The sequence below is a fragment of the Streptomyces sp. YPW6 genome (assembly GCF_018866325.1).
Taxonomy (GTDB): Bacteria; Actinomycetota; Actinomycetes; order Streptomycetales; family Streptomycetaceae; genus Streptomyces.
Genome location: NZ_CP076457.1, coordinates 5,882,303 through 5,997,645, shown reverse-complemented (window position 1 = coordinate 5,997,645; position 115,343 = coordinate 5,882,303). Strand labels below are relative to the sequence as shown.

The following is a 115,343-nucleotide window of genomic DNA, read 5'->3' as shown; positions in this document are numbered from 1 at the left end:
CGGCCTCGGCCAGTTCGGGGGCGACGGTGTCGGCGGCGCGGTCCTCGCCCCGGTAGGCGGTCCAGTCGGCGAAGCCCTCGGAGAGCCAGACGGGAGTGGCGGCGGAGGTGCTGGTCCGGGTGGCGACATGGGTCGTCTCATGGGTCAGGACGATCCGCTGTCCGAAGCTGCTCAGGGTGGCGTACGCCTGCGGGTTGACGATGACCCGGTCGGCGATGGCGGGGCGTTCGCCGGTGCCGCCGACCTCCCCGGTGGTGACGGCGGCGATGCCCCGGTAGGCGGTGTCCGGCGAGCCGAGCAGCCCCGCCATGGACTCCACGGAGTCCGGGACGAGGACGACCACCCGGCGGTTCCAGGGGCGCGGCCAGGCGTCCGAGACGGCCGGGACGGCGAGGTCCACCGTGTCGGCGATCTGCCGCAGCTCCTCCTCGCCCCGGCCGACGCCCAGGACGATGCTCCGGGCGCCCTCGACGACGTCCACGTCCCCCTGCTGCCACAGCTGCCCGGAGGCGCCCTCGGCGGGCCGGTCCTCGGTGATGTACCAGCGGTCGCGCTCACGCATCAGCGTCAGGACGCGGCGGGTGGCGACCGGAGCGGTGTCGTAGCCGGCGATCCGGTAGCGCAGCTCCACCTCGGCGGTGGCCCACTGCCCGTCCTGCTCGGTGATGCCCTTCACGTCGTACGTCCACGACTTCAGCGGCACGTCGGCGAGCCGGTCCAGCTCGGTGCGCTGGGCGGCCCGGAGCTTGGCGGCGTCGGGGGCGAGGCCGTCGAGGTAGCCCGCCGGGTCGTGGGCGAGGACGGCCGCCGCGCGGCGCTCCAGGGTGGCGTCGAGGGCCCCGGTGGTGAGGACGGTGTCCGGGTCGGCGGAGGCCGTGCAGGCGGACGCGGTCAGGAGCGCGGCGAGCAGCAGGCCCGCCGCACGCCGCCGTCCCCGGGGGCCTCCCCCGCGCGCGTCACGTCCTCGTACGGCCACCCTGCCGATCGTACGGTCAGATCCGGGTGACCGAGGAGACGGGCATCATGCCGACCGGATCGTAGCGGACCGGGGCGCCCGGGTAGGGGGCGTGGACGACCTGGCCGTTGCCGACGTACATGCCGATGTGGCTGGCGTCCGCCCGGTAGGCGACCAGGTCACCGGGTTGCGCCTGGGAGAGGGGCACCATGCGGCCCGCGTAGCGCTGGGCCTGGGAGGTGCGGGGCAGGCTGACCCCGGCCTGGGCCCAGGCCCACTGCATCAGGCCGGAGCAGTCGAATCCGGAGGGCCCGTTGGCGCCCCAGACGTAGGGTCTCCCGAGCGCCCGCTGGGCGGCGGCGACGGCGGACATCGCGCGGGCCGATCCGGGGGCGGCGCCGGTGAGGTCGGGCAATCCTTCGCGGCCGGAGCGGGAGGCCCGGTCGAAGGAGGCGCGTTCCTCGGGCGGCAGTGAGTCCAGCACCCGGCGGGCCTCGCGGAGCTTGGACTCGACGGCGCGCTTGTGGCGGGTGACGGCGGCCCGGTTGCGCTCCAGGTCGGTCAGGGCGCGGGTGGTCTCGGCGCGGCTCTGGGCGAGCTTGCGCTGCGCGTGGCGCAGTTTGTCCAGGGTCATCGTCTGCCGGGCGCCGGCCCGGTCGAGGGCGGCGGCCTGCTCCAGGTAGGAGTCCGGGTCGGCGGAGAGCAGCAGGGCCACCGACGGGTCGACGGAGCCGGTCCGGTACTGGGCGCCCGCCATCGCACCGAGGGCGTCGCGCATCTCGTTGACGCGTTCCTGGCCGCGGGCGGTGGCGTCCTGGGCGCGGTCCGCCTCGGCGCGCAGCCGCTTCACCTGCTCCCCCGCCGCGTTGAACCGCTCGGTGGCCCGCTCGGCCTGCTCGTAGAGGCGGTCGACGGCGGCTCTGGCGCTCTCCCGGGTGTCCTGCGGGTCGGCGCTCGCCGGGGCCCCGGTCAGGGTGGCGGCCGCGGTGGCGGCGGCCGCCGAGACGACCGTGACCCGGACGCCTCTGGTGAAGCCGGACTGTGTGCAACGGCGATGGGACACCACTGGTAGCCGCACTCCCTTCCGCTGACGCGGTGGCGCGCAGCCCCTGCCGCCCGGGGCGGGCGGACGGAGTCCGGGAGCTGCGCAGCAGCCAGACAGTAATCGGACGACTACGCAGGGGCCAAAGACCGCGCCGGTGGCGGGAGACGGGCCCGAAAGCCGCCGCCCCGCCGGTGACCTCGGTCTCCGGCGGGGCGGGGGTGTCAGTGTGGGGCGCGGCGATTCCCTCGTTCGGGCGTGCCGTGGCGCGCTGTCGGGCGCGGTGGCGTCAGATGCGGACGCCGAACTGGAAGGTGCCCATGTAGTCCATCGACTCGTAGCGGACGACGGTGCCCGGCTTCGGCGCGTGCAGGATCTGGTTGTTGCCCGCGTAGAAGCCCACGTGCGACAGGCCGTTGAAGAAGACCAGGTCGCCCGGCTTGAGCTGGCTGCGGCCGATCTTCGTGCCGTCGTTCTGCTGGGTGTACGTGGTCCGGGTGATGGAGACGCCGGCCTGGGCGAAGGCCCACTGGGTCAGCCCGGAGCAGTCGTAGGAGTTGGGGCCGGAGCCGCCGGAGACGTACGGCTTGCCGATCTGGGTCGCGGCGGCACTGAGGGCGGCGGCACCGCGGCCGGACGCGGGGGCCTCGTTGCCGAGCTCGACCCGGTCGCTGGCGGCCCGGCTGGCGCGCTGCTCCTCCTGCTGCATCTTGGCCCGCTCGGCCTGCGTCAGGGTGTTGAGGAGCTGCTGGGCGTCGGCCAGCTTGCCCTGGTACTTCTTCTTGTTCTCGCCGAGCGCCTTGCGGACGTCGGCGAGGTCGCCGAGCTTGTCCTGGGCCTCCTTGCGCTGCTGGGCGAGGGTGCGCTGCTTGGACTGGATCTTCTGGAGCGCTTCCGTCTGCTTGACCGTCAGCTGGTCGAGAGCGGAGGCCTGGTCCAGGAAGCTGTCCGGGTCCGAGGCGAGGAAGAGGGCGACCGAGGGGTCGATGCCGCCGGAGCGGTACTGCGCGGTGGCGATCGAACCCAGCTCGGAGCGGAGCGTGTTGAGCTCGGCCTGGCCGCGGGCGACCTTGTCCTGGAGCGCGTCGACTTCCTTCTTCAGGTTGTCCTGCTGCTCCTTGGCCCCGTTGTACTTCTCGGTGGCGGCCTCGGCCTCGTGGTAGAGCTTGTCGACCTTCGCCTTGACCTCGCTCTTGCTCGGCTTGGGGTCGGCGTGGGCGGCCTGGGAGGTCAGGGCCACGGCCGCGGCGGCGGTCGCGGTGAGCACGGTCACGCGGGTGCGGCTCGGCTGCTTGGGACGACGGTGGGACGCCACGAAGGCGAGCTCCTTCTTCCTCAGAGCCGCCTACCGGGCGATGGGGGAAAGAATCCCCGGCTCCGTGCACATGACGGACTCGGCGGTTCCTTCGCCGTCACCCCCAATGGGTGATCAACCGTGCGAAGGTTCGAGGCCTGACCCTAGTGACCATCTTGTGATCAGTTCAAATCCTCACAGGATTTTTCTCGTCACACCAGAAACTTCTTTACTCTCACCCCACCGCGTGTAGCGGCGACTTGACGGTACGTTCCCAAAAATCCGGCATGTCACACATGCCGCCCAAAACCCACTTAGACGCGTGAAAGGCGCTTGAGGAGCAAGACGGACGCGACCGGCCGCGCCCCGGCCTTCGCCACACCGTCCGCCACCTCACGGTCGGTGGAGACGACCACCACGGGCCGCCCCGGCGGTTCCGCGCGGGCCAGTTGACGGATGACTTCGTCCGCGGTGACGCCGGGCTTGCTGAACAGCACCCGGACGCCGCGCGGCGGGGCGAGCAGCACCGGGGCGGCCAGTTCGGCTCCGTCGAAGACACAGGTCATCTCGGCGCCGGTCTGCGCCGCGAGCACCGAGAGCCCGCCGAGCAGCCGCAACCGCTGCTTCTCCAGCGGCATCTGGGGATAGCCGGTCTTGGTGACGTTGTAGCCGTCCACGATGAGGTGCGCCTGCGGCAGGGCGAGGAGCTGGTCCAGCAGCGCCGGATCGGTCTCCGAAAGGGCGCGCGCGGCAATGTCCTTGGGGGACATCCGGCCCGGCTCCAGGGCGTCCACGGTGTCGGCGGGGTGCGTGGTCGCCGGAGGGAGGGCCAGCTCCCGCCGTAGCCCGGAGGCCGCGTCCAGCACGGTGTCCAGGAGCAGCCGCAGCCGCATGTCCTCCACCGAGCGGCCCTCCCGGGCGGCCCGGCGGCTCGCCTCCAGCGCCGCCTCGGCCTCCCCCAGCCGCGCCTTGAGCCGGCGCGACTCGCTCTCCACCGCGGAGAGCTGGGCGGCCGACTCGGCCCGCACGGTGTCGGTCTCGGCGGCACTGCGGCGCAGGGCGGCCTCGCCGCGCTTCACCTCGCTGAGCGCACTGCGCAGTTTGCGGTGCAGCGACTCGGACTCCTTGCGGGCCGCCTCCAGTTCGGTGCGCAGCCGCTCGGTCTCGCTACGGGTGTGGGCGCGGGCCCGCTCCAGGTCCTCGCGCAGCTGGTCCCTCTCCCGCCGGACCTCCTCGTCCGCCCGTTCCGCGTCGGCGCGCTGGACCTCCTCGCCGGCCGATTCGACCAGCTTGGCCCAGCCGGCCGGGCGCAGCACATAGGCGGCCGCGGCGACGTCGAGGGGGTCGGCGGCGGCGGGCGGCGCGCCCGCCTCCAGCGCACCGGTCAGCTCCGGCTGGGACTGGCCGAGGCGCTCGCCGATCCGCCGCCGGAAGACCGCGTCGCTCTCCAGCGCGGCGGCCATCGCGTTCCCCGCGAACTTCGCCCGCCGGGTCGGGGTGAACCGGGCGTACTGCCTCAGCTGGGCGGGCAGTTCGGCGACGGTCAGGGCGCCGAAGGCGTCCGAGACCAGCGCGATCACCCGCCGTCGCACGCCCTCGGGCAGCGGACGGCCGAGCGCCTCTGCACCGCCGTCGGCCTCATCGGCCGGTCCGGCGCCGCTGGTCGGCTGATCCACCGTCCGTCACCCCATAGATATGTCGAAGGGTGCGCTCCCTCAGGAAGCGGCACCCGGCCTGTCCACCAGTTCGATCTGATCCACCGCGTTGCACCAACGACAGCGCACCGACTCGATGGTCTCACTGACGACCTCCCGCTCCTCGACACTCGACTCTCCGGCCAGGTCGAGGTGCACGTACTCCACGACCTTGGAGGAGCGGGTCACGTCGAAGCGCGTGAGGTTGCCGCACAGGGTGCAGCGCCAGCGGGTCGAGTCGGTCGGCAGGGGAACCGTCGTCATCGTCTGCGTCCTCTTTCGTCGTCTCCAGGAGTCCGCGCCGGGCGCGCCGACGCGACTCCACCTGTCTACGTCAAGGATCTCGCGGTGCGCCGTCGAACTGCGGAAGTCCTGGCGTAACCCTACGGCCTCGCGTATAGGCATCGGCACGGCGAGGCGCTCCATCCCGTTCTCGACCGGTACGTCATGCTCTGTACATGATCGAATGGCGGCAGACCGCGTGGCGGACCACGGTCGGCAGGATCCGGGACGCGGCGGTCTCCAGCGGCGCCCCGGTCACGTACGGGCTGATCGGCGCCTGCGCGGTGGTCTTCCTGATCAGCCCGCTCTCCGGATTCGGTGGCGCCGGCCACGGGAGCGAGGAAGCGCTGCTCGCCGCGCAGGCCGCGTACTTCGAGCGGTGGGGCGTGATCCCCGCCGAGCTGTGGGAGGGCTCCGCGCACGCCCTGATCACGCCGCTCACGGCGCTGTTCGTGCACGGCAGCTGGCTGCACCTGCTGGGCAACCTGCTGTTCCTGTACGTGTTCGGGGCGATGGCCGAGGAGCGCATGGGGCGGGTGCGGTTCGCGCTGTTCTACGTGGGCTGCGGCTATGTGGCGCTGGTCTGCTACGCGGCGGCGCACGCGGATTCCGAGCAGACGCTGGTCGGGGCGTCGGGGGCGATCTCCGCGGTGCTCGGCGCGTTCCTGTACCTCTTCCCCCGGGCCCGGGTGACCAGCCTGTTCCCGTTCCTCTTCTTCCTGCCGCTGCGCTTCCCGGCCTGGATCGTGCTGATCTTCTGGTTCGCCCTCCAGTGGGCGGCGGCGCAGGGCGCCGACGCGGGGCCGGGGGTGGCGTATCTGGCGCATGTGGCCGGGTTCGCGGCGGGGTTCCTGTACGCCTGGGGGCGGTATCGGAGGGGGGCTAAGGTGAAGGTTCCAGCCACGGCCACCGAGGGAGACAGCCAGCCGTGATCACCGCGATCGTGCTCATCAAGACCAGTGTGGACCGGATTCCGGAGATCGCCGAGGCCATCGCCGCGCTGGACAGTGTCAGCGAGGTCTTCTCCGTGACCGGCACCTACGACCTGATCGCCATGGTCCGGGTCGCCCGGCACGACGATCTCGCCGACATCATCCCCGGCCGGATCAGCAAGATCCCGGGCGTCGAGGGCACGGACACCCATGTGGCGTTCCGTACGTACTCCCAGCACGACCTGGAAGCGGCGTTCGCCATCGGCCTCGACGCGTAACCGCGAAGGCACGCCGGCCGGGGACGGGCAGCGCGCCCGTCCCCGGCCGCATCGGTTCCCGGCCTCAGACCTGCGCGGCCTCGCCGCGGTCCGGGACGCAGCGGCCGTCCTCCGTGCGGTACGTCCACCGGGCCCCCTCGCGGACCAGCTCGGTCACCGCGCGCAGGAAGCGGTCGACGTGCTCGTCGGGCGTGCCGGCCCCGAAGCTGACGCGGATGGCGTTGAGCGAGGAGGAGGTCCCCCCGGCCGAAGGCAGAGGGAGCTCGCCCGCCCCGGCCTCGGCGGCCCCGCACTCCCCCGGCTCCTGCGGGCCGCTGCCGAGCAGGGTGCGCACCAGCGGATGGGCGCAGAAGAGGCCGTCGCGCACGCCGATGCCGTACTCCGCGGAGAGGGCGGCGGCGAAGTGCGAGCTGTTCCAGCCGCGCACCACGAAGGAGATGACGCCGACCCGGGGCGCGTCGTCGCCGAACAGCGAGAGCACCTGCACCTCGGGCACCCCGGCGAGCCCTTCGCGGACCCGGGACACCAGCTCCTGCTCCCGGGCGACGAGGGTGTCGAAGCCCGCCTCGGTGAGGGCCCGGCAGGCGGAGGCGATGGAGTGGACGCCGATGACATTGGGCGAACCCGCCTCGTGGCGGGCGGCCGTGGTGTGCCAGTCGACGTCCACGCCGCCGTCGGCGCGCCGGGCGACCGTGCGGGACGCGCCACCGCCGGCGAGGTAGGGCTCGGCGGCCCGGAGCCAGTCTGCACGGCCGGCCAGCACCCCGGAGCCGAAGGGCGCGTACAGCTTGTGGCCGGAGAACGCGACCCAGTCGACGTCCAGTTCGGTGATGTCGACGGGGTGGTGCGGGGCGAGCTGGGCGGCGTCCAGGACGATGCGGGCGCCGTGCGCGTGGGCGGCGGCGGCCAGTTCCCTCACCGGCCACAGCTCGCCGGTCACGTTGGAGGCGCCGGTGACGCAGACGAGGGCCGGGCCGCAGGGGTCGCGGTCGGCGAGCGCGCGCTCCAGCGACGCGACGGCCTGCCCCGGGGTGCGGGGCGCGTCGAGGTAGGTGACCCGGGCGTCGCGCCAGGGCAGCAGGGAGGCGTGGTGCTCGGTCTCGTACACGAAGACCTGGCAGTCCGCGGGAAGGGCTGTGGCCAGCAGGTTGAGGGAGTCGGTCGTGGAGCGGGTGAAGACCACCTGGTCATCGGCGCGGCAGCCGAGGAACTCGGCGACCGTGCGGCGGCTGTTCTCGAAGAGGTCGGTGGAGAGCTGCGAGAGGTGGCCGGCGCCGCGGTGGACGCTGCCGTAGTACGGGGCGTAGGCGGCGACGTCGTCCCAGACCCGCTGGAGCGCCGGGGCGCTGGCGGCGTAGTCGAGCGCGGCGTAGGTGACCTCGCCGCCGGTCACGAGCGGAACGGTGACGTCCCGCCCCAGAACGGGCAGCGGGGTACAAACCGGCGGGGCGACGGCAACAGTGGAGACAGACATGGCGAACTCCCGTAACAGGCAGGCGAAATCCGGGCGCCGGCGGGTACGCGGCAGCGCCGGGAGAAAGAGGAAAGGTGCGCGGAAGAGGGCGCTCGGCACGAGGCCGAGAAAGCCCTAACGCATTCGCTTGCTCACAAGAGGCTCCCTAGGGACCAGGACCCCGGGGGCTGACATCCGCTGGATGCCGAGGGGCCCGCGCTTGCCGCGGACCTCGCTGCCCACGGCCTGGTCTTCACCCGGGGCACCCCGCCACGGACGGAGGGTTGCCGGACAGCGGGCCGGGGCCGTAGTCGCTGTCACTCATGACCTGCGCAGCATCTTGCCATACGTGTGCGCACACGCAAGGGCGCGGTCCGGTATCCGGACCGCGCCCCCGCGCACACCGTGGGTCCGAGGGCTCCCCTCAGGCGTTGCTCGCCGCCACCCAGCGCTCCAGGGCGTGCTTGGCCGCCCCGGAGTCGATGGAATCGGCCGCCACCGCGATCTTCGCCGCGAGCTGCTCGGTCAGCGTGCCGGGGCCCGGGTCCAGGGCGACGAGGGCCGCCGCCGAGTTGAGCAGCACCGCTTCCCGCACCGCGCCCTTCTCGCCGTCCAGCAGGCGGCGGGCCACATCGGCGTTGTACGAGGCGTCGGCGCCGCGCAGCGCCTCGACCGGGACGATCGGCAGCCCGACGTCGCGCGGGTCGAACGCCTCCTCGCGGACCGCGCCGTCGCGCACCACCCAGACCCGGGAGGTGGCCGTGGTGGTCAGCTCGTCGAGTCCGTCGTCGCCGCGGAAGACGAGGGCGGAATTGCCCCGGCCGGCCAGCACGCCCGCGACGATGGGCGCCATCCGGGCGTCGGCGACCCCGACGGCCTGGGCGCGCACCTGGGCCGGGTTGGTGAGGGGGCCCAGGATGTTGAACGTGGTCTGCGCGCCGAGCTCCTTGCGGGCCTTGGCGGCGTACCGCAGGGCGGGGTGGAACTTCACGGCGAAGCAGAAGGTGATGCCCGCCTGCTCGGCCACCTCGACCACCCGGCGCGGGGTCAGCTCCAGGTTGACGCCGAGCTTCTCCAGTACGTCGGAGGAGCCGCTCGCCGAGGACGCGGCCCGGTTGCCGTGCTTGACGACCTTGGCGCCGGTGCCGGCGATGACGATCGCGGACATGGTGGAGATGTTGACGGTCTTGGCGAGGTCGCCGCCGGTGCCGACGATGTCGACGGTGCGGCCGGGCACCTCGATGGTGTTGGCGTGGGCGTACATCGCGCGGACCAATCCGGTGACCTCGTCCACGGTCTCGCCCTTGGCCCGCAGCGCCACGGCGAACCCGGCGATCTGCGCGTCGGTGGCCTCGCCGCTCATGATGCGGTCCATGGCCCAGGCGGTCTCCTCGGAGCTGAGGTCCTCGCCGCGCAGCAGGGGGTTCAGCAGGCCGGGCCAGGAACGGTCCGCCACGCCGTCGCCGCCGCTCGGGGTCACCACGTTCATGGTCCGCTCCAGGGTCCACAGCCGGTCAGAAGAGTCGGCTCCACCCTATCCAGCCCCGGGGACCGCGAAGAGCCCCGTCCATCGAATGGACGGGGCTCTCGCGGTGGCGATCAGGTCAGATGATCAGTGGTGGCCGTGGCCCTCGCTGATCTCCTTGTACTCCTCGGCGGTCGCCTTCGGGATCTGGTTCCCCTCGGCGAAGTACCCCTTGCTGAGCTTGGCGCGCAGCTTCTGCACCGGGGAGATCTTCCGCTTGACACCGTTCTCGTCGACCTCGGGGCCGAGTTCGAGCGGCTTGTACTGCTCGTGCGCCGTGAGCGTGTGCAGCTGCTCGCGGCTGAGCGGCTCGTGGACCTCCACGAACTCACCGTGCGGCAGGCGCTTGATGATGCCGCTCTCGCGGCCGTGCAGCACCTTCTCCCGGTCGCGGCGCTGGAGGCCGAGGCAGATCCGCTTGGTGACGATGAAGGCGATGACCGGACCGGCGAAGAAGAAGATCCGGACGAACCAGGTGATCGCGTTGATCGACAGGTGGAAGTGCGTGGCCCACAGGTCGTTTCCACCGCCGACGAGGCCGATGAAGTACGCCGTGATCCAGGCGACGCCGAACGCGGTCCGGGTCGGGGCGTTGCGCGGGCGGTCCAGGATGTGGTGCTCGCGCTTGTCGCCGGTGATCCAGGACTCGATGAACGGGTAGAGCGCGATGACACCGAGCACCAGGCCGAAGGCGATCAGCGGGATGAACACGCCCAGGACGAGCGTGTGGCCCCACAGGTTGATCTCCCAGCCCGGCATCACACGGACCAGACCCTCGGCGAAGCCCATGTACCAGTCGGGCTGGGCGCCGGTGGACACCTGGTCGACCCGGTACGGGCCGAGCGCCCAGATCGGGTTGATCGTGGCGATGGCCGAGATGATCGCGATGATGCCGAAGACGAGGAAGAAGAACCCTCCGGCCTTCGCCATGTACACGGGCAGCAGCGGCATGCCGACGACGTTCTTGTTGGTCCGGCCGGGACCCGCGAACTGCGTGTGCTTGTGGTAGAAGACCAGGATCAGGTGGGCCACCAGCAGACCGAGCATGATGCCCGGCAGCAGCAGGATGTGGATCGAGTAGAACCGGGCCACGAAGTCGTGGCCGGGGAACTCGCCGCCGAACAGGAACATCGAGATGTACGTACCGACGATCGGCACGGACAGGATCGCGCCCTGGGTGAAGCGGACACCCGTACCGGAGAGCAGGTCGTCCGGGAGGGAGTAGCCGGTGAACCCGGTGAACATGCCGAGCACGAACAGCAGGAAGCCGAAGAGCCAGTTGATCTCGCGCGGCTTGCGGAAGGCGCCCGTGAAGAAGACGCGCATCATGTGCACGAACATGCCGGCCAGGAAGATCAGGGCGGCCCAGTGGTGGATCTGCCGGACCAGCAGACCACCGCGGACCTCGAAGCTGATCTTCAGGGTCGAGGCGTAGGCCTCGGACATCCGGATGCCCTGCATGGGCTCGTACGGACCGTGGTAGACGATCTCGCCCATGCTCGGCTGGAAGAACAGCGTCAGGTACACACCCGTGAGGATGATGATGATGAAGCTGTAGAGGCAGACCTCACCGAGCATGAAGGACCAGTGGTCCGGGAAGATCTTGCGCATGTTGGCCTTGGCCAGGCCGTAGATGCCCAGCCGGCCGTCAGCCCAGTCGGCAACCCGCTCGCCGGCCGGAGCCTTGCGTCCGCTCGCCGGTTCGGCGGCGGAGGGGTTCGTGGTCGCAGTACTCATCCGCGCTCCCAGAAGGCAGCACCGACGGGCTCGTCGAAGTCGCCGAGCGCCTCGAGGTTGCCCTCGCTGTTGACACCGATCCGCAGCTGCGGAAGCGGGTGGCCGGCGGGACCGAAGATGACGCGAGCGCCGTCGGAGAGGTCGAAGGTGGACTGGTGGCACGGGCAGAGCACGTGGTGTGTCTGCTGCTCGTACAGGCTGATCGGGCAGCCGACGTGGGTGCAGATCTTGGAGAACGCGACGATGCCCTCGTGGGCCCAGTCACGCTGGCGCTTGTCCTTGATGTCGTCCGGCTCGATGCGGACGATCATCAGGGCGGCCTTGCCCATCTGCGTCTGGAAGTCGTGCGACTCCGGGTCGAGCCCCTCGGGCATGGCGAAGGCCAGCGACCCGACGGTGATGTGCTCGGGGCGCAGCGGCTTCATCGTGTTCATGTTGATGAGCTGCTTGCCCTCCGCCCAGAGGGTGTTGCGGAGCTTCTTCTCCGGCAGCGGACCGAGGTCGCGCAGCAGCACCACACCGGAGAGCGGCACCAGGGCCAGCGCACCGAACATGGTGTTGCGGATCAGCTTGCGACGGCCGATCGCGGACTCCTCGGCACCGGCCGCGAAGTCGGCCATGACCTGGGCCTTGACCTCGGGCGTCGCCTCGATCGGGTGACGCTCGGCGGCGACCTCGACGTCCGACATCAGGGTGCGCGCCCAGTGGACGGCCCCCGCGCCGATGAAGAAGAGCGCGGCGCCCAGGGTCAGCCCCAGGGAGAAGTTGAGCGGGCTCACATGGCCGAACGGCCAGATGTAGACGATCTTGTCCACCGGGAAGATGACGTAGGAGGCGATGAAGCCCACCGTCGCCAGCATCGAGAGGGTGAACATGAGCGCGACGGCCCGCTCGGAGCGTTTCGCGGCGCGTTCGTCGAGGTCCTGGATGCGCGGCTTGTGGGCCGGCAGCCCCGGGTCGGCGAACGGGTCGTCCGTCCCCTCGACCGCGCCGTGCGCGTTCTCCTGCACTGCGGGCAGGCTGTCTTCTGGAATCTGTTGGCTACTCATGACTTCTTGGCCTTAGCGGTGTGGGCCGCGACCCAAACGGCGACTGCGACGAGCGCGCCGAGTCCGAAGATCCAGGCGAACAGACCTTCGCTGACCGGACCGAGGCCCCCGAGGGCCAGACCGCCGGGGCTCTCCGTCTCGTCACCGTTCACGGACTCGATGTACGCGATGATGTCCTTCTTCTCCTGCGCCGGCATCGTCGTGTCGGGGAAGGAGGGCATGCTCTGCGGGCCGGTCTGCATGGCCTCGTAGATGTGCTTCGGGCTCACGCCTTCGAGGTCCGGTGCGTACTTGCCCTCCGTGAGGGCTCCGCCCTTACCGGTGAAGTTGTGGCACTGGGCGCAGTTGGTGCGGAAGAGCTCGCCACCGTTGGCGACGTCCGCACCCGCCGGGTCGACCTGCTTGTCGGTCGGGGTGACCGGGCCGGCGCCGAGCGAGGCGACGTAGGCCGCGAGCTGGTCGATCTCGGCCTGGCTGTAGATGACCTTCTTCTTCGGTACCTGGGCGCCCGGCTGCTGCGCGGGCATACGGCCCGTACCGACCTGGAAGTCCACGGCGGCGGAGCCCACACCCACGAGGGACGGCCCGTCGGTGGTGCCCTGACCGCCGGTTCCGTGGCAGCTGGCGCAGCCTACGGCGTAGAGCTTCTTGCCCTCTTCGATGGCGAGGGACTGGGCGGTTTCATCGGCCTGCGCCTTGCCCGCAGGCGCAAACGCGGCGTACAGCCCCCCGGTAGCCGCCAGCGCGAGGAGTAGTACGACGACCGCCGCCAGCGGATGGCGTCGTCGTGCGGAGAGCTTTTTCACGGATTACCCCGGTGTCAGGATCTTCTGCGTCGATGGTGGGCGGGTGCGAGCCCGGGTTACTTGATCATGTAGATCGTTGCGAACAGGCCGATCCATACGACATCGACGAAGTGCCAGTAGTAGGACACGACGATGGCGGCGGTGGCCTGATCGTGGGTGAACCTCTTGGCCGCGTACGTTCTGCCGAGGACCAGCAGGAAGGCGATGAGACCGCCTGTCACGTGCAGACCGTGGAAGCCGGTGGTCAGGTAGAACACCGAGCCGTAGGGGTCGGACGAGAGGGAGAGCCCCGCGTCCTTGACCAGCTCGGTGTACTCCAGGACCTGGCCGCCGATGAAGATCGCACCCATCACGAACGTGATGATGAACCAGGTGCGGAGCTTCTTCACATCGCCCCGCTCGGCGGCGAAGACGCCGAGCTGGCAGGTGAGTGAGGAGAGCACCAGGATCGTGGTGTTCGTCGCCGAGAACGGGAAGTTCAGATGATCGGACATCTCCTTCCAGTAATCGGGTCCCATCACCGATCGCAGGGTGAAGTACATCGCGAAGAGGGCCGCGAAGAACATCAGCTCGGAACTCAACCAGATGATGGTTCCGACGCTGGTGAGGTTCGGCCGATTGACCGACGGGTGCGCGTGCCCGGTTTCTACTGTCGTTGCTGTCGCCACGACCGACATTATGTCGGTCGCTTATCCCGCCCTCACCCCGGGGGGTGCCGTTCGGTGTGTCCGTACCGTCGGCAGGGGTCCTGCCCTGCGCCGAACGGCCCATCCCGTCGTCGTCATTACCGGTGCTGACGGCCGGTCGGGCGGAGTACGATCCGCGCATCGGTTCATGCCCCGAGAGCCCCGACGACGTCGATGTCACGGAGGAACAATGCAGGCGACCGCCACGGTCCTGGTCTACAGCGACGACGCCAACATCCGCGAGCAGGTGAGGCTGGCAGCCGGTCGCAGGCCTGCCGCGGACGTCCCACCGGTGGAGTTCCTGGAGTGTGCGACGCTCCCGGCCGTCCTGAAGGCGCTGGAGGGCGGCGGCGTCGACGTCTGCGTGCTGGACGGGGAGACGGCTCCCGTCGGCGGTATGGGCGTCTGCCGCCAGATCAAGGACGAGATCTACCACTGCCCGCCGGTCCTCCTCCTGATCGGCCGCCCGCAGGACGCGTGGCTGGCCACCTGGAGCCGCGCGGAGTCCGCCGTGACGCTGCCGGTCGACCCGGTGGAGTTCGCCGACGCGCTGGCGGCGCTCCTGCGGCAGCGGCTCGCCGTGGAGGCCTGAGAGCGGCCCGAGGGTGCCGGGAAGCCCCCACGTCCCGCTGGAGGGCGTGGGGGCTTCTCCGCGGACCCGGCAGGGCCCGGACGGTCAGACGTGGGGCCGCAGCCGGGCGGCCTGGAGCGTCTGCGGGCTGTCCGGCGCTCCCTGGTGCAGGGCGCTGCCCTGCTGCCACTTCTCCCAGGAGAGGTTCCAGTCGCCGAACCCGTTGCCGAACGGGTCCATCTCCTCGCCCGCGCTGCCGACGACCTTGACGATGTCGCCCTTGCGCACGGTGTCGAAGAACCATTCGGCGTTGCTCGTGCTCATGCCGGTGCAACCGTGGCTGACGTTGGCGCTGCCGTGGGAGCCGGCGGACCAGGGGGCGGCGTGCACGTACTCGCCGCTCCAGGTCACCCGGGTGGCCCAGTAGACCGGCAGGTCGTAGGACTCCGACGAGCCAGCGGCGATGCCGATGCTCTCGCCGCGCATCCGTACGTACTGCTCCTTGGCGAGCACCACCTTGACGCCGTTGCGGGTGGAGAAGCCGGGCTTGCCGGTGGTGACCGGCATGGTGTTGATCACTTCTCCGTTGCGGAGCACGGTCATGGAGTGGTCCGAGGCGTCGGTGACGGCCTCGATCCGGTCGCCGGTGCTGAGCTTGAGGGGCTTGGCCTCGGCCCCGTAGAGCGCGTTGGTCACCTTGATACCGGCCAGGTTGGAGCGCACCTCGATGGTGGCGTTCGCCGGCCAGTACTCCTTCGGACGGTAGTGCAGCTTCTTGTCGTCGACCCAGTACCAGGAGCCGGTGGTGGCCGGGGTGGAGCGGACCTTCAGGGCGCGCTCGACGGTGGCCCTGGACGCCTTGTCGGTGATCGGAGCGCTGAGTTCCGCCGTGATGGGCTGTCCGACGCCGTAGGTGCCCGCCTCCGGGCCGAAGGCGACCTTCAGCAGCTTCTTGGGCGAGGAGGTGTCGAAGGAGAGCGTACGGACGCCTGGGGCGCCGTCGCCGTTCTCGGTGGAGACCCTGACGGTGTATCCGGTGCCGGCCGCGAGCGGGGCGGTGGAGCGCCACCGCCTGCCGTCGGCGGAGAGCTCGCCCGCGAGGTGGCGGCCGCCGGTGTCCACGGCGCTGACGTCGGTGATGCGCCCGTCGTCACCCTTGACGGTGACTTCCAGGGGCTTGTCGGGGTCGGCCTTCTCGTTGTCCGAGGGGCCGTTGAAGGAGATCTGGTCGCCCGCGTCGTACGGCTTCGTCGAGAGCGGGTGGCCGTCGGGTGAGCCACAGGCGGTCGCACCCGCGGCGAGGGTCACGACCAGGAGGGTGCAGCTCACTACGGTGCGGATGCGCGGCGTGTGGTTCATGCGCTCCACGCTAGGAAGGCTCGCCCGTTCCAGCGCGTTCAGTGACTGCAAACGGGCGAAAGGCCCGCGTCGCTTGCGGCGGCGCGGGCCTTTCGTGGTGTAGCGCGTGTCACCGGCGGTGCGGTGGCACGGGGTGCGGTGTCACTGGGTGCGGTGTCACTGGGTGCGGTTCTCGCCCCGGTAGTACTCGAAGACCCAGCCGAAGAGGCCGATCAGGAGCAGGGGTGCGGAGAAGTAGAGCAGCCACCAGCCGAAGACGACGCCCATGAAGGCGAAGGCTCCGCCGACCGCCAGGGAGAGCGGCTGCCAGCTGTGCGGGGAGAAGAACCCCAGCTCGCCCGCCTCGTCGGCGACATCGGCTTCCTTGTTGTCCTGGGCCATCGCGTCGACCCGGTTGGCCGTGAAGGCCAGGTAGAAGCCGATCATGATGGCCAGGCCGAAGGCCAGGAAGAGGGCCGTGGTGCCGACCGGCTCCTTCGACCACACGCCGTACACGACGGCCATGCCGAGGATGAAGACGCTCAGCCAGATGAACATCTGTCCCTGGATCTTCACTTGCCTGCCTCCTTGCCGCCGGCCAGGGCCTTGTCCGACTCGGAGTCATGGCCGAGCTGCTCCAGCGCGGTGATCTCCGGGTGGTGCAGGTCGAACGCCGGGGATTCGGAACGGATCCGCGGCAGCGTGAGGAAGTTGTGCCGCGGCGGCGGGCAGGAGGTCGCCCACTCCAGCGAGCGGCCGTAGCCCCACGGGTCGTCGACCTCGATCTTCTTGCCGTACTTCGCGGTCTTCCAGACGTTGTAGAAGAACGGGAGCATCGACAGGCCGAGCAGGAACGAGGAGATCGTCGAGATCGTGTTCAGCGCGGTGAAGCCGTCGGCGTCGAGGTAGTCCGCGTAACGACGCGGCATGCCCTCGGCACCGAGCCAGTGCTGCACCAGGAACGTGCCGTGGAAGCCCACGAACAGCGTCCAGAACGTGATCTTGCCGAGCCGCTCGTCCAGCATCTTGCCGGTGAACTTCGGCCACCAGAAGTGGAATCCGGAGAACATCGCGAAGACCACGGTGCCGAAGATGACGTAGTGGAAGTGCGCGACGACGAAGTACGAGTCGGAGACGTGGAAGTCCATCGGGGGCGAGGCGAGGATGACGCCGGTCAGACCACCGAAGGTGAAGGTGATCAGGAAGCCGACGGCCCAGAGCATCGGTGTCTCGAAGGACAACGACCCCTTCCACATCGTGCCGATCCAGTTGAAGAACTTCACGCCTGTCGGTACGGCGATGAGGAACGTCATGAAGGAGAAGAACGGCAGGAGCACACCGCCGGTGACGTACATGTGGTGCGCCCACACCGTCACGGAAAGGCCGGCGATCGCGATGGTCGCGGCGATCAGACCGATGTAGCCGAACATCGGCTTGCGGCTGAAGACCGGGATGACCTCGGAAATGATCCCGAAGAACGGCAAGGCGATGATGTACACCTCTGGGTGTCCGAAGAACCAGAAGAGGTGTTGCCAGAGCAACGCGCCGCCGTTGGCCGCGTCGAAGACATGCGCACCGAATTTACGGTCCGCCTCCAGCGCGAAGAGCGCGGCGGCGAGAACCGGGAAGGCCAGCAGGACCAGGACACCGGTCAGCAGGACGTTCCAGGTGAAGATCGGCATGCGGAACATCGTCATGCCGGGGGCGCGCATGCAGATGATCGTGGTGATGAAGTTGACCGAGCCGAGGATCGTGCCGAAGCCGGAGAAGGCCAGACCCATGATCCACATGTCGGCGCCGACGCCCGGCGAACGGACCGCGTCCGAGAGCGGGGAGTAGGCGAACCAGCCGAAGTCGGCCGCACCCTGCGGGGTGAGGAACCCGGCCACCGCGATGAGCGAGCCGAAGAGGTACAGCCAGTACGCGAACATGTTCAGCCGCGGGAACGCCACGTCGGGCGCGCCGATCTGCAGCGGCATGATCCAGTTGGCGAACCCGGCGAACAGCGGCGTCGCGAACATCAGCAGCATGATCGTGCCGTGCATCGTGAACGCCTGGTTGAACTGCTCGTTCGACATGATCTGCGTGCCCGGACGGGCCAGCTCGGCGCGCATGAAGAGCGCCATGAGTCCGCCGATGCAGAAGAACACGAACGAGGTGACCAGGTAGAGCGTACCGATCGTCTTGTGGTCCGTGGTGGTCAGCCACTTCACGACGATGTTTCCCGGCTGCTTGCGCCGCACGGGCAGTTCGTCCTCGTACGAGTCGTCTGCCGGAGCGGCACCCTGAGGTTCGTTGAGGATGCTCACAGTTGGTTCTTCTCCGCATTCCTGGCCGGGTCCGTCTGCGCGATCCCCGCCGGCACGTAGCCCGTCTGGCCCTTCTCAGCCAGCTCCTTGAGGTGCTGCTGGTAACGCTCCGGGGAGACGACCTTGACGTTGAAGAGCATCCGGGAGTGGTCGACGCCGCAGAGCTCGGCGCACTTGCCCATGAAGGTGCCCTCGCGGTTGGGGGTCACCTCGAACACGTTGGTGTGGCCCGGGATGACGTCCTGCTTCATGAGGAACGGCACCACCCAGAAGGAGTGGATGACGTCACGCGAGGTGAGGACGAAGCGGACCTTCTCCCCCTTCGGCAGCCACAGGGTCGGGCCCGGGTTGCCGTTCTGCGGGTTGCGGGTTCCGGGGATGCCCACGTCGTAGACGCCGCTGGCGCCCTCGGGGAAGTCCTTCTGGAACTTGTCGGGGATGGCGTTGAGCTCCTTGGGGACCTCGGGGCCCGCTGCGGGCTGGCCATCCACCTTCTCGATGTAGTTGAAGCCCCAGCTCCACTGGAAACCGACCACGTTGATGGTGTGGGCCGGCTTGTCGGAGAGCTCGAGGAGCTTCGACTCATCACGCGCGGTGAAGTAGAACAGCACCGAGACGATGATGAGGGGAACCACTGTGTACAACGCCTCGATGGGCATGTTGTACCTGGTCTGCGGAGGTACCTCCACCTTGGTCCGGCTACGCCGGTGGAAGAAGACGCTCCAGAGGATCAGCCCCCAGACAAGGACACCCGTGACGAGCGCTGCCGCCCACGAGCCTTGCCAGAGGGAGAGGATCCGAGGGGCCTCTTCTGTTACCGGGGTGGGCATACCGAGGCGGGGGAAATCCTCCCAGTTGTATGAACAACCGGAGGCCGTCGCCAGGACCAGGCCCGCAGTCAGCACCTGCGGCAGCTTCCGCCGCATCGGGCGCCGCGACGAGCGGTCGGAGCCGTTGGGACTCACGTAGCGCCTTCCCGAGAGTCTCGCCCGCACGGTCGGCGCGCCCGTATGTCTCTGGTCGGTCGCCGGCCCTGACGCGGGCAGGGGTTTGGATGTTTATGCGGACCAAACCCTACTGGACGCTATTTGGGGTCGCGCGGGGAGGGTGCCCAACGCGCCGCCCGACACCCCCTTGGGGTGGAATGCGGGCCTCCGGACCTCATCTGACGCCCACTCGTCCGCCCGGGAGGAGCGGCCCCCGGCGAGGTGGGGCCGGGTGCGGGCTAGCGTGGCGGGGTGCCCTACTTCGATGCCGCCTCCGCCGCCCCCCTGCACCCCGTCGCACGCCAGGCGCTGCTTGCCGCGCTCGACGAGGGCTGGGCCGATCCCGCCCGCCTGTACCGGGAGGGGCGGCGGGCCAGGCTGCTCCTGGACGCGGCCCGGGAGGCGGCCGCGGAGGCCGTCGGATGCCGACCCGACGAGCTGGTCTTCACCTCGTCCGGGACGACGGCGGTGCACGCCGGAATTGCCGGGGCTCTTTCGGGGCGTCGGCGTGTCGGCCGTCATCTGGCCCTCTCGGCGGTCGAACACTCGTCGGTGCTCCATTCGGCGGCGGCCCACGCGTCGGCGGGCGGTTCGTCCACCGAGGTCCCGGTGGACCGCTTCGGGGCGGTGGACCCGGCGGCGTACGCCGCGGCACTGCGAGCGGACACCGCGCTGGCCTGCCTCCAGTCGGCCAACCACGAGGTGGGCACCGAGCAGCCGGTGGCGGAGGTCGCCTCGCTCTGCGCCGATGCCGGGGTGCCGCTGCTGGTGGACGCGGCGCAGTCGCTCGGCTGGGGGCCGGTCCCGGCGGGCTGGTCGCTGCTGACGGCGAGTGCGCACAAATGGGGCGGGCCGGCCGGGGTCGGGCTGCTCGCGGTCCGCAAGGGGACGCGCTTCTCGCCGCAGGGCCCGGCCGGGGAGCGGGAGTCGGGGCGGGCTCCGGGGTTCGAGAACCTGCCGGCGATCGTGGCGGCGGCGGCCTCGCTGCGCGCGGTGCGCGACGGCGCGGCGGCGGAGGCGGCACGGCTGCGGGCCCTGGTGGACCGGATCCGCGGTGTGGTGGCCGAGCGGGTGCCCGATGTGGAGGTGGTGGGCGATCCGGTGCGGCGGCTGCCGCATCTGGTCACCTTCTCCTGTCTCTATGTCGACGGGGAGACCCTGCTGCACGAGCTGGACCGGAGAGAATTCTCCGTATCGTCCGGTTCGTCCTGCACGAGCAGCACGCTGACACCGAGCCATGTGCTGAAGGCGATGGGGGTGCTCTCGGAGGGGAACGTCCGGGTGTCGCTGCCGCCGGGCACGGCCGGGGCGGACGTGGACCGCTTCCTGGAGGTGCTGCCCGGGGTGGTCGCGGAGGTGCGGGAGCGGCTGGGGGCGCCGGTGTCCGCGCCCTCCTCCCCCGCTCCGGCCGCCTCGCTGGTGGTCGACGCGCTGGGCCGCCGCTGCCCGGTCCCGGTGATCGAACTCGCAAAGGTGATCGGAGAGGTAGCGGTGGGCGCCATGGTGACGGTGCTCGCCGACGACGAGGCGGCACGCCTGGACATTCCGGCCTGGTGCGAGATGCGGGGCCAGGAGTACGTGGGCGAGGAGCCGGCGGACCGGGGTTCGGCCTACGTGGTCCGCCGGCTCTCCTGATCAGGCCAGGTGCTGCTGATCAGGCCAGGTGCTGCTGGACCTCGGCGGCGGCCTCGTGGCCGTACGCCTTGGTGAAGCGGTCCATGAAGTGGGTGCGGCGCAGGGTGTACTCCTGGGTGCCGACCGTCTCGATGACCAGGGTGGCGAGCATGCAGCCGACCTGGGCGGCGCGCTCCAGGCCGACGCCCCAGGCGAGGCCGGAGAGGAAGCCCGCACGGAAGGCGTCGCCGACGCCGGTGGGGTCCGCCTTGGTGTCCTCCTCGGGGCAGCCGACCTCGATGACGGGCTCGCCGGCCCGCTCGATCCGGACACCGCGGGCGCCGAGGGTGGTGACGCGGTGGCCGACCTTGGAGAGGATCTCCTCGTCGCTCCAGCCGGTCTTGGACTCGATGAGCCCCTTCTCGTACTCGTTGGAGAAGAGGTAGGTGGCGCCGTCGAGGAGGATGCGGATCTCCTCGCCGTCCATCCGCGCGATCTGCTGCGAGAAGTCGGCCGCGAACGGGATGTTCCGGGAGCGGCACTCCTCGGTGTGGCGGAGCATCGCCTCGGGGTCGTCGGCGCCGATGGAGACGAGGTCGAGGCCGCCGACGCGGTCGGCGACGCTCTGGAGCTCGATGAGGCGGGCCTCGCTCATCGCGCCGGTGTAGAAGGAGCCGATCTGGTTGTGGTCGGCGTCGGTGGTGCAGACGAAGCGGGCGGTGTGCAGGACCTCGGAGATCCGGACCGAGCCGGTCTCGACGCCGTGCCGGTCGAGCCAGGCGCGGTACTCGTCGAAGTCGGCCCCGGCGGCGCCGACCAGGATCGGGCGGGTGCCGAGCAGGCCCATCCCGAAGCAGATGTTGGCGGCGACACCGCCGCGGCGCACATCGAGGTTGTCGACCAGGAAGGAGAGGGAGACCGTGTGCAGCTGATCCGCGACCAGCTGGTCGGCGAAGCGGCCGGGGAAGGTCATGAGGTGATCGGTGGCGATCGAGCCGGTGACTGCAATACGCACGGGGAGACTGCTCCTGCGGAAGGCGAAGGGCCGTGAGTGCGCCCTCCGGGACGACGTGACAGTTCACGCTACCGGGTGACCCGACCTCCAGGAAAAGGGAAAACTACCCGATAGTAGGGCTTTCTACCTGAGTGCGACCGTGGTTACGGTGCGGATATGTCGAAGCACACCGCACTGCCCGAGTCGGAATCGAGCCTGGCCGCACTGCGCGGTGACTGCGCGCGGATGGCTCCGCACTGGAGGGCGCCGGTGAAGAGCGCCCCGGTCCCGGTCAAGCCGTCCCTGATCAGCGGGGTGAGCGTCCCGCCCTCGTCGGCACGGCTGATCGACGCGATGTCCGAGTACGGGGACTGAGGACCGGCCAAGACCGGCGGGGGCGTGCCGGAAGGCGTCGCCTTTCGGCCTTTCCGCGCCGGTCCCGGCGCGGATCATGCGGTTCTCGCGCCCCGGTTCCGCCCGCCGGTGGAACCGTAGGCTCCTCGGCTCCGTCCCACCGGTGTCCCCGCCCGGGGACACGCGGCAGGCGCCGCGACGGCAACGCAGTCGAAGGAGCGATCCGGTGAGCACCGAGCGACCCGACAACGACGTGACCGGCCCCCGGCGGCGGCGTACGCCGCTCGCGGTGGCCTCGGTGGCCGCGGCCGTGCTGCTGGCCGGGGCCGGCGGGGCGTACTGGGCCTCGACCGCCTCCGGCGGCGGCGGCGGGGCCGAGGGCGCCGCGGCGGCGAAGAAGCCGGCCCCCCTGCTGGCCCTGGACGCCCCGGCGGACAGCCCCGGTGGCACGTCCTCCGCCTCGGACTCCCCGCCCGCGGGCATCGCCCCCGGGGAACCGGACCCGAGCGGCCCGCCCGTGATCTACCGGGCCGCGGGCGAACTCCCCGACGGGCCGGACGAGGCGGCGGTCCACCAGGCGAAGGGCACGGTGGCGTCGGCCGATGTCGCCCGGCTGGCGAAGGCGCTGGGCATCCCGGGCACGCCCCGCACCGAGGGCACCTCCTGGGTGGTCGGCGACGACGACGGCCCCGGCGCCCTCCTCAAGGTGGCCAAGCAGGCCCCGGGCACCTGGACGTTCAGCCGCACCACCCCGTCCGAGCCCTGCGAGCCGGGGAAGATGTGCGCGAACGACACCGCCGAGCCCGGCGGCGGCCCGGTGAGCGAGAAGGCGGCGAAGGCGGCCGCGGCCCCGGTCCTCAAGGCGGCCGGCCAGGACGACGCGGCCCTGAACGCGGGCCAGCTTCTGGGCGACGTCCGCGTGGTGAACGCCGACCCGGAGGTCGACGGGCTCCCGACGTACGGCTGGTCCACCGGGATCCAGGTGGGCCCGGACGGCGAGGTGACCGGCGGCAGCGGGCACCTGAAGGCGCTGGAGAAGGGCGCCACCTACCCGGCGGTCGGTGCGGACGAGGCGCTGAAGCAGCTGAACGAGGCGAGCCGGGCCCGGGGCGACGGCGGCCGGGACATCGGCGGCTGTGCCACTCCCGTACCGCTGGAGGGCGAGCCGAAGCCTCCCACCGATCCGCAGTGCGTGCCGTCGAACGGCAAGCGGGCGCCGGTGGTCCAGACGGTCGAGGACGCGGTGTTCGGTCTCGCGCTGCACTACGTGGACGGCCGGCAGACGCTGGTGCCGTCCTGGCTCTTCACGGTCCGCCAGGCGCCGGGCGGACCGGAGAACACGGTCACGCAGGTGGCGGTGGACCCGGAGTTCATCGAGACGCCGGACGCGCCGACGACGCCCTCCGGGGACCGGAAGGTGACCTCGTACGGCGCGGACGGGCGGACCCTTGAGGTGACCTTCTGGGGCGGTGTGTGCAGTACGTACACGGCGAGTGCGAAGGAGAGCGCGGGCCAGGTGCGGATCACGGTGACGGAGAAGCCGCAGGAGGGCAAGAAGGCCTGCATCATGATCGCCAAGGAGCTGACCCGGACGGTGACGCTGGAGAAGCCGCTGGGCGACCGCACGGTGATCGACGCGGCCTCGGGCGGCGCGGTGCCGCGCGGCTGACGCGGACGTAAGCGCGGCACCCACGCATGAAGGCGGCCCCGGGAACCGCTCCCGGGGCCGCCTTCGGGTGCCGTGCGCGCAGCGCTCAGCTGAACGAGTCGCCGCAGGCGCAGGAGCCGGTGGCGTTCGGGTTGTCGATCGTGAAGCCCTGCTTCTCGATGGTGTCGACGAAGTCGATGGAGGCGCCGCCCAGGTACGGGGCGCTCATCCGGTCGGTGACGACCTTGACACCGTCGAAGTCCTTCACCACATCGCCGTCGAGCGAGCGCTCGTCGAAGAAGAGCTGGTAGCGCAGGCCCGAGCAACCGCCGGGCTGCACGGCGACGCGCAGTGCCAGGTCCTCGCGGCCTTCCTGCTCCAGCAGGGCCTTGACCTTGGCCGCGGCGGCGTCGGACAGGAGGATGCCGTCGCTCACGGTGGTGGTCTCGTCCGATACGGACATCTGCTTCTCTCCCGGGTTGTACGGACTGCTTGCCGACGGTTCAACCGTCTCAGCCCCGGAATCATTCCGGGCCAAGCGCGTGTCTGTTCCTTTTCATGCTCGCACACCCGCTCGCCCGGGGGATGCGTCACATCGACGCTATCGGCATCGTCAAAGTGACACGAAGCGGCTATCATAGATAGCGTCAAATAGACGAAAAGGCGCGTTCACCGAAGCCGCAGAGCAGAACGCAGAGAAGAAAGGGTGCGTGACGTGACCACGGCCCAGCCCCTGGACGTAACTCCCACACCCCTCGCGCTGCTGCTGCTCGGCCGCGAGGCCGACCCGAGGAGCGAGCGCGGCGTCGAGTGCCCCGGCGACCTGCCCTCCCCGTCCGACCCGGACCTGGTGGAGCGCGCCCGCGCCGCGAAGGAGAGGCTCGGGGACAGGGTGTTCGTCCTCGGCCACCACTACCAGCGCGACGAGGTCATCCAGTTCGCCGACGTCACCGGTGACTCGTTCAAGCTGGCCCGCGACGCGGCCGCGCGCCCGGAGGCGGAGTACATCGTCTTCTGCGGTGTGCACTTCATGGCCGAGTCCGCCGACATCCTCACCACCGACGCCCAGGCGGTCGTGCTGCCCGACCTGGCGGCCGGCTGCTCGATGGCCGACATGGCCACCGCCGAGCAGGTCGCCGAGTGCTGGGACGTGCTGACGGAGGCCGGGGTCGCCGACCGGGTGGTACCCGTCTCGTACATGAACTCCTCCGCCGACATCAAGGCCTTCACGGGCCGGCACGGCGGCACGATCTGCACCTCGTCGAACGCGAAGCGCGCCCTGGAGTGGGCCTTCGAGCAGGGCGAGAAGGTCCTCTTCCTCCCCGATCAGCACCTGGGCCGCAACACGGCCGTGCGGGACATGGGGATGAGCCTGGAGGACTGCGTCGTCTACAACCCGCACAAGCCGAACGGCGGCCTCACCGCCGAGCAGCTGCGGGACGCGAAGATGATCCTGTGGCGCGGCCACTGCTCGGTGCACGGCCGCTTCTCGGTCGAGTCGGTCGAGGACGTCCGCGCCCGGATACCCGGGGTCAACGTGCTGGTCCACCCGGAGTGCAAGCACGAGGTCGTCGCCGCCGCGGACTACGTGGGCTCGACGGAGTACATCATCAAGGCCCTGGAGGCGGCCCCGCGCGGCTCGAAGTGGGCCATCGGTACGGAGCTGAATCTGGTACGCCGCCTGGCGAACCGTTTCGCCGACGAGGACAAGGAGATCGTCTTCCTCGACAAGACGGTCTGCTTCTGCTCGACGATGAACCGGATCGACCTGCCCCACCTGGTCTGGACCCTGGAGTCGCTGGCCGACGGCAAGCTGGTCAACCGGATCGAGGTCGACCCGGAGACGGAGAAGTACGCCAAGCTCGCCCTGGAGCGGATGCTGGCGCTGCCGTAACGGACGCCGTTCCCCGCCGGGAGCCCCGGTATGCCGCAGGCCGCGGCGTACCGGGGCTTTCGCGTGCCCCGGGGCCGTGGCCGGGATACGCCCCCGGTCCGGCCGGTTCTTCCATACGGCAGCCGACGACACCAGTGCGTAACTACGCTGCTACGCACCGCAGCGAATGTTCGCGCGGGTGGATACGGCGAGGACGGTGGCGCGGGCATGAACCACGAGGACCGTGGGACGGGTGCGGGCGAGGAGACGAGGGCGGACACCGCCGACGCGAGGCCGCCGCGTGCGGAGGAATACCCCACCGACGCGTTGACGCGGGCGGAGGCAGACGTACGGGACCGGCGGAGCGAGGCCGAGCGGGACCCCGCCGCCGGGCTGCCCGCGCTCGCCGGGGCCCTGCACCGGCTCTCCGGTCTGCGCGCCGCCGCCGGGGACCGCAGCGGCGCCCTGGCCCCGGCGAAGGAGGCCGCCCGGATCTACGCCGAGCTGGGCACGAAGCGCCCCGGCGACCACCAGGCGGAACTGGCCATGGCCATGGGCGCCCTGGGTGACCGCGTCGCCGACACCGGGGACCCGGCGGCCGCCGTGGCGTTCGCACAGCAGGCCGTGCGGCTCCAGCGCGAACTGGTCGAGGAGAAGCGGCCGGGCACGTCCGTCCCGGCGCTCGCGGCGTACCTCCTGACCTGCGCCGAGCGGCTGGCGGACGCCGGGCAGGCCGTGGACGCCGTGCCCTGTGCGCAGGAGGCGGTCGGGCTCCTGCGCGGGCCGGCCGAGGAGGATCCCGACGCCTTCCTGCCCCGGCTCGCCTCGGCCGTCCACGCCCTCGGCCACCACCGCGCGGCCGTGAGCGACGTCTCCGGGGCAGTCGACGCGGGCGAGGAGGCGCGTGGCGCCTTCCGCACGCTCGCCGCGCGGCAGCCGGGCGCCTTCCGGCCCGAGCTGGCCACCGCGCTCGACGGTCTCGCCGCTCATCTCACCCGGGCCGGCGACCCGGCGGGCCGCCGGGTCGCCCAGGACGCCGTCGCCCTGTACCGGGAGCTGGCGGCGGAGCGCCCCGAAGCCTTCGGGGCCGCCCTCGCCGCCGCGCTGGGCACCCTCGCCGCGAGTCCGGCCGTCACCGGTGGGCCGGAGGAGGCCCTGACCCCGGCGCGGGAGGCCGTCGGGCTGCTGCGCGAACAGGGGGAGGACCTGCTGCCCGAGCTGGCCCGCGCCCTCCGGGCGCTCGGCACGCACCTGGAGCGGAGCGGCGACGACGAGGGGGCGGTGGAGGCATTCCGGGAGGCGGTGGTCCTTCAACGGTCCCTGGCGCTGGAGACCCCCGGCAGCGCCCCGGACGCCCCTCGGGTCTCCGCTCTCGTCGCCGCCCTGGACGACCTGGCCCGGGTCCTCGCCCGTACCGGCGAACACGCGTCGGCGATCGGGGAGTTCGACGAGAGCGTCAGGGATCTCGCCGAGGCCGGTCCGGCGGTCGCCCGGCGCCTCGCCGTGGAACGGAGCGCGTTCCTGCTGCGCTGCCCCGCCCCCTGGCCCGCGACCGGGATGGCCGAGCTGGTGAACCGGCTCGACGAGGAAGCGGAGCGGGCCGGCGGGCCGGACGCCGTGACCGTACGGGCGCGGCAGGCGCTGCGCGGCCACGGCGATACGGCGGCGGTGCACACGGCGTGGGAGGAGGAGACGTTCACGCCCGTGCCGGACTGGCTCGCGCTGTCCCGGGAGGCTCTGGACACCGTCGGCGCGTGGGTGTTCGCGCCGAACTGGCCCCGGTCCCGCGACTTCTGGTCGCGGAACGCCGAGGTCCTCGGGAGCGCGCAGGCGGCGGTGGCGCTGGAGGAGCTGGCCATCGTGCACCCGCGTGGTGCGCGGCGGCACGCCCTGCTCCGCGAGGCCGTCCTCGTCCACGGGGTGACCGCCGCCTACGATCCGCTGATCCTCCAGGAGCAGCTGGCGCAGTGGCTGGAGTGCGCGGACTGGAAGGAGTCGCGGGCCCATCTGGAGGAGCACCCGCGCCTCCTGACCGTCCGGCCGCCCGAGGACACCCCGCTGGCCCATGTCGCGCTGCTCGACATCGGCCGCACCGAGGGGCTCGACGCCGCCTACCGTCTCGTCGAGGACCGCGCGGCCCTCCAGAGGTACGTGGAACGGGCGCTGGAGGCCGGGGACGGCGTCGCGCTGATGCACGGCGGGGGCATCGAGGGGCAGGTCTTCGGCGACCGGCTCTCCTCGCTGACCCACGCCCAGGTGGCCCTGGTCCTCGCGGGGGCCACCGAGGGCTTCGAACCGGACGATCTCGCCGCGCTCCTGCACAGGGCCCCGGAGGAAACCCGGCACCGGCTGGTGCGCGAGACGGCCGCCCTGAGCGCCCGGCTCCCCGGGCAGCGCAAGGAGATGGGGCACCGGATCGTCCGGGCGCTGGGCGGGGACGCCTGAGAGCTCCCGGGACCCGCCGTACGCGGAGGGGGCTGTGCCACATGCGCGTGGCACAGCCCCCTCCTTCGGTTTCCCCCGCGGGTCAGGTCCGCGCGGGCTCGGTCTCCTCCGCCTCCTCCGGCTCGGTCTGCTCCCCGACGCCCGCCCTGGCCGCGCGCCTGGCGGCCTTCTTCTCGGCGCGGCGCTCCTTGCGCAGCTCGACCATCGCGTACAGCGTCGGCACGAGCAGCAGGGTCAGCAGCGTGGAGCTGATCAGACCGCCGATCACCACGACGCCCAGCGGCTGCGAGATGAAGCCGCCCTCGCCGGTCACGCCGAGCGCCATCGGGAGCAGGGCGAAGATGGTCGCCAGCGCCGTCATGACGATCGGGCGGAAGCGGTGGCGGCCGCCCTCGATGACCGCTTCCATGATCCCGAGGCCCTGGGCCCGGTACTGGTTGATCAGGTCGATCAGCACGATCGCGTTGGTGACGACGATGCCGATGAGCATCAGCATGCCGATCATCGCGGGGACGCCCAGCGGGGTGCCCGTGACGAGCAGGAGGGCCAGTGCCCCGGTCGCCGCGAACGGGACGGAGACCAGCAGGATCAGCGGCTGGACGAGCGACCGGAAGGTGGCCACCAGCAGCATGAAGACGATCGCGATGGCCGCCAGCATGGCGAGGCCGAGCTGGGCGAAGGCCTCGTCCTGGTCCTCGGTGACACCGCCGATGGTGGCGGTGGCGCCCTCCGGCAGGTCCAGGGCGTCGATCTTCGCGGCGAGATCGGTGCTGACCGCGCCGGTGTTGTCGCCGACGGGCCGGGCGGTGATCGTCGCGGAGCGCTGTCCGTCGATCCGGGTCATCGAGACCGGGCCGGGGACGACCTTCACGTCGGCGATGTCGCCGAGCTCGACCGGGCCGAGCGGCAGGGCCTTCAGCTCGGCCAGGGTGGCGGCGGGCTCGGCGGACCGGATGACGATGTCGCGCTCGGTGTCGTCCAGCGTCGCGGAGCCGGCGGGCGTGCCGCGTACGGCTCCGGCGACGATCCCGCCCAGGGCCGCGGAGTCGAATCCGGCGGCGGCCGCCTTGTCGTTGGCCGTGACGGAGATGCGCGGGACGCTCTGTGCCAGGTCGTTCTGGACGTCGGTGACGTCCTCGATGGTGGCGACCTCGTCGCGCACGGCATCGGAGGCCTTCTTCAGGACGTCGGCGTCGGCGGCCTTGACCACCACGCTCAGGTCCTGGGAGCCGAAGCCGTCGCCCGCGGCGATGCTGGTGTCGCCGATGCCGTCGAGCTTGCCGAGGGCCTCGTCGATGCGGTCCCGGGCGTCCTCGGAGTCCGCGGCGTCCTTCAGGGTGACCTGGTAGGAGGCCTGGTTGGAGCCGGTGCCGCCGCCGAAGGCGGCCATGAAGCCGGAGGAGCCGACGGTGACCTGGTAGTCCTTGACGCCCTGGTCCTCGGCCAGGACCTTCTCGACCTTGCGGGCTGCCTCGTCGGCGGCTTCCAGGCTGGTGCCGGGGGCGAGTTCCTGCTTGACGGTCAGGACCTCCTGCTCGCCGGGGTCGAAGAAGTTCGTCTTCAGCAGCGGGACCATGCCGAAGGTGCCCAGGAGCACGGCGACGGCGATGACGAGGCTGGTGATCCGGCGGCGGGTCGCGAAGCGCAGGACCGGGACGTAGATCCGCTGGAGCCTGCTGGCCGCCTCCTTCTCCTCGGCCAGCCGCCGGGCCTCCGCCGCGTCCTCGGGGGTGCCCTTGGGCGCGCGCAGGAACCAGTACGACAGGACCGGCACCACGGTGAGCGAGACCAGCAGGGAGGCCAGCAGCGCGGCGGTGACGGTCAGCGAGAACGAGCCGAAGAGCTGGCCGACCATGCCGCCGACCAGGCCGATGGGCAGGAAGACCGCGACGGTGGTGAGGGTCGCGGAGGTGACCGCCCCGGCGACCTCCTTGACCGCGTTGATGATCGCCGCGTGGCGCTCCTCGCCGTAGCCGAGGTGACGCTTGATGTTCTCCAGGACCACGATCGAGTCGTCGACGACCCGGCCGATGGCGATGGTGAGCGCGCCGAGGGTGAGCATGTTGAGCGACAGGTCGCGGGTCCAGAGCACGATCAGCGCGAGGACGATCGAGAGCGGGATGGAGACCGCGGTGACCAGCGTCGAGCGGATCGAGGCGAGGAACACCAGGATCACGACGACCGCGAAGACCAGGCCGAGCGCGCCCTCCGTGGTCAGACCCGAGATCGACTTGGAGACCGCGGGGCCCTGGTCGGAGACGACCGTCAGTTCGGCGCCCGCGCCGAGGTCCCTGCGGAGGTCGGGGAGCTTGTCCTTGACGGCGTCCGAGATGGCGACGGCGCTGCCGTCGTTGTCCATCGTCACCATCACCGCGAGGCTCGGCTTGCCGTTGGTGCGGGTGATGGAGACCGCCGTGGACGGCTCCTGCTTCACCTCGGCCACGTCACCGAGGCGCACCGGCTTGCCCGGCTCGTCCGCGCCGCCCGCCGGGTCCTGGGCGACGATCCGGAGGTCCTCGATCTGCCGCAGGGAGGTGTAGGCGCCGCCGACCTGGATGGTGCGGCTCTTGCCGGACTCGGAGAAGGAACCGGCCGGCACGGTGGCACCGCCCGACCGGAGGGCCTGGGCGAGCGTGCCCGTGTTCAGACCGGCCGCGGCGAGCTTCCTGTCGTCGGGGACGACGGAGACCTGGAGGTCCTGGACGCCGTCCACGGTGACCTGGCCGACGCCGTCGATGTCCTGGAGCGCCGGGACGACCGTGCGGTCGAGCTGGCCGGCCAGCGTCTGCTGGTCCTTGTCGGAGGTGACGGCGAGGACGACGGTCGGGATGTCGTCCGTGGAACCGGCGATGACCTGCGGGTCGACATCGGAGGGCAGCTGGGCGCGGGCCCGGTTCACCGCCTGCTGGATGTCCGCCACGAGCTGCTTGGTGCCCGCGTCGCCGAAGTCGAAGGTCGCCATGACGAGGGCGTTGCCCTCGCTGGCGGTGGAGGTGACGGACTCGACGCCGTCGACGGCCTTGAGGGAGTTCTCCAGCGGTTCGACGACCTGCTTCTCGACCACATCGGGAGACGCCCCCTGGTAGGGCGCCAGTACCGAGACCATCGGCAGTTCGATGGTCGGCAGCAGCTGCTGCTTGAGCTGCGGGATCGCTATCGCGCCGAAGACCAGCGCGACGATCGAGATCAGCCCGATCAGGGCCCTTTGCGCGAGGCTGAATCTGGACAGCCAGGACATGGGTGGGTCTCTCTTCTGTGGCGTACGCGGCAGAGGGCGGGGAGGGGAGCACATCGGGGACCACCCCTCCAGCCCAGTCCTACGATGTCCGCCCGGCCCCGCCGAAGCGTCGCCCGCCGGGCTGCTTTCTCCTGCCGCGCATACCGCAGGTGGAGTACACCGCCGTACACCGTGCCGCCCCCGGATCAGTCCGCGCGGGGACGCACCAGGCCCGATTCGTAGGCGATGACGACCAGTTGCGCCCGGTCGCGGGCGCCCAGTTTCGCCATCGCCCGGTTCACATGGGTCTTGACGGTGAGCGGGCTGACCTCCAGCCGCTCGGCGATCCGGTCGTTGGGATGGCCGCCCGCGACCTGGACCAGCACCTCGCGTTCGCGGCCGGTGAGCGCCGCCAGCCGCTCCGCGTACTCCGCGCCGTCCGGCCCCTCCCGCGAACTGCCGCCCTGGGCCAGGAACGTGGCGATGAGCCCCTTGGTGGCCGCCGGGGAGAGCAGCGCCTCGCCGGCCGCGGCGATCCGGATGGCGTTGAGGAGTTCGTCCGGCTCCGCGCCCTTGCCGAGGAATCCGGAGGCTCCGGCGCGCAGCGACTGGACCACGTACTCGTCGACCTCGAAGGTGGTGAGCATGACCACCCGCACCGCGGACAGCTCCGGTTCGGCGCTGATCATGCGGGTGGCGGCGAGCCCGTCGGTGCCCGGCATCCGGATGTCCATGAGCACCACGTCGGCGCGCGTAGCGCGGGCCAGCTCGACGGCCTGGGCCCCGTCGGCGGCCTCGCCGACCACCTCCATGTCCGGCTCGGAGTCCACCAGCACCCGGAACGCGCTGCGCAGCAACGCCTGGTCGTCGGCGAGCAGCACCCTGATCGGCGCTTCCCGCGCGTCGGGCGTCGGCGTCGGCGTCGGCGTCGGCGTCGGCGTCGGCTGGGTCATCGTCGGAGCCCCGTCCCGCCCGCTGTGCCCGGCCGCTCCGGTTCACCCGTGCGGGCCTCGACCGGAAGGATCGCATGGACGCGGAACCCGCCGCCGTACCTGGGCCCCGCGCTGAGGGTCCCGCCGAGGGCGGAGACGCGTTCCCGCATGCCGACCAGGCCGTGGCCGCCGCCGGCGGGACCGTCGTCGCCCTGTCCGGCGCCGGCCGGTCCGGCTCCGGCGTGCGGCCCGGTACCGGGGCCGGTGCTCCCCCGGCCGTTGTCGAGCACGGTGACCTCGGCGGTGGCGCCCACCCGTACGACGCTCACCTCGGCCCTGGCCCCGGTGCCCGCGTGCTTGCGGACGTTGGTCAGGGCCTCCTGGATGACCCGGTAGGCGGCGAGGTCGACGGCGGCGGGCAGCCGGTCGCGGTCGGCGCAGGCCACCTCGACGGGGAGTCCGGCGTTGCGGAAGGTGGCGACCAGTTCGCCCAGGACGGCGAGGCCGGGGGCCGGTTCGGTCGGTGCCTCGGGGTCGCCCTGCTGGCGCAGGAGGCCGACGGTGACCCGGAGTTCGTTGAGGGCGGAGCGGCTGGCGTCGCGGACATGGGCGAGCGCCTCCTTGGCCTGGTCCGGGCGCTTGTCCATGACGTGGGCGGCGACCCCGGCCTGGACGTTGACCAGGGCGATGTGGTGGGCGACGACGTCGTGGAGGTCCCGGGCGATGCGCAGGCGCTCCTCGGCGACCCGGCGGCGGGCCTCCTCCTCCCGGGTGCGCTCGGCCCGCTCGGCCCGCTCCCGGATGGCGTCGACGAACGCGCGCCTGCTGCGGACGGCGTCCCCGGCGGCGGAGGCCAGGCCGGTCCAGGCGAAGACGCCGAAGTTCTCCTGGCTGTACCAGGGGGTCGCGCCGAAGACCATGGCGGCCGCGGTGAGCCCTCCCATGGTCAGCAGCCCGACCCGCCAGGTGGTGGGGCGGTCCGTGCGCGAGGCGACGGTGTAGAGGGCGATGACGGTGCTCATGACCACCGGGGCGGGCGGGTCCATCAGGACGTACTCGACGGCCGCGAGCGCGGCGGTGACGGCGAGGACCTGCATCGGGCGGCGGCGGCGCAGGACGAGGGCCGCGGCGGCGAGCGTCATCAGGAACACGCTGAACGGCTCGGGGGTACGGGCCCCGAAGGCGGGAGGGCCGTGACCGTCGCCCGGGGCGGTGAACGAGCCGCAGATCATCGCGACGAGGGTGCAGAACGCCAGCGTCGCGTCGAACGCGAGCGGATGGTCCCGGAGCCAGCGGCGGGCGCGCGCGAAGCCGGACGAGAGGGTGGTCACGTCCAGCAACGGTACGCGGCCGGCCCGCGGCGCCATGAGCCTTCCCCGACAGGAACCGGCGGGGACCCCGGCGCGGGCAGGCCGGGACGGGAACAGGCGAGGACGGGCGGGACAGGCGGCGACCGGCGGCACATGTGGGGACAGGCGGGACTGGCGAGGACGTGCGAGACAGGCGACGACGGGCAGGACAGGCGGCGACAGGCAGCGACCGGCGGGGCGGACCGGTCCGCCGGCCGCGGGGACACGGGCCGGGCCTCCGGGGGTCCCGGAGCACCGCTGCCCCGCGGCCGGCGGACCGGTCGCGGGGCAGGGAGGTGCCGGGTGCTGGTGGGCGTCCCGTGGATCAGTTCGGGATGAGCCCGTCGTCGCTGAGCATGGCGGTGACGTCTTCGAGCGTGGCGTCGGGCGCCGGCAGGATCAGCTCGGACGGCTCCAGGGAGTCGTCCGGCAGCGGCGTACCGAGCTCGCGCACCTTGTCCAGGAGTGCGTGGAGAGTCGTGCGGAAGCCGGGGCCGTCGCCGCTCTCCATCTCCTTGAGCAGGAGATCGTCGAGTTCGTTCAGCTCGACGACGTGACTGTCGGCCAGCTCGACCTGGCCCTCCCCCATGATCCGTACGATCATGACGCTGCCCTCACTGCTTGTCGAACTTGTGCGGGGACGACTGCTGCGACTGCTGGGAACCGTCCTGGGCGCCGCCCTCGATGGCCTGCTGCGAGGACGAGGAGCCCCCGGCCAGCTCGGCCTTCATGCGCTGCAGCTCCAGCTCCACGTCGCTGCCGCCGGAGATCCGGTCCAGCTCGGCGGCGATGTCGTCCTTCGCCGTGCCGGTCGGGTCGTCCAGGGCGCCGGAGGCGAGCAGCTCGTCGATGGCGCCGGCCCGCGCCTGGAGCTGCTGCGTCTTGTCCTCGGCCCGCTGGATCGCGAGGCCGACGTCACCCATCTCCTCGGAGATGCCGGAGAAGGCCTCGCCGATCCGGGTCTGGGCCTGGGCCGCCGTGTAGGTGGCCTTGATGGTCTCCTTCTTCGTGCGGAAGGCGTCGACCTTCGCCTGCAGGCGCTGCGCCGCGAGGGTGAGCTTCTCCTCCTCGCCCTGGAGCGTGGTGTGCTGCGTCTCCAGGTCGGTGACCTGCTGCTGGAGGGCGGCGCGCCGTGACAGGGCCTCGCGCGCCAGGTCCTCGCGGCCCAGCGCCAGCGCCTTGCGGCCCTGGTCCTCCAGCTTGGACGACTGGCCCTGGAGCTGGTTCAGCTGCAGTTCCAGGCGCTTGCGGGACGTCGCCACGTCGGCGACGCCGCGGCGCACCTTCTGAAGCAGCTCCAGCTGCTTCTGGTACGAGTAATCGAGGGTCTCGCGCGGATCCTCGGCCCGGTCAAGGGCCTTGTTTGCCTTCGCGCGGAAGATCATCCCCATACGCTTCATGACACCGCTCATGGGCTTCGCGCGCCCCCTTCTGACGACCTGAGCTCCAGCACTCCCGATAGAACCCACAGTACGGGCCCTGCATCCATTACCGCACTGTTCGGACGCGGATGTGCTCCTCCCCAAGGACGACTGCGCCCGGTGAACGCTCCCGCCCAGGGTGTAGGTGGGGCCCGGGGACCGTCCCGTGACGGATGCCGGAACCGGCGGTAAACGCCCGTACCGGCCGGTCGGGGCCCCGGTGGGCGCCCCGGCCGTTGCCGGATCGTGCCCGCCCGGATCACCGGGTCCGCGCGCCGACCCCGTACCCTTGGGTTTTGTGTTCCGTAGCCGTGCCAAGACAGAGAAGGCCCCCACCGACAAGGTGACGGCGGACCTCTCCCAGCAGCCCCGCGACCCGCAGGCTCCCAAGGGTCGCCCCACCCCCAAGCGCAGCGAGGCCCAGACGCAGCGGCGTCGTGCCGCGTCCGCGGCGCCCGCCGACCGCAAGGCGGCCATGAAGCGCCAGCGCGAAGCGCGCCGCGCCGACCTGGCCCGCCAGCGTGAGGCGCTCGCGTCGGGCGACGAGCGCTACCTCCCGGTCCGCGACAAGGGTCCGGTACGGCGCTTCGTCCGCGACTACGTGGACTCGCGCTTCTGCATCGCCGAGTGGTTCCTGCCGCTCGCCGTGATCATCCTGATCCTCAGCGTGATCCAGGTGCAGAACATCCAGAGCATCTCGCTGCTGCTGTGGCTCGCCGTGATCATCCTGATCGTGATCGACTCGATCGGTCTGTCGATCCGCCTGAAGAAGCAGCTGCGCGAGCGCTTCCCGGACACGCCGAAGCGCGGAGCCGTGGCGTACGGCCTGATGCGCACGCTCCAGATGCGCCGACTGCGGCTGCCGAAGCCGCAGGTCAAGCGCGGAGAGCGGCCCTGAGCACGGATTCCTCCGGCTTCACCGGGGTCTCCTCGGCGTGGCCGGCGGGTTCCGGCGGCGTCCGCGACACGGTCCGCCAGGAGCTGGTCGCCCGGCAGCTGGACGAGCAGATAGCCGGGCGGTTCCCGGTGGGCCGGCGCCTGCGCGTCCTGGACGTCGGCACGGGCCGGGGCGCCCAGGCGCTGCGCCTGGCGCGGGCCGGTCACTCGGTGACCGGTCTGGAGTCGGACGCGGAGATGCTGGTCTCGGCGCGGGCGTCCCTGGCGAGCGAGCCGGAGGGCATCCGGGAGCGGGTCAGGCTGATCGAGGGCGACGGCCGGGACACCGGCGTGCACTTCCTGCCCGGCAGCTTCGACGTGGTGCTGTGCCACGGCGTCCTGATGTACGTCGAGGAGCCGGACCCGATGCTGGCCGGGCTGGCCCGGATGCTGGCGCCGGGCGGCCTGCTCTCCCTGCTCGTACGGAACGCCGACGCACTCGCGATGCGCCCGGGGCTCGCCGGTGACTTCGGCGCGGCCCTGGCCGCCTTCGACACCCCCGCGTACACCGACCACCTCGGCCTCACCGTGCGGGCCGACCGGCTCGACGCCCTGCGCGCCACGCTCGCCGGGATCGCCGCGCCGCTGCACGCCTGGTACGGGGTGCGGGTCTTCACGGACAGCGTCGGCGACGACGTGGAGCTGCCGGCCGAGGAGCTGGAGCGGGTCCTGACTCTGGAGGACCGGGCCGGGCGGACCGACCCGTACCGGGGTGTGGCGGCGCTGCTGCATCTGTGCGGGGTCCGCGGCTGACCGCGGGCCCGCAGCTGTGCGGGGTGCGCGGCGGGCCGGAGGCCGGCGGGCTCGTTCGGCCCATCAGTACGGGCACCCGGACGGGGCTGACCCCAGACTCCGGGATATGGACGCATCCCCCTCCCGCAGCCGGGCGCGCAGGCTGCAGCTTCCCCTGTCCGCCGCCGTCTGCGCCATCGCCCTGGCGGGCGGCTGCTCCGGCACGACCCCGGCCGCACCGGCCCCAGAGGCCAGTGCGTCGGGTACGGCGCAGGGTGCGGTGAAGCGCGCCCCCGAGGATCTGGAGAACGCCTACCAGGACGTCATCAACGACGTGCTGCCGTCGGTGGTGCAGATCGACGCCTCGGAAGGGCTCGGTTCCGGGATCGTCTACGACGACAAGGGGCACATCGTCACCAACGCCCACGTGGTCGGCGACGAGAAGAAGTTCAAGGTCAGCGTCGCCACCGGGGAGGCGGTGCTGAACGCGTCGCTGGTCTCCTCCTACCCGGAGCAGGATCTGGCGGTGATCAAGCTCGACGAGGTTCCGGACGGGCTGCGGGCCGCGGAGTTCGGCGACGCGGAGAAGGTCGAGGTCGGGCAGATCGTCCTGGCGATGGGCTCGCCGCTCGGCCTGTCCAGCAGCGTCACCCAGGGCATCGTCTCCGCGCTCGGCCGGACGGTGAGCGAGAGCCGGTCGGGCGGCGGCACGGGCGCGACGATCGCCAACATGGTGCAGACGTCCGCGGCGATCAACCCGGGCAACAGCGGCGGTGCGCTGGTGAACCTCGACAGCCAGGTGATCGGCATCCCGACCCTGGCCGCGACCGACCCGCAGATGGGCGACAGCGCGGCGCCCGGCATCGGCTTCGCGATCCCGGTCTCGATGGTGAGGACGGTCGCCGACCAGATCATCAAGGACGGCAGGGTCACCGATTCCGGCCGGGCCGCGCTGAACATCACCGGCCGCACGGTCGTGGACGACAACTACCGTCCGGCCGGGGTGGCTCTGGTCAGCGTGGAGCGGGGCGGCGCGGCGGCCGATGCGGGGCTGCGCCCCGGGGACACCATCACGAAGGTCGGGGAGTCCGAGGTCACCACGATCACCTCGCTCTCCGAGGCGCTGGCGGGCGAGAAGCCGGGCGAGAAGGTGACCGTGACCTACACCCGGGACGGCGACAGCAGGACGGCGGAGGTCACGCTCGGCGAGATCTGAGCACGCCGGGCGCTGCGGGCGTCCCCGGGGCCGGAGAGGGCGGCGCGGCGGGCGCCCGGGATGGCCGGGTGGATCGGGAGGTGAGGGGGACGCCGACTGCCACTTCGCTATATTCACAAATGCCTGAACGTTCGATACGGTCAGGTCATGCAGATCGAAGTGGCCGGCTTACTCCTCCAGCCGGAGCTCATCGTCGTCGTCGCGCTGGTGGCGGTGGCGGGCGACGCGCTGGTGCCGGTCCTGCCCAGCGGCAGCCTGGTGCTCGCGGCCGCCTCGTTCTCCCTCGGTCACGGACCGGCCGCCCTGGCCCTGGCCCTCGCCGTCGCCTCCGCCTCCTTCCTCGGCGACCTGGCACTGCTGTCCGCCGTGCGGTTCCGGTCCGGCCGGAGCGGTACGCGACCGGCACGCCACATGAGAACGGCCGCCGCCGCGGAGCAGCTGCGGGACGCCCTGACCGGAAGGCTGGGCCGGACGACGCTGGCGGCGCGCTTCGTGCCCGGAGGGCGGACGATGCTCGGGCTCGTACTCGCGGACGCACCGGAACGCCGAGGGGCCTACCTGCGCTGGTCGGCACTGGGCGGCCTGGTGTGGGCGGGCTGCCTCGTCGGGATCGCCTGCCTCAACAGCCTCTGGTCCGAAGCCCGTTGGATCGGCTTCGCGGTGTCCGTCCCGGCGGGCGTCGTCATCAGTGCGCTGCTGGCCCGCGCGGTGCGCCGCAGCGGCGCCCTCACCACCGGACCGAAGGACGGCACCGGCCGCCCGTGCCCCGGGGGACGGGCGGCAGCCCCTCCCGGCCAGACCCTCCGGCACACCCCCGCCGCCGACCGCCCCACTTGCGCCGACGGCACGTCAAGAGGCCCTCGCTGCCGGTTCCCTGAGGTTCTCCTGACGCCCCCGCGACGGCGCCGTGACAGAAGTTTGCCGGTGTGATGCACCGGGGCTCACCGCCGTCTGTCCGCATGCTTCGGCCGTGCCGTCGATGCTTGTCAGCACGTCACGGAACAGAAGGAGGGGCGCGTGAAGAAGATCCATCTCGACGGCACACATCGTGTCCGGCGCCCGGAGGAGACCTGGGCGATCATCGACGGACTGCGCGCCGCGTTCGGCGTCACCCGGGTCGCGGACGCGACCGGGCTGGACTCCTTGGGCGTGCCGGTGGCCATGGCCGTGCGCCCGGCCGCCCGAACCCTCCCCGTCTCCCCCGGCGCGGGCTCATCGCCTCTCCTCGCCCGGATCTCGGCCGTCATGGAGTCCGTGGAGCTGTGGCATGCCGAGTACGCGTGCCCGGTCCCCGGCATCACGGGGACACCCGCGGGCGAGCTCGGCCTCCCCTACGACGTCCGTGATCTGCGGCAGCGCGCGGGAAGTCTGCTCAGCGAGCGGACGCCCCTGGACTGGGTGGCCGCCGCGGACGCCGTGAGCGGGGCGGCGACCTGGGTGCCGCGGCCGTACGTGACCATCGACCATCAGGTCTCGGACGGCTGGCAGCCGCCGCTCCTGCACAGCTCGCCCCACGGCCTGGCCGGCGGGAACAGTTACGGCGAGGCGGTGACACACGCCCTGTACGAGCTGATCGAGCGGGACTGCACGGCGCCGGCCGGCCCGGTGGCCACGACCGCCGGACGGCACTGCACGGCGTCGGCCGCCCCGGCGGCCGCGCCCCCCGGACGGCGCGTCGATCCGTCCACCGTCGACGACCCGGTCTGCCGCGCAACCCTCGGCAGGATCACCGGGGCGGGCGCGTGGACCGGGATCACGGAGGTGCCCAACCGCTGGGGTCTGCCGTGTTTCGTGGCGGACATCCGGTCCGAGGACTTTCCCGGCCCGGCCGTCGGATCGGGTGTCCACAGTTCTCCCGCCGTCGCACTGAGCCGGGCCGTCAGCGGAGCCGTGCAGAGCCGCCTCACCGCGATCACGGGGGTCCGGGACGATCCCGCCGTCCCGCCGTCCACGCCGGGGAGTCCGGGAGCGGACCACGTGCCGGTCCAAGGGGCGGAGCACGTGCCCTGGCGGGAAGTGGCCGGCCCGTCGCGGGAGTTCGCCGAGGACACGGAGGAGATGCGCTGGCTGGCCGGCCGCGTGCGGGAGCTGACCGGCCGGCCACCGATGGTCGTCGACCTCAGCACCGAGAGCGCGTTCAGCATCGTCAAGGTCGTCGCCACGGGGCTCGCGGACGGGGACGTGACGCGGCACGCCGCGGTGCGGGCCCCTGCCCCCGGGGCGGCATCGTGACGCTCCACGTGTACGTCGGACCCGCGCTGACGCCGGACGGCGTGCGGCGGGTGACACCCCACGCCGTCGTCCACCGGCCGGTGCGGCACGGTGATCTGCTCACCCTGCGCACCGGACCGGGCGACACCGTGGTGATCATCGACGGGGTGCTCCACCCGGGCGCTCCGGTGCGCCATGAAGAGATCCTCGACGTACTGGCCCGCGGCACACGCGTCATCGGCGCCTCCGGGGCGGGGGCCCTGCGGGCGGCGGAGCTGGGGCCGTACGGGATGGAGGGCGTGGGAGTCGTCTTCCGCATGTGCGCCCGAGGGGCCCTGGAATCCGACGACGAGGTGGCTTCGGGCGCCCCCGCGCCGGGGGACGACCGGCAGCCGGGCCTCGCGCTGGCCGGCCTGAGCTGGACGATCACCAACGCGGTCGCCGCGAACGTCCTGCGGGCGGCGGAAGGGGAGGCGCTGCTGGAATCGGCGCGGGCGCTGCCCCGCACCGAGCGCACCTGGGCCTCCCTCGGCCGTACCGCGCGGGGGCCGCACACCACCGTGACCCCGGCGGCCCGCGCGCTGCGGGAGTTCGCCCGGCGCCGGCCGGAGCTGTCCGATCCGGTGCGGCGGGACGCGCTCGCCGCCCTGGCGCACGCGGCGGCCGGCCGTCCCGCTTCCTCCCTGGAGGCCCTGCCCGCCTGGCTGGTGCCGCGCACGGTGCGACTGGAGCGCTGGCGCCGGGCCTTTCGCCCCGCGGTCCCGGGTCGCCACGGCACGGTGCCGGAGGAGGACGTCCTGCGGTTCCAGCAGTTGTACGCGCCGGACTTCCCGGTCCGCTACCGCAGGTTCGCGCTGACCCGCATCGCCGGGCCCCGCCTCGGGGCCCGGGGCCGCGGCCTCGCGCACGCGGTGCTGGCGGTGGCCCGCGAACGGGGGATCACCCGCGAGGCGCTGCCGGCGGAGGCATGGTCGTACTGGCTGACGCCCCGGGAACGACGTGAGGGCAGTGCCGAACAGCGTCTGCTCACCCTGCTGGTGCGCTCCTTCCGCAGCGCTCCGGGCACGGCGCCCTTCGACGACGTACCGGAGGAGCTGCGCGGCGGCGACGAGGCGTGGCGGGCGAGCGCCGACGCGGTGGCCGCGGCGGCCGGTCTCCACGAGCGGGTGATGTGCGCACAGGACGACCGCACACCGCGGCGGCTGTCCGCGGAGGCGGTCCAGGACCATCTCGGGGAGATCTGGCAGGCGGACGGGCCGGGGGCGCTGGACGCCGCGGCGCGCGACCGCGGGTTCCTCTGTGCGGCCGAGGCGTCGGAGGCGGCCAGGCCCTTCGTCCCGCTGCACCGGGTCACAGCGAGGTCCCGGCCCGCCTCGGGCTGACCTCGTGCGCCGCGGCGCTCAGGCGCCGCGGGTCCCCTCCTGGGTACCCTGCTCCGCTTCCCAGCGCTTCCAGAGCATCGGCATCTCCTTGGCCAGCCACGTGTAGAAGTCGTGCATCGTCTGCAGCCGCTCCTTGCGCCGCGCCGGGGCGTCCTCCAGGATCCGCAGGCCCTGTTCGGTGATGTCGACGAACGACTGGTAGTGGTCCGACTGGCTCTTGGCGAGCGTCGGCCACACGCCTTCCTTGATGCGGTAGTAGTCCCTGCGCTCCCCGGGACGGGAGATCCTCTCGACCATGCCGCTCGGCACGAGGAAGCGCGTGGCGGCGCTCACCGAGCCCTTGCTGGCCTGGAGCACCTCGACGAGATCACCCGCGGTCTGCTCCGGCGGATCGCAGATCAACAGCCAGGCGAGGACCCGGCCGGCCATGCGGAACAGCCCTTGCCGTTCAAGGCTGATGGCGGCGTCCTCGACGAAGGCCAGCTCTTCCTCCGTAACCGCGGTCCTACCCTGTGCATTCTGTTCCATTTGTTCAGGATACACCGAACATTGAGAACAGACCGATCCCTCAAGCGGCCGGGCACCCCTCCGCGACCCTCGCGGCACGTGACGCGCCCCTTACCTTTTCTGCAGATCCCTCTTCAATTGCCCTGATAAACGGCTTACATGGGCATTCGTAGGGTGAGGGCGAGCGCAGCGGATCACCAGCTCCCGACCAAAGGATCGCCATGCCTCGACTGCCCGCACTCGTCACCGCACTGCCGCCCGGCGACCTGGCCGCGCGCCTCGGCATGTACCTGGCCGGCTGCGCCGTCTTCTCCTCCGGGGCGACCCTGTTCATCCACTCCGACCTCGGCACGGACCCCCTCGACGTCCTCGCCCTCGGCCTCCAGCGCCACATCCCGATCACCATCGGCATCGCCCAGGCCGGGATCGCCGCGGTCTGCATCGCGATCTGGTCCGCCTGGAACCGGCGCCGCCCGGTCATCGCCCCGTTCGTCACGTTCCTCCTGTGCGGCAGCCTGATCGACCTGCTGCTCCTGACCGACCTTTCATGGATCGGCGGCACCCCCTCACTGGCGGCCGCGGTCCCGCTGTGCGCGTACGGCTCGGCCCTGATCATCATGAGCGGCATCGGCATCCGCGCCATGGACCTGGTCGCGATCTCCATGACCCAGCGCTGGAGGTGGCCGTTCTGGGCCGCCAAGGGCGGCACGGAGGCGGTGCTCCTGGGGTTCGGATACGTCCTCGGAGGACCCGTCGGCGTCGGCACGCTGTGCTTCCTGATCTTCGTCGACGGGCTGATACAGCCGTTCATGGCGCTCAACCGGAGAGCCCTGCGGCTGCGGAACCACGGCCTGGCCGAGGCCGGCGCGCAGGCCGCGCGCGTCTCCGCCTGACCCGGTGGCGGGCGCCGACGACCGGCCTCCCGCACTCCCGCGTCCCGACGCCGGAGCTCCGCGTTTTCCGGAGGACAAGAATGCGGGAGCGGGACACCACGATTGCGACAGGCCACGACCAGGAGAAGGTAAAACGGAATGACAGGGGAATGTAAGGGCCGCCGCACGTTCCGCATATTCCCTGTTCAGCAAGGTACTTGAGGTAAGAGAAACAACAAACGACACTCATCCGGAATCGACACAAGCGTTCGATCAAATACTTGACCGAGAATTCCGGAAGCCAATACTTGAGGGCATGACAGAAAAAGCAGAGGGCGCCATTTCCGAGCGCTCGACCCTCACCGAGGCCGAGAAGAGCTTCGTCCACAAGATCGCCGAGCACTACCACATCACCGACGGGATGGAGTGGGAGCGCGGCTACGTCATCGGGTGGATGATCATCAACTACCCCGCGAAGCAGAGCGCCGACGACATCGCCACGACCCTGGACATCCCGCGCGAGCCGGTGGACTGGATCGCCGACCTGCTGACCCCGCCGGGCGTGTACACCCGCGAGGAGATTCCGGGTACGGACGACTACTACATCACGCTCAACGACAGTGCGTGGCCCAACGCCGTGGAGCACTCCTTCCGCCGGATTCCCGAGTTCCACGCCGCCGTGGTCCACGGGCTCGAGGTCCTCAAGGACCAGCCCTCCGAGCGGCTGGAGCGGCTGGCGCGCATGGAGGAGCTGTACGGCGTCATCTCCCGCAAGATCGAGGGCGTCTTCGACGTCTTCGAGGAGCACCGGAGCAAGGCGTCCGCCTCCTGAGCACGCGCCCGCGGTAACCCGTCGAGGCGTCTCCGGGGCGCAGCGTCCCGGAGACGCCCCCGTCCACCGCCCGGCCACCCCCTTCGGGGCGGGAGCCGCGTGCACACCGCAGTCCGGAGAGCACCGAGGGACCATGACCAGGGAACCCCACGCCACGCTGGGCGTGACCGACGTCCACCTGTGGATCGCGTCCTGCGACGGACCGGACGGCGAGCCCAGCGGCCTGCGCGAGCACGAGCCGGTCCTCTCCGCCCAGGAGCGCGACCGGGCCGACCAGTTCCACTTCCAGCACGACCGGGCCCAGTTCGTGCTGGCGCGGTCGCTGCTGCGCCGCTGCCTGTCCCAGTACGCCGACATCGAGCCGTCCGCGTGGGAATTCGAGTTCAACGCGTTCGGGAAGCCCGCCGTGCACCACCGGCTCGGTGTCGACCTCGACTTCAACCTCTCGCACTCGCGGGGGATGTGCATGCTCGGCGTCACCAGGGGGCGCCCCATCGGGGTGGACGTGGAGAAGCGCGACGCCCCGATCTCCCTCCCGGACCTGATCCACCAGGTCATGTCAGAACCCGAGATCGAGGAACTGCGCAGCCTGCCCGCCCGCGCCTGGAAGAGCCGGTTCCTGGACGTGTGGGTCTTCAAGGAGGCGTACGCCAAAGCGCGCGGTCAGGGCATGTCCCTGCCGTTGAAGGACATCTCCTTCCTCTTCCCCGACGGCCGCACCCCGGAGCTGAGGCTCAAGCCCTCGCTGGCCGACCGGCCCGACCACTGGCTCTACGACTTCGTCAGGGTGCCGGCCGACTTCCACGCGGCCATCTGCATCGGACGCCGTCGCGACGAGGAGCTGCGGCTCGTCGTACGCGAGCCGGACCGGCTGTAGCACTCCCCCGCACCGCACCGTCATCGCAGCGCGCGGCCCCGCCGGGTTCGTCACGCCGCCAGCCACTCACGCCCTGGGAGGACTCCCGTGCATTCGCCCCACGGTACGCCAGGTCCACGGGCCGCCCCGTTCCCCGGCCCGGAACTGCGGCCGGAGGACCTCGGCAGCGCCGGTTTCCGAGCCGACCACTCGGTCGCGTACGCCTACGCGACGGGCTCGATGTACAAGGCCATCGCTTCGGTGGACCTCGTCGTCCGGATGGGGCGGGCCGGGCTGCTGGGCTACTTCGGAGCGGGGGGGCTGAGCGACGACGAACTGGCGGCGTCGATCCGGCGCATCCGCGCGGAGCTCGGCGGCCACGGCCCCTTCGGCGTCAATCTCCTCTCCTCCCGCCCGGAACGGGAGGAGCGCGGCGTCGACGTCTGCCTCGCCCACGGCGTACGCCGCATCGAGGCCGCGTCCTTCGTCCGCATCTCGCCGGCCCTCGTCCGCTTCCGGCTGACCGGCGCCCACCGGGACGGCGGCGGTGCGGTGCGCACGCCGAACCTGATCATGGCCAAGGTCTCGCGGCAGGAGGCGGCCGAGGCGTTCCTCTCCCCGCCGCCCCCCGCGATCGTCCGCGATCTGGCCGCCGCCGGCCGGATCACCCCGCAGGAGGCGGAACTCGCCGGCGCGGTCGCCATGTGCGACGACCTCTGCGCCGAGGCGGACTCCGGCGGCCACACCGACCAGCGCCCGATGACCGCCCTGCTGCCCGCGATGCTCAGCCTGCGCGAGCGGATGGCGTTCACCGGTCCGGCGGGCCGGGTGCGCATCGGCGCGGCGGGCGGCATCGGGACGCCCGAGGCGGCGGCCGCCGCCTTCGTCATGGGCGCCGACTTCGTCCTCACCGGCAGTGTCAACCAGTGCACCGTCGAGGCGGGCACGTCGGACGCCGCGAAGGACCTGCTGCAGCGCGCCCAGGTGCAGGACACCATCCTGGTCCCGGCGGGCGACATGTTCGAGATGGGCACCAAGGCGCAGGTCCTGCGCCGGGGCCTGTTCTTCCCGGCCCGCGCCAACAAGCTGTACGAACTGTGGCTGCGGCACGACTCGCTCGACGAGCTGGACCAGGACACCGCCGACCACGTGCAGCGACGCATCCTCGGCCGTTCCTTCGACGAGGTGTGGCAGGAGATCAAGTCCCGCTACGTCGACAGCAGGCCCGCCGTCATCGAGCGGGCGGAGCAGGACCCCAAGCGCCGGATGGCCCTCACCTTCACCTGGTACTTCGCGAAGGCCACCCGCGTCGCGATGGAGGGGGACGCCGGCAGCCGCGTCGACTTCCAGATCCCGTGCGGCCCCGCGCTCGGCGCGCTCAACGAGCGGCTGCGCGGCACCCCGCAGGAGGACTGGCGTCACCGTCACCCCGACGACATCGCCCGACTGATCATGACCGGCGCGGCGGAGCTCCTGTCCCGCGCCGCGCACCTCCCCACGCCGTCCACGACCGTCGCCGCGGGCCGGGTGGGCGTCCGGCCCTGACCGCCGGACACCCGCCCGGCCCGCCCCCGTCCCATCGGAGACCCAGGACATGACGCTCATCCACGTGTTCCCCGGCCAGGGCTCTCACCGCCCCGGCATCGGCAAGGACCTGTTCCCCCGGTTCCCGCACCTGGTGCGGCAGGCCGACTCGGTGCTCGGGCGGTCGATCACGGACCTGTGCCTCAACGGCTCCGCCGAGGAGCTGACCGACACCCGCAACACCCAGACCGCGATGTACGTCGTGGGCGCGCTGTCCTACCTGGACGCCGTACGGACGACCGGGCAGGTGCCCGACGCCGTCGCCGGCCACAGCCTGGGCGAGTACGTGGCGCTCTTCGCGGCCGGCGCTTTCGACTTCCTCACCGGGCTCGAAATCGTCGTCCGGCGCGGCGAGCTGATGGCGCAGGCGCCAGCGGGCGGCATGGCGGCCGTGATGGGCGCGGAACCCGAGCGGATCCGCGAAGTCCTCGCCCGGCACGCGCCCGGGGTCGACATCGCCAACCTCAACGCTCCCGGCCAGACCGTCGTCGCCGGCCCGGCCGACCAGCTCAAGGGGCTCGCCGCCGCGTTCGGCGACGAGGCCGGGGCGGTCGTCCCGCTCAAGGTCGGCGGCGCCTTCCACTCCCGGTACATGGCGGACGCGGCCGAGGAGTTCGGCGCCTTCCTCGCCCAGTACCGGCTCGGACCGCCGCGTATCGAGGTGGTCTCGAACGTGACCGCACGGCCCTACGGACCCGATGAGCCGGCCGGTCTGCTCTCCCGTCAGATCGCCTCGCCCGTGCGCTGGTCCGAGAGCGTGGAGTACCTGCTCGGCCACCCGGACGCGGAGATCCGGGAGCTCGGGCCCGGCCAGGTGCTGACCGGTCTCGTCGCCCAGATCAGAGCAGCCCGCCGAGCGCTGTCCCCCACCGCGTGACCCCACGAGCATTGAGTCGAGAGGCGATCATGGAAGTCCACACGACGCCGACCCGGGTGCGGGCCACAGCCGCCGTGGTCGAGAAGTTCCGGCATGCGAGTGCCGATGACAATCCGTTGCACGTCGACGCGGGTTACGCACGGCGCACCGCGTTCGGTGAGCCCGTCGTCTACGGGGTGCTCGGCGCCCTGGTCGCCCTGTCCGGTCTCGCACCGCGTCCGGGCCGGAGCCCGGTCCGGATCACGGCGCGGTTCCAGTCTCCCGTCCACGCCGACCAGGACTACACCTGCGAGGTGGCCGAGGACTCCGCCGCCCGCGCGGTGGTCCGGCTGCGGGACGGCGCCCGCACGCTCCTGGAGGTGACCGCGGAGTTCCGCGAGGGCCCCGGCGCCGACGCGGGAGCGGTTCCGGAGAACGCCGCGTCCGCGCCGGCCGGACAGCCGCGCGACGCCGACCTCGACGCGTTCACCCCGGGACTGGTCATCGGTGAGGGCTACGCCCCCCGCTGGGAGGCGGTCGAGGATCTGGTGGAGCGGCTCGGGCTGCGTGAGCGGGGTTTCGGCCCCGTCCCGGTGGGCGTGCTGGCCTGGATCAGCTACCTGGTCGGCATGGAGGCCCCCGGCCGGGCCGCGCTGCTGTCCGACTGCACGGTGGACTTCGAGGACACGGCCGGCACCGGCCCCTTCACCGCGCACGCCGAAGTCGCCGACGTGCAGGAGCGGTTCCGGATGCTGCGTCTGGAGGGCACCGCCACCGCGCTGGGCGTGCGCGCCCGCGCGCAGGTGCGCGCCTTCCACCGCGCCGAGGTCGCCGCCTGCGACGTCACGGCGCTGACCGGGCTGCTGCCGGACGGCGAGCCGCTCGCCGGGCGCACGGCCCTGGTCGTCGGCGCCAGCCGGGGGCTGGGCGCCGCGATCACCCAGGCGCTCGCCCTGCAGGGCGCAGAGGTGTACGCGGGGTTCCACCGCAGCGCCGAGGACGCGGCCGCGCTGGCCGGCCGACTCGGTACGGCGGGGGGACGGATCCATCCGGCGCCCGGCGACGCGGGTGACCCGTCGTGGGCCGCGGACGTCCTGCGGCGCATCCGGGAGGAGCGCGGCGGTCTCGACCTTCTCGTACTCAACGCGTGCCCCACTCCGGCGGAGTTGCCACTGGAGCCGACGGCCTCCCGGCGGGCCGCCGACCATGTGGCCCGCGCGGTGGCTCTCGCCCGCGAGCCCCTCGCCGCCGTCGCCGCCGAGGTGGCCGGACGCGGCGGCCGCGTGGTCGCCGTGTCCAGCGCCTGGACGGCCGCCCCGCAGCCGGGCTGGTCGGCGTACGTGACCGCGAAGTCCGCCGTCGAGGGGCTCGTGCGCGCGGCTGCCGTCGAGCACACCGGGGCGTCGTGGACCATCGCCCGTCCGCCCCGGCTGCGTACCGCCATGACCGCCACGCCGCTGGGCGGCGACCGCGGCGCCGCGGTGGAGCCGGTGGCCGCCGCGGTGGTCCGGGCCGCCGCGTCGCCCGCCGCGCCGGGCCGGGTGGGCGTCCTCTCCTTCACGGAGGAGGGCGAGGAGGTCCCGGAGGCGGGGAGCGCGCTTCCCGGACCGCGGGGCGGAGCGGCCCCGGTCGTGCCCTCACCCGGGGCGGCGGCCGAAGCCGTCGACGAGCCCGACGGCCGGCGCCCGGCCACCCTCGCCGTGGCCGCGACCTTCACGCTCGACCCCCTGCTCCTCCCCTTGCAGCACTGGTGCGACCGGCTGGGCCTCGGCCTGCGGGTGGCGGCCGCCGACTACGGGCAGGTCTTCCAGGAACTGCTCGCCCCGGAAGGGGTGTTCGCGTCCGTCGACACCGGTCTCAAGACCGTGCTCGTACGCAGTGAGGACTGGCCGGCCGGGGAGAGCGCCCGTACCGCCGAGGAGTTCGCCGACGCGGTGCGGGCGCACGCGGGCCGCAGCCCGGTGCCCGTGCTCGTGTCGCTGTGTCCGCCGTCCCCGGCGAACCGGGACGGCCGGGGCAGGGACAGCGAGCTGACCTCCGCCGAGGAGCTGATCGTCCGGGCCCTGGCCGGCGTCTCCGGTGTCCACGTCCTGGGCCGGGAGCGCTGGGCGGGCGGCATCGTCCCGGCCGGCCGGGACCACTACGACGCGGCCCGCGACGAGGCGGCCCACATCCCCTTCACGCAGGAGGGCTGTGTCGCCCTGGCGGCGGGCGTGGCGCGTGCCGCGCACACCGCGCTGACGTCTCCCTCGAAGGTGATCGTCCTCGACTGCGACAACACCCTGTGGGGCGGCGTCGTCGGAGAGGACGGGCCCCGGGGGATCCGGCTCGACGCCGCTCATCTGGCCGTCCAGGAGTGGGCGGTCGCCCGCCAGCGGGAAGGCGTGCTGCTCTGCCTCGCCAGCAAGAACGAGGAGGCGGACGTCGCCGAGGTCTTCGCCGTGCGCGACGACATGCCGCTGCGGCCCGAGCACCTCACCGCGCGGCGGGTGAACTGGGAGCCGAAGCCGCTGAACATCGCGGCGCTCGCCGCCGAACTCGACCTGGGGCTGGACAGTTTCGTCTTCCTCGACGACAACCCGGTGGAAGTCGCCGCGGTCCGCGCGGCGCACCCCGAGGTGCTGGCGCTGCAACTGCCGGTGGACAGCGAGGACGTTCCCGGCTTCCTGGACCGGATCTGGTCCCTCGACCGGCTCACCGTCACCGACGAGGACCGCCGGCGTACCGACTTCTACCGTGCGCGGAGCGACCGCGACGCGATGCGCCGCAGCTCGGCCTCCCTCACGGACTTCATCAACGGCCTCGAACTGTCCGTCGACGTCGCGCCGCCCACACCCGAGCAGCGCCCGCGTGTCTCCCAACTGACCTACCGAACCAATCAGTTCAACCTGTCGACGGTCCGGCGCGGCGAGCCGGCGATCCAGGCGCTGCTGTCCGACCCGAAGGTGCGCGTCCGCACCGCCCACGCGAAGGACCGCTTCGGTGACTACGGCCTCGTCGGCCTCGCGATCACCCGGGAGGACCCCGAGGGGGCCTCGGCGACGCTCGACACGTTCCTGATGAGCTGCCGTGTGCTGGGCCGCGGCGTGGAGCACGCCTTCCTGTCCGCCGTCGCGGCCGAGCTGGCGGACGCCGGAGTCGGCGAGCTCGTCGCGCCGTACGTCGCCAGCGAGCGCAACAGCCCGGTGCGGCGCTTCTTCGACTCGGCGCTCGGCGCGTTCGCCGGGGCGGACGGGGACCACGAGGACCAGGGCGTCGTCTACCGGGCGCCGATGTCCGCGGTCGCGTCGGTGACGTTCGAACCGGAGGAGCCGCAGGCCGACGACGACGGGGCCGCCCGGCCCGCCGCGCGACCGGCGGGCACGCGGCCGGAGACGGGCGTGCGCGAGACCGTACGGCGGCAGGCGCTGGCCGAGCTGGCCCAGGACAGCGACCCGCTGTCGACCGTTCTGCGGGCGACCCAGCCCTCCGCACGGCTGACCGGGGCCGCGCTCCCGACGGCGCCCGCGCCCGCGGCACCCGCCGGCGGCACCCTGGCCGAGGCCCACGAGACCGTCCGCACCGTCGTCGGCGACGTCCTGGGGCTGCCGCTGACGGACATCGGGCCGCACACGCCGCTCGAAGCGATCCGGATGACCTCCCTGGCCGTGGTGGACGCCATCATCCGTCTGGAGAAGCGGTACGGACGACTGCCCAAGACCTTGTTCTTCGAACACCGGACGCTCGGCGACATCGCCGCGGCCCTGGCGGGCGAGGACGCGGACGGCGACGGCCCCACGGGGCCGCGGGAGCCACGGTCCGCGCCCGACGGCGCCGAGGCGGAACCGTCACCCCCGCCGCCGCTTCCCGTGGCGGCCGGCAGCGGCCCCTCCTCCGCGGAGGGTTCCCCGGCCGTGCCCGAGGACGACCCGGTCGCGGTGGTCGGCCTGGCCGGGCACTACCCCGGAGCCGACAGTCTCGACGAGCTGTGGCAGAACATCCTGGACGGCCGCAGCGTGGCCCGCCCGGTCCCGGCCGACCGCTGGGACCACGGCGCGGTGTACGCCCCCGAGGGCGGGCAGGGCCGCACCTACAGCGGGATCGGCGCGTTCCTGGACGGTGTCGCCGACTTCGACGCGCTGTACTTCGGCATCGCCCCGCTCGACGCCGAGCAGATGGACCCCCAGCAGCGGCTGTTCCTGCAGACGGCGGTGGAGGCCGTCCAGGACGCCGGGTACGACCGCCACACCCTCGGCCGCGACGTGGGCGTGTACGTCGGCGCGATGGCCGACGACTACCGCACGTTCAGCTCGAACGGCGCACCCGCAGGCCACGCCCCCTACCCGTACGCCGACACCTACGCGATCGCCAACCGGGTCTCGTACTTCCTGGACCTGACCGGCCCCAGCATGGTCGTCGACACGGCCTGCTCCGCTTCGGGGGTGGCCCTGCACCTGGCGTGCGAGGCCATCCGGCGTGGCGACGTGGGGGCCGCGATCGCCGGTGGCGTCAACCTGGTGCTGCATCCGGTGCGCCACATCCAGTACGCGCAGATGGGCATGTTGTCGAGGGCCGGGGCCTGCCGGCCGTTCGCGGACGGCGCCGACGGCTTCGTGATGGGCGAGGGCGTGGGCGCGGTTCTGCTGAAGCCTCTCTCCAGGGCGGTGGCGGACGGCGACCACGTGTACGGCCTGATCCGCGGCACCGCGGTCAACTCCGGCGGCCGCACCAGCGGGTTCACCGTGCCGAGCCCGGAGGCGCAGGCGTCCCTCGTCTCGTCGGCGCTGCGCGGCGCGGGCGTGGCTCCCGCGACGCTCGGCTACGTGGAGGCGCACGGCAGCGGTACGTCGCTCGGCGACCCGATCGAAGTGCGGGCCCTGACCCGGGCGTTCGGGCCGCGTGAGCAGGCGGGCAGCTGCGCGCTGGGCAGCGTGAAGGCGAACATCGGGCATCTGGAGCCCGCCGCCGGCATCGCCGGTCTGACGAAGGTGCTGCTGCAGCTGAAGCACCGGACACTGCCGCCCACCCCGCACGCCGGCACCCCCAACCCCTTCGTCGAGCTGGACGGCGGCCCGTTCCGCCTCCAGGCCGCCGCCGCACCGTGGGAGCCGGTCGGGCGGGAGGCCGACGGCGGCGTCCCGCCGCTGCGGGCCGGCGTCAGCTCCTTCGGCGCGGGCGGGGTGAACGCCCACCTGGTCGTCGAGGCCTACACGACGCCGCACCCGGAACCGGAGGAGGACGTGGTGCGTACCGAGCTCTTCACCCTGTCGGCCCACACCGACGAGCGCCTGCGGGAGTCCGCTCGCCGGCTGGCGGACCATCTGCGCGGCCCGGGGCAGCACGCCCGGCTCGCCGACGTGGCGCACACGCTGCGGGTCGGACGGGAAGCCCTCGACGTGCGGGCCGCGTTCACGGCGTCGGACCACGCGGCGGCCATCGGTGTGCTGGAGCAGATCGCGGACGGCGGCGCGGAGGCGTCGTCCCGCGTCCACAGCGGACGCCCGGCACGCGGCGGACCGCTCTCCGGGCTCTTCGAGGACCTGACGGGCGGCCGGGAGTTCCTGGCGTCGCTCGCCGCCCGGGGCGAGTGGGCGGCGCTGGCACGGCTGTGGGTGCACGGCGCCCCGCTGGACCGGGCCGCGCTGCTGCCCGCCGCACGCCGCACCCCGCTGCCCGCGTACCCCTTCGAGCGGGTGCCGTACTGGCTGCCGTCGGCCGCCCTCCCGCCTCGGACACCGGCCCCGGGGCCGCGGCGGACGACACCCGGCCGCGCCGAGCGAGGCGCCGGCCGCGGCGTGGACACCCGCTGGGAAGCCGCCCCCGGCGTGCGCCGGCCGGCGCCGGCGCCCCGGCCACGGTCCTGGTCCTGGACCCCCCCGGCGCCCCGCCCCTGCCCGGCACCGGCGAGGAGCAGCCGTGGCTGAGCCTGCGCGCGGTGGAGTACGCCCCCGGTGAGGTCCCGGAGGCCCCCGAGGCTCCCGTGGTCCGCCGCGGGAACTCCGACGACCTGCGGGCCCTGCTGGAGCGGGCGGGCGCCGACGGGCCCGTGGTCCTGGTCGACCGGCGGGGTCTCACCGGCGGCGCGGAGCGTGCCGAGGACGCGGCGGCGACCGTGGCTCAGCGGCTGCCCGCGGAGCTGGGCCGCGCCGTCTCGGTCGGTGCGCTGCCCCCGCTCACCCACCTGCACGTCACGTCCGCCGAGCACGAGGATCCGGTCGAGGCCGCCGTGGCCGCCTTCGGGCGCGCCGTCGCCCGGGAGACCGGCCGCTACCGCCACGTGCGGGTCGAACTCGCCGACGGGGTCGACCCGTCCCTGGCGGCACTGGTCGCCGAGGCGGGCGGCGCCGACGCGGAGATCCGCCTGGGGAGCGAGGGGCGCTGCGTCCGGCGCTTCACGGAGACCGGACGCTCCGGCGGTGAGGGGCCCGGCTTCACGCAGGGGGGTCACTATGTGGTCACCGGTGGCTCCGGGGCCATCGCCCGGCTGGTCGCGGTGCACCTCGCGCAGCGGTACGGGGCGAAGGTGACGCTCATCAGCCGTTCGGCTCCCGGGCCCCGGGACGAGCGGCTCTGCTCGCAGCTGCGGTCGCTGGGCGGCGACGGACTGTACGTCCGGGCCGACGTCACCGACCGGGCCGCACTGGACGCCGCACTGGGCACGGCACGGTCGCGCTTCGGCCCGCTGGACGGCGTCCTGCACACGGCCGGACTCATCGAGGACGCGCTCCTCCCGGACAAGGCGGACGAGTCGATCCTCCGGGTGCTCGCGCCGAAGACCACCGGAACGGCGCTGCTCGACGAGCTCACCGCGCAGGACGACCTGGGGGTCTTCGTCCTCTTCTCGTCGGTCGTGGGCACGGTCGGCAACACCGGGCAGAGCGACTACGCCGCGGCCAACGCCTACCTGGACGCCTTCGCCGTACGCCGCGCACGGCAGGTGGCCGGGGGGAAGCGCAGGGGACGCACCGTCTCGCTCGCCTGGCCCCTGTGGGCCGAGGGCGGTATGCGACTGGACGCGGAGGCCGCGGCGATGGCGGTCACGGCGATCGGCCTGGTACCGGTCGGTACGGCGGAGGCCCTGCGGCTCCTGGAGGACGCCGTGCGGTCCGGCGAGCCCCGCCTGTACGTCTCGTGCGCCGGGGCCGACCGGACCGTGACCGCGCTGGGACGCGCCGGCCTCGCCACGCCCCCCGGAGCCGGGGGGCCCGCGCCGGCCACGCCCGGGGACCACACGGCGGAGGCCACCCCTTCGGCGGTCCGGGCGCTCGTCCTCGCCCGCATCGCCGAGGTGGCCCGGGTCGCGCCCGAACGCCTCGACCCCGCCACCGAACTCGGCGCGTACGGCTTCAACTCGGTGCTGCTCACCACCCTCGCCAACCGGCTCAACGACACGTTCACCACGGCACTGACACCGGTGACGTTCTACGAGTTCCCGTCGGCGGACGCCCTGACGGAGCATCTGCTCGCCCGGCGCGACATGGTCGTGCCCACGGCTGCGGTCCCGGCCGCGCATGCGGCTCCGGCCACGGACGGGGCCCCGGCCATTGCCACGGCCCCGGATGCGCCCCCGGCAGCGGTGCTGGCCGCGGCCTCCGTACCCGCCGGCGCCGACCGCAGCAGCCGAGGCGCCGTGCACGCCGACGCCGGCCGCGCCCTCACCGACGCCCCGGACACGGAGCGCGAGGCGATCGCCGTCGTGGGTCTCGCGGGCCGCTTCCCCGGGGCGCCCGACGCCGAGACGTTCTGGCAGAACCTCCTGGCGGGCCGGGACCTGGTCACCGAGGTCCCCGCAGAGCGGTGGAACTGGCGCAGCTACGAAGGCGATCCGCGCCGCGAGCCCGGCACCACCGACTGCCGGACCGGCGGATTCCTCGACTCCGTCACCGCTTTCGACGCCGCCCACTTCTCGCTCTCCCCCCGGGAGGTGTCGCTGATGGACCCGCAGCAGCGGCTCTTCCTGGAGACCTGCTGGCACGCTCTGGAGAACGCCGGGTACGACCCCCGGTCGTTCGCGGGCACCCGCACCGGCGTCTTCGCCGGCGCCACGCTGCACGACTACCTGGACGTGCTCCGCGAGCACGGCACGGACGTCGCGGGCCACACCGTGACGGGCAACGTGCACGCCATCGTCGCCAACCGGGTGTCCTACCTGCTGGATCTGCGCGGCCCCAGCGAGACCGTGGACACCGCCTGCTCCAGCTCCCTCGTCGCCCTGCACCACGCCCTGGCGGCCCTGCGCGCCGGCGAGTGCGACGCTGCACTCGTCGGCGGGGTCAACGTCGTGATGACCCCGACCTGGTACGTGTCGCTCAGCCGCGGCGGGATGCTGTCGGCGGGCGGCCGCTGCCACACCTTCGACAGCCGCGCCGACGGCTACGTACGCGCCGAAGGCGTCGGCGCCGTCCTGCTCAAGCCGCTCTCCCGGGCGATCGCGGACGGCGACACCGTCCACGCGGTGGTGCGCGGCTCCGCCGTCGGCCACGGCGGACGGGCCCACTCGCTGACCGCGCCCACGCCGCGCGGCCAGGCCGACACGATCGTCGCCGCGCTCCGCGACGCGGGGGCCGACCCCGCGTCCATCGGCTACATCGAGGCGCACGGCACCGGCACCAGGCTGGGCGACCCCATCGAGGTCCAGGGGCTCAAGCAGACGTTCGAGCGGGCGGCCGGGGCCGAAGTGCCCGAGGGCACGACGGTCCTCGGCGCGCTGAAGGCGTCCGTCGGGCATCTGGAGAGCGCGGCCGGCGTCGCGGGGCTGATCGCGGCGGTCCACGCCCTGCGGGACCGCACGCTGCCGCCGGTGGCGGGCCTCGGCGAACTCAACCCCTACCTGGAGCTCGCCGGTTCACCTTTCCGGGTGCTGCGCGAGGCGCAGCCGTGGACGGCGCCCGACGGGGGGCCGCTGCGGGCCGGGGTGAGCTCGTTCGGCTTCGGCGGGGTCAACGCCCACGCCGTCCTGGAGGAGCCGCCCGCCCCGCCGGACCGGCCCGCGCCGGAGCAGGCTCCCCAGGTCCTGGTCCTGTCGGCACGGACACGTGACCAGCTCAGGACGCAGGCACGGCGGCTGTGCGACTTCGCCGCCCACGCGGACGTACGCCTCGACGATCTGGCCTGGACGTCGCAGACCGGCCGGACCCCGCTGGCCGAGCGGCTCGCCGTGGTGGCGTCCTCCCTGCCCGAACTGTGCGAGCGCCTGGAGGCGTATCTGGGCGACACCGGTGAGGCCGGCAGCCCCGCCGCGCACCTGGGCGGACCGCACCCGAACGCCGCCGGGGCACCGCCGGTGCGCCCGGCCGATCCGGCCGACGCCGCGGTCCGCTGGGCCGCGGGTGAAGCGGTGGACTGGACGGTGCTGCACCACGGTCCGCGGCGGCGGATCCCGTTCCCCGGCTACCCGTTCGACCACCGCACGGAGTTCGGCCCCTCCGGCGTACCGGCCGGGGCGGACACCGGCTCCGGGGGCATGGGCTCGGAGGGCACCGCCGAGGAACCCGGGTCGGCCGTCGCCCCCGCCACCGGGGCGCCGGCCGAAGCGGACGGCGCGGTCCCCGCCCTGCTGACCCGCGCCTGGGAGCGGGCGGCCCTGCCGGCCCGGTCCGGCCCCGCCCGCAAACTGCTCGGGGTGCTGGTCGTCGGCACCCGCGACACCCTGGGGTTCGCCGAGGCCGCCGCACACGCCGCGGGCGCGGACAAGAGCGGCTGGGTCGTGGTGCGGGAGCGGAGCCTGCTGCCGCGCCTGGGGCCCGACGAGTACGACCTGGACCTCTCGGACCACGCGGCGGGACGCCTGGTCGCGGAGCAGCTGTGCGAGCGGTACGGACAGCTGGACGCCGTCGTCGATCTGACGGACATCTCGGACGGCCCCGATGACGGGGCCGAGGTGCCGCCGGCCCGTGAGGCCGCCCGTATCGGCCTGCTCCAGGAACTGATCCGCCGCTCCACGGCCGCGGGGCACGAACTCGGCGTCCTGCAGGTGACACGGGGGCGGCAGCGGCTGGGGAACTCCCGTCCGCGGGCGCGGGGCGCGGCCATGGCGGGCCTGGTCCGCGCGGTCGGCGCCGAGTACAAGGCGGTGCGCGCCGCGTCGGTCGACCTGGATCCGCTCATGACCTCACCGGACGAGGTGCTCGCGGCTCTGCGCGCGGAGCTGGGCGCGGCGTCGGGGACCCCGGCGGACGTGTGCCTGCGCGGCCCGGAACGCTACGTCCCCGGTCCGCTGCGCACCGCCCCGACACGGCCCGGACGTCCTTCGCTCGACCCCGAGCGCACCTATCTGGTGACCGGCGGCACCGCGGGCCTCGGCCTCGCCGCCGCGCAGCGCCTGGTCGAACTGGGCGCCCGCAGGCTGGCGTTGCTCGGCCTGCGGCCGCTTCCTCCGCGCGACCGGTGGGCCGGCATCGCCGCCGGACCCGACGCGTCCCGGGACCTCGCGGACCCGCGCACCGCCGAGCTGGTGCGCACCGTCACGGCCCTGGAGGACCTGGGCGTACGCGTGGACATCCACACCGGTCCGCTCACGGACGGGGCCGCGCTGGAGGCGTTCCTGGGCCGCGTGCGCTCGGAACTCGGGCCGGTGGCGGGCGTGCTGCACTGCGCGGGGTCGGTCGACCGCCGGCACCCGGCGTTCGTCCGCCGTTCCCCCGAGGCCGTGGCCGCCACCTGGGAGCCGAAGGTCTCCGGGCTGCGCGTCCTCGACGAGCTCGTCAGCGCCGACCGGCCGGACTTCTTCGTCCTGTACGCGTCGGTCTCCGCGGTGCTGCCGCACCTGGGGGTCGGGCTCGGCGACTACGCCGGGGCCAACGCCCACCTGGAGGCGTACGCGGACGAGCGCAACGCCGCCGAGGGGCCGGACGGCACCCGCTATCTCGCCGTCGCCTGGGGCAGCTGGACCGGCCTGGGCATGGGCGAGGTCACGGCGGACGCCTACCGGACGGCCGGCTTCGGCGCCCTGACCCGCGAAGGCGGGCTCGGCCTGCTGGAGCAGGTGGTCGAAGGGCGGATCGAGGGGGCCGTCGCGGCCGCCGTACGCCCCGGCGCCTTCCCGCCCGCACCGGGCGCCGCCGCCCGGCCGGCCCAAGGCCCGGCCGGCCCGTCACGCGACGGACACAACACCGGCGACCACGGCACCGACGACCTTCCGGACTCCTCCGGGGGCCGGACCGACGAGCAGAAGGAGCACCAGGTGACGACCTCCGACGGCGCCCACGGCGCGGCCGTCAGGGCGGCGGTCGAGGACTTCCTCCTCGACCTGATGGCACAGGAGCTGATGCTCCCGAAGCATGCGGTGACCGCCGACGCCTCCTTCGCGGATCTGGGCGTCGACTCCATCCTGATCGCCGGGATGGTGGGCCGGCTCGAAGAGCTGACGGACGCACCGCTCGACCCGTCGGTCGTCCTGGAGAACCCGACGGCCGCGCGGCTCTCCGTCTTCCTGACGGAGACGTTCCCCGAGGGCGTCGGGCGGTGGGCCGCGGACCGGGGCGCCGGCCGGACGCCCGAACCGGCCGCCGGGACGCCGGTCGCGCCCCGGCCGCGCCCCGCGGCGGAGGCTGCCGCGCCGCCCGGACCGCGTCCGCTCGCCGTCATCGGGATGGCGAGCCGGTTCCCGGGCGCGCCGGACACCGACGCCTACTGGAAACTCCTGGCGGAGGGCCGCAGCGCGATCGGCGAGGTGCCCGCGTCCCGCTGGAGCACGGCGGAGCTGTACGCGGCGGACCAGCGGCCGGGCCGTTCGCTGTCCCGGTGGGGCGGGTTCCTGGACGGGATCGAGGACTTCGACCCCGAGCCCTTCGGGATCGCCCCGGAGGACGCCGCCCATGTCGACCCGCTGATCAGGCTGGTCCTGGAGATGGCCGAGCAGACCTTCCGTGACGCCGGGTACGAGCGGTCCGCGCTGGCCGGCTCGCGCACGGGGGTGTTCGCCGCCGCGCAGACGGGCGCGTACGCCTCCCGTATCCGCGTCCCGCACCGCAACACCGTCACGGGCCTGAACCAGAACTTCGCCGCCGCCCATCTCGCCCAGGTCTACGACCTGCGCGGCCCGCACTTCGTCGTCGACACGGCCTGCTCGTCCTCGCTGGCCGCCCTGGCCATGGCCGAGCAGTCGCTGCGCCTCGGCGAGTGCGACACGGCGCTGGTCGCGGCGGCGGACCTGCTGCTCGACGAGATGCCGTTCCTGAAGCTGAGCGCTTCCGGCGCCCTCTCCCCCGGCGAGCGGTGCCGGGTCTTCGACTCGGGCGCGGACGGCCTCGTGCTCGGCGAGGGCGCGGGCGCCCTCCTGCTCAAGCCCCTGGACAGGGCGCTCGCCGACGGCGACCGGGTGCACGCGGTCGTGGAGTCCGCGGCGGTCAACAACGACGGCCGCACCATGGGCCTGACCACGCCGAATCCGGACGCGCAGGAGGAAGTGGTCCGCCGTGCCCAGGAGCTGGCCGGCGTCGCCCCCTCCGGCATCGGATACGTCGAGGCCCACGGCACCGGGACGATGATCGGCGACCCGATGGAACTGCGCGCCCTCACCAGGGCGTTCGGCTCGGACGGCGGCCGGCACGGGTACTGCGCGGTCGGCAGCGTCAAGTCCAACATCGGTCACACGCTGATGGCGGCGGGCATGGCGGGGCTGCAGAAGGCCGTCCTGGCGCTGCGGCACCGCCTCATCCCGCCGACGCTGCACTGCGAGACGCCCAACCCCCGTTTCGACTTCGGCCGTTCGCCGTTCTTTCCCAACACCGAACTGCGGGACTTCACGCCCGTCGACGGGGTCCGGAGGGCAGGCGTCAGCGCCTTCGGGTTCGGGGGCGTCAACTGCCACGCGATCCTGCGCGAGCCCAGCGCGGCCGAGCTCGCCGGGCGTCCGGGCGAGCGCCCGAGCCTGCCGCCGGCGGTCTTCCGCCGGACCCGCCACTGGGTCGACCGGGACGTACCGCAACCCGCACCCGCCCCGCACCCGCCGTCCTCCGCCTCCGCGCCTCCCCTCTCCCCCGCGCCCGCGGCGCACACCGCCGCCGGCCGCCCGATCCTGCCGCTCGAGGAGCTGAACTGACGATGTCCGACACTCATCGGTCCTTTGACGCGGAGGCCGTGCTGCGATCCCTCGGCGGCCACCGGTTCGCCACACGGGTGACCGCTCAGGACGCTTCGGTACGCGACCACCTCGTCCACCGCACGCCCGTCCTGCCCGGCGTCTTCCACCTGGACCTGGTGCTGCGCCTGGTGCGCCATCTCGGGGTGGACCCGTCGGTGGTGGAGCTGAGGCGCTGCGTCTTCATCCGGCCGCTGATCGCCGTGGGCGATCTGGACCGCCAGTTGCAGGTGACGGTCGGCGAGCCCGACGGGCGCGGCGCGGTCCCGGTCGCGGTGCGCAGCCGCCCGCTGGTCGGCGGGGAGGTCGCCGACGAGGAGTGGCAGACCAACTTCCAGGCGGAGATCCATGCGGTGGGCCCCTGGGAGCCGGCCCCGGTGCCCGCCGGACGGCTGGACGTGGCGTCGGGTCCCCTCTCGCTGGACGCGGACGACCTGTACGGTCTCGCCCGTCAGCTCGACATCGAGCACGGCCCCTTCATGAAGGTGCAGGGCCGGGTCGGAGCGGGCGCCGGCTTCTCGGTCGCCGACGTGCACCTCGACCCGAGCGCGGTCGAGCAGATCGGCCACTTCTTCGTGCACCCCGTGTTCATGGACTTCTCCGTCCTGGTGCCGTTCCTGCAGTTCCCGGAGCCGGTGCGGCGCGGCATCGTCCAGCCGTTCATCCCGATCTACGTCGACTCCTTCCGGGCCCGCCGGTCATTGGAGGCCCGCACGCTGGTGCACGCGCCCCGGCTGGCCAATCTCCATGTGGACGACAGCACGCAGGCGGTCGTCGCCGACATCGACCTGTGCACACCGGACGGCGAGGTCGCGGTCCGGCTGGGCGGCTACCGGGCCAAACGGGTGCGGACCACCGAGGACATCCGCAAGCACGCGGAGGAGGGACAGCGGCTCAATGCCGCGAAGGCGGCGCGGCCGGGTCCCACCACGCCGGTCGCCGCGCCGGCCCCTGCACCGGCTGCGGTCCCCGCCTCCGCTCCTGCCCCCGCCGAGGCGTCGGCTCCGGCTCCCGCACCGGCGGGCGATCTGACCGCGCTCGTCACCGACCTCATCGCCGCACACATCACCGAACGAACCGGCAACCCCACCCCCACCGTCCACCCCGACCAGGGCTTCTACGACGAACTCGGACTCACCTCCGTCGACCTCCTCAACATCGCCGGCCGACTCGAAACCGCACTGAACACCCAGCTCTACCCCACCCTCCTCTTCGAACACCCCACCATCAGCCAACTCGTCACCCACCTCCACGAAGAAGGAATCCAGACCCCCACGACCACCACCCCCACCACGGCACCCGCAGCACCCACACCCACACCCGCCGCCACGGCGCCTGCTCCGGCGGGCGACCTCACCGCGCTCGTCACCGACCTCATCGCCGCACACATCACCGAACGAACCGGCAACCCCACCCCCACCGTCCACCCCGACCAGGGCTTCTACGACGAACTCGGACTCACCTCCGTCGACCTCCTCAACATCGCCGGCCGACTCGAAACCGCACTGAACACCCAGCTCTACCCCACCCTCCTCTTCGAACACCCCACCATCAGCCAACTCGTCACCCACCTCCACGAAGAAGGAATCCAGACCCCCACAACCACCACCCCCACCACACCCCCCGCAGCACCCACACCCACACCCACACCCGCCGCCACGGCACCCGCACCCGTACCCACGCCCACACCGGCCGCGGCCCAGGCCCAGGCCCCGGCCCCGGCCCAGAAAGACGCCCCGATGGCGATCATCGGCGTGGCGGGCCGGTACCCCGGCGCCCGGGACCTGGAGGAGTTCTGGGACGTCCTGCGCTCCGGACGCGACTGCCTGGGCGAGATCCCGGCCGACCGCTGGAACGCCGACGACTGGTACGCGCCGGAGGCGGGCGTCCCCGGGCGCACGTATCTCCGGCGCGGCGGCTTCATCGACGGCGTGGACCGGTTCGACTCGCTGTTCTTCAACATCCCTCCGCAGCAGGCGAAGCTGATGGACCCCCACGAGCGGCAGTTCCTGGAGGTCGCCTGGTCGGCCCTGGAGGACGCCGGGTACACGCCGGAGTCCATCTCCGCCGCGGCCCGGGGACCGGTGGGGGTGTTCGCCGGGTCCATGTGGGCCGACTACCACCTGCACGGTCTGGAGAGCGTCCGGGGCGGCGGGACGGACGTGGCGCTGAGCTGGCTCGGCGGCATACCCAACCGGGTCAGCCACGCCTTCGACTTCCGCGGCCCCAGCGTGCTGGTCGACACCGCCTGCTCGTCCTCGCTGACCGCCCTGCACCAGGCGTGCGAGTCGATCCGGCGCGGTGAGTGCCGAGCGGCCCTGGTGGGCGGGGCGAGCCTGTCGCTGCACCCGTACAAGTACGTGCGCTCGGCGGCCAACGGGCTGCTGTCGAAGGACGGGACGAGCCGGCCGTTCGGCGACGGCGCTTCCGGGTACGTGCCGGCGGACGGCGTGGGCGCCCTGATCGTACGGCCGCTGGCCGACGCCGAGGCGGACGGGGACCGGATCCTGGCTGTCGTACGGGGCTCGGCGGTGAACCACACCGGCCGTACGCCGGGCTACACCGTCACCAGCCCCGACGCGCAGAGCCGCGTCGTGGAGGACGCCCTGGCCCGGGCCGGGGTTCCGGCCTCGACGGTGACGCTCCTGGAGGCGCACGGCGCGGCGACCGCGCTGGGCGACCGGCTGGAGGTCGACGCCCTGACGCGGACCTTCCGCAAGGAGACCGACGCGCGCGGCTTCTGCGCGATCGGCTCGGTGAAGGCGAACATCGGCCACACCGAGGCCGCCGCCGGTCTCGCCTCGATCACCAAGATCCTGCTGTGCCTGCGCCACCGCACGCTCGTCCCGGCCCCGCACGCCGAACACCCCAACTCCGACATCGACTTCGCCGCCTCGCCGTTCCGGCTGCCGGCCGCCGAGGAGCCGTGGACCCCGCTCACCGATCCGGAGACCGGCCGCTCCCTGCCCCTGCGGGCGGCGGTCAGCGGCTTCGGGTTCGGGGGCTCGGGCGCCCATGTCGTCCTGGAGGAGTACGTGCCCGCGCCGGTCGGTCCGGCCCCCGATCCGGCGGCCCACCGGGTCGTCGCGCTGTCCGCCCGCACCGGCGGACAGCTGACGCGGCGGGCGAGCGACCTGGCGGCGGCCCTGCGCGCCGAGCCCCGTACCCGCCTCGCCGATGTGGCGCACACCCTCGCGGTGGGGCGCAGGCATCTGGGCGAGCGGCTCGGCATCGTCGTCGCCTCGACCGCCGAACTCAGCGACGCGCTGGAGGACTTCGTGGCGGGCCGCACCCCCGCCGTGGCGCACTTCCGTGCCACGGCGCGGCGTACGGGAGCCGGCTCGTCGCCCGCCGCACCGCCGTCGGGTCCGGCGGACGCGATCGCGCGGGCGTGGGCGGACGGCACGGTGAACGTCCTGGCCCCGGTGCCCGGAGGGCGGCGTATCGCCCTGCCCGCCTACCCGTTCGCCGGGGACCGGCACTGGGTGACCCCGCCCGAGGCGGCTCCCGTCGCGCCGCAGGCGGTCCGCGCGGATCCCGGTGGCACGGCCGGGACGCCGCCCGCCGCACGGCCCGAGGCCGTCGACGCCGTCCCCGGCCGGGGGACCGTGCCGCTCGCCGACCTGGAACAGGTGATGCTGTACGAACCGGCCTGGGCGCCCCGCGACGCACCCGCGGAGACGGTGGGTCTCGACGGCGGCCCGGTCCTGGTGCTGGACACCGGTGAGGAGCGGTTCCGGGCGATCCGCGCACGGACCGGCGCGGTGCTCGTGACCCCCGGCACGGGCTTCGCACGGATCTCCGCCGAGCACTTCACCGTCGCCCCCGATTCCCCCACGGATCACGAGCAGGTGCGCAAGGCCCTCCAGGCGGAGGGGCGGGTGCCCAGCGCGGTGCTGCATCTGTGGCATCTCGACGGCTCCGATCCGGCGGGCCGTCCGGAGCAGCCCACCGGGCTGCTGTCCGTGTACGCACTCTGCCAGGCGTGGGCCATGGGCCGCCGCACCGCGCTGCCCGTGGTGCACGCCTACCACGCCCCGCAGGAGTGTCCGCCGGACGCGTCCGTGGGCGGTCTCGCCCGGGGCCTGCGCCTGGAGCAGCCCAAGCTGCCGCTCAGCTCCGTCCGGTTCGCCGCCGTCCAGAGCGATCCCGCGCGGGCCGCGGACGTGCTGCTCGCGGAGGCCGGCCGCCCCGGTGACCTGGAGGTCCGCTACACGGCGACGGGCCTGCGCGAGGTGCGCGGCTTCGCCCCGACCACCCCGCTGCCCTCGGGCACCCCGCTGGCCCGCGCGGGCGGGACGTATCTCATCAGCGGGGGGACGGGAGGCATCGCCCGTCACGTGGCCCGCCGCATGGCGCTCGCCGCCCGGCCGGACCTCGTGCTGTTCGGCCGCTCTCCCGAGGGCCCGGAACAGCGCGAGTTCCTCGCGGAGCTGGCGGAGCTGGGCTCGCGGGCCCGCTACGTCCAGGCCGATGTGACCCGGCTCGCGGACGTACGGCGTCTGGTCGCGATCGCCGAGGAGCTCTTCGGCACCGTCACCGGCGTGATCCACACGGCGGGCGTGGTCGAGGACGGCCTGCTGATCAACAAGAAGCCCGACTCGATCCGCCGTGTCCTCGCCCCGAAGTTCGACGGCGCCCGCAATCTCGATCTGGCGACCGCCGACCGGCCGCTCGACTATCTGGTGCTGTTCTCGTCCACGTCGGCCGTGCTCGGCTCCATCGGCACGACCGACTACACCGCCGCCAACGCCTACCTGGACTCCTTCGCCGCCTGGCGCGAAGGCCTGGCCGAGCGCGGCGAACGCCGGGGCCGCTGCGTCTCGGTGAACTGGCCGCTGTGGGACGACGGCGGCATGCGCATCAACCCGGCCGTGGAGGCGCAGGTCCTCCACAGCACCGGCCTGGTACCGCTCGGGACCGCGCACGGCCTGGCCGCCCTGGAGGCGGGTCTGGCCCACGACGGCCCGCAGGTCGCGGTGTTCGAGGGCGACCGGGCGAAGATCGAGCGGCTCCTCGCGGTGATCCGGCCCGAGCGCCGACGCGCACCGGTCCCCGCCGCCGGTCCGGTGCCGGACGGCTCCACCGACTCCCCCGGCACCGCCGGCGCGGATGCGACGGCCGAGCTGGAGGCGATGATCGGCGAATCCGTGACGGGCCTGCTCCCGCGGACGGCGGCCCTCTCCGAGGAACTGTTCACCTGGACGTTCATGGAACTCGGGCTCACGTCGGTCGACGTGGTCGCGCTCGGCGAGCTGCTGGGCGGTCAGCTCGGCATCGAGGTGCCGCCCACGGTCTTCTTCCGCTGTACCCGCGTCCCGGAGCTCGCGGCGCACCTGGCCCGGGAGAACAGTGCGGCGGTGAGCGCCTGGTTCGCCTCGTTCAGGGGGACGCCGACGGCACCGACGGACACGGAGACGGCGCGGGCGGACGCGCCGACGGCCCGGGCGGACACGGAGACGGCACCCGGCACGGAGACGGCACCGGGCCCGCGGGCCGCCTCCGGGGAAGCGGCGGCTCAGGACGCGGGAGCGACGCCGGGCCGGGAGCCCGTCGACGCCGTGGCCTCGGCGGACCGCGACATCGCCGTCATCGGCCTCGCGGGACGCTTTCCCGGCGCCGCCGACGCCCGTGAGCTGTGGGAGGCGCTCGTCAGCGGGCGCGACCTGGTCAGCGACGTCCCCGGGGACCGCTGGGACCACTCCCGCTTCCTGGACGCGGACGGCCCGGCCGGGACCACCGAGTGCCCGGCGGGCGGCTTCCTCGACGACGTGAGCCGGTTCGACGCGGCCTTCTTCGGGATCCCGCGCGCCGAGGCCGAGGCGATGGACCCGCAACTACGGCTGCTGATGGAGGTGCTGTACGAGACCGCCGAGGACGCGGCCGTCCTGCCCCGGCTGCGCGGCTCGGACACCGGCGTCTTCGTCGGCGAGTGCTTCCGCGACTACGAGGGGGAGATGATCGCCCGGGACCGCAAGCCGGGGCCGTACGACGCCACGGGTATCGCCACCACGATGGCGGCCAACCGGCCCTCGCACTACTTCGACCTGTCCGGACCGAGCCTGACCGTCGACACGGCGTGCTCCTCCTCCCTGTACGCCCTCCAGCTGGCGGTGGAGTCGCTGCGCCGGGGCGAGTGCTCCATGGCGTTCGCGGCGGGCGCCAACCTGATGCTCACCCCCCGCCACTACCTCTCCCTCTCCGGCACCGGCGCGCTGTCGCCGAGCGGCCGCTGCCACGCCTTCGACGAGAGCGCCGACGGGTACGTGCCGGCCGAGGCCGTCGCCGCGGTGCTGCTGAAGCCGCTGCGGGCGGCCCTCGCCGACGGCGACCCGGTCCGTGCCGTCATCAAGGGCGCCGCGGTCGGCCACGGCGGGCACGCGGGCGCCGTGACCGCCCCCCGTCCCGACCGTCAGTCGGAACTGATCGAGCGGGCCTGGCGGGACGCGGGCGTCCCGGTGCACACCATGGGGCTCCTGGAGGCGCACGGTACGGGCACCAGGCTGGGTGACCCCATCGAGGTGGACGGCCTGCGCGGTGCCCTGGCCGGCGGCCCGACCGGGCTGCCGCCGGTCGCTCTGGGCACCGCGAAGGCGCATCTGGGCCACGCCGAGGGCGCCGCGGGGGTGGTCGGTGTCGTCAAGGCGGTCCTCTCGCTGGAGACCGGCGTGGTCCCCGCGATGCCGGGCTTCACCCGCGAGAACCCCTATCTCGGCCTGGACAGCGGGTTCCTGGCCGTTCCGTCCGCCACCTCGGCGTGGCGCCCCAGGGCCGGCTCCGTACGCCGGGCCGGGGTGAGCTCCTTCGGATTCGGCGGGGCCGGCGCGCACATCGTGCTCGAAGAGGCCCCGCGGCCGGCCCGCCGTGAGCGGGCCGGCGACAGCAGCCTGGTCGTGCCGTTCTCCGCCCCGTCCGCCGACCGGCTGCCCGAGGTCCTGCGCCGCCACCGTGCGGTAATCACCGGGGAGTTGTCGCTCACTGCGGTGGCCGCGACGCTCCAGCACGGCCGTGAGGACCACTCCGCGCGCGTCGCCGTCGTCGCCCGCACGGCCGATGAGCTGCGCTCCGAACTCGACGCGCTCCTCGGGGGAAGGGTGGAGGCCGGCACCGTCCGCGCGGCGGCGGGGTCGGACGCCCGGGCCCTGGCGGCCGCCCGCCGCTGGGCCGCGGACGGCGACCTCGACCGGACGCCCCTGCGGGACGTCCCCCGGCTGAACCTGCCGGGGCTCCCCTTCGGCGGTGAGACCTTCTGGCTTCGCGAGACCGCCCCGGCCCCGGTCACCGCCGCCCCTGAACCACAACCGGCCCCCGTCCGGGCTTCCGCACCGGCCGGGGACGCCGGGGGGCCGGTGACCGGCGCGCTGGCGGCCGCCCGCTCCTTCATGGACGCGTCGGCGTACGACGCGATCGGCGTACGGCGCGGCCTGGAGCGGCTCGGCACGGTCGGGGCCCGGCTCGCGGCGCTCGCGGTGCGTGAGCACCTCGGGGTCACCCGGGAGCTGTCCGGCGCCGACGTCCTCAGCGGGCTGCCGGCGGTGGAGCCCTACGGGCGCTTCGTCACCCGCCTCGCCGATGTGGTGACCGGCGCTCCGCGCCCCCTGCCGGACGCGGCAGCCGAACGCCGCCTCATCGAGGTGGAGTTCGCCCGGATCGCCGCCGACCACCCGGAGGTCGCCGACCATGTGGCGCTGGCCCGGGCGGTGGTGCCGAGCATCCCGGACGTCGTCACGGGCCGCTCCTCGGCCCTGGACCTGTACTTCGGCGGCGAGATCGACGAGCTGCTCAGCCGCATCTACACCGGCAACGCCATCGCCGACCACTACAACGCCGTGGTCGCGCGCCTCGCGGACGGCTACGTCCGCGACCGTCTGGCCGAGCGCCCCGGAGAGCCCGTGCGGATCCTGGAGGTCGGCGCGGGAACCGGCGGCACGACCGGTCCGGTGCTCCGGCGGCTCGCACCCTACGGGGAGCAGGTGGAGTACACGTTCACCGACGTCTCCGCCTCCTACTTCCGCCAGGCCAGGCGCACGTTCGCCGCGTCCGGTGTGCCCCTGGTCTTCACCCGCTTCGACCTGGAGCGCGATCCGGCCGACCAGGGCATCGAGGCGGGGTCGTACGACCTGCTCATCGCGTCGAACGTGGTGCACGCGACGGAGGACATCACCTCCTCGGCGGCCCATCTGCGCCGGCTCCTGTCCGACGGCGGGGTGCTCCTGCTGAACGAGATCACCTCGAACATCGACTACCAGTTCCTGCTGTTCGCGATGATCCCCAGCTGGTGGACGTGCAAGGACGACGAGCGGCTGCCGGGCGCCCCGCTGCTCGCCCCCTCCCGGTGGCAGGAGGTACTGGGACGGGCGGGGTTCACGTCGAGCTGGGTCCAGACCCACGACAACGGCGTGGCCGGCGAGAACGACCAGTGCGTGATCGTGGCGGGCGCCGACCGCGCGGCCGGACTGCCGGGCACCGCCACCGCCACGGCCCCCGCCGCCACGGCCCCCGCGTCCGGGGAACGCGCCCCCGCCCCACCGGCGGCCGTCCCGGACACCCCCGCGTCCACCGAAGCGGCCGTACGCGCGCACCTGCGCGAGGTCGTCGCCTCGTTCCTCTCCGTGCCCGCCGCCGGCGTGGGCGACGACGTCTCCTTCTCCGATCTCGGCGTCGACTCCCTCGGCACCATCCAGCTGGTGCGGGAACTGGAGGACGACTTCGGCAAGCTCCCGAAGGTCCTGCTGTACGAGGCCGGCACGGTCGCCGCCCTCGCCCAGGACCTCGTGACCCGGGCTCCCCTGGCGTGCGCCGGCCTCGTGGGCGCGCCGGTGACGGAGAGCGGGCCGCAACCCGCGGTCGCCGCCCCGCCCGCCGGGGAGGACGACCCGGTCGCGATCGTCGGCATGGCCGTCCGCCTGCCGGGCGCCCGGACGAGCGAGGAGCTGTGGCACAACCTCCGGGCCGGCACCGACCACATGACGCAGGTCCCGGCGGAACGCTGGGACTGGCGGCCGCTGTTCGGCGACCCGCACCGCGAGGAGGGGAAGACCAACAGCAAGTGGGGCGCCTTCGTCGACGGGGTCACGGAGTTCGACGCCGGGTTCTTCGGCATCTCCGGGCGCGAGGCCGAGGTGATGGACCCCCAGCAGCGCCTGATGCTGCAGACCGCGTGGCACGCCGTCGAGGACTCCGGGCACGCCCCGTCGTCCCTGCACGGCTCCGACACCGGTGTCTTCATCGGTGCCACCTCGCACGACTACACCGCGCATCTGGCGGACGTCGGCCGCTACCGTGAGCCGTACGCCGTCAACGGCAACGCCAAGACGGTGCTCGCGAACCGCATCTCCTTCGAACTCGGGCTGCACGGCCCCAGCGAGGCGGTCGACACCGCGTGCGCCAGCTCGCTGACGGCACTGCACCGGGCGGTCCGGGCCATCCGGGACGGCGAATGCGCCACCGCGATCGTGGGCGGTGTGCATCTCCTGCTCCATCCCGACATGTACGTGGCCCTCGGCCAGATGGGGGCGCTCTCCCCGGACGGCAGGTGCCACACCTTCGACCGTGAGGCGAACGGCTTCAGCCGCGGCGAGGGCGTCGTCGCCGTCTACGTCAAGCCCCTGTCGCGGGCGCTGGCCGACGGCGACACGGTGCACGCGCTGGTGCGCGGCAGCGGCGTCAACCACGGCGGTCGCGCCCAGTCCCTGCCGGTTCCCAACCCGGCGGCTCAGGCCTCGCTCATCTCCCAGGTGCTGCGCGGCTCCGGCACCGACCCGCGGACCATCGGGTACGTCGAGGCCCACGGCACCGGCACCGAAGTGGGCGACCCCATCGAACTGCGCGGTCTGCGCAAGGCGTTCGCGGAGGTCAGCGGGGTCCCGGAGGAGCAGCCCGTCGACGCCTGGTGCGCCGTCGGCTCCATCAAGTCCAACATGGGCCATCTGGAAGCGGCCGCCGGCCTCGCGGGGGTCGCCAAGGCGGTGCTGGCGCTGCGTCACGGCGCGATCCCGCCGAGCGTCAACTTCCGCGAGGCCAACCCGCTCCTCGATCTCGACGGCAGCCCCTTCGAGATCGCCGACCGGCTCCGCGCCTGGGCGGCGCCCGTCGGTGAGGGGGGCGAGCGGCTGCCGCGCCGGGCGGCGGTCAGCGCCATGGGATTCGGCGGCTCCAACGCCCACGTGGTCCTGGAGGAGTACCCGCCGCACGCCCCGGACGCCCCGGCCGAAAGCGCGACGGACCGGGAACAGGAGCGGGTGTACGTGCTGTCCGCCCGCGGCCCCGAGCGGCTGAAGGACGCCGCCCGCGCCCTGGCGGACCGGGTCGAGGGCGACCCGGCGCTCACCGCGGGCGCCGTGGCCCGCACCCTGCACGACGGACGTGACGCGATGGAATGGCGGCTGGCCGTCGTCGCGCGGAACCTGCGCGGGCTCGTCGCGGCCCTGCGCGGACACGTCCGCGGAGACACCGTGGACGGTCTCTTCACCGGGCGCGCGTCGCACACCGGGACCGCCGCCGCGCCCACCCGCGATCCGCGCGCGCTCGCCCGCCACTGGACGACCGGCCGGGCCGGATCAGCGGAGCTCGACGCCCTGGCCCCCCCGACCGGTGCCCGCCGGGTGAGCCTGCCCGGCTACCCCTTCGCGCCCGACCGCTACTGGGCCGAGGCCGACACCGGCACGGACACCGGCACCACCGACGGGCCCGCCGCCCCGGCCACCGGGGACGACGAGGCAGCCCAGCAGTTGGTCGCCCAGCTCGAAGCACTGAGCAGGGGCGAGCTGACCGTGGACGACGTGGACCTGCGCCTGGTCCGAAACGACGGGATGGAACGATGAATCCGAACACCGAGACGGTCCGCCGCCTGGTCCTGGAGCGTGTCCGCAACGGGCAGCTCGACCCGGAGGTCGCCGGCCGGCTGCTCGCCCGCACCGCGCAGTCCCCCGCCGCCCGGCGGCCGGGCGAGCTCGTCACCTTCGCCCCGGTCTGGGAGCCCGCCGCCGAGCCCGCCGACCGGGCCGAGGCGGCCGCCCACGACGTGCTGGTGGTCACGGCCGGCGACGCGGCGGACCGGCCCGCCACGCCCCCCGGAGCCCGGGTGGCACGGGTGGGCCGCGACCTGACGGGCGACGCCGCGTCCTGGACCGCGTACCTGGCGGACCTGCGTGCTCGCGGCATCCGCCCGCGAGGACTGGTCTTCGACCTCCCCGCGGACACGACGGGGCCGAAGGACGCCGTGGAGCTGGCCCTTCCGGCCGTGCGCGCGCTCATCGCCGACCGCGCGGCGGGCCCCCTGCCGGTCGCGTTCCTCGTGACCGGCCGGGCGCGTCCCGAACTGGGCCCGGCACTCGGCGCGTTCGCTCAGGTCCTGGCGGCCGAGGACCGGCGTCTGACAGCGGTGTCCGTCCAGGTCGACGAGGTTCCCGCCTGGGCCGACGGGCCCCTCCGGGTCGCCCTGGCCGAACTGTCCGCCGCGCGCCCGGGTCTCGCCGAGGTCCGCCACGGCGCGGCCGGCCGCGAGGTGCGGGTCCTGCGTCCCCGGGGCCGTACGTCCGAGGCTCCGTCCGCCCCGGTCTTCCGCGAGGGCGGCCGCTATCTCATCACCGGCGGCGGCAAGGGCATCGGGCTGCGGATCGCGGCGTCGCTGGCCCGCGACCACCGTGCCCGGCTGCTGCTCACCGGCCGCTCCGAGGCGGACGCCGGGCAGCTCGCGGAGTTCCGGGCCATGGAGCAAAGCGGCGCCCGGGTCGTGTACGTGCGCGGCGACGTCACCCGCCGTGAGGACGTGGGGGAGGCGGTCGCCGTCGCCGAGCGCGAGTTCGGCGGTCTGGACGGGGTGCTGCACTCGGCGGGGCTCAACGAGGACGCCTACCTGGTGAACAAGGAGACGGAGTCCGCGCGCCGGGTGCTGTCGGTGAAGCTCGACGGCGCCGCGCACCTGGACCGGGCGACGTCCGGCCTGCCGCTCGACTTCTTCGTGCTGTTCTCCTCCACGTCGGCCTACTCCGGTGCCGCGGGACAGTCCGACTACGCCGCTGCCAACCGGGCCCTCGGCGCGCTCGCGGAGACCCGCGCCCGCCGGGTGGCGGACGGTTCGCGCAGCGGCGCGTCCCTCGCCGTCGCCTGGCCCCTGTGGGCCGAGGGCGGCATGGAGATATCCGCCGAGAACCGCTCGGTGCTCAAGGAGACGCAGGGCATGGACCCCATGCCGACCGAAGCGGGGCTGCGGTCCCTGTCGCACGCGATCGCGTGCGGCGAACCGGAGACCGTGGTCGTCCACGGGGATGCCGAACGCATCGGGTCCTGGGTGTCGGGGCTGTCCGCCGGGACGCCCGCCCCGGTCCGGCAACCGGCCGGGACGAGCGCGGCCGGGACCGGCGAGGACCTGGTGGCCGCGACGGAGACGTACCTCCTCGGCCTGGTCACGGCCACCGCGAGGCTTCCGGAGGGGACGCTCCGCAGCGACCAGGAGTTCTCCACCATCGGCGTCGACTCGATCCTGATCAAGAAGCTGACCGCCCGGCTTCAGGACCGTCTCGGGGAGCTGCCCGTCACGCTCTTCTTCGAGTACCGGACGGTCGGTGAGCTCGCCCGGCACCTGGCCGGCCAGTACGCCGGGGCCCTCCGTCCGCTGCTGGGACTCGACGAGGCCCCCGCCGCCCCGGCTCCCGAGGAGGCGCCCGGGGCGGCCCGCACCCCCCGGGCGGCGGTCTCCGCCTCCGCCGGGACGCTCGAAGGGGGCCTGCCCTACGAGGAGGCCGTCGCGATCATCGGCGTCGGCGGCCGCTACCCCGGCGGGGACGATCTCACCCGGTTCTGGGAATCCCTGCGGGACGGGGCCGACCTGATCACCGAGATCCCCGCGGACCGGTGGGACAACACGCGTCACCTGGCCGCCGAGCGCGGTGAGCCCGGTGCGATCACCGGCCGCTGGGGCGGATTCCTCGACGACGTCGCCCGGTTCGACCCGCTGTTCTTCGCCATCTCCCCCGGCGAAGCGGCCAAGCTCGACCCCCATGAGCGGATCTTCCTGGAGGTCGCCTGGTCGGCCCTGGAACACGCCGGCTACTCGCGGCGCAAGCTGCACGCGTCCTCCCGCACCGGCGACACCCACGCCGTCGGCGTCTTCGTCGGCGTCACGGGATCGCAGTACGGGCTGGTGGGCGCCGAGCAGTGGGGACGCGGCAACAAGGTGTTCGCGCACTCCATGGACTACTCCATCGCCAACCGGCTCTCCTACGTCCTGGACGTGCACGGCCCGAGCATGGTCCTGGACACCGCCTGCTCCGGTTCGCTGAGCGCGCTGCACCTCGCGTGCCGCAGCCTGCTGTCCGGCGAGTCGAAGGTCGCCGTCGCCGGAGGTGTCAACGTCAACATCCACCCCATCAAGTACGCGACTCTCACCGACATGCGCCTGCTGTCCTCGGACGGCCGCTGCCGCGCGTTCGGCGAGGGCGGGGACGGTTTCGTGCCCGGCGAGGGGGCGGGCGCCCTGATCCTCAAACGGCTCTCGGACGCGGTCCTCGACGGCGACCGCATCCACGCCGTGGTGCGGGGCACCGCCGTCAACCACGGCGGGCGCAGCAACGGGTACACGGTGCCGACCCCGCGCGCCCAGGGCGCCGTCGTCGCCGACGCGCTGCGGGCGGCCCGGGTCGACGCGCGTTCGGTGACCTACGTCGAGGCGCACGGTACCGGCACCTCGCTGGGCGATCCGGTCGAGGTGGAGGGGCTCAGGCGGGCGTTCGCCGAGCACACCGACGCCACGGGCTTCTGCGCGCTCGGCTCGGTGAAGTCCAACCTCGGCCATCTGGAGGCGGCGGCGGGGGTCTGCGGCATCACCAAGGTGGTCCTGCAGTTCGCGCACCGCACGCTGGTGCCGACGCTGCACAGCGACCCGGTCAACCCCAAGCTGAACCTGGCGGCGACGCCCTTCCGCCCGCAGCGCACGGCCGAACCGTGGGCGTCCGCGGACGGCTCCCCCCGGCGTGCGGCGGTCAGTTCCTTCGGCGCCGGCGGCGCCAACGGACATGTGGTCCTGGAGGAGTGGCCCCGTCCCGAGGCCGCCCCCGACGACGGCCGCCCCTATGCGGTCGGCCTGTCGGCGCGGACGCCCGAGCAGTTGGAGCAGGCCGTCCGGCGGCTGGCCGACGATCTCGGCCGCGACGGCTCACGCCCGCTGCGCGACATCGCCTTCACCCTGCTGACCGGCCGTGAGGAGTGGGACCACCGGCTCGCGGTGGTCGCCTCCACGACGGCACAGCTGGCGGACGCGCTCCGCGCCCATCTGGAGGGCGCCCCGGCCCCGGCGGTCCGGTCCGGGCGCGCCGGCCAGGCGGGACCGGCCGGCACGCCGGCCGGAGGGAACGCCGAGGAGCTCGCCGACGCCTGGGTGTCGGGGGCCCGCGTCCCGTGGGACGAGGTCTTCCGCGACGGCCCCCGGCCGCTGCCGGTGCCCCTGCCCTCCTACCCCTTCGGCACCCAGCGCTACTGGGTCGAACTCGCCGACGAAAACGCCCCGCGGGCTGCGTCCGGGCCCGTCGCCCGCCCCTCGTCCGTACTCCGCCGCACCGACACCGTGATCGGCGATCACCTGGTGCGGGGCCGCGCCGTCGTCGCGGGCGTGGTCCATCTCGCGCTGGCCCGGGAGGCCGCCCCGTCGCTCGGCCCCGGCGTCCCCGTGGTGTTCGAGGACGTCCGCTGGCGGGTGCCCCTGGAGGTCGGGGACGCCACGCTCGACGTGTCCGTCGACTTCGACGAGGAGGGTTCCTCGTACGAGGTCCGGGACGCCGCGAGCGGCACCGTGCACTCCACCGGCACGCTCACCGCCGGTACCGGGCGGCCGCTCGGCCGTCTCGACGCCGACGCGGTGCGCGCCCGCTGCACCCGCCGTTCCGGAGCCGACGAGGTGTACGGCAACGCCGCTGCCGCCGGGCTGCGCTACGGCCCGCTCTTCCGGGGCCTCACCGCGCTCCATCGCGGGGACGGCGAGGCTTTGGCCGAACTGGCCCGGCCCGCCGCGGACGCCCCCGAGTGGGCCGTCGAGGCGGCGATGACGGACAGCGCCCTGCACGCCGTCCAGGGCGTGCTGCCCGAGGGCGAGCCGCGGACCGCGCTGCCCGCCTCGGTGGCCCGGGTCACGGTCGACGGCCCCGCCCAGGAGGCGAGGCACGCGTACGCCAGGCTGGTCTCGATCGACTCCGTACGCGGCACGGCCCGTGCCGACGTGGAACTGGCCGCCGCCGACGGCACGGTCCTCGTCCGCTTCGAGGGGCTGCGCATCGCCCGCCCCTCCCTCCCCGACGCGCACCTGCCGGAGCGGACGGAGGCGGACGTGCCGCTCTACCGCTCGGTGTGGCGGCCCGCGCCCCTGGAGCGCCCGGCCCCCGCCGCGGAGGGGCCGGTCCTCATCCTGGGCACCGGCCGCGACCACGGTCTGGGGGCCGCTCTGGCGGCACACCACCACGCGGCCGGCCGGCCGGTCCGCCACGCCCTGCTGGAGGACCTGGCCCCCGGGTCCGAGGGGTTCGACACGCTCCTGCGGGCCGACGAGCAGCCCGCCGACATCTGGTTCCTGGGCGGCGTCGAGGAGCGGCTGTACTCGGCGGACGACCTGGGCCAGCTCGATCTGGCACTCGACGAAGGGCCGGTGGCGCTGTTCCACCTCCTCAAGGCCCTGGACGCACGCCGCCCCGGGGGCGATGTGCGGCTCCACGTGGTCACCTCGGGGGTCCAGCAGACCGACGAGGCCCTCGCGGCCCGCAACCCCTTCGCGGGCGGGATTCCGGGGCTCGCCGCCTCGGCGTCGCGCGAGCTCAAGTTCCTCGCCGTCAGCTGTGCCGACGTCGCCCGCGAGGATCTGCTCGACGCGTCCCGCGCGGCCGACTTCTCCGGGCTGATCGGCCGGCTGACGGCCGAGCCGGCCGCGCGCCCGGCGCACTCGGTGGCGCTCTCGGGCGGAGTGCGCTACGCCCGCAGCCTGGAGCGGGTCGAACTGCCCGGCCCGGACGGCGAACTGCCGCTTCGGGAGGGCGGGCGCTACCTGATCACCGGGGGTGCGGGCGGTCTGGGGATGACCGTCGGCGCGTACCTGGCGCGGGAGCACGGCGCCCGGGTCCAGCTGGTCGGCCGCCGGAAGGAGAGCGAACTGCCGGACGTCGTACGGTCGTTGCTGACCGAGCTGCCGGAGCGGGTGCGCTACGCCTCCGCCGACGTGACCGACGAGGCCGCGCTGCGTTCCGTCGTCGCGGAGATGCGGCACGACTGGGGCGGCGTCGACGGTGTCGTCCACTCCGCGTTCGTCCTCAACGACCGCACGCTGTCACGGATGGACGAGCGGACACTGCGCTCCGCCTTCGGCCCGAAGGCGTACGGCACCGTGGTGCTGGAGCGGGTCCTCGCGGACGAACCGCTGGACTTCTTCGCCCTCTTCTCCTCCGCGATCTCCCACAACGGCAACGCGGGCCAGGCCAACTACGCGGCGGCCTCCACCTTCCAGGACGCCTACGGCCGGTTCCTCGCGGCCCGTCTGCGGCGCCCCGTCAAGGTCTTCAACTGGGGCCTGTGGGGCGAGAGCGGGTCGGTCGCCACCGACGACTACCGCGACCGGGTGACCGCGCGGCTCGGCGTCGAGCCGATCAGCGACACCGCCGGGCTGGACGCGTTCCGTCGCGTCCTGGCCGGTCCCGTCGTGCAGGTCGCCCCGGTCCGGCTCACCGGTGCCGACGACGAGGCCGCCGACCGTCCGCGGGCCGCCTGCGAGGCGCGCTCCGCGGCCGTGCGGGCTGCCGCGTCGGCGGCGCTGCGGCGGACCGCCGACGATGCCCGGCTCACCGGAGCGGCCTTCTTCGACACGCTGGAACCGTACGCGCGCACGCTGCTGCGCGACGCGTTCCTCGGCCACGGGGCCTGGCCGGCCCCCGGGGCGACCGTCTCCCGCGACGAACTCGCCGGGCGGCTGGGCGTGCTGCCGGAGCAGGAACGCCTCTTCGACGCGGCGCTGTTCGCCCTGACACGCGGCGGGCACGTCGTCACGCACGGGGACGGGACGCTGACCGTGCCCGCGGGCGAGGCCGACGTACCGGACCCGGAGGCGTCCGCCGCGACGCGCGAGCGGCTCGTCGGCGCGTACCCCCACGCCGCCGCTCTCGCCGATCTGCTGCGCGAGTGCACCGAGGTGCTGCCGGACGTGCTGTGCGGTCGCCGCAAGGGCCTGACGGTGCTCTTCCCGGGCGGCAGCGACCACAAGCTGGCGCCGCTGTACCACGACGACCCGCGCTCGGAGCACTTCAACGCGGTGAGCGCGCAGGCGGTCGCCGCGTACGCGCGGCAGCGGGTGGCGGTGGACGGTGAGCGGCTGCGGATCCTGGAGATCGGCGCCGGTACCGGGGGCACGAGCCGTCCGGTGCTCGACGCGCTGGAGCCGCTGGGCGACCGGTTCGACTACGCCTTCACCGATCTCTCCCCCGGCCTGGTCCGCAGGGCCCGCGAGCGGTTCTCCGAGGCGTACCCGCAGGCGCGCTTCTCGGTTCTGGACATCGCGCGGGACCCGGCGGAGCAGGGCTTCGCCGAGGAGGGCTACGACGTGGTGCTCGCCGCGAACGTGCTGCACGCGACGCCGGACGTGCGCCACAACGTACGGGCGGCGGCACGGCTGCTGCGGCCCGGCGGGCTGCTCCTGGTCAACGAGGGCACGCGCGTCCTGGACGCCGTGACCATGGTCTTCGGTCTCACCGAGGGCTGGTGGGCCTACGACGACGGTGAACTGCGGCAGCCGCACTCCCCGCTGCTCACCCCGGGCGCGTGGCGGTCGGTCCTGCTGGATTCCGGACTGTGCGGCGTGCGCGTGGTGGGTGCGGCGGGACCGGACGACGCGGCCGCCGGACAGCATGTGCTGCTGGCCGAGCGGGACGGCTGGCCGGTGCCCACCCGCCGGGTGCGGGCGGAGTCCACGGAAGCGGTGCGGACACCGGAGCCGGAAGCCGCGCCGCCCGCGAGCGTGCGGGACGCTTCGGCTCCCGCCCTCCGCGCGGAGGCGGTCTCCTACCTGACCCGGGTCCTCGGCGACGTGCTCAAGCTCGACGCGAGCGAGCTGGACCCGCACACCCCGCTGGCCGCCTACGGCTGCGACTCGCTGGTCAGCATGGAGGCCGCCGACCGCATCGAGGGCGACCTGGGGGCCGCGCTCCGCGACGTGCCCTTCGAGTCGACCTCGCTGAACGGAGTGGCCGAGGCTCTCCTGGAGTCCCACGCGGAGGCGTTCGCCCGCTTCGCCGGAGTACGGCCCGCGGCCGACCGGACGCCGGGGGACGCCGCCGCGCCCACGGGTCCATTGCTGCCCCCGGAGGATGCGTCCACGCCCACGGGTCCGGTGCTCCCCCCGGGGGATCCCGCCACGTCCACGGGTCCGGTGCCGGCCGAGGTCGCGACCTCCTACCTGGCACGGGTCTTCGGCGACGTGCTCAAGCTCGACGCGAGCGAGCTGGACCCGCACACCCCGCTGGCCGCCTACGGCTGCGACTCGCTGGTCAGCATGGAGGTCGTGGACCGGATCGAGGCCGACCTCGGTCCCATCCCCCGTACCGTTCCCTACGAGTCCACCTCCCTGAGCGGCGTCACCGCGTCCCTGCTGAACGACCCGGCCCAGCCGTTGGCGCGGCTGGTCGACCGGAGTACGCCGACGGTGCCGGTGCGCCGCCGCGCGGCCACCACGGCCGCGGTGCCCCCGCCGGCCATGACCGCGACGGCACGACGGACGGCGGCGACGACGTCAGCAGCAGTGACGGCGGAAGCGCAGGCGCCGGTGCCGGACGCGGTCCCGGTACCGGACGCCTCTGCGGCTGCGGCGCCCGGCGAACCCATCGCCGTCGTCGGGGTCTCCGGGCGCTTCCCCGGTGCGGACGGATACGACGCCCTGTGGGAGCACCTGCGCGCGGGACGGCGGGCCGTCTCCGAGATCCCCGACGAGCGCTGGGACCCGGCGGGCGCGGTGCGCACCGCACGCTGGGGCGCCTTCCTGGAGGACGTGGAGGCGTTCGACCCGCTGGTGTTCCGGATGTCCCCGCGTGACGCCGAGCGCACCGATCCGCAGGAGCGCCTCTTCCTGGAGGCCGTGTGGACGGCGCTGGAGGACGCCGGCACGACCCGCCGTGCGCTGGAGCACGCCGCCCGGCGGACCAACGGATCCGGCGTCGGGGTGTTCGCGGGCCTGATGCACAGCCCCTACCAGGTGATCGCGGCCGAGCGGAGGGGCGCGGGTTCCGAGGCCCGGGCCCACTCCTCGCACTGGTCGGCGGCGAACCGCACCTCGTACACCTTCGGCTTCACCGGGCCGAGCCTGGCGGTGGACACGGCCTGCTCGTCCTCGCTGACCGCGCTGCACCTGGCGTGCGAGGCCATCCGGCGCGGCGACTGCGGCGCGGCCGTGGTCGGCGGCGTCAACCTGATCCTGGAACCCTCGCACCACACCGCCCTGTCGGCGATGAACATGCTCTCCCCGGACGGCGTCAGCCGCTCCTTCGCGCAGGACGCCGACGGCATGGTGCCCGGGGAGGGCGTGGGCGCGGTGGTGCTCAAGCCGCTGTCCGCGGCACGGCGCGACGGCGACCGGGTGCACGGTCTGGTGCTCGGTTCGGCGGTCAACTCCAACGGCGCGACGAGCAGCATGGTCACGCCGAGTGCCGACGCCCAGGAGGAGCTGATCCGCCGGGCGCTGGCACGGGCGGGCGTCGCCGCCGAAGCGGTGCAGTACGTGGAGGCGCAGGCGACCGGCTCCCCGCTGGCCGATCCCGTGGAGGCCGAGGCGCTCGCCCGGGTCTTCGGGGGACGCGGTACGGCGGTCGGCTCGGTCAAACCGTCCCTGGGGCACCTGGAGGCGGCCTCCGGGATGGCGCAGCTGGCCAAGGTGCTCCTCCAGCTCCGCCACGGCGAGCTGGCCGCCACCCTGGACTGCCACCGGCCGCTCGGCGAGTTCGACGGCCGCACGCTGCGCCTGGTGGACGAACGCGAGCCGTGGCCGGCCGAGGTGCCGGCGCCGGACCGGATCGCGGCCGTCAGCTCGTTCGGCGCGGGCGGCGCCAACGTCCACGTCGTGGTGGCGGGCCCGCCCGCGCCGGACCGGGGCACCCGACCGCGGGACGAGCCCCGGCTCGTCCTCCTGTCGGCCCGCCGAGAGAAGCAACTGCGCTCACACGCGACCCGGTTGAGGGATCACCTGGCGGGCCTCGGCGACGGCGCCCCGCATCTGGCGGACGTCGCACGGACCCTGGCCGAGGGCCGCGAACCGCTTGCCCGGCGACTGGCCGTGGTCGCGCACGACGTACCGGAGCTGGTCCGCGCCCTGAGCCGGCACCTGGCGGGCGAGGACGTGTCCGCGGTCCACGCGGGGCGGGTCGGGACGGACGAGGCGGCGGTCCACTCCCTACCGGCGACCGCGGACCAGGCATCGCTGACCGACGCGGCCGCGGCCTGGGCCGGTGGCGCCGAGCTGTCCGGTGCCGGCACCGCGCTGGGACGGGGTGACGGGCGGATCGTCTCGTTGCCCGGCTACCCCTTCGCCCGCACCCCGCACCGGCTTCCCACGAGCACCGCGCCCGGGGCCGCGGGCGCCGGACCGGCCGAGGCCCCGTCGGCGCCCGAAGGCCCCGGGACCTCTCCCCAGCAGACCTCCCACACCGAGGAGAACGACGTGTCACAGCCCACCGGACGCCCCTCCCCCGAGGCCGTCGAGCACATACGCGCGACGGTGGTGGACGCCGTCGCCGCGGTCCTCGGGGTGCTGCCCGACGACATCGGCCTCGACGAGCACCTGAGCGACTTCGGGTTCGACTCGGTCACCGTCATGGACCTCACCGACCGGGTGAACGCAGAACTGGACACCCGTCTCAACCCGGCCGATCTGTACGGCTTCCGCAATGTGGCGGCGCTGATCGCCGCACTCGCCGAGGAGCGGACGCCCGCGGCGGGTGAGGTGGCCGCCCCGTCCCCGGCGGGTGAGGTGGCCGCCCCGCCCACGGCCCCTCCGGCGCCGGCCGCACCCGTGCCCGTGGCGGCCGCCGCACCGGCCGCCGGAGCACGCGAGCCGATCGCCATCGTGGGCATGGCCGGCGCGTTCCCCGGCTCCCCGGATGTGGAGACGTACTGGACGAACCTCCTGTCCGGACGCGACCTCGTCGGGGAGATCCCCGCCGAACGGTTCGACTGGAGGGAGATCTACGGAGACCCGAAGACCGACCCGGAGAAGGTGCCCTCGCGCTGGGGCGGCTTCCTGGCGGACGCCGACCTGTTCGATCCGTCCTTCTTCCGCCTCTCGCCGCGTGAGGCGCGGCTCATGGACCCCCAGCACCGGCTGTTCCTCCAGACGGCGTGGCGGACCGTCGAGGACGCGGGCCACGACCCGGCCTCCCTCGCGGGCAGCGACACGGGGGTGTTCGTGGGGTGCGGCTCCACCGAGTACGCCTCGCTGCTGCTGGAGTCGGGTGCGGAGATCGACGGACAGCTCGCCAGCGGCAACGCCCACAGCATCCTCGCCAACCGCGTCTCCTACCTCCTCGACCTCCGCGGCCCGAGCGAGCCCGTGGACACCGCCTGCTCCTCCAGCCTGGTCGCCGTGCACCGCGCGGTGCGCGCCATCCACGACGGTGAGTGCACGGCGGCCCTCGCGGGCGGCGTCAACCTCACCCTCACACCGACCGGCTACCTGGCCTTCGGCAAGTCCGGGATGCTCGCCGCGGACGGCCGCTGCAAGACCTTCGACCACCGCGCCGACGGCTACGTGCGCGGTGAGGGGGTCGGCGCCGTCCTGCTCAAGCCGCTCTCCGCGGCACTGCGCGACGGTGACACGGTGTACGCCCTGGTGCGCGGCACAGCGGTCAACCACGGCGGGCGTGCCGCGTCGCTGACCGCGCCCAACTCCGAGTCCCAGGCGGCCGTCATCACGGCGGCCCACCGCCGGGGCGGCACCGACGCCTCCCTCGTCGGCTATGTCGAGGCCCACGGGACCGGCACCGCGCTGGGCGACCCGGTCGAGCTCAACGGTCTGACCCGGGCCTTCCGCGAGCTCGGGGTGGCCCAGGACAAGGGGCAGTTCATCGGCCTCGGCAGCGTCAAGACCAACGTCGGGCACCTGGAGACCGCGGCGGGGGTGGCCGGGCTGATCAAGACCGTGCTGTCGATCCGCAACCGGATGCTCCCGCCGACCCTCCACGTGGAGCGCCCCAACCCGCTCCTCGACCTGGCGGGCAGCCCCTTCCACCTGGTGGACGGCGCCCGCCCGTGGGACCGCCCGCGCACGGCGTCGGGGGCCGAGGCGCCGCGCCTCGCCGGGATCAGCTCCTTCGGCTTCGGGGGCGTCAACGCCCACGTGGTGGTGGAGGAGTTCACCGACCCGCGGCCGACCGCTCCGGCCACCGGCAGGGCGCAGCTGTTCGTGCTGAGCGCCCACTCCGACGACCAGCTCCGGACGTACGCCGGGCAGCTGGCCGAGCATCTGGACCGGGCCTCGCTCCGGGGCCCCGACGGCCGGCTGGACGCGGCGGAGGTGGCCCGCACGCTGCAGAGCGGCCGTGCCGCCCTGCCGCGCAGGCTGGCCGTGGTGACCGACTCGACGGACCGGCTGGCCGGTGCGCTGCACGCGTTCGCCGCTGGGGAGGAGGGCGCGACCACCCTGCACACCATGCTGCACACCACGCCGGCCGAGGCCGACCGCACGGCCGCGGGGCTGCTCGACGAGGACGACCGCGTGCGGGTGCTGGAGCTCGCCCGGGACGGGGACCTCGGCAAGGCGGCGGCTCTGTGGGTGCGCGGAGCCGACCTCGACTGGACCGCGCTCCACCGCGGCGCACCGCTGCGGCGGGTGGCCGGGCTGCCCACGTATCCGTTCGCCCGCGAGCGCTACTGGCTGCCGCCCGTGCCCACCCTGAAGCCGGCCGTGGCGCAGACGGCTCCGGCTCGGGCGGCCGTGGGTCAGGCTCAGGCTCCGGCAGTCCCGGCTCCGGCTCGGACGGCCGCTGCTCAGGCAGCCCCGGCGCAGGCTCCGGCCGAGCCGGCCGTCGCTCAGGCGGCTCCGGCGGCTCCGGCGGCTCCGGCAACCGCGGCTCCGGCGCCCTCCGCCCCGGTGACCGCCCCCGCCCCGGCCCCGAGGTCCCCGCCCCGGCCGCCCGCCCCGCTCCTAAGGCCCCGACCGCGCCGAAGCCCCGGTGTCCCGTTCGGCGCCGCCCGTCGCCGCCCCGAAGTCCCGCGCGCCGCTGAACGGCTCCGGGGTCACGCCGCAGGCGGTCTCCGTGCCCGCGCAGCCCACGGCGGCGACCGCGCCCGACGCGGCTGAGGCGCACGGTGTCCGGGCCGCCGATGCGCCCTCCGCGGGCGACGGTCTGGCCGGCCAGGTCCGGGTCCTGCTGGCCGAGGGCATCGGTCTGGCGCCCGGTTCCGTGGACCCCGAGCGGGATCTCACCGCCTACGGCGTCGACTCGATCTCCGCGCTGCGGATCATGCAGCGGCTCCAGGCCGCGTTCGGCGACCACATCCCGATGGCGGCGATCTTCGAGTGCACGACGCTCAACAGCCTGGTCCGGCACCTGATCGACGAGTACGGCGTCTCCCCCGACGGGAACCCCTCGTCCCCCGGCGGCGCCGCCTCACCCTCCGGCGGCACCTCCCCGGCGGCGTCCGCGGCCGAGCCGGAACCCGCCGCCCCCGCGGCGGACGCGGGGACGCCGGCTCCTCAGGCCGTCGCCGTCCCCTTCGGGGACGACGGTCCGGGGGTCCCGCTGCACGGGCTGCCCGGAGCCACCGGTGAGCTCACCTGGCTGCTGCATCTGCGTACCTGGTTCGGCGCCGAGGGTCCGGTGCGCGGAGTGGAGTTCACCTCCGCCGCGCCGCACGGCACCAACGACGGTCACGGTCTGACGGAGCTGGCGCGTGCCTGCGCCACGGCCGTCCTCACGGACCGTCCGCAGGGCCCCTACCGGCTGGCCGGGCACTCGTTCGCGGCACGTCTCGCCGTGGAGACCGCCCGGATCCTCACCGACGCGGGCCACGAGGTCACCCAGCTGGTCCTCCTCGACGCGCCGGAACCCGACGCCACCCACACCGAGGACGCCGTGGCCGACGTGCGTGCCGTGGCCGAGCTGTTCGCCACCGTGTGGACCGGAACGCCGCTCGCCCCGGCGGGACCCTGGCGGGACCGCGAGACCGCGCTGCGGTCGGCCCTGGACCTGCTGTCGGCCCTCCCGGGCCTGCCGGTGCGGGGCGCCGACCTCGCCGGGCTGCTGACCTCGGCCGCCGACTGGCGCGGTGCGCTGCGCCGGGCCGCGGGGACACGGCCGTGCGGCCGCTGGCGCTCGCGGGCGGCACCGCCGTCCTGGCCACCGCCGACGCCACCTCCTGGGACCGCGCCCTGGTGCCCCCGCCGGCGATCCTGGCCCCGGTCACCGCCCCGGGCGGCCCCGCCTCCCGCACCGGAGCCGCCGAACTCGCCGCGCGCACCGGCGGCGCGTCCCGCTCCGTGCCCGCTCCGCCGGCGATCACCGACCGGGAGATCCGCACCGCCCCGGTGGAGGACCGCCGCTTCCTGGTCCCGATCAACCGGAGCGGTGACAAGGCGCCCTCGTTCTGGGTGCACCACCTCTTCGGAGACGTCAGCTACTGCATCTACCTGTCCCGCTACCTGGGGATGGACCACCCCTTCTACGGTCTCGAACAGCTCGACTCCGACCTGCGGTTCACGGAGTTCGCGTCGATCGAGGCCATGGCCGCCCGTTACGTCGCGGAGATCCGCCAGGAGCACCCCGACGGCCCGTACGTCCTGGGAGGCGCCTCCTTCGGCGGGATCCTGGCCTTCGAGATGGCCCGCCAGCTGACCGAGGCGGGCCAGGAGGTCGCGCACCTCTACCTCGTCGACGCGCTGCTGCCCGGCACCGGCGCCTGGAGCGGCGTCGACAACTCCGTGATCACGGAGGAGAACCAGGACGCGGTGACGCTGATGCTCATCGGCAACTCCGCCTCCCAGCTCTGGAAGGCGGACCCGAGCCTGAGCATCGACGAGCTGACCGGAATGACCCCGGACGAGGCCATGGACCACATCACCCGGCACGTCGTCGAGGGGTCCCCGGCCGAGCTGTCGCCCGACGAGGTGCACCGCCTGATCCGTACCCGCTTCGCTCTGCTCGACCTCAACGGCAAGCTGCTGCTGAACTACGAGGCCCGGCCGTTCGCCCGCCCGGTGCGCACGACGGTCTTCCACGCCACGAACGGCTTCTCGGCCGCCGAGAACCCCTACGGCATGCCCGCCATCGGCCGCGACGACTCCGACACCACCAACGGCCTGGGCACCTTCGCCGGGGACGACGTGACCGTCCACGCCCTGGACGCCGACCACTTCACGATCGTCCTGGAGGACAACCTCCGTGCCATCGCCGAGGTCGTGACCCGTACCCTGCCCGCCCTCACGCCGAACGGACCGCGCTCATGACCGACTTCAGCGTCTACTTCTTCTCCTCCAACGACGACAACGGCTTCGGGGACCGCTATCGGTTCATCCTCGACGTGGCCCGCTACATCGACGACCGGGGCTTCCGTGCCATCTGGACCCCCGAACGGCACTTCCAGGAGTTCGGCGGCAGCTTCCCCAACCCGTCGGTGCTCAGCGCCGCCCTGGCGGTCGCCACGGACAACCTGCATCTGCGGGCCGGCAGCGTCGTGCTGCCGCACCACCACCCGGTGCGGGTGGCCGAGGAGTGGTCCCTGGTCGACCAGCTGTCCGACGGCCGGGTGGGCATCTGCCTGGCCACGGGCTGGCACAAGGGCGACTTCGTCTTCCACCCGGACCTCTACGACGCCCGCCGCGAGTACACCTTCGGGCACATCGAGACGCTGCGCTCCCTGTGGCGCGGCGAGCAGGTCGAGTTCCCCGGCCCGGACGGCGAGCCGCTCGGTGTGCGCACCTATCCGCGCCCGCGGCAGCCGGAGCTGCCGCTGTGGCTCGTCCACACCTCGAATCCGCGGACGTGGACACAGGCCGGGCGGGCGGGACTCAACGTCCTCACGCTCCTGGACAGCTGGGAACGCCTGGAGGAGAACATCGGCGCCTACCGGTCCGCGCGCGCCGCGGCCGGTCTCGACCCGGCCGGCGGGACCGTCACGGTCGGCCTGCACACCTTCGTCGGTGACGACGAGGCCGAGGTGAAGGGCATCGTGCACGACCCGGTGCGCCGCTACCTGTCCTCCTTCGTCACCCAGAAACGCGCCGACGCGGCCGTGGACGGCACGTCCTCATCGATGAGCGACGCGGAGCAGCGGGCGCTCGTCGACATCGCGGCGGAGGACTTCTACCAGCGGCGTTCCCTGCTCGGCACGCCGGACAAGTGCGCCGGGGTGGTCCAGCGGCTCAGCGACATCGGCGTGGGTGAGATCGCCTGCCTCGTCGACTTCGGCGTCCCCTTCGACACGGTCCTCGGTATGCTGCCGAAGCTCGACGAACTCCGTGCGCGCTTCGCGCCGCCCGAGGCCGCCGCACCCGTGTCCGCCGCGCCCGCGCCGTCCGCCGATCCCGGGCTGTCCTGGTACTACGCCCGCACCTGACGTCCACCGGTCCGTGGCGCCGGGAGGGCGGCCCCTCCCCCTCCCGGCGCCGCCCCCTTCCCTGGAGTGCCCCATGACCACGGCCCCGTCCGAGTTCGACCGCTGGGTCCTGCGCACCGCCCCCCGGGACGCCCCCGCGCTGCGGCTGATCTGCGTGCCGTTCGCCGGCTCAGGTCCCGCCGCGTTCCAAGGCTGGGGCGAGCTGCTGCCGGACTCCGTGGAGCCCTGGCTGCTGCGGCTGCCGGGCCGCGATTCCCGCTTCCGCGAGGAGCCGCGCACCGAGGTGCCGCTGCTCGTCAAGGAGGCCGCCGCCGTGCTCGGGCCCGCGCTCGACGGCCGCCCGTACGCGCTTTTCGGCCACAGCCTCGGAGCCCTCATCGCCTTCGAACTCGCCCGCGAGCTGCGGCGTTCGTTCGGCGCGGAACCGGCTCATCTATCCGTGTCCGCGCGCGCGGCCCCGCACCTTCCGCTGCGCCACGCCGTCGTGCACCGGCTCCCGGACGACCTCTTCCTGGACGCGCTCGACGTACGGTTCAACGCCATCCCGCCGGCCATCCGCGACGAGCCCCAGCTGCGGGCGCTCTATCTGCCGGTGCTCCGCGCGGACGTCACCCTTCTGGAGACGTACGCGTACACGGCGGAAGCTCCGCTCGGCTGCCCCGTCACCGCCTACGGGGGCGTGGAGGACCCGGAGTTCCGCGGTACGGAACTGGAGGCGTGGAGCCGGCACACCGCTTCCGCGTACCGCTTGCGCATGTTCCCCGGCGGTCACTTCTTCCTCAATCCGCGGCGTGCCGAACTCGTCGCGGACGTGACGCAGGACCTCTGCCGGGCGATGGTTCCGTGACCTCGCCCGGCGGCGGGACGGGGCTCCGGTCCCTCCCCGGGGCCCCGGGGAGGGGGTGGCCGGCGCCTCCGGCGGCCGGCCGTGTCAGGGTTCGTCGCCCGGATGGGTCTGGGGGATGATCGACGCCGCCATGGCCTTGTTGACCGCGTCCATGCGGGAGACCGCGCCGAGCTTCGTGTAGATGTTGCGCAGGTGGCGCTTGACGGTGCCTTCCGCGATGGAGAGCCGTCGGGCGATCTGGGAGTTGCTCAGGGCCTGGGCCGTCAGGGCGAGGACCTCGCGCTCGCGCGCCGACAGGATCTCGTCGGGCGACCGGTCCACCCGGTCCAGGCCGCGCTGCGACACGGACAGGATGACGTGGCCGGGCCCGCGGTCGACGACCGCGCTGTGGATCGCCGAGACCAGTTCGTGGCGCGTGGACCCCTTCACCAGGTAGCCGCTCGCACCCAGCGACAGCAGCTCCCGGGCCAGCACGACGTCGTCGTGCATGGTGAGCACGATGACCCGGGACCGGGGGGAGACGCGCCGCAGCTGGGGCAGCGTCTCCCGCACGCCCTGGCCCGGCATCTCCACGTCCAGGACGACGACGTCCGGGCGCAGCTCCGCCGCCCGGCTGCAGGCGTCCTGACCGCTGTGCGCCTCTCCCACGACCTCGATGTCGCCGGACGAGGTGAGGATCTCGGTGATGCCCTCGCGGAAGAGCGTGTGGTCATCGGCGATGACCACTCTGATCGCTCGCTGTGCAGCCTCCACCCGTTTCCCCCTTCAGCGGCACGAACACCAGGATGCGGGTGCCGCACCCCGGCTGGGATTCCACGGCGACGCTGCCGCCCAGGAGTTCGACCCGCTCACGCATCGACAGTATGCCGCTGTGCCCACGGGGCTCCGCGGACCGCGGGTCGAATCCGACACCGTCGTCCTCCACGGCGGCGCGCACCTCTCCCGGGGTCACGTGGACCTCGACCGCCACCAGTCTGGCCCGCGCGTGCCGCACGGCGTTGCGCTGGGCCTCACGGACCACCAGGAACAGTTCCTCGGCCATCCAGGCGGGCACCCATGACTCGTCCCCGGTGACCGACACCCTCACCTGTCCGGGTGCCACCGCCATGTCCTCCAGGTCCCGGACGAGAGCCGCGTGCAGGGGCTCGGCGTCCACCCTCAGGCGCAGGCCCGTCATGACCTCCCGGAGGCTGGACAGGGAGTCGCGGACCGTCTCCCGGGCCGTGTCCAGTTTCCGGCGCGCCAGCTCCGGCTGGTCCTCCTGGTACATGTCGTGCAGTTCGAACCAGTTGAGCGCGGAGCCCAGGTGGCCGGCCACTTCGTCGTGCAGCTCCCGTGCGACGCGCAGGCGTTCGTCGTTGTGGGCGCTGCGGATACGTTCCAGCAGGTATCCGATGTGGGCCACCGCGCGGGCGGTGTGGCGGGCGACGATCTGCCGGTGCAGCAGCGAGAAGAGCACGGCGGCCTCGGTTCCGGAGGCCCGCAGGTCCTCGGGTTCGTCGAGGAGGGTGACCACGACCGCGTCGAAGAGCACGGCGGACGCGCGGCCCGATTCCACGGGGTGCGTACGAGGGCCGCCGACGGGGCTGCCGTCGGCTCCCAGGTATTCCGTACCGTGCGGCAGGTACGTTCCGCGATGGAGCTCGGCGACGACGTGGGCGAGGATCTGCCGCGCCTCGTCCACGTACCGCTGCGAGTTGTGCTCCTCGGGGAGCAGCGAACTGTCGGTGCTGCGGAGCGCGGCCTCGTACGCGGCCAGAATCTCGTCCTTCCGGCGTTCCAGCACAGCGGCCACCGTGCTGTGCGCTCGCCTTGCTCCCACCACGCCGAAATCCCCCTCGTGACCAGCTGAACTGACCCCGCTCCGCTCATGCGTTGGCGCTTGGGAGGGTATCCCGACGACCGGACCCGAAGGCGTCAAGGAGTCGTCAAGAGTGATCGCCCGCCCTGGCGCGAACACACCGCCCCACAAGCCGCTACCCCGAACGACACATACGGACACCCCCCTGTCGGTCCACACGATACGCCCACCATTGAGAACCGGTCGACCGGCTTGATAAGAAGTGCATCAGAGATGGCTCGACCCTTTGTGACGCACGGGCAAGCCCGGCCTGCGGGGAGGCGGCGGATCCATGAACGTTCTGATAGTCGAGGATGACGACGGGGTGGCCGAGGCGCTGGAACAGGCGCTGGGCGTCCAGGGCTATCATCCGCGCCGCGTGGGGACGGGCGCCGAGGCCCTGTCCTCTCTCGCCGACGTGAGCCTGGTCCTGCTCGATCTGGGTCTGCCCGACCTGGACGGGCACGAGGTCTGCCGGCGCATACGGGAACGGTCCTGCGTTCCCGTCATCGCGCTCAGCGGCCGGGCCGACGAGCTCAATCGTGTGATGGCCCTGCACATGGGCGCCGACGACTTCATCGCGAAGCCGTTCAGCCGTTACGAACTGGTGGCGCGCATCCAGGCCGTACTCCGCCGGGCCGGCGGCTGCCTCCACCACGCGACGGGGGCGGGGGCCGACCCGCGACCGGTGCCCGCCCCGGTTCCGGCGGCGCCCGAGCCGGCGGCGCCCCGGCACCGCACGTCCCCGCGGCCCGGGAGGCGGCCCCGGAGGCGGCCCGGGAGACCGCGGGGCGCCGCACCGCGCAGTCTCCCCACCTCGCGGGTCCGCTCCGGCTCGACCCGCGAACCCGCAAGGTGTTCCTGCACGCGGAGGAAATATGCATCACCCGCCGGGAGTTCGATCTGCTGGCCCTGCTGATATCCGAGCCGGAAACGGTGATGGAGCGCCAGGAGATCATGGCCACCGTATGGGACGAGAACTGGTTCGGCTCCACCCGGACCCTGGACGTCCATGTGGGCTCACTGCGGAGCAAGCTCGGCAACGAATGGATCGAAACCGTGCGCGGAGTCGGCTATCGGCTGACCGTTCCGGCCGCCGCGCACGCCTGAGACGGGATGCCTGCCTCATGACCATCGCACCGCACGCCACACCCCACACCCCACTCCACACACCTGCCCCGGTCCTGCCCCTGGACGGCTCCCCCACCATCGCCGCCGCGGCGGCCCATCAGGTCCGCGGCCCGCTGTCCTCCGTACGACTGCGTCTTGAGCTGCTGCAGGACCGGCTGGCCGACGGCCGCGACGCCGACACCGCACGGGAAGTCCGCGGTGTCCTCGGCGAAGTGGACCGCCTGTCCGACGTGCTGGAGCAGGTCCTGGCCTGGGGCAGCGCCGACCGGGGCACGGCCGCCACCGAACCGGTCGACGTCCTGGGGGTCACCGCCGCCCGGGTGGACGCGTGGTCAGCGTCGGCCTGCGCACGCGGCGTGCGGCTGTGCCTGGTGGGCCTCGCCAGGACCGGCTCACAGATCAGGGGAGCCCTGGAGCAGGCCCTGGACGTGCTCCTGGAGAACGCCCTGCACGTCTCCCCGCCGGGAGGCGAGGTCCTCGTGAGCGTGCGGGCCACGTCGGCGGACATCCACGTGGAGGTCCGTGACCAGGGGCCCGGGATGACGGACGAGGAGATCCGGCACGCCTGCCGCCCCTTCTGGCGGGGGGCCTCCGGGCACGGCCGGGCGGGCACGGGGCTGGGGCTGACCATCGCCTCGGCGCTCCTCGCGGCCTCCGGCGGCCGGCTGGAGCTGGGCGGCCCGCCGACGGGCGGACTGCGCGCCACCGCCGTGCTCCCCGTCCAGGGATGATCCTGTCCCTGGTGCGGCCCTCATCCCGCCGACCGCCCCGGCGTCCGCCACAGTGCCAGGCTCAGCCGCTTGTGCCGCGCCACGGCCATCAGCAGAACGGTGACGGCCAGCGCCCCGCCCCCCACCGGCACATAGGTGGCCGCTCCGTCGTCACCGGCCTCCGAGACCGCCCAGACGATCTTGCCGAGGGCGGCGGCGTCGAAGACGACGATGCCCCACCCGAGCGAGCGGCGCCACAGCGCGGCGCAGAACGCGGCGAGCAGCAGCGGAGCGAGGCACAGCATCACGACCTGGAAGACGTCGGGATGGCTGAGGAAGGCCCGCTCCATGTCGAGCACGCCCTGGATCCGCGGGTCCGGCCGCTCGGGGGCGGGGAACCAGAAGAAGCTCGTCAGCAGGGCGACCAGTGTCAGGGCGAGGCCCCGGGGGCGCCGGTGCCAGGAGAAGTAGGCCAGGGGCAGGAAGAAGAGCGGTCTGATGTACCAGCTCAGCGGATTGGTGTGACGCTCCCACGCCCAGTGCAGAAGATCGGACACAGATCCCACGGCACTCCCGCCCCTTCGACTCGTCGCCGGTACGAAGGAGAACGACCCCCGTCCTGCCTCGTCACGGGCGGAACGGGGGTCGCTCCCCTGTACGACGCCGGGGGTCGGCGGTGCGCGTACGACATCGGCGGCCAGCGGATGGGCGTACGACCTCCGGGCTCAGCGGGTGCGGGGACGACGACGGCGTCGGCGGGCGCGCGGACGACGACGGGTCAGCCGGCCCACGGACGACGACAGGGTCAGCGGGTGCGCGCGACCCGGGAGGGGGCGGCGCCCCCGGCGCCCGATGCCGCGTCCCCGGAGCAGGTCGCCGGGGGTGCCGTGCGGCGTCGGTTCCACCGCCGCAGCGGCTCTTCGACATACCGGAAGCTGAGCCAGGCCAGCAGGACGGAGACCGCCGCCGTCAGCGGCAGCAGGACCAGGAAGCCGGTCAGCCCCGCCTCACCCCATTCCAGACCCGCGACGCGCAGGGCCACGGCCATGACGAACATGTGCCACAGGAAGATTCCGTAGGAGATCCGGCCGAGCCACGTGACGACCGGCCGGCTCAGGAGCCGCGCCGGTCCGCTGTCCGGGGCCAGGACGACCGGCAGCACCAGCCCCCCGCTGACCACGAGGTAGGCGAGGCTTTCCACGACGGCCTGCGCGGGGGACGGCGGGGTCATGTGCCCGCCGGCGAGCGGCGAGGCGAGAACGGCGTAACCGGCGAGGGCCACACCCCAGCAGCTCAGGGGAAACCGCCTGACCAGGCGCACCACCGGGCTTCCCCCGGCGGCTTCGGCATGGACCGCCACGGCGCCGAGCCCCATGCCCGCCAGGAAGAACACGAGGTATCCGGGGAGCCACCACATGAGCGTGGGCGCCTCGTGGGCGGCGGCAAAGGCGCTGAGCGCGACCTGCCACAGCAGGCTGAGCACTCCGGCGAGCACGAACGCCGCGAGCACGGGCCCGGGTCCGCGGCGCACGGCGGTCGCCCGGTGCAGGAGAAGGGCCAGCAGCGGCAGGAGGAGATAGAAGCTGACCTCGGTCCCCAGACTCCAGGTCTGCGAGAACGCGCTCCACGGCTCCGCACGGGTGTGCGGGAAGTCCCCGTCGGCGTAGATGTGCTGGAGGGTGAGGATGCGCAGGAGGCGGGGAGCTTCGGTCAGGACCTCCCGGTGGAAGCAGACCAGGCTCACCAGGACCAGCAGCGTGTAGGCGGGCCAGATGCGCAGGAACCGGCTCCGGTAGTACGCCCTCACCGGGGGCGCGGCACGCCCCGCGAGGGCCGCCGCGGCGTAGGGGCGGTAGAGGAGGAAGCCGGAGATGACGAAGAAGACGTGGACCGCGACGGCCAGCCGGCTGAGCACGTCGGCGGCCGGGGCCGCGCCCCGGGGGTCGAAGGCGATCCCGGTCCAGCCGGCGAGATGGAGAACCAGCACCATGAGAGCGGCCACGGCCCTCAGGCCGTCCGTTCCCGGAACGTGGCCGCGCCCGCCGAGGGGGGTTGACTGCTCCTGCACGACGTCCTCCTCCGTGGAGAAGCCTCGGCCGCCCTCCGCGGGGGTGGGAAGGGCGGCCGAGGGAACGTGGTCCGAACGCGGTCAGACGTTCAGGTCCCGGCTCTTGAACCGGGTGAGGCCCAGGCCGAAGAGCACGGCGGGAGCCACGAGCAGGACGAGCATCGCGGGGTCGAAGCCCTCGCGCAGCGGGCTGCCGCCGAGGTAGTAGTGGAACGCCGACAGGTACTTGAGCGGCTCGATCGCCTCGGACTGGCTGGCCAGAGCGTTGACGATGAAGGAGAACGCGCCGTACCCGGCGGTGACCCCGAGCGTCAGCGTGCGCCGCCCGGTGATGGCTCCCGTCGCGAACGCCACGGCCGCGAAGGTGATCACCAGCAGGCCCAGGCCGATCACGGTGACGAGCAGGTTGCCGAACTCGACCTTCATGTCGAGTGCGGAGTTGAGGATCACGAGCTCCACCAGGACCACCGCGGAGAACCCGGCGACCGCCAGGCAGGTGGCGGCGAACCGCTGCGTCAGCAACTGGCCCCGGTCGATGGGCTGGGCGAGGTAGAGGTCGAGCAGGCCGGTCTCCTCCTCCCCCGCCACGGCCTTGGAACCGGTGATGGTGACGAAGACCAGGAGCAGCAGGGGCACGATCATGCCGAGGACCGTGGCCCGCAGGAAGCCGGCACCGGTCGCCAGGTCATCGAGGGCGAGCGCCTTCTGGAGGCCGCTCGCCCCCTCGGTCACCTTGTCCGGGTCGAAGCTGGAGGTGTACATGAGGGTGACCAGGGCCAGCCCGATACCCCAGAAGACCAGTCCGCGGCGCTGGTCCCGCAGCGCTTTGCCGAAAACGGCGAGTGGTTCAGCGGACACCGTGCATCTCCTCCTTGGGGTCCTGCGCGTAGGCGTGCAGGAAGATCTCTTCCAGGTCGGGCTCCTCGCACACCAGACTGACCACCGTGTGCTGGGCCGCCGTCTTGACGAGCGCGTCGGCGGTGCCGTCGAGCGTGCAACTGAGCGTGTTCGCGGATACGTTCACATCCCGCACGCCCGGCAGGATGGAGAAGTGACGCGGATCCACCGGGTCCGCGAACCGGATCTCCACCCGGCGCTGCGCCTGCTCCAGCAGGGTGTCCACGTCGGAGACCGAGATGAGCTCGCCCCGACGGATGATGGCGACCCGGTCGCCGACGTGCTGGACCTCGGACAGGATGTGCGAGGACATCAGGACGGTCTGCCCGTTCTGCTTCGCCTCGCGCACCATGGCCAGGAACTCCTGCTGCACCAACGGGTCCAGACCGGTCGTCGGCTCGTCGAGGATGAGCAGGTCGGGCGCGTGCATGAAGGCCTGGATGATGCCGACCTTCTGCTTGTTCCCCTTGGACAGGTTGTGCACCGGACGCTTCAGGTCCACGTTGAGGCGTTCGGCGAGTGACGCGATCGTGGACTTCTCCACCCCGCCGCGCACCTTGGCGAGGAACTCCAGGAGCTCCAGGCCGCTGCCGCGTCCGGCGAGGGGGAGTTCGCCGGGCAGGTAGCCGATGCGCCGGCGTACGTCGCTGCCGCCCTCACGGGGGTCCTTGCCGAACAGCTCGACACGGCCGGAGGTGGGGCGGATCAGGTCGAGCATCAGCCGGATGGTCGTGGTCTTGCCCGCTCCGTTCGGTCCGAGATAGCCGAACACTTCCCCCTGGTTGATGCTCAGTGAGAGTCCGTCCAGGGCCTTGTGTTTCCCGTAGGACTTACTGAGTCCCTCGGCCAGCGCCACAGGGGTCATGCTGCATCCGCTCCTTTTTCGCTTGCTCCCAGCGACTCCACACGAGGGGCATCTCACGCTCCAGCCACTCGTAGAAGTCGTACATCTCCTGCAGGCGCCGGCTCCGTGCCGGCGGCTCCTCGCTCAGCAGCTCCAGGCCACGGGCGGTCACGTGCCTGAACTCGCCGTACCTGGACGCCTGCGTCATGGCGTGCTCGATCCAGGCGTGAGGGTCGATGCGATAGCGATCACCGCGTTCACCCGGGCGCCTGAACCGCTCCACCAGCCGGCCGGGCACCAGGTGGCGCAGCGCCGCGCTCATGGCACCCACGCTGACGGACAGCGCCTCGGCGATCTGACCGAGCGTCTGCTCGGCCGGTTCGCAGATGAGCAGCCAGCCGATGGCCCGGCCCGACATGCGGACCAGTCCCTGCTGTTCGAGCTGCATGGCCACGGCTTCGACGAACTCCAGCTCCAGCGGACCCGCCGTCGTATCGGTCACCAACCTTCACCTCCTTTCGCTTGTTCAGAATACACTGAACAAACAGCACGTACTAGCCATTCTGCTGAGACCGCGCCCGCAGGACCTGCCCGCGGCGCCTGTGCATCCCCCGACGCTAAGCGGGTCCTACCCTGCGGCGACCCTTCTGACCTGCATATACGCCGAAGTGAGCGGGGAGTGGTACCCCTTTCGGGACACCGGGGCAGCCGTCCGTTGCCCCGTTCCCGGAGGGTCCCGAACATCGGTGCGGAGGGAACCAACCACGCCCCCCGAACGGGAGAACCACATGTCTTCTCGGCTCTTCACCTCGGAGTCCGTGACCGAGGGCCACCCCGACAAGATCGCCGACCGGGTCAGCGACGCCGTCCTGGACGCACTGCTCGCACAGGACCCGGCGGCCCGCGTCGCGGTGGAGACCCTGATCACCACGGGCCAGGTGCACGTGGCCGGGGAGGTCACGACGACGGCCTACGCCGACATACCCGCGCTCGTCCGCGACGCCGTGCTCGACATCGGCTACGACTCGTCCGCGAAGGGCTTCGACGGCGCGTCGTGCGGGGTGTCCGTGTCGATCGGCGCGCAGTCCCCGGACATCGCGCAGGGCGTCGACGCGGCGTACGAGACCCGCGTGGAAGGGGACGACGACGAGCTGGACAGGCAGGGCGCGGGCGACCAGGGCCTGATGTTCGGCTACGCGAGCGACGAGACCCCCGAGCTGATGCCGCTGCCGATCAGCCTGGCGCACCGCCTGGCGAGGCGGCTGTCCGAGGTCCGCAAGGACGGCACCGTGCCCTATCTGCGCCCGGACGGCAAGACGCAGGTCACCATCGAGTACCAGGGCAGCAGACCCGCCCGCCTGGACACGGTCGTCGTGTCCTCGCAGCACGCCCCGGACATCGACCTCGACACACTGCTCGGCCCCGACATCCGGGAGCACGTCGTCGAGCACGTCCTCAAGGAGCTGTCCGAAGCTGGTCTCGGCCTGGAGACCGACGGCTACCGCCTGCTGGTGAACCCGACCGGCCGCTTCGAGATCGGCGGCCCGATGGGCGACGCCGGCCTCACCGGCCGCAAGATCATCATCGACACCTACGGCGGCATGGCCCGCCACGGCGGCGGCGCCTTCTCCGGCAAGGACCCGTCCAAGGTCGACCGCTCCGCGGCGTACGCCACGCGCTGGGTCGCCAAGAACGTCGTGGCCGCGGGCCTCGCCCGCCGCTGCGAGGTCCAGGTCGCCTACGCCATCGGCAAGGCCGAACCCGTGGGGCTCTTCGTCGAGACCTTCGGCACCGCCGCGGTCGCCCAGAACGTGATCGAGAGGGCGATCTCCGAGGTCTTCGACCTCCGCCCGGCCGCCATCATCCGCGACCTCGACCTGCTCCGTCCCATCTACGCCCGGACGTCCGCCTACGGCCACTTCGGCCGGGAGCTGCCGGACTTCACCTGGGAGCGCACCGACCGGGTGGGCCCGCTGCGCGCGGCCGCGGGGCTGTAGGCCCCCGCCGTCCTGACGTCGTCACCCGGCAGGAGCGAGGGCGACGGCAGCACCGAGGACCCGCGCGGCCCGCCGCCCTCGCGCCGTCCTGCGCCCACCGCCCGAAAGGATCGTCCATGAGCATCGTCGAGGAGAGACTCCCGGCGCATCCGCCGCACGACGCGACCGGTGCGCCGCGGCCCACCCGGAACGCACCGGCCACGCACGCCGACGAGGACCCGCGTCGGCCCGGCATGCGCGAGCGGGTCGCCGAACTGGCGGCCCTGCGGTCGCGGGCGCACAGCGGGCCGAGCCCGAGGGCGACCGAGGCGCAGCACGCCAGGGGCAAGCTCACCGCCCGGGAGCGCCTGGAACTCCTCTTCGACGAGGGGACGTTCACCGAGGTCGAGGGGTTCCGGAGGCATCGCGCCACCGGCTTCGGCCTGGAGGCGAAGCGTCCGCACACCGATGGTGTGCTCATCGGATGGGGACAGGTCGAGGGGCGGCGCGTCTTCGCCTACGCGCACGACTTCCGCGTCTTCGGCGGGGCCCTGGGCGAGGCGCACGCCGAGAAGATCCACAAGATCATGGATCTGGCCGAGGCCGCCGGCGCACCGGTCGTGGGCCTGTGCGACGGAGCGGGCGCCCGCATCCAGGAAGGCGTCACGGCGCTGGCCGGCTACGGCGGCATCTTCCAGCGCAACGTACGCAACTCCGGAGTGATACCGCAGATCAGCGTCGTCATGGGCCCGTGCGCGGGCGGTGCGGCCTACTCCCCCGCGCTCACGGACTTCGTGTTCATGGTCCGGGGGACATCCCAGATGTTCATCACCGGGCCCGATGTGGTCGAGGCGGTGACCGGCGAGCGGATCAGCCACGACGGCCTCGGCGGCGCCGATGTCCACACCACCACCTCGGGCGTGGCGTCGTTCGTGTACGACGACGAGGAGAGCTGCCTCACCGAGGTGCGGTACCTGCTCTCGATGCTGCCGTCCAACAACCGCGAGCTGCCGCCGCGGACCGAGGCCCGCGACCCGGTGGACCGGCGGTGCGAGGCCCTGCTCGATCTGGTGCCGGCCGACCCCAACCGCGCCTACGACATCCGCCGGGTGATCGAGGAGATAGCCGACGACGGCGACTTCTTCGAGATCCACGAGCGCTGGGCGACGAACGTCGTGTGCGCGCTCGTCCGTCTGGGCGGCGAGGTGGCCGGAGTCGTCGCCAACCAGCCCTCCACGCTCGCCGGGGTGCTCGACATCGACGCCTCGGAGAAGGCGGCGCGTTTCGTCCAGATGTGCGACGCCTTCAACATCCCGCTGGTCACCCTGGTGGACGTTCCCGGCTTCCTGCCGGGTGTCGACCAGGAGCACGGGGGCGTGATCCGACACGGCGCGAAGCTCCTGTACGCCTACTGCAACGCCACCGTCCCCCGCGTATCGGTGGTGCTGCGCAAGGCGTACGGCGGCGCCTACATCGTCATGGACTCCCGGTCCATCGGCACCGATCTGGCCCTGGCCTGGCCGGTCAACGAAATCGCGGTGATGGGTGCCGAAGGCGCGGCCAACGTCGTCCTCCGGCGTGAGATCGCCGCGTCCGACGACCCGGAGAGCACCCGGGCCGAACGGATCGCGGAGTACCGGCGCGAGCTCATGCACCCCTATTACGCGGCCGAACGCGGCCTGGTCGACGATGTGATCGACCCCGCCGAGACCCGCACCCGCCTCATCGGGGCGCTGGCCGTTCTCCGCGGCAAACACGCGGCGCTGCCCAGCCGCAAGCACGGGAACCAGCCGCAGTGAGCTCCGGCATCCGTGTCCTGCGCGGCAACCCCGACCACGCGGAGCTGGCCGCCGTCACCGCGGTGCTGCTCGCCCTCGCACAGCGGGGCGGAGCGTCGCCGCGGCCCGCGCCCGCGCGACCCGGCGCCGCCTGGGCCCTGCGCCCGGCGGCGCACCGGACGGCCGGAGCCTGGTCCTCGGCCCCGCGCCCCACCTGGCAGCCGTCCCTCTGACCCGCGCCCTTCCCCCATCAGGTTCAAGGAGAAACGCCGTGCGTATCGCCGTGACCGGCTCGATCGCGACCGACCACCTCATGGTGTTCCCCGGTCGCTTCGCCGACCAGCTGCTCACCGATCAGCTCGAACGGGTGTCGCTGTCCTTCCTGGCCGACCGGCTGGAGGTCCGGCGCGGGGGTGTGGGCGCCAACATCGCCTTCGGTCTCGGCCGGCTGGGGCTGCGGCCCCTCCTCGTGGGGGCGGCGGGCGCCGACTTCGCCGACTACGGGCAGCGCCTGCGGGCCGCGGGCGTGGACACCTCTTCCGTCCGGATCAGCGAGAGCCTCCACACCGCGCGCTTCGTGTGCACCACGGACGACGACCAGAACCAGATCGCCACCTTCTACGCGGGGGCCATGGCGGAGGCCCGCCTGATCGACCTCGGCGCGGTGGCACGCGCGGCGGGACGCATAGATCTGGCCCTGGTCGGTGCGGACGACCCGCGGGCGATGCTGCGGCACACCTCGCTCGCCCACGACCTGGGCATCGCCGTGGCCGCCGACCCCTCCCAGCAGCTCGCCCGCCTCGACGGCGAACAGACCAGGCGCCTGGTGGACGGCGCCCGCTGGCTGTTCACCAACGAGTACGAGGAGGCTCTCCTCAAGGAACGGACCGGCTGGAGCGAGCAGGAGGTCCTCGACCGGGTCGGGAGCTGGGTCGTCACCCGCGGTGCCACGGGCGTGACGATCACCTCGCGCGACGGGGACCGCGTCGACGTCCCCGCGGTACCCGCGGACACCGTCGCTGATCCGACCGGTGTGGGCGACGCCTTCCGTGCCGGGTTCCTCGCCGGCGTCGCCCGGGGACTGCCCGTGCGGCGCGCGGCCCAACTCGGCTGCGCGCTGGCGACGGTGGTCATCGAGTCGGTCGGCACCCAGGAGTACAAGCTGCTCGGCGCCGACCTGCTCGCCCGTATCGACCGGGCGTACGGCGGCGAAGCCGCCCGGGAGACAGAACCGCTGCTGGTGGGTGTCTCATGAGCGACACCCGGACCCGCCGCGTCGACGCGCTCCGCGAGGCGCTCGCCACCCGTGTGGTGGTGGCCGACGGGGCGATGGGCACCATGCTCCAGGCGCAGGACCCCACGCTGGAGGACTTCGAGCAGCTCGAGGGCTGCAACGAGATCCTGAACGTCACCCGGCCCGACATCGTGCGGTCGGTCCACGAGGAGTACTTCGCGGTCGGCGTCGACTGCGTCGAGACCAACACCTTCGGCGCGAACTTCGCCGCGTTGAGCGAGTACGACATCACCGGGCGCACCTTCGAACTGTCCGAGGCCGGCGCGCGGATCGCCCGCGAGGCCGCCGACGTGTCCACCACGCGGACCGGCCGGCAGCGCTGGGTCCTGGGCTCGATGGGCCCCGGCACCAAGCTGCCCACCTTGGGCCACGCCTCGTACACGGTTCTGCGCGACGCCTACCGGACCAACGCCGAGGGCATGATCGCGGGGGGTGCCGACGCCCTCCTGGTGGAGACCACCCAGGATCTGCTGCAGACCAGGGCGGCGGTGCTCGGCGCGAAACGCGCGCTGGCGGATGCCGGGCTCGAACTGCCCCTCCTCGTACAGGTGACGGTGGAGGCGACCGGCACGATGCTCCTCGGCTCCGAGATCGGGGCCGCGCTGACCGCCCTGGAGCCGCTGGGCATCGACCTGATCGGCCTGAACTGCGCCACCGGTCCCGCCGAGATGACCGAGCACCTGCGCTACCTCGCCCGCCACGCCCGGACCCGGATCTCCGTCATGCCGAACGCGGGTCTGCCGGTCCTGGGCAGGAACGGCGCGCACTATCCACTGTCGCCCACGGAACTCGCCGACGCCCAGGAGACGTTCGTCGCGGAGTACGGCGTGTCCCTGGTGGGCGGCTGCTGCGGCACGACCCCGGCGCACCTGCGCCAGGTCGTCGAGCGGGTGCGGGATCTGGTGCCGGCGGTGCGCCGGCCGGTCCCCGAACCCGGTGCCGGCTCGCTCTACCAGAGCGTGCCCTTCCGGCAGGACAGCTCATACCTCGCCATCGGGGAGCGTACGAACGCCAATGGGTCGAAGAAGTTTCGTGAAGCCCTCCTGGAGGGCCGCTGGGACGACTGCGTGGAGGTGGCTCGCGACCAGATTCGGGAGGGAGCGCACCTGCTGGACCTGTGTGTCGACTACGTGGGCCGCGACGGCGTGGCCGACATGGCAGAGATCGCGGGAAGGCTCGCCACCGCGTCCACGCTGCCGATCGTGCTGGATTCCACCGAAGTCGAAGTGATCCGGGCCGGGTTGGAGAAGCTGGGGGGCCGCGCCGTCGTCAACTCGGTGAATTACGAGGACGGTGACGGTCCGGAGTCCCGGTTCGCGCGGGTCAGTGCTCTGGCGGCGGAGCACGGGGCTGCGCTGATCGCGTTGACGATCGATGAGGAGGGGCAGGCCCGGACGGTGGAGACGAAGGTCGCGATCGCGGAGCGGCTGATCGAGGACCTGACCGCCAACTGGGGCATCCGCGAGTCCGACATCCTCATCGACACCCTGACGTTCACCATCTGCACGGGGCAGGAGGAGTCGCGGGGCGACGGTATCGCGACGATCGGGGCGATCCGGGAGCTGAAGAAGCGCCACCCGCAGGTGCAGACGACGCTGGGTCTGTCCAACATCTCCTTCGGGCTGAACCCGGCGGCCCGGGTCGTGCTGAACTCGGTGTTCCTGGACGAGTGTGTGAAGGCGGGGCTGGACTCCGCGATCGTGCACGCCTCGAAGATCCTGCCGATCGCCCGGCTGGAGGAGGAGCAGGTCAAGGTCGCCCTCGACCTCATCCACGACCGCCGGGCCGAGGGGTATGACCCCCTGCAGAGGCTCATGGAGCTGTTCGAGGGCGTCAACATGAAGTCGATGAAGGCGGGCAAGGCCGAGGAGCTGATGGCCCTCCCGCTGGACGAGCGGCTCCAGCGCCGCATCATCGACGGCGAGAAGAACGGCCTGGAGGCCGACCTCGACGAGGCCCTCCAGCACACCCCCGCCCTCGACATCGTCAACAACACCCTCCTGGAAGGGATGAAGGTGGTCGGTGAGCTGTTCGGCTCCGGCCAGATGCAGCTGCCGTTCGTCCTGCAGTCCGCCGAGGTCATGAAGAGCGCGGTGGCCCATCTGGAACCGCACATGGAGAAGTCCGACGACGAGGGCAAGGGCACCATCGTGCTGGCCACCGTGCGCGGTGACGTCCACGACATCGGCAAGAACCTCGTCGACATCATCCTCTCCAACAACGGCTACAACGTCGTCAACCTCGGTATCAAGCAGCCCGTCTCCGCGATCCTGGAAGCCGCCGAGGAACACCGCGCCGACGTCATCGGCATGTCCGGACTCCTGGTCAAGTCCACCGTGATCATGAAGGAGAACCTCCAGGAGCTCAACCAGCGCAAGATGGCCGCCGACTTCCCCGTCATCCTGGGCGGCGCCGCCCTGACCCGGGCCTACGTCGAGCAGGACCTGCACGAGATCTACGAGGGCGAGGTCCGCTACGCCCGCGACGCCTTCGAGGGCCTGCGCCTCATGGACGCCCTCATCGGCGTCAAGCGCGGCATCCCGGGCGCCGCCCTGCCCGAACTGAAACAGCGCCGCGTCCCCAAGAAAGACACCGGCACCGCGGTGCTCCAGGTCGAGGAGCCCGAGGGCCCGGTGCGCTCGGACGTCTCCACCACCAACCCCGTGCCGGCCCCGCCGTTCTGGGGCACCCGGGTCGTCAAGGGCATCCCGCTCAAGGAGTACGCCTCCTGGCTCGACGAGGGCGCCCTGTTCAAGGGCCAGTGGGGCCTCAAGCAGGCCAGGACCGGTGACGGGCCGACCTACGAACAGCTGATGGAGAGCGAGGGACGGCCCCGTCTGCGCGGCTGGCTCGACCACCTCCAGTCCAACAACCTCCTCGAAGCCGCCGTGATCTACGGCTACTTCCCCTGCGTCTCCAAGGGCGAGGACCTGATCCTCCTCCACGAGGACGGCTCCGAGCGCACCCGCTTCACCTTCCCCCGCCAGCGCCGCGGCCGCCGCCTCTGCCTCGCGGACTTCTTCCGCCCCGAGGAATCCGGCGAGAGGGACGTCATCGGCCTCCAGATCGTCACCGTCGGCTCCCGCATCGGCGAAGCCACCGCCGACCTCTTCGCCGCCAACTCCTACCGCGACTACCTCGAACTCCACGGCCTCTCCGTCCAGCTCGCCGAAGCCCTCGCCGAGTACTGGCACGCCCGCGTCCGCAGCGAACTGGGGATCTCCACCGGCGATCCCGACTCGCTGGAGGCGGTGCTCCGCACCGAGTACCAGGGATGCCGCTACTCCCTCGGCTACCCCGCCTGCCCCGATCTGGAGGACCGGGCCAAGATCGCCGACCTCCTCCAGCCGGAGCGGATCGGCGTCCACCTCTCCGAGGAATTCCAGCTCCACCCGGAACAGTCCACCGACGCCCTCGTCATCCACCACCCGGAAGCGCGCTACTTCAACGCCGGAGGCCGGCCATGAACACGCTGCGCGAGGTCCTCGCGAGCAGGGCGCCCTCGTTCTCCTTCGAGTTCTTTCCGCCCAGGACCGACGCGGGGGCAAGGACCCTGTGGAACGCCATCCGCCGGATCGAGGCCCTGTCCCCGACGTTCGTCTCGGTCACCTACGGAGCCGGGGGATCGTCACGGGACCGCACCGTCGAGGTGACCCGGCGCATCGCGACGGACACCACGCTGCGCCCCGTCGCCCATCTCACCGCGGTCGGGCACTCGGTGACGGAACTGCGCCACATCATCGGGCAGTACGCGGACGCCGGGGTGCGCGATGTGCTCGCGCTCCGCGGCGATCCCCCCGGAGATCCCAACGCCGTGTGGACGGCGCACCGCGACGGCTTCACTCACGCCCACGAACTCGTGTCCCTGGTACGGGAGTCGGGTGATTTCAGCGTCGGTGTCGCGGCGTTCCCCGAAAGGCATCCGCGCTCGGCCGACTGGGACACCGACATCCGGCACTTCGTCGCCAAGTGCCGGGCCGGTGCCGATTACGCCATCACCCAGATGTTCTTCCGCGTCGAGGACTACCTGCGGCTGCGGGACCGGGTCGTGGCCGCGGGCTGCGACACCCCGATCATCCCGGAGATCATGCCGGCCACGGACGTACGGCAGATCCGGCGGTTCGCCGAACTCAGCGGCGCCGCCTTCCCCGAGGAACTGGCCCACCGGCTCGAAGCGGCCCGCGACGACCCGGCCACCGCCCACCGCATCGGGGTCGACCACGCCACCGCCATGGCCGGCCGGCTGCTGGCCGAGGGCGCGCCCGGACTGCACTACATCACGCTCAACCGCTCCACGGCGACGCTCGAAATCCACCGCAACGTGACCAACTCAAGGAGTGCTCAGCATGACCTCTCGGTCCGCCCGTGACTTCAGCGACTTCAAGGTCGCGGATCTCTCTCTCGCCCCGTTCGGGCGTAAGGAGATCACGCTTGCCGAGCATGAGATGCCCGGTCTGATGTCGATCCGTGAGGAGTTCGCCGCTGCCCGGCCGCTGGCTGGTGCCCGGATCACCGGTTCGCTGCACATGACGGTGCAGACCGCTGTGCTGATCGAGACCCTCGTCGCCCTGGGTGCGGAGGTCCGGTGGGCGTCCTGCAACATCTTCTCCACCCAGGACCACGCGGCTGCCGCGATCGCGGTCGGTCCGGAGGGTACTCCGGAGGCTCCTGCGGGTGTCCCGGTGTTCGCCTGGAAGGGGGAGACGCTGGAGGAGTACTGGTGGTGCACGGAGCAGGCGCTGACCTGGCCGGGTACTCCCACGGGGGGCCCGAACATGATCCTGGACGACGGTGGGGACGCCACTCTCCTTGTTCACAAGGGTGTGGAGTTCGAGAAGGCGGGAGCGGTCCCGGACCCGTCGACGGCGGACAGTGAGGAGTACGCCCACATCCTGACTCTGCTGAACCGGACTCTGGGTGAGGCCCCGCAGAAGTGGACGCAGCTGGCGTCGGAGATCCGTGGTGTCACGGAGGAGACGACGACGGGCGTCCACCGCCTGTACGAGATGCACCGTGACGGCTCCCTCCTGTTCCCGGCGATCAATGTGAACGACGCGGTGACGAAGTCGAAGTTCGACAACAAGTACGGGTGCCGTCACTCCCTGATCGACGGGATCAACCGGGCCACCGATGTTCTGATCGGCGGGAAGACCGCTGTGGTGTTCGGGTACGGGGATGTGGGCAAGGGGTGTGCGGAGTCGCTGCGGGGGCAGGGTGCCCGGGTGATCATCACGGAGATCGACCCGATCTGCGCGCTGCAGGCGGCGATGGACGGTTATCAGGTGACGACGCTGGACGAGGTGGTGGAGACGGCGGACATCTTCATCACCACGACGGGCAACAAGGACATCATCATGGCCAAGGACATGGCCCGGATGAAGCACCAGGCGATCGTGGGGAACATCGGCCACTTCGACAACGAGATCGACATGGCCGGTCTGGCCCGGATCGAGGGTGTCGTCAAGGACGAGGTCAAGCCGCAGGTCCACACCTGGACGTTCCCCGACGGCAAGGTTCTCATCGTGCTGTCCGAGGGCCGTCTGCTGAACCTGGGGAACGCGACCGGGCACCCCTCGTTCGTGATGTCGAACAGCTTCGCCGACCAGACGCTCGCGCAGATCGAGCTGTTCACGAAGCCCGAGGCGTACCCGACCGACGTGTACGTGCTGCCCAAGCACCTCGACGAGAAGGTCGCCCGTCTCCACCTCGACGCCCTCGGCGTCAAGCTCACGGCCCTGCGCCCCGAGCAGGCGGCGTACATCGGCGTCGAGGTCGAAGGACCGTACAAGCCCGACCACTACCGCTACTGACGGCCGGAGGAAGAAACACCCGGCAAGGAACGGGTAGAGGGGCCGACAGGCCGGCGCCTCGGCCCGGCGTCCCCGGCCCCCCCGACTCGCCGACTCGCCGGGATCGAGGACGAACCCGGCGGGTCCCCCGCCGCACCTGGGGCGACGGGCATCCTCAACTCTCCGCACCGGCGTTGACGGTGACCTTGCAGTCGGCGACGGCGGCCCCGCCCTGGTGGAAGGCGACGGACAGTGCCTCGCGGCCGGGGCCGGCCCGGTGCCGGCCCGAGGTCGAAATCAGACAGGGCGAGTCGAACTCCACGTACCGGTGGAACTCGGCGTCGCAGCCGACGAGCAGCCCGTCCGGGCACCGGAGCGCGTCGAGCGCGGCCTGGCGCGCGGCCTCCATGAGCACCATGCCCGGGAGGTGGTCGACCGGGTGGTCGAACAGCACCGGGTGGTCGGGGTCGGCACGCAGCGCACGGGCGCCGTCACGTGTTTCCGCGGCCAGGACCACATCGAACTCACAGGTGCGTCCGACGAGTTCGGGGCTGATGGCGGCGGGCAGGGAGCGCGGAGGCGTCGCCTCCGTGTAGTCGCCGCGCAGTCGGCGGTAGACGGCGGGGTTGACGCACTTCGCCCCCACGCTCCCCGATCCGACACGGCGTCCGTTCCGGTGGGCCACCACGTCGTAGGCGTACCCGGAGACGGTGCCTCCGCGGCGGACGACATCGCGGAGCGTCACATCGAGCACCACATGGGCGGGCCCCCGGCCGAGCTGGACGCCTTCCTCGGCGATGTCGAAGGACATGGTCTCCGTGAGGAAGGAGAAGCCGAGCGGTATGCCCAGGGTCTCGTGGGCAAGCAGCAGTCCGGCCTGGCGCATGGCCTCCGCGAAGAGCATCGGATCGTGCCACCGACCGGCGACGGCACCGTAGTAGCTGTGGCCGCGCGACCACTGCGCTCCCATGCGGAGGCGGTCGCCCCCACCGGATCTGACCCCCGTCAGCAGCACCTCCGATATCGCCGCCCGGTGCACCAGCGCCCGGGGAACAGCCTGGTCGAAGAGCCCTGACTCGTCACCCTCGATCTCCAGGAAATCCGGGCGGTCGGCTTGTATGGCTACGGTCATCCTTGGCCTCCTGGCATGTGCGCGATTCGCGGCATTACATGGCTTGAGCAGGACAAACGTCGGGCAACGCGGCCCGGGAATCTCTCATGGAGCGAGCTATAGCGTACTAGGTGGCTGGTTTTTTTTGGCAAGAGGAAGGAAGATTGCCATCAGTGGTAGCTGCGGTGATGGCCGGGAGGATGGAAGACCACCATCCGCATCGCGGCGGACAGGAGCGGGAAGTGGCGAGAGCACGGCAAGAGCGGGCAGAGGTGACCCGCGAGGCGATCCTGGAGGGCGCGGCGGAGGCGTTCGACGCGGCGGGCTTCGGCAGCACCAGCCTCAGCGAGATCGCGCAGCGGGCCGGGGTGACCAAGGGGGCCCTGTACTTCCACTTTCCGTCGAAGGAAGCCCTGGCACACACCCTGATGACGGATCAGTTCGACATCACGTCCCTGCTCGCCCGGACCGAGCGTCCGGGCGTTCAGACGGCCATCGACCTCACGCACCACATGGCCGCCGAACTGCGTGGCAGCGTCCGTGTCCGGGCCGGGATCAGGCTCGTGATCGAGCTCGGCTCGTTCACCGACCCGGACCCCACGCTCTACAACAACTGGATCGACACAGTCCGCGACTCCCTGGCCCCCGCACAGGGCCGCGGTGACGTGAAACCCGAGGTCAGCGTCACCGACGCCGCCATCTACATCGTCGGGGCCTTCGCCGGCGTGCAGATCACCTCGCAGGTCCGGACCGGGCGCGAGGACCTGCACCAGCGGGTGACCGACATGTGGACCTGGTTGCTTCCCGGACTCGTGCCCGCTCGCAGGCTCGCCCGGTTCGACCCGGCGGGCTCGCCCGAGCTGCGTACCGGGATCGACGCGCCGGCCGACGACCGGCAGGCCGTGTCGCTCGCCTGAGCTGTCACCGCCGCGGCGCCGGCTCACACCGTGCGGTGTGTCCGAGCGCCGCGGCGACGGCGGTTCAGAGCTTGGACCCGCCGGAGGCGTCGATGCACTGGCCGGTGATCCACCGGGCTCCGTCGGAGGCGAGGAAGGCCACGACGTCGGCGATGTCCGACGGCTGCCCCAGGCGGTCGAAGACGGACCACGAGGCCAGCTCGGCGGCCCGCTCGGGGGCGGCCCGCCGGGCGGCGTTCATCTCGGTCTCCACGAAGCCCGGCTCGACCGCGTTCACGGTGATACCGCGGCCGCCGAGCTCCTTGGCCAGGGCGAGGGTGAAGGTGTTCATCGCCCCTTTGGTCATCGCGTACACGACGGACTCCGGGAAGGCGATCCTGGTCGCCGCCGACGAGATGTTGATGATGCGCCCGCCGTCACGCATCCGCTTCAGGCCCTGCTGGACCAGGAAGACCAGGGATCTCGTGTTCACCGCGAAGATGCGTTCGTACAGCTCCGGGGTGACGTCGTCGATCCGCGCCGACCCGCTCACCCCCGCGTTGTTGACCAGGATGTCGAACTCGGGGCCCCACCCCTGACGCGCGAGACCGAGGTCGAATCCGGCGTAGAACTCGGCCACATCGCCCGGCACGCCCAATTCGGCGCGCATCCCGAAAGCCCGGCCGCCGTCCCGTCGTATCAGCTCGACCGTCTCCCGGGCCGCGTCCTCACTGTGCCCGTAGTGGACCGCCACCCGCGCGCCCTCCCGGGCCAGCTTCCGGGCGACGCCGCGCCCGATGCCGCGACTCCCGCCGGTGACCAGCGCCGTCTTCCCCGTGAGCATTCCCACTGTCCGACTCCCCTTCACCCCATGCGTCGATGCGATGGAATGCGGCAGACGGCCTCCAGATGTCACGCCGCTCCGGGACCGACGCACCGCACCGATGGCGCTGCGGCACGTGGGGCCCCGACCGGCGAGACACCTCCTAGCGCTCCACGTCGACACGCACGGCGCCCTCGGGCGGGGCCCCGGTTCTGACCAGCCGCTCCGAGTCCCCCGCGGTCAGCAGGGGCAGGACGAGCCCCCACAGATCGCTCAGCCACTTCTCGGCGTCCTGCCGGGAAGCACCCATCCAGGCGAGGGCCTCGACACCGGCGACGGCAGCGGTGACCAGCGTCCGCGCCGAGACGTCGGCCACCGTCCTGCCCAGCTCACCGCCCTTGCGGGCGTCGTCCAGGAGCTGCCACAGGCGCCCGAGCCACAAGGGGTAGAAGTCCAGAGGCGTCGGTTCCCGGTGCGTGCGTTCACGAGTGATCCGCACGCTCGCGCGTACGAACGCGTTCTCGCGCAGCAGGTCGTTGAGGGAGTGCGTGATGTCGACGAGCGCTTGCAGGCGGGAGACACCGGGATCGTGCAGATCTTCCACGAGGGTCTCCAGGACGTCCCTGCCGCGAGCTTGCACCACGTCGGCAAGCTCATCCTTGGTGGCGAAATGGAAGAACAGCGCCCCTTTGGTCACTCCGGCCGACTTGCTGACATCGGCCAGGGTGGCCCTCACGAACCCCTGCTCGGCGAATTGTTCGGCTGCTGACATCACCAACCGCTCAAGGGTCCGTTCGGAACGTTCTTGCTTCGCCATGGATATCCTCGCGTAGGAACAGTACCGGTCGCATGGTTTCGCGGAAATCGCCGAAGATCAGCCGGCCCTGGCCGGGGTCCTCGCCACGCGTGAGGGCCCCGACGGACCGCCCCGCGACTCCGCGCGTCGCACCGGCAGGAGGTAGGCGGCGTCCGCGAGGTCCGCGAGGACCTGGGCGACCCCGAGCCCCCGCAGCTGGGCGGCCAGCGGCCGCAGTTCCCGCCAGGAGTCGCCGCCCGTGCCTCCCACGAAGACCGGACGGGCCAGCGAGCCCGACGTCCTCAGCTCCGCGAGGCCCGCCAACTGCGCTGCCACGGAACGGACTCCGGTCGCGCAGACGAGGAGCAGCGCCTGCGCGTCACGGCGGCGCGCCAGCTCGGCGGCGGCCTGCTCCAGGGTGACCCCCATACCGAGATTGACGGTCTGGACGCCTCGGCAGTTCAGCCTCATCGAGGCCAGCAGGCTCTCCGTCGACGAGGCGGCCTCCCCCATCACCCCGACCACCACGAGCCGCTCTCCGGGTCCACTTTCGAGATCACTCATCGCTTCTCCCCTCCGCAAGCCCGCCACATACGCCGGAACCCGCCGCCCGACGACCCTCCGGAGCGACCGGCACATCGTAAAAACCGGTCGAACGGTATGTCAATAGAAACCGGTCGAACGGATTTTTATGGAAGGACAGGGATGGCGGAGCCGGATGACACCGCCGGCGGCACGGCCGGACCGGACGCCGACGCGCACAGCGGTTCCGGGCCACCCGGCATCCCGGGGCGGCCACCCGGCATCCCGGGGCGGGCACGCGGAAGGGGCGGGCGGTACGGGAGATCCCCGTACCGCCCGCCCCTTCGCGCCGGTCGTCGGCGCCCGGCCTCAGGCTCCGTCGGCCTGCAGGCTCATCGGACCGTAGATCTTGGTGGTGTCCTCGAAGAGCGTCACCTGTGCGGCACCGCCCTCCAGGAGTTCCTTCCAGTGTTCACCGATCCAGGACTCCGCGTCGCCCTGGGTGGTGAACTCCTCCGGCTGCAGCGCCGGCTCCGTCTCCGTACCGTCGGACTTCTCGAACCGCCACGTCCACGCCATGTCCGCCTCCTGGGTCACGTTGCTGCCCGAAGCCTAGCCGGGCGGGCGGGCGGAGCGGGGACACGGGAGGATCAAGGTGTGGAACTGACACTGCTCGGCACCGGAGCCCCCGACGGGCTGCCGCGCCCCTCCTGCCCGTGCGCGGTCTGCGCCTCGGCCCGCGGCCCGTGGGCGCGGGCGGCGACGGCCCTGCTGGTGGACGACGCGCTGCTGCTGGACCTCACCCCCGGCGCGATGTTCGCGGCGGCCAGGGCGGGGCGTTCGCTGGCCGCGGTCCGCCAGGTGCTGCTGACCCATCCGCACGACGGTCCCGCCGTCGAGCTGCCCGCCCTGCTGCCGCCCGCCGGGCGGGTCCCGGACGGCCAGGTCCTGACGCTGATCAGCGGGCACCGGGTACGGGCCGTGGCGATGGACGCCCCGGGGACCGGGTACGAGGTGACCTCCCCGGAGGGCGACCGGCTGCTCTACCTGCCGCCGGGCGCGGCTCCCTCCGGACTGCCGGAGCGGGCGGAGCGGCCGTACGAGATGGTCGTCCTGGACGTGATCGGGCGCCCCGACGCGGTGGCCCGGCTGCGGGCGGTGGGCGCGGTCGGGGCGGCCACCGAGGTGATCGCGGCGCATCTGGACCACGACGCCCCGCCGGGCCCGGCGCTGGAGCGGCGGCTCGCGGCAGCGGGGGCACGGGCGGTGCCGGACGGGACGACGCTGGTGGTGGGCGAGTACCACGCGGTGCCGGACGTGCCGCTCCGTGTGCTGGTGACGGGGGGCGCGCGGTCGGGGAAGTCGCTGGAGGCGGAGCAGCGTCTGGAGACGTTCCCGGAGGTGGTGTACGTGGCGACCGGCGGCCGTCGCGACGGGGACCCGGAGTGGGCGGCCCGGATCGGACTGCACCGGGAGCGCAGGCCGGGCGCCTGGCGGACCGAGGAGACCTGCGAGCTGACGGGGCTGCTGGGGGCGGACGGCCCGCCGCTGCTGATCGACTGCCTGTCGCTGTGGCTGACCGACGCGATGGACCGGGTGGGTGCCTGGGAGGACGAGCGGTGGCACGACGGCGGGGAGGCGGTGTTGCGGGAGCGGGTCGCGGAGCTGGTCGCCGCGGTGCGCGCGACCCGGCGGCCGGTGGTGCTGGTGACCAACGAGGTGGGGTCGGGGGTGGTCCCGGCGACGGCGGCGGGGCGGCGGTTCCGGGACGAGCTGGGGCGGCTGAACGCGGCGGTGGCGGCCGAGTGCGAGCAGGTGCTGCTGGTGGTGGCGGGACAGGTGCTGGTGCTGCGGGGGTGAGGGGCTGTCAGCACGTGCGGGCCCCGGCTGCCGCGGGCCGGGCGGTACTGTTCCCGGGGGCCCGCCGCCGGGTTCCCGGACCCGGATCCGACCTGACGACCCGCGAGGCAGACCTCCGTGAACCTGGACGACTTCTCCGACCTGATCCAACGCCCCGACGGGGGTGTGCGGCGCGATGCCGAGGAGCGGCGCGAGCGGCTGACCGTCCCCCCGGGAGCGCTCGGGCGCCTGGACGAGCTGGGCGAGTGGCTCAGCGCCGCGCAGCAGTCCGTGCCGGTCAGGGCCGTCGAGCAGCCGCGGCTGGTGCTCTTCGCCGGTGACCACGGGGTGGCGGAGCTGGGAGTCTCGGGCCGGCCGGCGGGCGGCGCGTACGAGCTGGTGCGGGCCGTCCTGGACGGGGCGAGCCCGGCCGCGGTGCTGGCCCGGCGGTTCTCGGTGCCGACGCGGATCGTGGACGTGTCGCTGGACTGCGATCCGGAGCTGCTCCCCGAGTCCGTGGTGCGGCACCGGGTGCGGCGGGGTTCGGGGCGGATCGACGTCGAGGACGCGATGACCGTCGAGGAGGCCGAGCAGGCGATCCGCCTCGGCATGGCCGTGGCCGACGAGGAGGCGGACTCCGGCACCGACCTGGTGGTGCTCGGCGACCTCAGCGTGGGCGGCACGACGGCCGCGGCCACGCTGGTCGCCGCGCTCTGCGGCACGGACGCCTCCGTGGTGACCGGGCGCGGCGGTGCGGGCATCGACGACCTGGCGTGGATGAGGAAGTGCGCGGCGATCCGGGACGCGTTGCGCCGGGCCCGGCCGGTGCTGGGCGACCAGGTGGAGCTGCTGGCCGCGTCGGGCGGGGCGGACCTGGCGGCGATGACGGGGTTCCTGCTGCAGAGCGCGGTGCGCAGGATGCCGGTGATCCTGGACGGGGTCGTCTCGGCGGCCTGCGCGCTGGTGGCGCAGCGGGCGGCGTTCCGGGCGCCGGACTGGTGGCTGGCCGGTCAGGTCAGCGGGGAGCCCGCGCAGACGAAGGCGCTGGACCGGATGGCGCTGACGCCGCTGCTGGACCACGGTGTGACGGTGGGCGAGGGCAGCGGTGCGCTGCTGGCCCTGCCGCTGGTGCGGGCCGCGGCGGCGCTGGCCGCCGAACTCCCGGAGCGCGAGCCGGAGAAGGCCGGGGGCGAGGAGGAGGCCGACGCGGCGGGGGCGTCGCCGGAGGCCGAGGGCGCGGCGGCCGTCGACGGGGCCTGAGAGCCGCAGGTTCCGACGCGCGGACGAGATCGGCGTCACTCCGGCGCCGCTGAACTTCGCGCCGCCCCGGTCCGTCTTCGGGAGGGATCCGACCGAAGCACCGACCGACCGGGGGCCCGTTCCATGCTGTTCGTGAAGAGCGGATGACCCCTCTCGGCGTGCTGCGCCGGGCGGCGGTGCGCGAGTGGGGCCGGCTGTTCGCTCCCGTACGGCAGCGGTTCGCCGCGCACGGGGTGCGGGCCCTCGCGCTGACGCCGGCCGCGGTGACCCTGACGGCCGCCGTCCACCTGGCGCAGAACCGGGCGTGGGGGTACGGGCCGGTGCGGGCCCTCGGAGCCGTCCGGGCCGAGGACCCGCTCCCGCTCGCTCTGCTGCGTACCCCGCTCTCGCTGTTCGTGCCCGCTCCGGATCTGCCGGTGTGGGGCGCGCTGGCGCAGATCCTGCTGGTGTTCGGGGTGGCCGAGGTGTGCCTGGGGCGGTGGCGCACGCTCGCGGTGGCGTACGGGGCGACGCTGGCGGGGACGCTGTACGCCCGGATCGGCGTGGCCCTCGGGCCGGGGACGTTCCTCGGGCTGCCCGCGTCCGACGCGCGGGTGGTGGACACCGGTCCCTCGGCGGCGGTCGTCGGGCTCGCGGTGTACGTCTGCTTCCGGCGGCGCGCCCGGTTCACCGGGGTGCTGGTGGTCCTCGCGATGGTGGTGGAGGTCCTGGTCAAGGACAACCTGGCGGGCCGCGAGCATCTGGCCGCCATCGCCGCCGTCCTGGTGGTGTGCGGCGTACGGGAGTGGCGCGGGGCGCGGCGCGGCGGTCAGGACCTGGGGGCGGGCGGCAGCGGGACCCGGTCCGGGGCGCCGCCGATGAGGTCCTGGAACTTCCGGCGCGGCCCGGCCCAGCGCACGTCGTGGTGGTAGGCCCGCAGCATCGCCCGGGAGCGGGCCCGGTGGCGGTGGCGGTAGAAGCGGCGGGCCCAGGGCGAGGTGGGGCGGGCCAGCCGGATCGCGCCGACCAGCGCGACGAACGGGACGAGGGTGCCGAGCACCGCCATCCGCAGCTTGCCCTTGAACAGGGAGATCAGGACGAAGCAGAAGTTGATCACGTAGGTGGTGATGAGGCCGAGCCTGCCCTGCTGCTCCTCGTCGGTGACGTTGTCGACGCCGAGCGGGGAGAAGCCCGCCAGGACCAGCAGCACCAGGGAGGCGGTCAGCACCACCACCTCGACGCTCTGGCGGCCCTCCTCGGTCCAGTACACATCGTCCAGGTGCAGGATCAGGGCGAACTCGTCGAGCACCAGGCCGGCCCCCACCCCGAAGATCACCGCGCACACTCCGGCGGCCACCCCGTGCCGTCCGCTCGCCACCGCGCCGAAGCCGCCGACGACCGAGAGGACGACCCCGGGCACCACGTGGTGGATGTGCATGCCGCCGGGGGTGATGTTGCGGAACGGGCCCTTCCCGGCGCGGATCATGCGGGTGATGGTGCGGGTGATCGCGAAGGTCAGGATGAAGGCGGCCAGCGCGAGGAGCAGCGGCAGCTTGCCCGGCTCGGTGATGTTCTCGTACCACCAGTGACCCATGCCACCCACTCCCGATACGTCAGGTTTCGCGGTGTTTCGCGCGTTTCGCCCAATCTATCGCCGCGGCCCAGCGGCTAGCCTGCGCGCGGTGACCTCCCTGAACAGCCACGGCATACGTTTCGCCTTCGGCACCCTGACCGTGCTGCCGGTCCGGGTGACCCGCTGGGACCGCGCGACCGCCCGCTCCGGCATGCTCGGCGCCCCGCTCGCCGGGCTGGTCGTGGGGCTGCTCGCCGCCGCACTCGGCTCGCTGTCGCTGCTGGCCGGCGCGGGGCCGCTGCTCGCGGCGGTGGCCTCCGTCTCGGTACCGGCCGCCCTCACCCGGGGGCTGCATCTGGACGGCCTGGCGGACACGGCGGACGGCCTCGGCAGCGGGAAACCGGCCGAGGACGCGCTGCGGATCATGAAGCAGTCCGACATTGGGCCGTTCGGTGTGATCACGCTGCTCCTGGTGCTGCTGGCGCAGGTCGCGGTCCTCTTCGAGCTGTACGGGGAGGGCTGGGCGCACGGCGCCCTCGGCACCGTCGTCGCGGCCGTCGCCGCCCGTCTGGCGCTCACCCTGGCGTCCCGTCAGGGCGTCCCGGCGGCGCGGCCGGAGGGGCTCGGGGCGATGGTGGCGGGCACGGTCCCGGCCGGGCGGGCACTGCTCGCGGCGGCGGTGACGGTGGCGGCGTGCGCGGCGGCGGGCGCGCTGCTCGGGCCGTCCGGGGCGCTGCGCCACGGGCTCGCGGTGCTCGGGGCACTCGCCGTCGCCGAGGTGCTGCTGCGGCACTGCGTGCGGCGGTTCGGCGGGGTCACCGGGGATGTCTTCGGCGGCGTCGAGGAGGCCGCGGCGACGGCGGCGCTGGTGGTGCTGGCGCTCGGGGCCTGACGGCGCCGCAGAGCCCGCGGGGGGCACTTTCGCGACCGCCTTACCGGTCGGAAAGACCGCCGGGAAGGCCCGCCGCCGTCCCGGAGCA

Annotated in this window: 77 protein-coding genes, 1 pseudogene and 1 riboswitch (1 of these 79 cut by a window edge); of the genes and pseudogenes, 42 read left to right on the top strand and 36 right to left on the bottom strand. The window is 72.9% G+C overall.

Features of this window, described 5'->3' with window-relative positions; all coding sequences use genetic code 11:
• The 5 genes from KME66_RS26255 to KME66_RS26235 all read right to left on the bottom strand — a co-directional run.
• Positions 1-976: the 5' portion of a hypothetical protein gene (locus KME66_RS26255; RefSeq protein WP_216326657.1), read on the bottom strand. It extends 281 nt beyond the left edge of the window; the window shows 976 of its 1,257 coding nt (coding positions 1-976); the start codon lies at positions 974-976; its stop codon lies beyond the left edge, outside the window.
• A gap of 16 nt (positions 977-992) precedes the next feature.
• Positions 993-2,021, bottom strand: a complete 1,029-nt coding sequence (locus KME66_RS26250; RefSeq protein ID WP_216326654.1) for a C40 family peptidase — start codon at positions 2,019-2,021, stop codon at positions 993-995.
• Positions 2,022-2,286: 265 nt separating this feature from the next.
• On the bottom strand, positions 2,287-3,312 hold the full coding sequence (locus tag KME66_RS26245) for an NlpC/P60 family protein (RefSeq protein ID WP_073217996.1): 1,026 nt from the start codon (positions 3,310-3,312) through the stop codon (positions 2,287-2,289).
• A gap of 293 nt (positions 3,313-3,605) precedes the next feature.
• Entirely contained in the window at positions 3,606-4,967 is a 1,362-nt protein-coding gene (locus tag KME66_RS26240) for an NYN domain-containing protein (protein ID WP_073218000.1), read from the bottom strand.
• Between the two features lie 39 nt (positions 4,968-5,006).
• The gene (locus KME66_RS26235; RefSeq protein ID WP_003969643.1) at positions 5,007-5,249 is read right to left on the bottom strand and encodes a hypothetical protein; all 243 of its coding nucleotides are present in this window, start codon (positions 5,247-5,249) and stop codon (positions 5,007-5,009) included.
• A 194-nt stretch (positions 5,250-5,443) separates the two neighbouring features.
• Here KME66_RS26235 and KME66_RS26230 point away from each other — a divergent pair, with 194 nt between their 5' ends.
• Positions 5,444-6,199, top strand: coding sequence for a rhomboid family intramembrane serine protease (locus KME66_RS26230; RefSeq protein ID WP_216326651.1), 756 nt, complete (start codon positions 5,444-5,446; stop codon positions 6,197-6,199).
• The gene (locus KME66_RS26225; protein ID WP_073218007.1) at positions 6,196-6,477 is read left to right on the top strand and encodes an Lrp/AsnC family transcriptional regulator; all 282 of its coding nucleotides are present in this window, start codon (positions 6,196-6,198) and stop codon (positions 6,475-6,477) included. The genes KME66_RS26230 and KME66_RS26225 overlap by 4 nt, the downstream gene beginning before the upstream one ends.
• Positions 6,478-6,541: 64 nt before the next feature.
• On the opposite strand, the gene KME66_RS26220 is transcribed toward KME66_RS26225, so the two are convergent.
• The 6 genes from KME66_RS26220 to KME66_RS26195 form a co-directional block, all read right to left on the bottom strand.
• On the bottom strand, positions 6,542-7,951 hold the full coding sequence (locus KME66_RS26220) for an aminotransferase class V-fold PLP-dependent enzyme (RefSeq protein WP_216326647.1): 1,410 nt from the start codon (positions 7,949-7,951) through the stop codon (positions 6,542-6,544).
• A gap of 190 nt (positions 7,952-8,141) precedes the next feature.
• Positions 8,142-8,259: riboswitch (SAM riboswitch) on the bottom strand.
• Positions 8,260-8,354: 95 nt separating this feature from the next.
• Positions 8,355-9,419 (bottom strand): anthranilate phosphoribosyltransferase, encoded by a 1,065-nt coding sequence (gene trpD / locus KME66_RS26215; RefSeq protein WP_073218015.1) that lies wholly within the window; start codon positions 9,417-9,419, stop codon positions 8,355-8,357.
• A 123-nt stretch (positions 9,420-9,542) separates the two neighbouring features.
• Positions 9,543-11,192, bottom strand: coding sequence for a cytochrome bc complex cytochrome b subunit (locus tag KME66_RS26210; protein WP_073218018.1), 1,650 nt, complete (start codon positions 11,190-11,192; stop codon positions 9,543-9,545).
• Positions 11,189-12,241: a ubiquinol-cytochrome c reductase iron-sulfur subunit gene (locus tag KME66_RS26205; RefSeq protein ID WP_073218021.1), complete on the bottom strand. Its 1,053-nt coding sequence runs from the start codon at positions 12,239-12,241 to the stop codon at positions 11,189-11,191. The genes KME66_RS26210 and KME66_RS26205 overlap by 4 nt, the downstream gene beginning before the upstream one ends.
• Complete coding sequence (locus tag KME66_RS26200; RefSeq protein WP_073218025.1) at positions 12,238-13,047, bottom strand: c-type cytochrome; 810 nt, start codon at positions 13,045-13,047, stop codon at positions 12,238-12,240. The genes KME66_RS26205 and KME66_RS26200 overlap by 4 nt, the downstream gene beginning before the upstream one ends.
• Positions 13,048-13,103: 56 nt before the next feature.
• A complete protein-coding gene (locus KME66_RS26195; RefSeq protein WP_003969635.1) occupies positions 13,104-13,724 on the bottom strand; it encodes a heme-copper oxidase subunit III in 621 nt (206 codons plus the stop codon).
• 199 nt (positions 13,725-13,923) lie between these two features.
• Between KME66_RS26195 and KME66_RS26190 the strand changes: the two genes are divergently transcribed.
• Positions 13,924-14,325 carry a hypothetical protein gene (locus tag KME66_RS26190; protein ID WP_216326645.1) on the top strand — a complete coding sequence of 134 codons (402 nt, stop codon included), beginning with the start codon at positions 13,924-13,926 and terminating at the stop codon, positions 14,323-14,325.
• Between the two features lie 84 nt (positions 14,326-14,409).
• Here the strand turns inward: KME66_RS26190 and KME66_RS26185 are convergent, their stop codons facing one another.
• The 4 genes from KME66_RS26185 to coxB form a co-directional block, all read right to left on the bottom strand.
• On the bottom strand, positions 14,410-15,663 hold the full coding sequence (locus KME66_RS26185) for an Ig-like domain-containing protein (RefSeq protein ID WP_216326642.1): 1,254 nt from the start codon (positions 15,661-15,663) through the stop codon (positions 14,410-14,412).
• A 156-nt stretch (positions 15,664-15,819) separates the two neighbouring features.
• Complete coding sequence (locus KME66_RS26180) at positions 15,820-16,218, bottom strand: cytochrome c oxidase subunit 4 (RefSeq protein WP_010057805.1); 399 nt, start codon at positions 16,216-16,218, stop codon at positions 15,820-15,822.
• Positions 16,215-17,951, bottom strand: coding sequence for a cytochrome c oxidase subunit I (gene ctaD / locus KME66_RS26175; RefSeq protein ID WP_058953918.1), 1,737 nt, complete (start codon positions 17,949-17,951; stop codon positions 16,215-16,217). The genes KME66_RS26180 and ctaD overlap by 4 nt, the downstream gene beginning before the upstream one ends.
• Positions 17,948-18,916: a cytochrome c oxidase subunit II gene (gene coxB, locus KME66_RS26170; RefSeq protein WP_216326639.1), complete on the bottom strand. Its 969-nt coding sequence runs from the start codon at positions 18,914-18,916 to the stop codon at positions 17,948-17,950. The genes ctaD and coxB overlap by 4 nt, the downstream gene beginning before the upstream one ends.
• A 273-nt stretch (positions 18,917-19,189) precedes the next feature.
• On the opposite strand from coxB, the gene KME66_RS26165 reads away from it, so the two are divergent.
• A complete protein-coding gene (locus KME66_RS26165) occupies positions 19,190-20,572 on the top strand; it encodes a cysteine desulfurase/sulfurtransferase TusA family protein (RefSeq protein ID WP_216326636.1) in 1,383 nt (460 codons plus the stop codon).
• A gap of 19 nt (positions 20,573-20,591) precedes the next feature.
• Here KME66_RS26165 and KME66_RS26160 read toward each other — a convergent pair whose 3' ends face one another.
• The gene (locus tag KME66_RS26160) at positions 20,592-21,566 is read right to left on the bottom strand and encodes a carbohydrate kinase family protein (RefSeq protein WP_073218034.1); all 975 of its coding nucleotides are present in this window, start codon (positions 21,564-21,566) and stop codon (positions 20,592-20,594) included.
• 156 nt (positions 21,567-21,722) lie between these two features.
• On the opposite strand from KME66_RS26160, the gene KME66_RS26155 reads away from it, so the two are divergent.
• Positions 21,723-21,920, top strand: coding sequence for a hypothetical protein (locus tag KME66_RS26155; RefSeq protein WP_216326634.1), 198 nt, complete (start codon positions 21,723-21,725; stop codon positions 21,918-21,920).
• A gap of 205 nt (positions 21,921-22,125) precedes the next feature.
• On the top strand, positions 22,126-23,568 hold the full coding sequence (locus tag KME66_RS26150; protein WP_216326631.1) for a hypothetical protein: 1,443 nt from the start codon (positions 22,126-22,128) through the stop codon (positions 23,566-23,568).
• 85 nt (positions 23,569-23,653) lie between these two features.
• Here the strand turns inward: KME66_RS26150 and KME66_RS26145 are convergent, their stop codons facing one another.
• On the bottom strand, positions 23,654-24,010 hold the full coding sequence (locus KME66_RS26145; protein WP_006123927.1) for an iron-sulfur cluster assembly accessory protein: 357 nt from the start codon (positions 24,008-24,010) through the stop codon (positions 23,654-23,656).
• Between the two features lie 252 nt (positions 24,011-24,262).
• Between KME66_RS26145 and nadA the strand changes: the two genes are divergently transcribed.
• Together nadA and KME66_RS26135 are read left to right on the top strand one after the other, a co-directional pair.
• Positions 24,263-25,441 carry a quinolinate synthase NadA gene (gene nadA / locus KME66_RS26140; RefSeq protein WP_073218045.1) on the top strand — a complete coding sequence of 393 codons (1,179 nt, stop codon included), beginning with the start codon at positions 24,263-24,265 and terminating at the stop codon, positions 25,439-25,441.
• A 207-nt stretch (positions 25,442-25,648) separates the two neighbouring features.
• Entirely contained in the window at positions 25,649-27,865 is a 2,217-nt protein-coding gene (locus KME66_RS26135; protein WP_216326628.1) for a tetratricopeptide repeat protein, read from the top strand.
• 82 nt (positions 27,866-27,947) lie between these two features.
• Here KME66_RS26135 and KME66_RS26130 read toward each other — a convergent pair whose 3' ends face one another.
• The 5 genes from KME66_RS26130 to KME66_RS26110 all read right to left on the bottom strand — a co-directional run bounded on the left by KME66_RS26130 (position 27,948) and on the right by KME66_RS26110 (position 34,763).
• Positions 27,948-31,103: an efflux RND transporter permease subunit gene (locus tag KME66_RS26130; RefSeq protein ID WP_216326625.1), complete on the bottom strand. Its 3,156-nt coding sequence runs from the start codon at positions 31,101-31,103 to the stop codon at positions 27,948-27,950.
• 185 nt (positions 31,104-31,288) lie between these two features.
• Positions 31,289-32,035 (bottom strand): response regulator transcription factor, encoded by a 747-nt coding sequence (locus tag KME66_RS26125; RefSeq protein WP_216326622.1) that lies wholly within the window; start codon positions 32,033-32,035, stop codon positions 31,289-31,291.
• On the bottom strand, positions 32,032-33,345 hold the full coding sequence (locus KME66_RS26120; protein ID WP_216326619.1) for a sensor histidine kinase: 1,314 nt from the start codon (positions 33,343-33,345) through the stop codon (positions 32,032-32,034). Before KME66_RS26120 ends, KME66_RS26125 begins: the two co-directional genes overlap by 4 nt.
• A gap of 343 nt (positions 33,346-33,688) precedes the next feature.
• A complete protein-coding gene (locus tag KME66_RS26115) occupies positions 33,689-33,967 on the bottom strand; it encodes a hypothetical protein (protein WP_073218057.1) in 279 nt (92 codons plus the stop codon).
• A gap of 10 nt (positions 33,968-33,977) precedes the next feature.
• Positions 33,978-34,763: a PspA/IM30 family protein gene (locus tag KME66_RS26110; protein WP_024263376.1), complete on the bottom strand. Its 786-nt coding sequence runs from the start codon at positions 34,761-34,763 to the stop codon at positions 33,978-33,980.
• A 319-nt stretch (positions 34,764-35,082) separates the two neighbouring features.
• Between KME66_RS26110 and KME66_RS26105 the strand changes: the two genes are divergently transcribed.
• The 6 genes from KME66_RS26105 to KME66_RS26080 all read left to right on the top strand — a co-directional run bounded on the left by KME66_RS26105 (position 35,083) and on the right by KME66_RS26080 (position 41,261).
• Positions 35,083-35,682, top strand: a complete 600-nt coding sequence (locus tag KME66_RS26105; RefSeq protein WP_073218060.1) for a DUF3043 domain-containing protein — start codon at positions 35,083-35,085, stop codon at positions 35,680-35,682.
• 83 nt (positions 35,683-35,765) lie between these two features.
• Complete coding sequence (locus KME66_RS26100) at positions 35,766-36,473, top strand: methyltransferase domain-containing protein (protein WP_216329636.1); 708 nt, start codon at positions 35,766-35,768, stop codon at positions 36,471-36,473.
• A 106-nt stretch (positions 36,474-36,579) separates the two neighbouring features.
• Complete coding sequence (locus tag KME66_RS26095) at positions 36,580-37,668, top strand: trypsin-like peptidase domain-containing protein (protein ID WP_216326616.1); 1,089 nt, start codon at positions 36,580-36,582, stop codon at positions 37,666-37,668.
• Between the two features lie 147 nt (positions 37,669-37,815).
• On the top strand, positions 37,816-38,598 hold the full coding sequence (locus tag KME66_RS26090; RefSeq protein WP_216326613.1) for a DedA family protein: 783 nt from the start codon (positions 37,816-37,818) through the stop codon (positions 38,596-38,598).
• An 87-nt stretch (positions 38,599-38,685) separates the two neighbouring features.
• Positions 38,686-39,900, top strand: a complete 1,215-nt coding sequence (locus tag KME66_RS26085; protein WP_216326611.1) for a YcaO-like family protein — start codon at positions 38,686-38,688, stop codon at positions 39,898-39,900.
• On the top strand, positions 39,897-41,261 hold the full coding sequence (locus tag KME66_RS26080) for a TfuA-like protein (protein WP_216326608.1): 1,365 nt from the start codon (positions 39,897-39,899) through the stop codon (positions 41,259-41,261). The genes KME66_RS26085 and KME66_RS26080 overlap by 4 nt, the downstream gene beginning before the upstream one ends.
• Before the next feature lie 18 nt (positions 41,262-41,279).
• Here KME66_RS26080 and KME66_RS26075 read toward each other — a convergent pair whose 3' ends face one another.
• Positions 41,280-41,789, bottom strand: coding sequence for a GbsR/MarR family transcriptional regulator (locus tag KME66_RS26075; protein ID WP_216326603.1), 510 nt, complete (start codon positions 41,787-41,789; stop codon positions 41,280-41,282).
• 200 nt (positions 41,790-41,989) lie between these two features.
• Between KME66_RS26075 and KME66_RS26070 the strand changes: the two genes are divergently transcribed.
• The 13 genes and pseudogenes from KME66_RS26070 to KME66_RS26010 all read left to right on the top strand — a co-directional run bounded on the left by KME66_RS26070 (position 41,990) and on the right by KME66_RS26010 (position 87,237).
• The gene (locus tag KME66_RS26070; RefSeq protein WP_216326601.1) at positions 41,990-42,661 is read left to right on the top strand and encodes a YitT family protein; all 672 of its coding nucleotides are present in this window, start codon (positions 41,990-41,992) and stop codon (positions 42,659-42,661) included.
• Between the two features lie 295 nt (positions 42,662-42,956).
• Positions 42,957-43,472, top strand: coding sequence for a hypothetical protein (locus KME66_RS26065; protein WP_216326599.1), 516 nt, complete (start codon positions 42,957-42,959; stop codon positions 43,470-43,472).
• A gap of 133 nt (positions 43,473-43,605) precedes the next feature.
• On the top strand, positions 43,606-44,349 hold the full coding sequence (locus tag KME66_RS26060) for a 4'-phosphopantetheinyl transferase superfamily protein (RefSeq protein WP_216326597.1): 744 nt from the start codon (positions 43,606-43,608) through the stop codon (positions 44,347-44,349).
• 87 nt (positions 44,350-44,436) lie between these two features.
• Positions 44,437-45,873, top strand: a complete 1,437-nt coding sequence (locus KME66_RS26055; RefSeq protein ID WP_216326595.1) for a PfaD family polyunsaturated fatty acid/polyketide biosynthesis protein — start codon at positions 44,437-44,439, stop codon at positions 45,871-45,873.
• A gap of 49 nt (positions 45,874-45,922) precedes the next feature.
• A complete protein-coding gene (gene fabD / locus KME66_RS26050) occupies positions 45,923-46,789 on the top strand; it encodes an ACP S-malonyltransferase (protein ID WP_216326593.1) in 867 nt (288 codons plus the stop codon).
• Between the two features lie 29 nt (positions 46,790-46,818).
• The gene (locus KME66_RS26045) at positions 46,819-52,671 is read left to right on the top strand and encodes an SDR family NAD(P)-dependent oxidoreductase (protein ID WP_216326567.1); all 5,853 of its coding nucleotides are present in this window, start codon (positions 46,819-46,821) and stop codon (positions 52,669-52,671) included.
• 11 nt (positions 52,672-52,682) lie between these two features.
• Positions 52,683-59,789 (top strand): type I polyketide synthase, encoded by a 7,107-nt coding sequence (locus tag KME66_RS34470; RefSeq protein ID WP_216326564.1) that lies wholly within the window; start codon positions 52,683-52,685, stop codon positions 59,787-59,789.
• Between the two features lie 2 nt (positions 59,790-59,791).
• Positions 59,792-70,651, top strand: coding sequence for an SDR family NAD(P)-dependent oxidoreductase (locus tag KME66_RS26035; RefSeq protein WP_216326561.1), 10,860 nt, complete (start codon positions 59,792-59,794; stop codon positions 70,649-70,651).
• Positions 70,648-83,136, top strand: coding sequence for an SDR family NAD(P)-dependent oxidoreductase (locus tag KME66_RS26030; protein ID WP_216326558.1), 12,489 nt, complete (start codon positions 70,648-70,650; stop codon positions 83,134-83,136). The genes KME66_RS26035 and KME66_RS26030 overlap by 4 nt, the downstream gene beginning before the upstream one ends.
• Positions 83,093-83,932 (top strand): annotated as a pseudogene (locus KME66_RS34600) (phosphopantetheine-binding protein); the annotation flags it as partial. The gene KME66_RS26030 and the pseudogene KME66_RS34600, both read left to right, overlap by 44 nt.
• 203 nt (positions 83,933-84,135) lie before the next feature.
• Complete coding sequence (locus KME66_RS26020; RefSeq protein ID WP_216326555.1) at positions 84,136-85,281, top strand: thioesterase domain-containing protein; 1,146 nt, start codon at positions 84,136-84,138, stop codon at positions 85,279-85,281.
• Positions 85,278-86,390, top strand: a complete 1,113-nt coding sequence (locus KME66_RS26015) for a MupA/Atu3671 family FMN-dependent luciferase-like monooxygenase (protein ID WP_216326552.1) — start codon at positions 85,278-85,280, stop codon at positions 86,388-86,390. The genes KME66_RS26020 and KME66_RS26015 overlap by 4 nt, the downstream gene beginning before the upstream one ends.
• Positions 86,391-86,463: 73 nt before the next feature.
• On the top strand, positions 86,464-87,237 hold the full coding sequence (locus KME66_RS26010; protein WP_216326549.1) for a thioesterase II family protein: 774 nt from the start codon (positions 86,464-86,466) through the stop codon (positions 87,235-87,237).
• 84 nt (positions 87,238-87,321) lie between these two features.
• Here the strand turns inward: KME66_RS26010 and KME66_RS26005 are convergent, their stop codons facing one another.
• Complete coding sequence (locus KME66_RS26005; protein ID WP_216326546.1) at positions 87,322-87,990, bottom strand: response regulator transcription factor; 669 nt, start codon at positions 87,988-87,990, stop codon at positions 87,322-87,324.
• Positions 87,947-89,023, bottom strand: a complete 1,077-nt coding sequence (locus tag KME66_RS26000; protein WP_216326543.1) for a sensor histidine kinase — start codon at positions 89,021-89,023, stop codon at positions 87,947-87,949. The genes KME66_RS26005 and KME66_RS26000 overlap by 44 nt, the downstream gene beginning before the upstream one ends.
• Before the next feature lie 346 nt (positions 89,024-89,369).
• Between KME66_RS26000 and KME66_RS25995 the strand changes: the two genes are divergently transcribed.
• The 3 genes from KME66_RS25995 to KME66_RS25990 are packed head-to-tail and all read left to right on the top strand — an operon-like array spanning position 89,370 to position 90,939.
• Complete coding sequence (locus tag KME66_RS25995; protein WP_253208484.1) at positions 89,370-89,996, top strand: response regulator transcription factor; 627 nt, start codon at positions 89,370-89,372, stop codon at positions 89,994-89,996.
• Positions 89,933-90,187 carry a winged helix-turn-helix domain-containing protein gene (locus KME66_RS34180; RefSeq protein ID WP_253208483.1) on the top strand — a complete coding sequence of 85 codons (255 nt, stop codon included), beginning with the start codon at positions 89,933-89,935 and terminating at the stop codon, positions 90,185-90,187. Before KME66_RS25995 ends, KME66_RS34180 begins: the two co-directional genes overlap by 64 nt.
• A gap of 17 nt (positions 90,188-90,204) precedes the next feature.
• Entirely contained in the window at positions 90,205-90,939 is a 735-nt protein-coding gene (locus tag KME66_RS25990) for a HAMP domain-containing sensor histidine kinase (RefSeq protein ID WP_216326540.1), read from the top strand.
• A 20-nt stretch (positions 90,940-90,959) separates the two neighbouring features.
• On the opposite strand, the gene KME66_RS25985 is transcribed toward KME66_RS25990, so the two are convergent.
• The 5 genes from KME66_RS25985 to KME66_RS25965 all read right to left on the bottom strand — a co-directional run bounded on the left by KME66_RS25985 (position 90,960) and on the right by KME66_RS25965 (position 95,229).
• Positions 90,960-91,484: a hypothetical protein gene (locus KME66_RS25985; RefSeq protein WP_216326537.1), complete on the bottom strand. Its 525-nt coding sequence runs from the start codon at positions 91,482-91,484 to the stop codon at positions 90,960-90,962.
• A gap of 239 nt (positions 91,485-91,723) precedes the next feature.
• On the bottom strand, positions 91,724-92,986 hold the full coding sequence (locus KME66_RS25980; protein ID WP_216326534.1) for an acyltransferase: 1,263 nt from the start codon (positions 92,984-92,986) through the stop codon (positions 91,724-91,726).
• A gap of 81 nt (positions 92,987-93,067) precedes the next feature.
• Positions 93,068-93,844 carry an ABC transporter permease subunit gene (locus tag KME66_RS25975; protein ID WP_216326531.1) on the bottom strand — a complete coding sequence of 259 codons (777 nt, stop codon included), beginning with the start codon at positions 93,842-93,844 and terminating at the stop codon, positions 93,068-93,070.
• A complete protein-coding gene (locus KME66_RS25970) occupies positions 93,834-94,748 on the bottom strand; it encodes an ABC transporter ATP-binding protein (protein WP_216326528.1) in 915 nt (304 codons plus the stop codon). Before KME66_RS25970 ends, KME66_RS25975 begins: the two co-directional genes overlap by 11 nt.
• Entirely contained in the window at positions 94,714-95,229 is a 516-nt protein-coding gene (locus KME66_RS25965; RefSeq protein ID WP_216326526.1) for a GbsR/MarR family transcriptional regulator, read from the bottom strand. The genes KME66_RS25970 and KME66_RS25965 overlap by 35 nt, the downstream gene beginning before the upstream one ends.
• A gap of 286 nt (positions 95,230-95,515) precedes the next feature.
• Between KME66_RS25965 and metK the strand changes: the two genes are divergently transcribed.
• The 7 genes from metK (at position 95,516) to ahcY (ending at position 105,585) form a co-directional block, all read left to right on the top strand.
• Positions 95,516-96,724, top strand: coding sequence for a methionine adenosyltransferase (gene metK, locus KME66_RS25960; protein ID WP_216326523.1), 1,209 nt, complete (start codon positions 95,516-95,518; stop codon positions 96,722-96,724).
• A gap of 233 nt (positions 96,725-96,957) precedes the next feature.
• Positions 96,958-98,502, top strand: a complete 1,545-nt coding sequence (locus KME66_RS25955; RefSeq protein ID WP_216329634.1) for an acyl-CoA carboxylase subunit beta — start codon at positions 96,958-96,960, stop codon at positions 98,500-98,502.
• Positions 98,499-98,714: an acyl-CoA carboxylase subunit epsilon gene (locus KME66_RS25950; RefSeq protein ID WP_216326521.1), complete on the top strand. Its 216-nt coding sequence runs from the start codon at positions 98,499-98,501 to the stop codon at positions 98,712-98,714. The genes KME66_RS25955 and KME66_RS25950 overlap by 4 nt, the downstream gene beginning before the upstream one ends.
• Positions 98,715-98,752: 38 nt before the next feature.
• Entirely contained in the window at positions 98,753-99,736 is a 984-nt protein-coding gene (locus KME66_RS25945; protein WP_216326518.1) for a carbohydrate kinase family protein, read from the top strand.
• A complete protein-coding gene (metH, locus tag KME66_RS25940; protein WP_216326515.1) occupies positions 99,733-103,242 on the top strand; it encodes a methionine synthase in 3,510 nt (1,169 codons plus the stop codon). Before KME66_RS25945 ends, metH begins: the two co-directional genes overlap by 4 nt.
• Complete coding sequence (gene metF / locus KME66_RS25935; RefSeq protein WP_216326513.1) at positions 103,239-104,144, top strand: methylenetetrahydrofolate reductase [NAD(P)H]; 906 nt, start codon at positions 103,239-103,241, stop codon at positions 104,142-104,144. The genes metH and metF overlap by 4 nt, the downstream gene beginning before the upstream one ends.
• Positions 104,122-105,585: an adenosylhomocysteinase gene (gene ahcY, locus KME66_RS25930; RefSeq protein ID WP_216326510.1), complete on the top strand. Its 1,464-nt coding sequence runs from the start codon at positions 104,122-104,124 to the stop codon at positions 105,583-105,585. The genes metF and ahcY overlap by 23 nt, the downstream gene beginning before the upstream one ends.
• Before the next feature lie 154 nt (positions 105,586-105,739).
• On the opposite strand, the gene KME66_RS25925 is transcribed toward ahcY, so the two are convergent.
• Entirely contained in the window at positions 105,740-106,696 is a 957-nt protein-coding gene (locus KME66_RS25925) for a ScbA/BarX family gamma-butyrolactone biosynthesis protein (RefSeq protein WP_216326507.1), read from the bottom strand.
• A gap of 221 nt (positions 106,697-106,917) precedes the next feature.
• Between KME66_RS25925 and KME66_RS25920 the strand changes: the two genes are divergently transcribed.
• Positions 106,918-107,592 (top strand): ScbR family autoregulator-binding transcription factor, encoded by a 675-nt coding sequence (locus KME66_RS25920; protein ID WP_301184507.1) that lies wholly within the window; start codon positions 106,918-106,920, stop codon positions 107,590-107,592.
• A 64-nt stretch (positions 107,593-107,656) separates the two neighbouring features.
• Here the strand turns inward: KME66_RS25920 and KME66_RS25915 are convergent, their stop codons facing one another.
• The 4 genes from KME66_RS25915 to KME66_RS25900 all read right to left on the bottom strand — a co-directional run bounded on the left by KME66_RS25915 (position 107,657) and on the right by KME66_RS25900 (position 110,291).
• Positions 107,657-108,421, bottom strand: a complete 765-nt coding sequence (locus KME66_RS25915) for an SDR family oxidoreductase (RefSeq protein ID WP_301184506.1) — start codon at positions 108,419-108,421, stop codon at positions 107,657-107,659.
• 136 nt (positions 108,422-108,557) lie between these two features.
• Positions 108,558-109,211, bottom strand: a complete 654-nt coding sequence (locus KME66_RS25910) for a ScbR family autoregulator-binding transcription factor (protein ID WP_216326502.1) — start codon at positions 109,209-109,211, stop codon at positions 108,558-108,560.
• Positions 109,212-109,268: 57 nt separating this feature from the next.
• Positions 109,269-109,754: a hypothetical protein gene (locus KME66_RS25905; RefSeq protein WP_216326499.1), complete on the bottom strand. Its 486-nt coding sequence runs from the start codon at positions 109,752-109,754 to the stop codon at positions 109,269-109,271.
• A 327-nt stretch (positions 109,755-110,081) separates the two neighbouring features.
• Complete coding sequence (locus KME66_RS25900; protein ID WP_073218083.1) at positions 110,082-110,291, bottom strand: hypothetical protein; 210 nt, start codon at positions 110,289-110,291, stop codon at positions 110,082-110,084.
• A gap of 78 nt (positions 110,292-110,369) precedes the next feature.
• On the opposite strand from KME66_RS25900, the gene KME66_RS25895 reads away from it, so the two are divergent.
• The 3 genes from KME66_RS25895 to KME66_RS25885 all read left to right on the top strand — a co-directional run bounded on the left by KME66_RS25895 (position 110,370) and on the right by KME66_RS25885 (position 113,722).
• Positions 110,370-111,572, top strand: coding sequence for a bifunctional adenosylcobinamide kinase/adenosylcobinamide-phosphate guanylyltransferase (locus KME66_RS25895; RefSeq protein ID WP_073218807.1), 1,203 nt, complete (start codon positions 110,370-110,372; stop codon positions 111,570-111,572).
• Between the two features lie 117 nt (positions 111,573-111,689).
• The gene (gene cobT, locus KME66_RS25890) at positions 111,690-112,811 is read left to right on the top strand and encodes a nicotinate-nucleotide--dimethylbenzimidazole phosphoribosyltransferase (RefSeq protein ID WP_073218086.1); all 1,122 of its coding nucleotides are present in this window, start codon (positions 111,690-111,692) and stop codon (positions 112,809-112,811) included.
• A gap of 143 nt (positions 112,812-112,954) precedes the next feature.
• A complete protein-coding gene (locus tag KME66_RS25885; RefSeq protein WP_216326496.1) occupies positions 112,955-113,722 on the top strand; it encodes a hypothetical protein in 768 nt (255 codons plus the stop codon).
• Here KME66_RS25885 and KME66_RS25880 read toward each other — a convergent pair.
• Positions 113,620-114,384 carry a hypothetical protein gene (locus tag KME66_RS25880; RefSeq protein ID WP_073218089.1) on the bottom strand — a complete coding sequence of 255 codons (765 nt, stop codon included), beginning with the start codon at positions 114,382-114,384 and terminating at the stop codon, positions 113,620-113,622. The genes KME66_RS25885 and KME66_RS25880 overlap by 103 nt on opposite strands.
• Positions 114,385-114,472: 88 nt before the next feature.
• Between KME66_RS25880 and KME66_RS25875 the strand changes: the two genes are divergently transcribed.
• Positions 114,473-115,255 carry an adenosylcobinamide-GDP ribazoletransferase gene (locus KME66_RS25875; RefSeq protein ID WP_216326491.1) on the top strand — a complete coding sequence of 261 codons (783 nt, stop codon included), beginning with the start codon at positions 114,473-114,475 and terminating at the stop codon, positions 115,253-115,255.
• Positions 115,256-115,343: the final 88 nt, after the last annotated feature.

Coding starts and splice junctions, on each gene's coding strand:
- fabD (WP_216326593.1), top strand. CDS start 45,923: ATGACGCTCATCCACGTGTTCCCCGGCCAGGGCTCTCACCGCCCCGGC.
- KME66_RS26210 (WP_073218018.1), bottom strand. CDS start 11,192: ATGAGTACTGCGACCACGAACCCCTCCGCCGCCGAACCGGCGAGCGGA.
- KME66_RS26230 (WP_216326651.1), top strand. CDS start 5,444: ATGATCGAATGGCGGCAGACCGCGTGGCGGACCACGGTCGGCAGGATC.
- KME66_RS26075 (WP_216326603.1), bottom strand. CDS start 41,789: ATGGAACAGAATGCACAGGGTAGGACCGCGGTTACGGAGGAAGAGCTG.
- KME66_RS25880 (WP_073218089.1), bottom strand. CDS start 114,384: ATGGGTCACTGGTGGTACGAGAACATCACCGAGCCGGGCAAGCTGCCG.
- KME66_RS25995 (WP_253208484.1), top strand. CDS start 89,370: ATGAACGTTCTGATAGTCGAGGATGACGACGGGGTGGCCGAGGCGCTG.
- KME66_RS26195 (WP_003969635.1), bottom strand. CDS start 13,724: ATGTCGGTCGTGGCGACAGCAACGACAGTAGAAACCGGGCACGCGCAC.
- KME66_RS26065 (WP_216326599.1), top strand. CDS start 42,957: ATGACAGAAAAAGCAGAGGGCGCCATTTCCGAGCGCTCGACCCTCACC.
- KME66_RS26060 (WP_216326597.1), top strand. CDS start 43,606: ATGACCAGGGAACCCCACGCCACGCTGGGCGTGACCGACGTCCACCTG.
- KME66_RS26095 (WP_216326616.1), top strand. CDS start 36,580: ATGGACGCATCCCCCTCCCGCAGCCGGGCGCGCAGGCTGCAGCTTCCC.
- KME66_RS25990 (WP_216326540.1), top strand. CDS start 90,205: ATGACCATCGCACCGCACGCCACACCCCACACCCCACTCCACACACCT.
- KME66_RS26030 (WP_216326558.1), top strand. CDS start 70,648: ATGAATCCGAACACCGAGACGGTCCGCCGCCTGGTCCTGGAGCGTGTC.
- KME66_RS26190 (WP_216326645.1), top strand. CDS start 13,924: ATGCAGGCGACCGCCACGGTCCTGGTCTACAGCGACGACGCCAACATC.
- KME66_RS26205 (WP_073218021.1), bottom strand. CDS start 12,241: ATGAGTAGCCAACAGATTCCAGAAGACAGCCTGCCCGCAGTGCAGGAG.
- KME66_RS25970 (WP_216326528.1), bottom strand. CDS start 94,748: ATGACCCCTGTGGCGCTGGCCGAGGGACTCAGTAAGTCCTACGGGAAA.
- KME66_RS26035 (WP_216326561.1), top strand. CDS start 59,792: ATGTCCGACACTCATCGGTCCTTTGACGCGGAGGCCGTGCTGCGATCC.
- KME66_RS26090 (WP_216326613.1), top strand. CDS start 37,816: ATGCAGATCGAAGTGGCCGGCTTACTCCTCCAGCCGGAGCTCATCGTC.
- metH (WP_216326515.1), top strand. CDS start 99,733: ATGAGCGACACCCGGACCCGCCGCGTCGACGCGCTCCGCGAGGCGCTC.
- KME66_RS26235 (WP_003969643.1), bottom strand. CDS start 5,249: ATGACGACGGTTCCCCTGCCGACCGACTCGACCCGCTGGCGCTGCACC.
- KME66_RS26130 (WP_216326625.1), bottom strand. CDS start 31,103: ATGTCCTGGCTGTCCAGATTCAGCCTCGCGCAAAGGGCCCTGATCGGG.
- KME66_RS26220 (WP_216326647.1), bottom strand. CDS start 7,951: ATGTCTGTCTCCACTGTTGCCGTCGCCCCGCCGGTTTGTACCCCGCTG.
- KME66_RS26015 (WP_216326552.1), top strand. CDS start 85,278: ATGACCGACTTCAGCGTCTACTTCTTCTCCTCCAACGACGACAACGGC.
- KME66_RS25905 (WP_216326499.1), bottom strand. CDS start 109,754: ATGAGTGATCTCGAAAGTGGACCCGGAGAGCGGCTCGTGGTGGTCGGG.
- trpD (WP_073218015.1), bottom strand. CDS start 9,419: ATGAACGTGGTGACCCCGAGCGGCGGCGACGGCGTGGCGGACCGTTCC.
- KME66_RS26135 (WP_216326628.1), top strand. CDS start 25,649: ATGAACCACGAGGACCGTGGGACGGGTGCGGGCGAGGAGACGAGGGCG.
- KME66_RS26045 (WP_216326567.1), top strand. CDS start 46,819: ATGGAAGTCCACACGACGCCGACCCGGGTGCGGGCCACAGCCGCCGTG.
- ahcY (WP_216326510.1), top strand. CDS start 104,122: ATGACCTCTCGGTCCGCCCGTGACTTCAGCGACTTCAAGGTCGCGGAT.
- KME66_RS26070 (WP_216326601.1), top strand. CDS start 41,990: ATGCCTCGACTGCCCGCACTCGTCACCGCACTGCCGCCCGGCGACCTG.
- KME66_RS26185 (WP_216326642.1), bottom strand. CDS start 15,663: ATGAACCACACGCCGCGCATCCGCACCGTAGTGAGCTGCACCCTCCTG.
- KME66_RS26115 (WP_073218057.1), bottom strand. CDS start 33,967: ATGATCGTACGGATCATGGGGGAGGGCCAGGTCGAGCTGGCCGACAGT.
- KME66_RS26110 (WP_024263376.1), bottom strand. CDS start 34,763: ATGAAGCGTATGGGGATGATCTTCCGCGCGAAGGCAAACAAGGCCCTT.
- metK (WP_216326523.1), top strand. CDS start 95,516: ATGTCTTCTCGGCTCTTCACCTCGGAGTCCGTGACCGAGGGCCACCCC.
- KME66_RS25910 (WP_216326502.1), bottom strand. CDS start 109,211: ATGGCGAAGCAAGAACGTTCCGAACGGACCCTTGAGCGGTTGGTGATG.
- KME66_RS26145 (WP_006123927.1), bottom strand. CDS start 24,010: ATGTCCGTATCGGACGAGACCACCACCGTGAGCGACGGCATCCTCCTG.
- metF (WP_216326513.1), top strand. CDS start 103,239: ATGAACACGCTGCGCGAGGTCCTCGCGAGCAGGGCGCCCTCGTTCTCC.
- KME66_RS26010 (WP_216326549.1), top strand. CDS start 86,464: ATGACCACGGCCCCGTCCGAGTTCGACCGCTGGGTCCTGCGCACCGCC.
- KME66_RS26155 (WP_216326634.1), top strand. CDS start 21,723: ATGTCGAAGCACACCGCACTGCCCGAGTCGGAATCGAGCCTGGCCGCA.
- KME66_RS25900 (WP_073218083.1), bottom strand. CDS start 110,291: ATGGCGTGGACGTGGCGGTTCGAGAAGTCCGACGGTACGGAGACGGAG.
- KME66_RS26125 (WP_216326622.1), bottom strand. CDS start 32,035: ATGACCCAGCCGACGCCGACGCCGACGCCGACGCCGACGCCGACGCCC.
- KME66_RS25885 (WP_216326496.1), top strand. CDS start 112,955: ATGACCCCTCTCGGCGTGCTGCGCCGGGCGGCGGTGCGCGAGTGGGGC.
- KME66_RS25955 (WP_216329634.1), top strand. CDS start 96,958: ATGCGCGAGCGGGTCGCCGAACTGGCGGCCCTGCGGTCGCGGGCGCAC.
- KME66_RS25925 (WP_216326507.1), bottom strand. CDS start 106,696: ATGACCGTAGCCATACAAGCCGACCGCCCGGATTTCCTGGAGATCGAG.